Genomic DNA, 90,109 nt, shown 5'->3' on the forward strand with positions numbered 1-90,109 from the left:
GCTTAAGGAATTAGCATTTGAAAGTATTATAAAAAAAAGTGAGCAAATAGATGAATATAACTTTGAACTTGAAATAGATAATGGATATTTTTGTATAGGGTATCCACAAAATAGTACTATTGAAGTTTCAAGGATATTAAATAATCAAAAAGCTAAAGATTTAAATCTAAATATTGGTATACTGCAAGTTGGAAAAAGTATAGTTAGAGTTGAAAACATAGGAGGAAGTAGAAATTATACGGACGTCTCAGGAGAGAGTATTGAGATGTCTTTTACTACTGAAGTAGGAGAGATCAGTATTCATCTATGTTCTAATGAGAAAGATAGTAATAAAATAGAGGTGAGGCTTGTCGATGAAGTAAGATTTAACAAATTAGAGAATAAATCAAGTTTAGGACAGAATTGTCTGTTAGGAGGAAAAAGTGTTTTAACAGCAATAGAAAATGGGTATTTTAAAATAAATAGCAGCGTATTTGAAGAGTTAGATAAAACTATTAAACAGTCAGATTGTACAATAGAGAATCCATCTAGCTTTCTAGAGGGAGTTAATAGAAATCAACTACTCAAAATAAAAGCAAGAGTTCATGGTTGAGGATTATGATGATACAAATTACCTGTATTATACTAAAATGTAAACACAAGAGGAGCAAAGATGCTTTTTAATTTAGAGCCAGGCGGTGTTGGTTATGGACCTAAACATAGGCTTGCAACTGTAAAAGTAAATGATAAAGAAGGGAGTGTTAAATAAACCATAAGCGTCAAGTTAAGAAGCAAGTGTTAGAAAGTTCAATGAGCTTAGTGTGGAGACTCTAATTTTTCTATACCTGTCTTTCACAGAAAATTGTGACCAGTCTGTGGTAAGCTTTTTTAGGAAGATTCTCAAATTATTAATTCTACTGCTTAATGCTAAAAATAACTCCCTAATTCTTCTTTTTAGTTCGATGAATGCCTTTGTTAGACTAAGTTCTGTGTCCTTTTTTAGTTCTGTACAACCAACTATTCCATGAAATATAAGAACTGCACATAATTTAGCATATAATTCACATAATACCCTATATGGCTTTCCTTTCAGTTTATCAAGTCTTATATGGCTCTTATATAATTTGAATAATAGTTCAATTTGCCATCTTGCTCTGTAAATTGTTAATACCTGTTCAGCACTAATTTTATTCTCTGAAACATTAGTTATGAATATTGACCAATTCAATAACTTTTGGTTCCTTTTAGAAGATGTATACCCATGTGATTTTGCTAATCTATTAGCCTTTCTTCTTCTGGCCATGGACTGTTCTTCAGTTAGCTTTTGACATATAATTCTTACTTTAACTTTTGTCTCTTTTCCTAACAGCACATCATTTTCTAGAAATAATTTATCCTCTAAACATTCTAATAACTCTATTTTTTGATTTGTTTCTATATCATATATATTGGTATCAACGACTTATAAAATAAGCTCCTGTTTCATTGAGTTGCTTAAAAGAACTTGGCACAAAATAACCCAGGTCAGATATTAGCAAATCGTTGTTTGATATACTGCTTAAATACCTTATATACCCATGGTCTGACCTTATTCCCTCTGTTATGTTAAGTTGGGTTAATGTTTGATTTAGGTAATCAAAAACTAGTTGTAATTTTATTACAGATTTAGTATTGCTTTCATAACCACTGTAGCTTGTGCCATATCCTTTATACATGTTTTCCATACTATTATGTAGGCTAATATAGCTACTGTCCAATAACTTAACACTTCTAAAGTGCTTCAAAATTCTACAATTAATTTGCAAAATACCTTTAAATAACATTAAAGATTCATTATACATCCTTTTCATAAATTCCACTGCTTCCTCGGTAAATCTAAAGTCTAAACCCTGTTTTGTCATCTCTATCGAGTCTTCATTTAATAATTGACACATTGTTTCTATGCTACAATTATCAACCCCTATATTTCCCAAGACCATGGCTTTTATAAACGATGAACCTCTTAGCTTTCTCTTTCTTTTTATGAACCCTGTTCTAATTGAGATTTTATCTGCTTTTTCATTAAAAAATTCTTTGAGCTTTTTTGATAAGCAAGTTATTTTATTCATTGGTTCTCTCACTAAAAGTATATCTGGGAGAACTTATACCTTATTATTCTATCTCTTTCATACCTTTATTTCCTTAACTTGACGCTTATGGTTAAATAAACTGTGTCAAACCGAAAAGAAAAGTAATAAATTGATATAAAAATGGAGGTTTGACATGAGTCAAAAAATAGCAAACAGAACTACCGGATTGGTAGACTATAAAGAATTAGAAACAAATATTTTATCATCTATAAGAAAAGGTAGACCGCTAACGGGAAGAGATGGAGCATTAACACCATTTATAAAAAAGCTGTTGGAGGCAAGTCTGGAAGGTGAGATAGTTGTCTGTTGAAAGCGAGGAAAATAATCGCAGAAATGGGAGGAATGGAAAGACTTTGCGGACAAGTGCAGGTTCATTTGAGCTGCTAACACCAAGAGATAGGAAGGGAAGTTTTGAACCGCAAATAGTCAAAAAAAGACAAACAACAGAACTTGAAGCAAAGGTCTTAAGCACATATGCCAGTGGCATGGGATAAAGAGTTCACATGTTGAGGAAATATATGACCACAAAATATCAGCAGCAGAGATATCTAGTATTACCGATAAACTGCTACCAGTAATCAATAGAATGGCGCATCCGCTCACTGCAATCAGTGTATCCAATAGTATTTATGGTTTTTTAAGGTCAAGGAGGACGGACATTGCATAAGTAAATGTATGTATAATATATTGGGAATAAATCAAAATGGCAGAAAAGAAGTATTAGGTTTTTATTTGGCTGAAAGTGAAGTTCTGGTTGGGAGTACTAAATGACCTCAAAGAAAGAGGAGTAGAAGATATTCTAATTGCCTGTATTAAAAAGCTTTCCTACCGCTATAAATAGCTAAAGCAGAAATGCATAGTGCATCAGATAAGGAATTCACTGAAGTATGTATCTAGCAAAAGTTTTCATAAATGATTTGAAAACGTGCTTCAAGTAAAGAGATTGCTGAGAATTATTTGCTTGAGCTAATGGAGTGAAAAATATCCCTTGGTTACAAAATCATGGCAAAACAATTGGGAAAATTTGTCTGGTTATTTTAAGTATTCTGGACCAGTTAGGAAGCTCCACCAATCCAATTGAGGGATTGCATAGGCAGATCAGAAAATTTACTAAGACAAAAGGCTCATTTACCAACACAAACGCCTTGTACAAACAGGTATATTGTGCTATAAAAAAAGTAGAGCAAAAATGGGTCATGGCTTTATCCTAATTGGGCATTAACTATTTCTCAGCTTGATATTTTCTTTCCTAACAGATTGAAAATTCAGTTGAGCTAAAAATTCGGTTTGACACAGTTTATTTGTGTGATTCATAGAGGTTATTACAATTGACTTGTCAGATTGAGTCTGAACTAGTTGGCTTGTTAAGAGATTTGCATTTTTGAAGTGATTGTAGTTTCTGATTGTGTTTACAATTTTGCATGACAAACGACTCTTTTGATAAGATATAGTTTTTCACTTAAGCAAGGAATCGTATTTTCCAGTTCCTTATATTTTTCCCAAGGAGTTTTTCCTTGAAGAGCGCTATGAGGGCGGTGTTTATTATAATACTCTTCCCAATCCCTAAGTTTAATTTGCAATTCAGAGCTCTTGATGGTAACGATACTGTAAAACTCATCTAAGTCTGTACGCTGTGCTCTTTCCACTTTACCATTTAAGTGTGGAGAAAACGGCTTAATAGGACGAAATTTAATTTTCCATTCCTTCAAACATTCTTGCACCTCATAAGCAAAAAATTCTTGCCCTCTATCAGTTTGAATCCTTTGGCAATGGAAAGGTATTCTTTCTCTTAGTTGTTTTAGGAAATCTAAAGTGTTTTTTGAAGTACTTCTTGAATATAATGCAACAATTTTATAACGTATCTATAGCAGTATATTGATAAAGCCCTGACGATATTTTGCACACATCCATCTGCACACGCTCTCCAGGTACTTTACAGTTATAACGCTTGACATGTTTGCGATAATGACGTTTAACATGCAGAAGACTTACACTATGTTTTTTGAAAATTTTGTGTATAGTAGCCAATGACAAGGATAAATCATATAGACGTCTTAACTCGGTTTCTTGCCCCTAGCTTTCTAGTTTGTCTTAGATGAAGAATAAGCTGCTCATCTGATTCATTGATCTTTTGCAAAGGTGAAGTTTTAGGCTTACTACTGAGATCTACTAATCCTTTTTCACCTAACTCTTCATAACGTTTGTACCATTTACGTAAGGTAAAACGTGAAATACCATAATGCTCTTTCCTGCATGACCAAACTTTTTGTATAGTTTTATCCAACTCAGACGTAGTTTAACCCTAGATTAACTAATTTATCCTTTGCAATTGTAATAAGGTCTATAAACTACTGCAAATCCAAATTTCTATTTGACCTTATATTCTTATTGTAATAACATCTATGAATCACACAGTTAATTTTAAGGCCAAAAATTATACAAGAGGTCTGTTAAAATCACGTATATCGATTGTCTTGAAGTCACACATTTGTTCTGTAGAGCTATGTCCTGTAATAATTACTATACCGTTTTGCTCAGAGCGTATTGAGATTAGATTTAATATTAATTCACACGTTGCACTGTCTAGATTACAAAATGGTTCGTCTATCAGCCAAACGTTTGCATTAGAAATTAAGAGGCGAGCAAGCGCAACTCTTCTTTTCCAACCTGCAGAAAGTTCACTATATTTGATATTAAGTACAGGTTGCAACTGTAAGCAACAAACGGCTGCCATAATTAATTCTCTAGTATTCCGTATTCTTGCCCAGAATTGTATGTTTTCACCAACTGTTGAGCTATCTTTACAGGCATTTTTATGGCCTATATAGACCATGGAAGGTATATAGGATTTTAGGTCATCATATATGTCTTTTCCACAGTACATTATATTACCTGACACTGGCGGCAAAAGTCCAGATAAACTTCTGATTAAGCTGGTTTTGCCGCTACCATTTGGACCAGTGATTAAGATTTTTGATTTTGGTTCAGCTTTAAAATTGAGGTTTTTAAATAATACTTTGTTATTACGAGCACAGGATAGATTTTTACATTCAAGCATCTATTGGACCTTTAAAGAGAACTTGGAGCCTAAACACTTCAGTGTATGAACATTGGATAGCTTGCACAACAAACAGTCAGTGTTTGACATACAACTGTACGAACATTGGGTTTGTAGGTAGCAGATGGTGTCATTTCAGTACTTGACACTGGACTCCCGATACAATGTTGAACACTTTTTTTTTGCCTTTCGAGAGCGAGTTCTTTCAGCCGAAACACTACATGCACGTTATCATCATCAACTTCAATGCGTTGAACTAATTTTCTTATTATATCAAGTTTAGTTTCCCAATCCGCCTGATTAAGTTCCAACTCAACCTCAGAGGAAAAACTTTCTACACTACTTGTGATAAAATCTAATTCCCTCTGTAGCCTCTTTTCATCGACCATTTCTTCCCTTTGATCTCTAATTCCTTTTAACTCCTTTGCCATGCTCTCAACTTCTAAGTCATATTTTTCCTTCGTTATATGACCTCTTGCATATACATAAGCTAATCTTTCTATACCTTGTTCTATTTTATTTGCACGCTTTTCAATTTCATCCTTTGCCTCTGTACTTTCATGTTTCACGAGTCTGAGCTGATATTCCTTAGTCATTGCTTCTGGTTCTTTGAGTACCATCTTTACTTCTTCCCATACTGCTTCTTCTAGTATATCAACTTGTATTGATTTGCTGTTACACACTCTATTTCCACCAAAACGATTTCCAGGGCATCGATAGTAACTTCTTCCTCCTTTAACATTACTCATTCCATAATAAATGTATTTACAACACTGACACACAATTAGCCCTTGTAATAGGTACCTTCTCCCACTTCGTTGCATTCTTGCTCTTTTTCTATTTTCAGATAGTTGCTCTTGTACTATATCAAATTTCAACTATATTTGGTATTTCTATATGAATCCAATTCTTTTTCTCAGTTTGATAAATGGAATAACTTTTTTTCCTCACTTTCCATATTGCTCTCACTTCTTTTTTTATTGATTCGTTTTACCAAATGCTGCTTGTCCTTTGTATGCTGGATTCCTCAACATTCTACACACTGTACCTGAATGCCAATTTCTTCTGCCCTTTGGAGCAGTAATATGCCTTCTTGTAGTTTCTTTTAAGCTCTGACCTATCCACTCAAACAGTTTACGCACTACTTTTGCTTCCTCTTCTTCAACTTCAAACTTTGCTTCTTCTCTGACTACATGATTTATATAGCGGTATCCATAAGCCCATTACACTTATACACCCTTTCCTTGCTGCATGGAGTTTTCCCCTTCGACTTCTTTCCATTATCTTTGCACATTCGTATTCTGAGATTAATCCTTGTACTCCTAGCAATAATTTTGACTCTGGATTATTTTCAGTCTTATAATTTAGGAATATTACTTCTGCTCCTTCTTTCTCAAACTCTTCAAGTAATATCATCTGGTGCGAAGATTTTCTTGATAGGTGAATGAATGTAAATTTTATTAATTTCACTTTCTCCTACTTTATCTCGTAAACCTTCTCGTTTTAAATTCCACCCACTAAAGTCATTGTCCTTAAATTTATTCTCATTCAATAATTTATGTTCATCTGTAGCAATTCTACGCTCAAGCTCTACAACTTGACTCTCTATTGTATTGTTCTGTTCTTGTTTCCTCGATGAAACTCTTGCATATAAGGCCACTGTTGTCATTCTTTTCCACCTCTTTTTTATTTAAAAATTCCTTTTTCTTTCTTTCCATTAATCGTTTTAGTAGTACTCCGTAAGCATCTGATAAACACTTGTCTGATAACTTACTTGGTTCATAATGACGATGAATAGTAAACGTTCTTTCTCGCATATTTTTCTCCTGTAAATGCTTTAGTAGTGAAGGAAGACTTGCCACTCCCTTTTTTTCCATCAATCCATTTACCTTTGAGAAAAAGACCAATTGTTAGCTTTCTACAGCCCTTCAAAATTGGTATTAAAGACTGTTTTATCTTCTTTTATAGCCACTTTTATCAACTCTTCCTTCGCTGCCTCCGCTTTTCAAATAACTCTTCAATACTTCAGTTACTTCTTTACTATTTTTTGCATAATCCATTGCTGTCATTCCAAATTCATCCTCTTGCTCTATTTCTCCTCCATCTTTTACTAGCTCCTCCACTATTTCTTTTTCACCTACCATACATACAAGGTGCAGCAGTGTGCATTTACTGCCATACTCTTCAGCATTTACACTTGCTCCTGACTTTATCAATTCTCTAACTGTTTCTAGATGTTTCTCCGTTATCGCTAGATGCAGTGCTGTATGTCCTCTTACATCTGCTGCATTCACATTCGCTCCGCAGACACACAAATAAAAAGTACATTTTATCCATTGACGTAGGTGGAATTAGAGGAATAATCTCAGCAATTGTTCTAGTAGAAATAGAAAAAAGAACAAGAAAGAGGGTAGCTGAAATCTTTGATCTTATGGTAGGGACCTCAACCGGTGGAATTGTTGTAGCAGGATTATGTAAAAAAGATGAGTGAGGAAATCCTCAATATTCAGCCAATGATTTAGTTGAGCTTTATCAAAAATACGGTTCATATATTTTTAAATCTTCATTCTTCAGGCGATCAATATTATCTTGGTTTAATTGTTCACAATACCCACATAAAAATATTGAATCTGTACTGGATAAATATTTTGGAAAGGATATTCTAAAAAATACATTAAGTAAGGTACTGATAATAAGTTATGATATTAACAACAACTATCCTTTCTTTTTTAAGATCTGGAAAGAAGATAGAAATTTTATCCCTCAAACAGAATAAGATCTGATTTATTAATTAAGTAATATAGTTAGTAATTACATAAATTTGACATATCATTAAAATAGTATTAAACTAGATGCATAAAGCAATTAATTAGGGGGTTTTAATGTTCAGTAATATTATAGAATCTTGTGCTAAATCATTAGCTAAAATATCTAGTAACAAGAAATTTTGTAAACCATTCAATTTCTGTACAGAAAATAAAGACTATCTGTTAGATCTGTCAGTTCTAGAGCTGGTTCAAAAAGGTACAGTATTTCTGCCAAAAAAAAATACTACCTAATGATATTAGTTGGAGTGTTTTCAATTTTACTTATCAAAAAGATCCTTTAATGTTAACAATTTTATTGAGATACTTCACTCACAAAAATTTACTTCAAGAAGCAAAAGATGATTTGAATAGAATAAATCGCAAATTACAAAGTGAAATGAATAATGATCTAAAAAAGCTATGAGACGAGCAAAAGCAATTAGAAAACGAATTAGCTAAATTACTTGATAAAGAAATGAATGCTAAACATGCTAAAGTACTCGCTACAAATAGTAACACAATAGCAAAAATTGCACCTAGAATTGAGGAAATTGAATTATGTAAAGGGAACATAAAAGAACTCTTCAGTAATGAAAAAGCGACAGGTAGCACTTTTTCTGAGGAGGAGAAATATTATTTTATGCTAAAAGATGAGCTTACAAAAATGATGGAAAAAGAACTAAAAGCTTATGTAAAGGGTAATAAGGATGATGTTGAAAAAACATATCAGAATCTTAACAGTAAAGCGAAAAAGATTATAATATTGCATCATCTAAAGAAGTGCTCGCGGGTGTGCTTATTAGGCTTTTTTTTATTCTCGATTCTTTTTGTAATGTCTGTTATAGTATCATTTCTCACTCCTGTGCTTGTAGAATATACTGCTGTTATAAGCTTTATGCTTTTTAACTTTTGTCTCCCTATATTACTAATGTTACCAATTCTACTGCCAGTTGTTATTACGCTACTTGTAGTAGTAGGTGTAATTCACTTAGTAAATAGGCATTATGAACAAAGTTTTGTGAAGGAGATGGAAGACTTTATAAAAGGATCAAAATATGTAGATAAAACAACTAATACTGAAAATATAGAAGAACTAAAACAAGAAGAAAAAGAGCAGATGGTGGAAGACTTAATAGATCTTTCTTATAATATAGATCTTTCTTATAATAATGATGAATGTGAAGATCAAATAACACCTTCAGCACCAACATTGGAGGAAGTAGTGAAAGGATCGTTCTTGTATCCAAGTCTTGAAAGATACTTGCCTTCTTCCCCTAATATAATGGAGTAAAGAAAGTAGATTACAGGGAGGCTTTGTTGCATGGCTACTATAACTAACCAAACAAAGCTTTCCTGAATTAAGTTTTAATGATAGTAAAAGTACATTAAAATAAATTAGAGAGGGAAAATGCAAAAACCATACAGTGAAGACCTGAGAGAAAAAGTATTAAAAGTGTTTGATGCGGGAGAAATGACAATAATAAAAAAAGTTTGTGAAACATTTAACATTGACGAAAAAACGTTGTATTGGTGGAGGAAAAGGAAAGAAGAGACCGGAAGTGTTAAACCTGCATCTGGGTACCAAAAAGGACATGGTCATAAGACTAAAGACTTAGACAGCTTTAATCAATTATATTTTGCCATTTTATAGATTAAAAAAGGGAGTGTTAAATAAACCATAAGCGTCAAGTTAAGGAAATAAAGGTATGAAAGAGATAGAATAATAAGGTATAAGTTCTCCCAGATATACTTTTAGTGAGAGAACCAATGAATAAAATAACTTGCTTATCAAAAAAGCTCAAAGAATTTTTTAATGAAAAAGCAGATAAAATCTCAATTAGAACAGGGTTCATAAAAAGAAAGAGAAAGCTAAGAGGTTCATCGTTTATAAAAGCCATGGTCTTGGGAAATATAGGGGTTGATAATTGTAGCATAGAAACAATGTGTCAATTATTAAATGAAGACTCGATAGAGATGACAAAACAGGGTTTAGACTTTAGATTTACCGAGGAAGCAGTGGAATTTATGAAAAGGATGTATAATGAATCTTTAATGTTATTTAAAGGTATTTTGCAAATTAATTGTAGAATTTTGAAGCACTTTAGAAGTGTTAAGTTATTGGACAGTAGCTATATTAGCCTACATAATAGTATGGAAAACATGTATAAAGGATATGGCACAAGCTACAGTGGTTATGAAAGCAATACTAAATCTGTAATAAAATTACAACTAGTTTTTGATTACCTAAATCAAACATTAACCCAACTTAACATAACAGAGGGAATAAGGTCAGACCATGGGTATATAAGGTATTTAAGCAGTATATCAAACAACGATTTGCTAATATCTGACCTGGGTTATTTTGTGCCAAGTTCTTTTAAGCAACTCAATGAAACAGGAGCTTATTTTATAAGTCGTTGATACCAATATATATGATATAGAAACAAATCAAAAAATAGAGTTATTAGAATGTTTAGAGGATAAATTATTTCTAGAAAATGATGTGCTGTTAGGAAAAGAGACAAAAGTTAAAGTAAGAATTATATGTCAAAAGCTAACTGAAGAACAGTCCATGGCCAGAAGAAGAAAGGCTAATAGATTAGCAAAATCACATGGGTATACATCTTCTAAAAGGAACCAAAAGTTATTGAATTGGTCAATATTCATAACTAATGTTTCAGAGAATAAAATTAGTGCTGAACAGGTATTAACAATTTACAGAGCAAGATGGCAAATTGAACTATTATTCAAATTATATAAGAGCCATATAAGACTTGATAAACTGAAAGGAAAGCCATATAGGGTATTATGTGAATTATATGCTAAATTATGTGCAGTTCTTATATTTCATGGAATAGTTGGTTGTACAGAACTAAAAAAGGACACAGAACTTAGTCTAACAAAGGCATTCATCGAACTAAAAAGAAGAATTAGGGAGTTATTTTTAGCATTAAGCAGTAGAATTAATAATTTGAGAATCTTCCTAAAAAAGCTTACCACAGACTGGTCACAATTTTCTGTGAAAGACAGGTATAGAAAAATTAGAGTCTCCACACTAAGCTCATTGAACTTTCTAACACTTGCTTCTTAACTTGACGCTTATGGTTAAATAAACTGTGTCAAGCCGCATTTTTAGTTCAACTCAATTTTCAGTCTGTTGGGAAAGAAAATGTCAAGCTGAGACATAGTTAATGCACAATTAGGCAAAGCTGTAGTCCACTTTTGCTCTACCTTTTTTATAGCACAATATACCTGTTTGTACAAGGCATTTGTATTAGTAAATGAGCCCTTAGTTTTAGTAAATTTCCTAATTTGTCTATGCAATCCCTCAATTGGATTGGTGGAGCTTCCTAACTGGTCCAGAATACTTAAAATAACCAGACAAATTTTCCCAATTGTTTTGCCATGATTTTGTAACCAAGGGATATTTTTCACTCCATTAGCTCAAGCAAATAATTCTCAGCAATCTCTTTACTTGAAGCACGTTTTCAAATCATTTATGAAAACTTTTGCTAGATACATACTTCAGTGAATTCCTTATCTGATGCACTATGCATTTCTGCTTTAGCTATTTATAGCGGTAGGAAAGCTTTTTAATACAGGCAATTAGAATATCTTCTACTCCTCTTTCTTTGAGGTCATTTAGTACTCCCAACCAGAACTTCACTTTCAGCCAAATAAAAACCTAATACTTCTTTTCTGCCATTTTGATTTATTCCCAATATATTATACATACATTTACTTATGCAATGTCCGTCCTCCTTGACCTTAAAAAACATGCCATCCATAAATTGTGTGATTCATAGAGGTTATTACAATTGACTTGTCAGATTGAGTCTGAACTAGTTGGCTTGTTAAGAGATTTGCATTTTTGAAGTGATTGTAGTTTCTGATTGTGTTTACAATTTTGCATGACAAACGACTCTTTTGATAAGATATAGTTTTTCACTTAAGCAAGGAATCGTATTTTCCAGTTCCTTATATTTTTCCCAAGGAGTTTTTCCTTGAAGAGCGCTATGAGGGCGGTGTTTATTATAATACTCTTCCCAATCCCTAAGTTTAATTTGCAATTCAGAGCTCTTGATGGTAACGATACTGTAAAACTCATCTAAGTCTGTACGCTGTGCTCTTTCCACTTTACCATTTAAGTGTGGAGAAAACGGCTTAATAGGACGAAATTTAATTTTCCATTCCTTCAAACATTCTTGCACCTCATAAGCAAAAAATTCTTGCCCTCTATCAGTTTGAATCCTTTGGCAATGGAAAGGTATTCTTTCTCTTAGTTGTTTTAGGAAATCTAAAGTGTTTTTTGAAGTACTTCTTGAATATAATGCAACAATTTTATAACGTATCTATAGCAGTATATTGATAAAGCCCTGACGATATTTTGCACACATCCATCTGCACACGCTCTCCAGGTACTTTACAGTTATAACGCTTGACATGTTTGCGATAATGACGTTTAACATGCAGAAGACTTACACTATGTTTTTTGAAAATTTTGTGTATAGTAGCCAATGACAAGGATAAATCATATAGACGTCTTAACTCGGTTTCTTGCCCCTAGCTTTCTAGTTTGTCTTAGATGAAGAATAAGCTGCTCATCTGATTCATTGATCTTTTGCAAAGGTGAAGTTTTAGGCTTACTACTGAGATCTACTAATCCTTTTTCACCTAACTCTTCATAACGTTTGTACCATTTACGTAAGGTAAAACGTGAAATACCATAATGCTCTTTCCTGCATGACCAAACTTTTTGTATAGTTTTATCCAACTCAGACGTAGTTTAACCCTAGATTAACTAATTTATCCTTTGCAATTGTAATAAGGTCTATAAACTACTGCAAATCCAAATTTCTATTTGACCTTATATTCTTATTGTAATAACCTCTATGAATCACACAGTTAAGTATGTGTGTGCACCCACGTACACTGAAGAAGATACACTACATTTTTTGATGAATTTGATTGTTTAATAAAAAAAAAGTCTGCAGACTAAAGATAGATTTTGAGCTCTTAAAATATCTCTAATTGTAATTATAATGAGGTTGGAAATATGAGGAAGTAATTTTTATACGTTAGCTACAGTTAAAACATAATTGACTTTGCCTAGTTAATATTTCAAATTATAAAAAAGGCAAATAATTCTATGATATTGCAGGGCAAAAAAGGGTTAATAACCGGAATAATAAATAAGAGGTCAATAGCATATGGTATAGCAAAGACGCTCTCAGAACATGGAGCTGAGCTTGCAATCACTTATCAAAATGAAACAATAAAAGAAAAATTATTACCAATAGCAAATGAATTAAATGTGGAGTTAACATTACACTGTGATGTTTCAAATGAGGAAACCATAGATAATGCTTTTGAGGAAATAAAGAAAGAATGGAATACTCTTGACTTTTTGGTACATGCAATAGCATTCTCCGATAAAAATGAGCTAAATGGTAAATATGTCAATACTTCACTAAACAACTTTATTAATGCAATGCATATATCGTGCTATTCTTTTACTGCTTTAGCGCAAAGAGCGGAAAAAATGATGTTAAATGGCGGTAGTTTACTTACTTTATCTTACTATGGTGCTGAAAAAGTTATGCCAAATTATAATGTGATGGGTTTATGTAAAGCAGCACTTGAAGCAAGTGTAAAATATATAGCATGTGATCTCGGACCACAGAACGTCAGAGTAAATGCAATTTCTGCTGGTCCAATCAGAACTTTGGCATCTTCTGGAATAAGTGACTTTCACTCCATATCGGAATGGAATAGAAGTAATTCTCCACTTAGACGCAATGTTACAATAGAAGATGTTGGCAAGGCAGCACTATACTTATTAAGCGACCTGAGTAGTGGTACAACTGGAGAAATTTTACATGTTGATTCAGGGTATAATGTTGTGGGAATGAAGATAGTAGACTAATACAGTACTGCAGATGCATGTGAAGCCTGTGTTTTTTTGTTATCGGGAGTGTTAAATAAACCATAAGCGTCAAGTTAAGGAAATAAAGGTATGAAAGAGATAGAATAATAAGGTATAAGTTCTCCCAGATATACTTTTAGTGAGAGAACCAATGAATAAAATAACTTGCTTATCAAAAAAGCTCAAAGAATTTTTTAATGAAAAAGCAGATAAAATCTCAATTAGAACAGGGTTCATAAAAAGAAAGAGAAAGCTAAGAGGTTCATCGTTTATAAAAGCCATGGTCTTGGGAAATATAGGGGTTGATAATTGTAGCATAGAAACAATGTGTCAATTATTAAATGAAGACTCGATAGAGATGACAAAACAGGGTTTAGACTTTAGATTTACCGAGGAAGCAGTGGAATTTATGAAAAGGATGTATAATGAATCTTTAATGTTATTTAAAGGTATTTTGCAAATTAATTGTAGAATTTTGAAGCACTTTAGAAGTGTTAAGTTATTGGACAGTAGCTATATTAGCCTACATAATAGTATGGAAAACATGTATAAAGGATATGGCACAAGCTACAGTGGTTATGAAAGCAATACTAAATCTGTAATAAAATTACAACTAGTTTTTGATTACCTAAATCAAACATTAACCCAACTTAACATAACAGAGGGAATAAGGTCAGACCATGGGTATATAAGGTATTTAAGCAGTATATCAAACAACGATTTGCTAATATCTGACCTGGGTTATTTTGTGCCAAGTTCTTTTAAGCAACTCAATGAAACAGGAGCTTATTTTATAAGTCGTTGATACCAATATATATGATATAGAAACAAATCAAAAAATAGAGTTATTAGAATGTTTAGAGGATAAATTATTTCTAGAAAATGATGTGCTGTTAGGAAAAGAGACAAAAGTTAAAGTAAGAATTATATGTCAAAAGCTAACTGAAGAACAGTCCATGGCCAGAAGAAGAAAGGCTAATAGATTAGCAAAATCACATGGGTATACATCTTCTAAAAGGAACCAAAAGTTATTGAATTGGTCAATATTCATAACTAATGTTTCAGAGAATAAAATTAGTGCTGAACAGGTATTAACAATTTACAGAGCAAGATGGCAAATTGAACTATTATTCAAATTATATAAGAGCCATATAAGACTTGATAAACTGAAAGGAAAGCCATATAGGGTATTATGTGAATTATATGCTAAATTATGTGCAGTTCTTATATTTCATGGAATAGTTGGTTGTACAGAACTAAAAAAGGACACAGAACTTAGTCTAACAAAGGCATTCATCGAACTAAAAAGAAGAATTAGGGAGTTATTTTTAGCATTAAGCAGTAGAATTAATAATTTGAGAATCTTCCTAAAAAAGCTTACCACAGACTGGTCACAATTTTCTGTGAAAGACAGGTATAGAAAAATTAGAGTCTCCACACTAAGCTCATTGAACTTTCTAACACTTGCTTCTTAACTTGACGCTTATGGTTAAATAAACTGTGTCAAGCCGCATTTTTAGTTCAACTCAATTTTCAGTCTGTTGGGAAAGAAAATGTCAAGCTGAGACATAGTTAATGCACAATTAGGCAAAGCTGTAAGTTGTATTAAACAAGATTTGATCTGACACTTTAAAAAAGTAAGTTATAAAATAATAAAAACAAGGAGTGTTAGAAATGAGTACAATACAAACAAAAATATTAAAACCAAAACTAGGTTTATTATAGCTAGCAAAACAGCTCGGTAATGTATCTTAAGCGTGCAAGGTAATGGGATATTCAAGAGATACGTTTTATAGATTTAAGGAGTTATACGAAAATGGAGGAGAAGAGGCATTACACGAAATCAGCAAGAAAAAACCACTGTTTGCAAACAGAGTTTCCGAAGATATAGAAAGAGCGGTAGTAAATATTGCTACCGAATTTCTAGCATATGGACAACAAAGAGCTGCAAACGAACTTAGAAAAAGGGGTATAATAATTTCCGAAGGTGGCGTAAGATCTGTATGGCTAAGAAACGATATTGAAACGTTCAAAAAAAGACTTAAAGCCCTTGAAGCGAAGGTTGCACAAGATGGCATAATTTTAACTGAAGAGCAACTTGCAGCTTTAGAGAAAGTGAAAGAACAAAGGGAAGCACATGGTGAAATTGAAACAGAGCATCCTGGTTACTTGGGTTCTCAAGACACTTATTATGTAGGCAATATCAAGGGTATAGGACGTATCTACCAGCAAACTTTCATTGATACCTATTCAAGGGTTGATATGGCGAAGCTTTATACAGACAAAACTGCAATTACTGCTGCAGATCTTCTTAATATACCATTCTTTGATGGACAAAATGTGCCATTATCGCGCATTTTGACTGATAGAGGTACGGAATACTGTGGCAAACCAGAGAATCACGCATATCAGTTATACTTAGGAATCGAAAATATTGATCATTCAAGAACTAACTCCACAAACTAATGGCATATGTGAAAGATTCCACAAAACTATGCAAGATGAGTGTTACAATATTATTTTTCGCAAGAAAATCTACAATTCTTTGGAAGATCTTCAGATTGATGTCGATCATTGGTTGCGTTCTTACAATGAGAGCAGACCTCACTCAGGTAAATATTGCTATGGAAAAACACCTATGCAAACTTTTCTTGATAACAAACAAATTGCTTTTCAGAAAAATATTAGTAACATTAAACAAAAGACTGATATTAGTTTTAACTACCTCAATTCTTCTGTCATTTAATTCTCACCTGTCAGATTAAGTTGTGTCTAGTACAGAAACTTGCGATTAGAATTTGTAATACATTCAATCAGTGAAAAGGTACCAGCCTCTACAACTTGATGAAAACGGTGCATTGCCTAATTAATTACTTGCAATCTAGATCCCAGTGGGCTTTATTGCATCACTCTTCGGATAATAGGTAACGTGGAATGAAGCTATCTCAAATTTAGCCATGCCTATATCAGTAATTTTGTTAAGCAAATAACACTTGAGCTCTCTCACGATTAACCTCAGATTTGTTTCTAAAACTAAACCAAAATGTTTGCTTCAGTCGCGAGAAAAAACTTTCTATATAAGATCTCTTCCCATAATTTATCTCTTTTTTCCACCTCTTCATACCATCTTCATCATATGACTTTATGAGCTTGATTGTAGAATTTCTCTCATCAATATAATCCAACTTTGGATGCTCTACTGCATTATTTTGCGGAGGAATCCTTGTCTTTATGTCAAGCTCATCGCACAGTTTGTATAACTTCTTTCGATCTGTCTGCATATAGTGTGCTTATATTATATTAACATCAATCCTTGCAATAAGATCACATGCTCCATAGTGGTCAGAATAAACTCCACCACTGTATTTTGCTGCTATAACTTTTTTGCTACCTATCTCTAGCATTACATCTTGTTTGCTCATAGCGGCGATACTTTCTATCTGTACCATTTGCCTTGCTATGACCTGGAATATTATTGTACTATCTATGGCAATCTCAATATCTTCTGTATTATTTTTATCATGTCTTCAATTTTGATGTTAAGTTTTTTAAGCCTTCTTGAGGCCTGTAATAACTTGCAAGTTTTGCTCAAGGTACCCTGCTATAAATCCCGCTGTTTGTCTCAGAGCTATTCTAAATAAATAAGTTATTATGTGAACCAGAATCACGACCTTATCGCTATAAATGTAGTTGCCAACAGCCATTTTTGGACCTTTTTCGTACCAATTTTCTATGGCATCATTGACGTAATAAAAAATATTTCCCCTCTCTTGGAGAAATTTGTTATATTCATGGCAGTTACTGACTATCATTTTTTGCGGCATATTTTTCTTTAGTAGGTTAAATGCTTGTCTTATAGTGAATTTTGTCAGTAACTGCCAGCTCTTTTTATTTGACCTATGCAACAAAGCCATTCCACTTTCAAGCTACTCGGATGACAGAGAAAGGGCTACTTGCATGACATGAAAAGGAGCACCGAGCAGATCACTTCTTCACAAGGATCTTATCAGCAACACGCATATCAATTATGCTACAATTGCTAAAAGTAAAGTCGGTTGTATTTTGCAAGTGGTTTAAATAATCCCATGCACTATAAGGATTATCTTCAGGTAATTTTACTGTGGAACTGTCATCGAGTATGATATTCCATCTTCTATTGCCTACATAAACACAAGAAGAAATATGATCACTTAATTGAGTTTTCCTCTCTAGTATATCTTTAATGAATTTTAGGCTTGATAACGAATTTTGTCCTTTGATTATAATGAGGTTATCTATCTGGTAATCATCTACGATTACTTTACCTTCAGAGTCAATTACTGAAGTTCTGTTATCATCTTTCCAGAGAGCGAAGGGTGTATGTTCATCTATATCAATTTGTAAGGTACTGGGCAAAATCCTGTAAATTCTTACATATTTTATCCATTTGCTTACAGATTGTATATTATCTGTTAGTTTTGAGAGGGATATGTACATGATAGGTTGCGTTCTGTCTACTAAACTTAGAATGTCCTGTTCATTTGTAAATTTGTTTCCAGTAACGGTTACTTTGTCGATTGAAAATCCATTGCTAATTAATAAGCTCGATAAGCGATCGTTATACCAAGTAAAGTAGTAATTGAATCGATTTGTTATTTTATCAAGTGAACTATAAAGTACTAGTGTAAGGAAAAGTGCAGCTATAATCATGAAAGCACACTTGCGCGAAAAACTCCTTTGGTTTCTAGTAACATTGTTCAACATTGGCTTGATCTCTAATACTCCTGTAATGTAAACTGTCTTCGACAATAATTTTGACTAATTCATTAAAATCAATTCCTTTTGTCAATTTTGCAATTTCTGGTACTAACGATAATTCAGTAAAGCCAGGATGTGTATTAATCTCAAGCATTTTTAAAGTGTTATTTTGGGGATTATAACGGAAGTCTGAGCGTGAAACAGTTTTGCATCCTAAAAATTGATGAACTTTTAGTGCGTGTTCCAAGGTCATTCTATATATGTTGTAAGGAATTTTAGCAGGAAATATATGTTCTGCAAATCCATCTGTATATTTTGCTTCATAATCATAGAATTTATTTTTTGGTCGTATTTCCATAGTGCCAATTGCTTCATTCAGCAACACAGCAGTATGTAACTCTATACCCGGTATGTATTCTTCTATGATCATCTTTTCCATTATAGTAGAACTGTTATTTTTCAGCTCTAAGTAATCCTCATGTGAGAAAATCATGTGTACTCCAATGCTTGAGCCTTCGTTAATCGGTTTTAAGACGTACGGATAATCAACTTTAATATTATTTTTTAGCAGATCTTCTCGATTAATTACATAACCTCTTGGAGTGTCGATACTCAGGGATCGGAATATATGCTTTGACATCACTTTATTCATAGCAACAGCCGAAGCCATAACTCCGGAGTGTGTATATTTTATACCTAAGATTTCCAATAAACCTTGAATACAGCCATCTTCACCATAAGGTCCATGTAGAGCAATAAAAGCAAGGCCCGGATTAATTTTTCTAAGCTTTTCAGCAATGTTGCTATCAACATCTATTTCTATTGCATTATATGAAAGGCTATCAAGCACCTTCTTTACTGCTTTTCCGCTCATAAGCGATATTTCTCTTTCGCAGGAAAATCCACCACTTAAAATTGCTATATTTGGAACCATAAGCACCCTAATATTTTGCTATATATAATAGATAAAAGATACTTTTATCTTCAATAGAAAAAACGCTTTGAAAAATTCCACAGCCGTACAGATATTGAAACTTGCAGATGGTGTCATGCAAACTGTTTCCTTTATGATCAGACACCAGATTGCAAGTAAAACTGGAAGATCTTTTTCAGTAATATTCTTTAAAAATTTAATTTTGTAATCGACTTGATTTCCACTTTACATCTTTGTAATCAACTGTTTCTACACCTTCAATGTCATATTGATCAGCGACTACAGATAGTTCCATTTCATGATCTATTAAATAGTCTTTCTGCTGATTCTTGAGTGGGCTGCTTAGTAAACTCAACTAGCTTAGCAAAATGCTGTAAAGTTTTTTTACTGAAAGATACATTAGCGTTTGCTGTAAGTTTTACCAAAGTTCATGAGTAATTGTACAATATTTTCCTGAAGTTTTTAATCAAGTAAACTTATCTGGAAAGTAATTATGCTGATATAAATATTATAATTTTATTAACACATAAATGCTACTGTGGCGTTAGTTTTTTAATTTAGGAATATATTATGGTTATACCTACACAAAACTCGAATTCATTAACGTTTCAGGCACGTAACCTATCTCATATTTGCCACAAAAACTGTGAAGAGGCGTTCAATGAAACAGACAAACCTCTATGCAAGGCTAGATGTGACTTTTTCTTTTCAGTGCCTGAACCTCGTTCACAAATTAGTGAGAAATTCATAGATATTGAAAACAATCTCCGTTTTGAGAGTGCACAATTATCGTCTATGGCAGATGAAATAGACGCTTACAATTCAATGTCTATTTAATCAAAAAAAATGTAAGTATATTTTTGTACTCTATGACCCTAAATTTTCATCAAAATAAGCTGTCTTATCCTTTTTTTCTTTATACTCTTCTGCTGTATCTAGGGGTTGCTTTTTAGCTGTAATGTTTGGCCACTTTTGCGAATATTCTACGTTTATGTTGTAAAATGATTTAAAGATTTTTTGTTCATTGTTCAGCAAGCCTTCGTCTAGTTCTATAATATCTTTTATGGAATCATCAGTTACAATCGCATCCACTGGACACTCAGGTATACACACTCCACAATCAATACATTCATCTGGGTTAATCACGAGCATGTTTTTACCTTCATAGAAGCAGTCAACGGGACATACTTCTACACAGTCCGTATATTTACATTTTATGCATTTATCCGTAATAAAATGCGTCATAAAACACTGTATATTTGCATTATCTTGGGTACACTAAATTAATAAGAAATTCAAGCATTTTATGAAGATAAATAAATTAAATAACGAAGAACTAGAAATATGGCTAAGCTTGGCTAGAACTGTGGGACCAGTAAAGTTCTTTAGTATACTTAGAGCATGTGGGTCGCTATATGAAGTGCTTAAATATCTTAATAAGTTGACTAACAAGGATTATGGAATTCAAAATGAACGAGAAGAAATTAAGAATGCAGAAAAAATTGGAGCCAAAATAACACCAGCATGTGATCCAGATTACCATGACATTTTAAGAAATATAACGAGTTGTCCAGCTGTAATAACTGTACTTGGTGATGTATCATTATTAAGTCGTGAGATAATTGCAATAATCGGTGGACGTAATTCTTCAATGAATGGAAGAAATTTTGCCAGTAAGTTGGCGTTTTACTTAAGTGAAGCTGGTTTCATCGTAATTTCTGGACTTGCAAGATGAATCGACACTGCAGCAAACAGTGTAATATACAAAAATTACCCCACTATTGCTGTTACAGCAAGCGGAATTGATGTGGTGTATCCAAAAGAGAATTTTGATCTATACAAAAAAATCACTGAAAATGGCGGATTAGTAATTACTGAGCTTCCATTTGCTACTAAACCAAAGCCTCAGTATTTTCCTCAAAGGAATCGAATTATATCTGTTCTATCGCTGGGTGTTGTAGTGATTGAAGCATCGAGACGTTCTGGCTATCTAATAACAGCAGATTTTGCTTTAAATCAAGGAAGAGAGGTATTTGCAGTTTCTGGTTTCCCTCTAGATTCACGCTGTAGTGGTAGCAATTATCTAATTAAAAACGGCGCTAAACTTGTTGAATCCGCTGATGATATAATAGAGAGCGTGAGATTTAGTTTGCCTCTTCAGCAAAAAAGTCTATTTGATACCGTTGCTGACCAAAAACAAGAAAAATTACAACAGGCAAAATCTGTTATAGTTGATCATATTAACTATGTACCTGTTGATATAGATGAACTTATATTAGCAAGTGGACTTTCTACCAACATAGCTCTAATGGCTCTTTTGGAACTAGAGTTGGAAAACAAAATAGAGAGTTCACCGGGAAATAAAATATCGTTAATTTTCTAAGCTATAAGCCCACAACCGTACGAACATTGTGATTTGAGTTCACCAAGAAAGATGTCATTCCAGCGCGCGACGCTGGAATCCAGCCTTTATTATTTGGTTGAAATTAAGTCTTCTGGATCCAAGATGGCTTTGTTGCATCGCTGAGATAAAAAGAACTGGCAGTTACTGACGAAATTCACTATAAAACAGGCATTTAACCTACGAAAGAAAAATATGCCAACTAAAATGAAGGTCAGTAACTGCCATGAATATAACAGATTTCTGCAAGAAAGAGGAAATATTTTTCATTTTATTAATGAGGCAATAGAAAATTGGTACGAAAAAGGTCCAAAAATGGCTGTTGGCAACTATATTTATAGCGATAAGGTCGTGATTCTGGTTCACATAATAACTTATTTATTTAGAATAGGTCTGAGACAAACAGCGGGATTTATAGCAGGGTACCTTGAGCAAAACTTGCAAGTTATTACAGGCCTCAAGAAGGCTTAAAAAACTTAACATCAAAATTGAAGACATGATAAAAATAATACAGAAGATATTGAAATTGCCATAGACAGTACAAGTATCAGTATTTATAATAATACCCCTGGTCACAGTAAGGAAAATAGCGAAGATAGAAAGTATCGCAGTTATAAACAGGTAAGAAAGCTACAAGTAATATTGAGTATAAATAGTAAAAAAGCTATAGCTGCACAATATAGCAATGGTGCCTACTACGACCATTATGGTGCTTGCGACTTGCTAAGCTTTCAGCATGCTATAAAAGCATTATATGCAGACAGAGCCTATCAAGCTTTATAAATTGTGCAAAAAATATGATATAAAGACAAAAATTTTACCGAAAAATCGTGCAGCGGAGCATACAAAATTGGATTATATGGCTGAAAGGAATGCTGCCATTAGATTATGTGGTAAAGACGGTGTGAAAGAGTGGAAGAAGGAAGCGGTTTATGGAAAAAGGTCATATATTGAAGGATTTTTTTCAAAATTAAAACAAATATTTGGGTTTAGTTTTAGAAATAGATCTGAAGTAAATCGAGAAAAAGAGTTGCTAATAAAATGTTACTTACTCAATAAATTTACTGATATTGGCATGGCTAAGTTTGAGGTAGTTTCATGAATTTATTATGCTTTACCCACTATCCGATAAGCGATGCAACAAAGCCATCCCAGTGTCACTCTGACAACCGACATCTCGCTACGTGTTAGCGGATACCGTGACGTTATGACGAGGGATACGCGTTAGCGGAATCTGCTGAGACGCCCGTGATAGCTCTATTCCTATAGTAAGTAATTCCCTTTTATCTACTTTTAGAATTGATAAGAGAAAATTTTTTCTCAACTTGTTGTATAACTTTATAAAAGTGATCAAAATCTAAGCTTGCACTACCAATTAAAACTCCTAATAAATTTGGAATACTGATCAAGTTTTCTATATTTTCTGAGCTGACTGATCCACCATATATAATGTGTTTTTTACCAGTACACAATTTTATTATCTCTATCACCTCAGAAATTGCGTCATTATTTGGCACATTTCCTGTTCCTATTGCCCATATCGGTTCGTATGCTATGGTATATTCACCTTTTGTTGGCAAACGGTTTTTGCATTGATATTCTATTATTTTTTTTGTTTTTTTATTTTTATAATCTTCTGAGTTTTCACCTACACAGATGATTGGGTGTAATCCTGATTCTATTGCTGTTTTCGATTTAAGTTTTATTTCACTATCTTTTTCATGAGCCCTTTCAGAATGTCCAAGTATTACGTAACTACATCCTAGTTCCTTCAACATTCCTGCACTAATTTCACCTGTGTAAGAACCGAACTCTTTATAATGGCAATTCTGTCCTCCTATTTTAATATTGTTGTTCAACTCTATATTGCTTGGAAATGATGTAAAAGGAGGGCAAATTACTAATTTAGAGGTAATCCCGTTACTCTTGTTATTGAGTTTGTTCATGAAGTCAACAAATGAAGAACGTGTTTCATTCATTTTCCAATTTGCTACTATTAAAAAAGACATCGATTTTTCTTATATGAATGAGAGTGCCGGCTGTCGGACTTGAACTGACAACCTACTGATTACAAGTCAGTTGCTCTACCAATTGAGCTAAGCCGGCATTAAATACACTGACAATATACAATTATTGATGAATTTTCGTCAACTAATTTTTAAAATACTGCATACTAAGATCATATGAAAAAATTTTCACTGAAGCCAAAAAAGAGTCTAGGGCAAAATTTTATTTTATCAAATGAGATAACAAAAAGAATAGTTGCCTTAGCTGGTAGCATGAAAGATTTTAATGTTATTGAAATTGGTCCTGGGTATGGTGCGTTAACAAGAGAAATATTGGCGTATAATCCAAAGTTTCTACTTTCTATAGAAAAAGATAGTAGTTTAGTGAAACATCACGAACAATTGCTGAATGAGCATAAGGGAAAATATAGAATTATAGAAGCAGATGCACTTAATGTTGTAGAAAAAGAGCTGGTAGAATGTCCAGTCAAAGTCATTGCTAACTTGCCTTACAATATCTCAGTAGCGTTATTTTTAAAGTGGTTAAATAATATAAAATTTTTTACGAATTTGACGTTAATGTTCCAAAAGGAGGTAGCAGAGGGTATTACAGCAGAACCTAGTTCTAAAGATTATGGTTCCCTATCAGTGCTAAGCCAGTTACTATGCGACATAAAAAAGGAATTTGATATTGAACCTAAGGAATTTTTTCCAAGACCAAAAGTATATTCTTCAGTAATTACAGTAAAACCTTTACCCACTCCAAGATTTGCAGTAAATTTAGAAACCTTAACAAAGCTAACACGCGCTGTGTTCGCTCAAAGAAGAAAGATGCTGAGAAATAGCTTGCAAAGTATAACTAGTGATGTCTCAACTACTCTTGAGAATGCTAAACTTAGTGGAGACGAACGTCCAGAAAGCTTAACTATTGAGCAGTTCTGTTTGCTAGCAAATAATGTAATTTTGCGATAAATATATTAGGAGCTACATACCTCTTCTATCCTATTTTGATCTAAAAATAGCTGTAGCCAGGCTAATTTTGCAAAAGCTCTATTGCAATTTCATTAATTGGAGTATAAGCTTTAAATAAAGCATATGAAAAAAATGGAAGCTTGTTATTCGTTTGACGATGTACTTCTCTTACCGGCCTATTCTGATGTATTGCCTCGTGATGCAGACACAAGAACTTATCTAACAAATAATATAGAACTAAATATCCCTCTCATATCCTCTGCAATGGATACTGTCACTGAATCAGAATTTGCAATAGCTATTGCCCAACATGGTGGAATAGGTTGCATACATAAGAATTTATCAATAGATGAACAAGTGTTAGAAGTGAGAAAGGTGAAAAAATATGAAAGCTGGATCGTGTATAACCCAATTACAATTTCCCCAGATAAGACGGTTGCAGAAGCAGTTTCATTAATGAGAGAGTATAATTATTCCGGAATTCCTGTAGTTGATCAACGCAAGTTAGTGGGAATTTTAACTAATCGAGATGTGAGGTTTATTGAAGACCAGAACATGAATATAAAAGTTTCCGAGGTAATGACAAAAGATAAGTTAGTAACAGTTCGAGAGCAGGCAGTAAACAGCGCCTCAGCAATGAAATTGTTGCATGCAAATAGAATAGAGAAGCTTTTGGTTGTTGATGAAAATTCTTGTTGCATAGGTCTAATCACAGTTAAAGACATCGAAAAATACAATAGATATCCAAATTCATGTAAAGACAGTAAAGGTCGACTCAGAGTTGCCGCTGCAATTGGTACTGGTAAAAAAGACGGTATAGAAAGATGTGAAGCTTTGATCGAAGAAGAAGTTGATGTGGTTATTGTAGATACCGCTCACGGTCATTCCGAGAACGTTATCAGCACCATTAAGGAAATAAAAAAGATGTATCCTAATACGCAATTAATCGGCGGAAATATTACAACAAAGGAGGCTGCTGAAGCGTTAATTGATGCTGGTGTTGATGCAGTAAAGGTTGGAATAGGGCCCGGATCAATTTGTACTACCAGAATAGTTATAGGTGTTGGTATGCCGCAATTCTCTTCAATCAAGAATGTTGCAGAGGTGTGTAGAGCAAAAAACGTCAGACTAATTGCTGATGGTGGAATAAAATATTCGGGAGATGTTGCAAAAGCTATTGCAGCTGGTGCTGATACTGTGATGATAGGTTCGATCTTTGCTGGTACTGAGGAAAGCCCAGGTGAGATTATCATGTATAAGGGTAGAGCATATAAGGAATATCGAGGAATGGGATCTATTAGTGCAATGAAACGAGGGTCAGCTAGCCGTTATTTTCAAGATTCAAAACTTGATTTAGTCCCACAAGGAGTAGAAGCAAGAGTTCCTTTTAAAGGTCCAGCTTCAGGAGTGATCTGTCAGTTAATTGGTGGGTTGCAAGCTGCAATGGGCTACACTGGCAACCGTAATATAGAAGAGATGAAAAAAAACTGCAAATTTACCACTATTACTTCATCAGGATTAAGAGAAAGTCATGCTCATGATATAATCATTACACAGGAAGCTCCAAATTACGCTTACCAAGCATCTAATTTATCATCTGATTCAGAGTAGATACAACCCCCTTCTGAGGGTGTCATTTCAACACTGGTACACAATTGTATAAACATAGCTTTTTTGCTCCATCAGAATTGGCTTACTTTTAGTGATTCATGGAGTTAAAAAAGTCAGCATTGCTCTTTGTTAAAAGTAGTTTGTCACGTAAAAACTCCATTGCTTCAACAGACCCCATAGGATTAAGTATCCTACGCAATACCCATATTTTATTTAGTATGGCCTTATCAACTAATAGCTCTTCCTTCCTTGTTCCGGATTTTGTAATATCAATAGCAGGGAATATACGTTTATCAGCAAGTTTTCTATCTAGTATAATTTCAGCATTACCTGTGCCTTTAAACTCTTCAAAAATAACATCATCCATTTTTGAACCAGTTTCTATAAGGGCTGTAGCGATGATTGTCAAAGAACCACCATTTTCAATATTACGAGCTGCTCCAAAAAAGCGTTTTGGTCTTTGCAGCGCATTTGAATCTACACCTCCGGTTAGAACCTTTCCAGACGAAGGAATGACTGCATTATAAGCACGTGCAAGACGAGTTATAGAATCAAGCAAAATCACTACATCTTTTTTGTGTTCAACCATTCTTTTAGCTTTTTCTATTACTATTTCAGCAAGTTGGACATGACGGTAGGCAGGTTCATCAAATGTAGAGCTTACCACTTCACCCTTTACAGAGCGTATCATATCTGTAACCTCTTCGGGTCTTTCATCTATAAGTAATACTATTAGTTCTATTTCAGGATGATTTGTAGCTATAGAGTGAGCCATTTGCTGAAGCAATATCGTTTTTCCTGTACGAGGTGGAGCAACTATCAATGCTCTTTGTCCTTTTCCAAGAGGTGTAACTATATCTACAGCACGCATGTTTATATCTTTTTTATTATCTCCGCTACTGTTGTTTTCAAGGATGAGGCTTTTTTCAGGATAAAGCGGAAGCAAATTATCAAAATGGACGTACTTTCTTAATTCACTGATTTCAGTAGAGTTTATACTTTTAACCTTAGTTAAAGTAAAATATCTTTCTTTATCACCAGGTGGCCTTATTTCTCCACATGCCATATCTCCTGTACGTAAATTAAACTTCTTTATTTGGCCATTGGAAATATAAACATCATCGGTACTTGGAGCATAATTTGCACTTGATGAACGTAAGAAGCCAAAACCATCAGGCAATATTTCCACTACTCCACTTCCTGTGGTTATGCCTCCTTCTTCACTCATTTTCTTCATTAAACTGAATATCATTTCCTGTTTTAGCATCCTGCCATTGCCTTTACCACTAGTTGAAATTTTTCTTTCTTCAGCTAGCTCTAACAATTCTTCTGCTGTTTTTTCTTTCAATTCGCTCAGGTCCAATGTTTTCTTGTGTTTTTCAGCACCTTCACTGGTTATTTGTTTTACTGCGTTAGCATTATGAATTTGTTCACTTTTTTCAGGTTGATCTACAACCTTTTCTTTTGCTAAGACATCTTCATTGATTGTTGTCATAATCCTCCAAAAATTTTAATTGATGATTACTAACCTAAAATGTTACTATAAAACAGTAAATCAGGCTGAGCTAGTTTTTAGTGCGTATTTAGGTTTAATTATTAAACTAGATACTTTACTTACATTATACTGATAAAAACTAACAAGTCAAGTCAATTTAATGTTAACAAAGTACAAGAATTTGAGAATCATCAATAGCTATTATTTATATTTTTTAACCTTTGTTTCTTCTCTTCTTCTATTTCCGCTCTTTCTACTTCCACTTCTAAATTTTCCTGGCTACATAAACCAAGTAGTACAGGATCTTGAGGTTTGATATTGAGCATGTTATGATGAGATCTATCTCTTACCTGCTTAACTGTGTAATTTGTTGTACTAACTAGCTTAGCTATAACATTATTGTTCAAGATAGGAAATTTTCTTACCAAATAACAAATTGCATTAGGTTTATTTCTACGCCTTGCTGTAGAAGGAAAGCCAAGAATGCTAACCGTATTTGCCCTTTTTTTTATATTTTTTATAATCAAATTTGGTACACGATTTGGATTTTTTTTGCAATCATCGATTTCTTTTTCAGTAATTATTTCAGAAATAATAGGGTCATACTTTTCAACTTCTATTTCCTCATCAGCTATGTCTTGTACTTTTTCAAGTGATAATTTGCAACATTGTGCTATTTGATTAAAAGTTAAGCTAGTGTTATCAACCAACCAAGCAGCTACTTGCATGAGAAATTGTTCATTTCTATCCTTATTGTCCTTAGAAGATTCCATTGACATCAAAAAAACATCTCCCATTTTAATATTCCTTTACTGTTTATAGAAATAAAATATAAACCATTAAAACTAAAAAAGCATTAACTTTGTCATCCAATGGCTTTTTAGTTTATATTTCTCATCCCTTAGGTTAATATAAGCTCCCATTTAATTTAATATACTGCAATATTACATATATTAGCTAATTTGTTAATAGATTTACAAAGATTAAATTATTGCTATTCTAAATTTAAGTGTTAGTTAACTGAGTTTACAATGAGTATTAGAAAATTTTTTACCAAGGCAATCGTTCTCCTTTTAGTTTGCTTATTAATCTTTATGGGGATTGGCAATCTTTTATCAAATGATGATGAAAGGAAAGAATTAGCTAAAGTAGGAAAGGAAGTTATAACATCAGATGAATATAAATTACTATATCAAAATTATGAAAAGCAAATTTCTGGATCTGATGTAAGTAAAGAACAAGTAAAAAAGCTGAAATATGATTTACTTAACGCACTTATAGAGCAAAAACTATTATTTAACCTAATTAGCGAACTTGGATTAAAAGTTGGAGAAGAATCTATCAAAAGCCATATAAAAAATACCAAGTACTTTCAGGACGATAAAGGAGAATTTGACCATAATAAATTCCATCAAACTCTAAATAGCCTGCATATAACAGAAAAGGAATATATAGAAAAACTAGAGAAAATCCTGCCTGCAATGATGTTCATGACTTCGTTATTTAAAGATAATTATCCGATAACTTTTGGTGAGAGTGTTGATGAGCAGATATACAAAAATCGCTACCAAACTAGAGTAGTTGATATTGTTAAAATAACTAAGGATGCAATTACAGACGTTCCTGAACCAGATGATCAAGCCTTACTTGATTTGTATGAAAGAAATAAGTTCAATTTTTATTACCCTGAGTATCGAACTGCGCAATACATTTCTCTGGATCAAAAATATTTTGAAGATCAAATCAGAATTTCAGATGAAGAGGTTGATAGTATAATAGAACATCAGGAACTTAAAAATCAAAGAGACATATTCAATGTGATATTTCCTACCAAAGAAAAAGCTGAAATAGCAAGAATAGCGCTTGAAGAAAGTAAAGCAAGCTTTGAAGACATAATAGAAGAGTTCAGTAAAGTAAAACTTGAAGAAACCAGAGTAAAGAATATAACTAAGGATTTCTTACCTGAAAATATGAGAGAAAAGGTATTTGCTCTCAAAACAGGTGAAGTAAGTGAAGTTTTAACAAGTAATTTTGGATGGCACGTAATAAAGGTAGAAAGCATACATCAAATCTCTGATGAAGACTTGGTTGATTTAAAAAAAGACATAAGGTCAGTTTTAACCAATCAAAAGTCTTTTGAAAAAGTCAATGATTTCAAAAATCAAGTGAATTATAAGATATACAATGGTGCAACGATTGAAGAAATCTCCAATAATTACAATTTACCTATACAAACCATTGGTCCAGTAGATGCTAGTGGAAAAGACCAAAGTGGTAATGAAGTAGGAAATTTCAGTGATTTCATTTCTTTCATTTTTTCACGCGAGAAAGATCAGAAGAGTTATTTTAAGGGTGTTGGAGATACTGTTGTTGGTGTAAAAATCACTGATATTATTCCTCCTAAATTACAAAGTTTTGAAGAAAGTAGGGAATCAGCCATAAAGCTTTGGCGTAGTGAATTTATAAAAGAAAAAATGTTTAAAATGGGACAAGAAGTAGCAGTTCAACTAAGAGAAAAGACAGATTTGGAAGAAATGCAAGGTATAAAATTGGTTAAAGGCCAGCAAATACAACGCAATGAACAAAACTACCCTTTTTCTTTCATAGAAGAAATTTTCAATATGAAAACAACTAATTCGGTAACAGATCCTATTCAATACAATAATGAAATTATAATAGGCGTTCTAAAAGAAATGCATTCATCAAATGGTAAATTAAACATGCTTGACACCGGAAAACGTGTGATGATATCGCTAAAGGAACAGTTAATTAGCTATCTAAAATCAAAGTATAGAGTAGAAGTTAATCATGCTATGATTGATGATATATAAAAAAGTTTATTATCTTCCTTTTATGAGTGATTGGAGGGGCTATATTGTATTTTTAGGTAAAAGAGGTACAATTAGTTTGACTTGAGCTGTTTATTGTATTTAAATTGTAATTAATATATGAATAAAGGTTGACATGGCAGTTAAAATAAGGTTAGCAAGGTTTGGGGCAAAGAAACGTCCTTTTTATAGGATAGTTGTAGCCGACTCACGAGCACCAAGAGATGGGCGCTTTATTGAGAGAATAGGACAGTATGATCCAATGTTGCCAAAAGACAGTAAAAATCGTGTTGTGGTAAAAGCTGATAGATTAAAACATTGGCTAAGTGTAGGAGCGCAAGCAACTGAAAGGGTAATGTGGTTCATTAAAAAAGGCATAGTAGATTTAGAAACAGAATTGAAAAAAATAGAAAAGAAAAAAGTTGAGAAAGTACAAGGGCAAGAAGCATAAGTCCTCTTAAATGCTAAACACTGATTTAACAAAAAGTAGTAAATTAGATGATATTGTATCTTCTGATTTATTGGCTATGAATGACTTTATCTTCAAAAATGTCAATGATGAAGGTACTAAGCTTGCTACCGATATTACATCTCATCTTATTAATTCAGGAGGAAAAAAAATAAGGCCTAAGCTCATTTTTATTGTGTGTAAAATGCTGAATTACTCTGGAGAGAGTAGGGTCAACATTGCTGCATCGGTAGAATTTATACACAACGCTACTTTACTTCATGATGATGTGCTTGATGAAAGTAAGGCACGCCATGGAGTTGCAACAGCAAATAAAATTTGGGGGAATAAATCAAGCATTTTAGTTGGTGATCTATTATTGACCTTAGCATTTAGATGGCTTATAGAATGTGGGAATTTAAGTGTTCTCTCTATTTTATCTAAGGCATCTAATTTGCTTGTCAAGGGTGAGATAAAGCAGATGACAACACGTTTTGACCCTAACGCAATTAGGAAAAATTATTTTAATATCATTGCAGAAAAGACAGCATCTTTATTTTCTGCTTGCTGTGAAGCTGCATCAGTAATATCTGGAGCCACAATTGACGAAACAGACAGGCTAAGAAATTTTGGCTTTAATTTTGGTATCGCATTTCAAATAATTGATGACGTGCTAGATTATACTGCTAATCAAGGCACTTTAGGAAAACAACTTGGAAAAGATTTCTTTGAAGGTAAAGTCACTTTACCTTCTATTATAGCATATGAAAAAGGCAGCCCATCAGAACAAAAATTCTGGGAGAAATCTTTTTCTTCAGCTATACACAATTTTGACCAAGCATTACAATACATTAATCATCATAATGCCATTCAGGTTTCTATGGAAGAAGCTAGACACTATATTAATATGGCGCGAAGTAATATTGATACTTTTTCTGATTCTCTTTATAAAACTGCTTTGATTGACTTTTTAAATGCAAGCATAGAAAGACAAGGATAGCTAACGCTTGATATTTTTAGATTGATTGTTATATATTTATTAAGTTTGTAAGGGTGAATAATATGTCAGATAGTAATAAAGAGAAAAAAAAGAAATTTGCAGATATGGTCAGTAAACGAAAAGGGGATGACCAAGAAGATCAGCAAACAGGTGATTTAAATGAAGAGCTTAATATATTAAAAGAACGTGCAGTTCAGCTTGAAGATCATTTACGTCGCGCTGTTGCGGATAATGAAAACGTTAAACGTATAATGCAAAAGCAAATTAGCGATGCAAGTGATTATGCAGTCACAAAATTTGCACGTGATATGATCGACTCTTGTGACAATTTAAAAAAAGCAATGGAAAACTTGAAAGATGATGATCCTATTCATGAAGGAATAAAAGTGGCGCACCAAAAGATTGTGAGTGATCTAAAAAAACATGGAATAGAAGAAATAGATCCAATAGGTAACTCTTTTGACAGCAATTTACATCAAGCTGTTGTGGAAAAAGAAGATAATGAAAAAGAGCCTGGCACTATTGTAGAAGTACTACAAACTGGTTATACCATTAAAAATAGGTTGCTTCGTCCTGCAATGGTTATTCTTTCTAAAAAATCTGCTGATTGCGAAAGTAACTAATAAAACACTCAAGGTATGGAAGAAGTTGTCTTCTCAGGTATTCAGCCAAGTGGAGTATTACACTTGGGCAATTATCTTGGTGCAATTAAGCAGTGGATAGGCTTGCAGGATAAATATAAATCTCTTTTTTGTGTTGTTGATCTTCATGCAATCACAGCAAATAAGCTTCCCGCAAATGAATTAAAAAATAATATTTTTAAAGCAGCAGCAACTTATATTGCATGTGGAATAGATCCGGAAAAGTCGATTATTTTCAATCAATCCGCAGTGAGTGGTCATGCAGAATTGGGCTGGCTGCTAGGGTGCTATACACCAATTGGTTGGCTTAATCGTATGACTCAATTTAAAGATAAGGCTGGAAGCGATAGACAAAAAGCTTCTCTTGGGTTATATAGCTACCCAGTACTTATGGCTGCGGATATATTGCTGTATCAAACTAAATATGTTCCTGTTGGCGATGATCAAAAACAGCATTTAGAACTTGCACGTGATATTGCATCAGCTTTTAACAATCATTATGAATGTAGTCATTTCATCATACCTGAAATCTTAACTTTGGATTGTACATCAAGGATAATGAGCTTAAGAGATGGAGCAAGCAAGATGAGCAAATCTGATCCTTCAGAATATTCATGCATTAACCTTAACGATACAAATGACTTAATTGTCAAGAAAATAGAAAAAGCAAAAACAGATTCAATTCTAGGCTTTGATTTTGCTACTTTAAAGTGCCGTCCAGAAGTAAACAATTTGGTAAACATTTATTCAGTGCTTAGTGATTTAAATGTAGAAAAAGTGTGTAAAAAAGTGGATAAACATGACATGAAGAACTTTAAAAAAGAGTTAGCTGACTTAATCATCAGCGTTATATCACCCATACGCGAGAAGATGAATATTCTTCTAAAAGATCAGCTTCATTTACATAAAATATTAAAAAAAGGTACAGAAAAAGCAGCAGAGATTGCAAATAACAATATAAAAAAGATCAAGGATATTATAGGGTTTGTTCAATAGGTTACAACTATTTCTTCCCATGGCTTTCAAATCGTGCAGCTATTTTCTTTACACTAACATGAGTGAGAAGAGGTTTTTTACTAACCGGAAGTTTAGAATCGGACTTTGCTGTTATGGGGTTCATTTTAGATCTTTTATTTCCTACCGGAAATGAGTGAGATTGGGAGGCAGTTTCTTGCGATGGTGCAGGATCTTTCTTCATACCGATATCTGCTTGTGTTGCAGGGGTGGCTTTGCTCTTAGCAACTTGATTTTGCTCAAATTTTCCTACTATTGACTTTACTCTACCGTCCTTCTTGCTATTTACTTTTTCTTTTATAATAACCGCTTTTACTTCTGATGCTGCTTTATCAGCAGATTTTTTCAGGATTGGTTTACTTTTAGCTGATTTTTGCGAAGTCACTCCTACTATTATTGGTTTCGTGCTCACTTGTTGATCAACAATATCTAGCCTTTTAGGATTTGACAGTATTTCAGATTTATCTTCTTTAGTTTCTTGCCTAATTTCTTGATTGGTAGCGTTTAGCGCTGGTGGCTCTGGAGCCTGTCTCTTTTTATATCCTCTTATTGTTCCTGCATTTTTCTTAGGTTTCGTTTTGTGAATTTGCTCCTCTTTAGGGCAACTTTGAGTGCCGCGAATCTTTCGTTGACGCTTTACTCTTTTTATCTTGATAATTTGATATTTCCTCATGTCCAGACTCTTCACTTAATGAACTTTCATAGCCTGAATCTTCAGGAGATACATTCTCTATTTCTGTTTTAAAGTGTACCTTTTTTGAGTCAGTAGGAGGTGGTGGAGGTGCCGTTGTTGGCCGTTTTATTTTCTTTTTTCCTGCCGGCTGTTTTCCTTTTTTCAGCTTGAAAGTATCTTCCTTCTGCTTTGATGTTGTTTTATTTTTTGAGCTTACTTCATATGATTTATGTTCTTTATTGTTTTTTCCACTCTGCTTCGAATCTAAAATTTCTTTAAGTCCTTTCTTGAATAGATTAATTGTACTTAAAATATTTGAGTACTCGGCTGCTTTTTCTATAGTGAAACCTGATAGTTCATCACCAACAAAATTTTTTATGTCATTATCATTAGTTGGAATATCTTTTCCCAAGACTCTATCTAATATTCCTTTTAATGTTCCAATAAAACCGAGTGGCTTTGTGCTCAAAGGTTCTACATAATTATTCAAGTCACTATATATAACAAACTTAGCTACATCTTTTGCGTTGTTTGTAAAATTCTTCAGAGCTTGAGATAAATCTTTCAGTGTTTCATCATATTGTTCATTAATTTTTTTTGTATCCTTCAGCTTTATGACTCTTATCAAAGAATTGAGATTTTTATCATAATTGTCACTTTTAAATAGATCACTCATACCAATTACTGTTTATCGTTTACTCAAATATAAATTCAAAGTATTAAGACCGAGTAAATATTATATGATTTATCCTCTGACTCATAAACGCTTGCACTCCTAGGTTCTGTAAACAAAATATACTGTGAGAAAATAAAGTAAAGAAAAAGTAGGAGAAATAAGGAAAAAGAGACCGTGAATAATATAGAGAAACTATCAATGGAATATTACATAGAAAAAAGAAAATGGGAACAAACTTTTGAATTCTTAAAGGGAGTCAAAGGAATACACAGCAAAAATGAGAAGAGGTTGAGAATATTTATGGAAGCGGTTTGGTATATGGTTCGGAGTGGCTGTAAGTGGAGTCTTTTGCCAGAAATTTACGGCAATTACAGGAGTATACATAGGAGGTTTAAAAGGTGGTGTGAAAAGGAAGTTTTGGCAAAAATATATGCAACAAAATCCAGATTTAGAAGTTGCGGTAATCGATGGAACGATAGTTCGAGCTCATGCTTGCTCTGCCTGATACAAAAAGGATTCCAAAGCTCTTAGGAAGGAATAAAGGTGGCTTTACTACTAAAATTCATGCATTTGTTGATGCATTGGGAAATCCTTTAAAATTTATACTTACTCCTGGCCAGAGGAATGAAATTACACAAGTTAATGAAAAATATCTATAACTCCACTATAGTGGCTGATAAAGGATATATGCTTTTGTTTGAGAGCAAAGGATGTGAAGTTGTGATTCCATCGAAAAGTGAAGAGCTTCTATGATAAGCATATTTATAAAGAACGGGAATGTTTTTTCAGTAAAATCAAAAATTCTATAGCTAACCGAAGTAAGATTTCCCCGAGCACTGAAAGACAAAATCAATAGCCGAATTAATATTGGGCCAAAAGCTTGGCAGCACTTGGGAATATTCAAAAAAGCATAAGAATCAAGTTAAGAGATTGCGAGCAAATTTAGGGAAGTTAAAGTAGATACTCTAGTTTTTCTGTACTTGTCTTTTAATGAAAATCATGAACAAGTTATTGCAATCTTTTTAAGAAAAATTTTCAAACTATTAACTCTATTCTTTAGTGCTAAAAATAACTCTCTAATCCGCCTTTTTAGCTCAATAAATGCCTTTGTTAAACTGAGTTCTGTATTCTTTTTTAATTTTGTACAACTCATGAAATATGAGAATTGCACATAATTTAGCATATAATTCACACAATACTCTGTGTGGCTTCCCTTTTAAGTCTTATGTAGCTCTTGTATAGTTTAAAAAACAACTAAATTTGCCACCTTACTCTGTAATACTTGCTCAGCACTAATTTTATCCTCTGGAATATTAGTTTTGACCAGTTCAACAATTTCTGATTACTTTTGGAAGATCATGTGATTTTGCCAATTTATTAGCTTTTCTTCTTCTGGCTAGAGACTGCTCTTCAGTTAATTTATGATATATCATTCTTACTCTAATCTTTGCTTCTTTTCCCAACAACACCTTCATTTCTAAAAATAGCTTGTCTCCTAAACATTCCAATAATTCCATTTTTTGATTTGTTTCTATAGCATATACATTGGTATCAACGACTTATAAAATAAGCTCCCGTTCCATTGATTTGTTTAAAAGAACTTGAACCAAGGTCAGATATTAGCAACTTCTCCCTATAACCTTCTTACTCCCTCCGTTATGTTAAGTTGATCCAATGTCTGATTTAGGTAATCAAAAACTAATTTTAACTTTATTCCACACTTAGTGTTACTCTCATAACCTTTGTCCATAACCTTTATATAGATTTTCCATGCTGTTAGGCAAAGCTACTATCCAATGCTTTTAAATTGCTGCAAGATTCTACAATCAATTTGCAGGGTATTTTAAATAAAGCCATTGTACATTCTTTTCATAAATTCTACTGCTTCTTTAGTAAACCTGAAATCTAAACCCTGTTTCGTTATTATCACAGATTCTTCATTTAATAATTGGCACATTGTATCTATGATTCAGTTTGTAACCCCTATATTACCCAAAATTATAGCTTTTATGAATCATCAATTACTCAATTTTCTTTTCCTTTTCTGTTTCAATTATTTGCCATTTCATTGAAAAATTTGTTGAGGTAATTTGATAAGCAATTTATTTTATTCATCATTAGTTCTCTCACTAAAATATATCCGAGAGAATTTTATATCTTCTTATCCTATCTTCTTCATACCTTTATTTCCTTAACTTGACCCTTATGCTTCAAAAAACTGCGTCAAAGCGAGAAGTAAAAATAAAATAGAAACAAAAAATGGAGATTTGACATGAGTCAAGTAAATGGAACTACTGGATTGGTAGACTATAAAGAATTAGAAACAAATATCCTATCATCGGTAGACCATTGATGGGGAGAGATGGTAACAAGGCTACTGGAAGAGAGTCTGGAAGGTACCATTTACCCACTGAAAGAGAAGAGAAGAAACGGAAAAAACTTTGAGGACAAATATTTGAACTTTTGACACCAAGAGATAGAGAGCGAACCACAGATAGTGAAAAAAAAGGTAAACAACTGAACTTGAGGCAAAAAATATCTGCAGCAGAGATATCTGGAATTACAGATAAATTACTACCTATAATCAATGAATGGTGTAGTCGTCCACTACAATCAATATATCCGATAGTATTCATGATTTTTTAAGGTGAAAGAAGACGGTTGTTGTGTAAGTAAGTGCATGTATAACATATTGGGTATAGATCAAGAAGGCAAAAAGGATGTATTGGGTTTTTATTTGGCTGAAAGAGAAGTTCTGGTTGGGGGTATTAAATGAGATAAAAGAAAGAGGAGTAGAGGATATTCTAATAGCTTGTATTAAAAAGTTTTCCTGCTGCTATAAATAGCTAAAGCAGAAATGTATAGTACATCAGATAAGAAATTTACTGAAGCAGCAAAAACTTTCATAAGTGATCTGAAGAAAGTATATCAGTATTCAAGCAGAGAAATTGCTGAAAATTATTTACTCGAGCTGATGGAGCGAAAAATATCCTTTGGTCATAAAATCGTGGCAAAACAATTGGGAAAATTTATTTTAAGTATTTCGGGACATTTAGGCGGATACACTAATCCTATCGATGAGACATTTACTAAAACCAAAGGTTCATTTACCAGCTTGTACAAGTTGGTATATTGTTCTATAAGGAAGGTGGAGGAAAAGTGCTGTACATATTAACTATATCTCAGCTCAACATTTTCTTTCTCCACAGATTGAAAATTGAGTTGAACTAAAAATTCGCTTTGACACACTTTTTTGAACATTACCAGCTCAATAGGGCTTAGAGTGGAACTAAAATGCATGGGCTTGTTGACGCACGTAATTAATTTCTTTTTTTTAAGTTAATTAATGTTAACAAGCCACGTCTGCCTGTAATCATGTTAATACCAAAATATAATGTAAGAGAAGAAATGAGCAGGGCTATGGTTAAATACAACAATTTTTGTTTCTTTCTAAACATGCTTCCATATGAAAAACATATGACATAAAAAGGCAAACAAAAAGCTAAGAACCTTGACGCGCTTTACATCTTGGTTTTACCTTATTTATAATATAAATCTTACCACCCCTTTTTACAACTTTACAATTTTTATCTCTGTTACGATGAGATTTTAGCGACCCTTTAACTTTCATATCTACAGTAAGAATAGAATTACCTTACATTATTATCACTTACAGCGAGTTAGTCAATTGATTAAATTTTATTAAAATATTGTATAATTGTTGCTGATACTTCTTCGATCGACCTTTCCGTAACATCAATAATTGGCCAGTTATTTTGCTTAAAGAACTCCTCTGCTTCTTTAATTTCCTTTTCTACTTTTTCAGAATCAGCATATATATTATTATCTTTGTTATTAATTGAAGTAAGTCTGTTTTTGCGTATTTCTACTAGTCTACTTGGGTTGATTGTTACTCCTATAGTCAGTTTATTTTTTAATTTTGCTAAGTCGATATAAAAGGGTACCTCACTAACAAAAGGAACATTCGCAACCTTGTAGCCTCTATAAGCTAAATACATACTAGTGGGAGATTTTGATGTGCGTGAAACTCCAACCAAAATTATATCTGCTTTATCGATTTGAATACCTTGTCCATCATCGTGATTGATGGTATAGTTTATTGCCTCAATACGCTGAAAATACTCGTTATTTATTTCAGTATACAGGTCAAGTTTTTCATCCTTTTCAATTTCAAGATAGGATGAGATTTCTCTAATAATATGTGATAATATTGCTAGATATGGAATTTTTAACTTGATACAGTTATCTTTTAGATATTTTCTGAGCCCATCATCAGTAATAGTGCATATAACAAAGTTATGCTCATCACTTTTTTTCTCAATTTCCTCCAGAATTTTATCGATCTGCTCTTCTCCTTTTACAAAAGACCAAACATATTCGATAGTTTCTATAGAACGAAAATGTTTCAGGGCTGATTTTGCAACTGATATAACAGTTTCACCACTTGAATCTGACACTAAGTGTAGATTAAGCTTTTTAATGGTCATATGGCAAATAAGCAATCTGTTACTCAAATTATGCTAATTTGTTGACCTACGTAAATACAGAAAAACTATCCTGTTGATAAAACTCAAACTAATTGGTAAATTTTTAATACAATTATTCTCAAAACAAATGTTTTTATTAAAGCCTACAAATTTCTCCCATTTTTCTAAGAAAGCCCTGCCTTGGCTTGGGGTTATTTGTCTTGCATATTTTTTAATTGGAATGTTCTTAGCATTATTCTTCTCCCCAGGAGATTATAAACAAGGAGAAATCGTACTAATTATGTATCTTCATGTGCCTTCTGCATGGCTTGCTCTTGGAATATACGGACTCATTGCATCACTCAGTTTCATTTCGTTGGTGTGGAACAATAGTGTTGCTAGTGTCTTAGCACATGCCGCTGCTCCTGCAGGGACAGTCTTTTCGGCAATATGCTTAATCACAGGTAGCGTCTGGGGAAAAGGAACATGGGGTACTTGGTGGGTATGGGATGCAAGGCTTACTTCAATGCTGATTTTGTTTTTTCTGTATGTTGGTTATCTTTCATTGTGGAGCGCTTTTGATAATCAAGCAAGAGCAGAGAAATCATCAGCAGTATTTGCCATTTTTAGTGCTATAAATATTCCCATAGTAAAATTTTCTGTGAATTTATGGTCTACTCTTCATCAGCCAGCAAGTATTTTTAGAAAAGGTGGAGTAGCAATAGAAGGTTCTTTACTGCTGCCACTCATTGCAATGTTTATATTTTGTGCAACATTCTTTTTAGTAGTGTGGATACTTAATGCCCTTCATTTAATTAATTTGCGGAAGATAAAGAGAGAAATCAGCATGCGATATTAGGTATATAGTTCCAGAGTGTAATGTTGTGAACAGTGACAGAGATTAAAATGTAGAGCAATCATCCATTAGCAAGTTCCAGAACTAATTACGTACAAACCACACTTCAAGATTATAGTGATTAATCATTGGAGAAGGAATCACGGCTCTCTAATGAATAAAGATGGACTGTGTCAAGCTGGTGAGTAAGGTGGAAATTGAATAATTGTTGGTTATCATGCTAGATCTAAAATATAAGTTGTAAAATTTTTAATCATTTTGGCTTATAATAATTTCTGAGTTAACCTTAGATTTCCTGAGCTGTGGTTTCTTTTACCCATGTTGAATTCTCATCTTTTATACTCTAATTTAATTCCAGTTTTGACTGTATAGGAGGTCACAATGTCAAACAATATCTATAGCGATCAAGTTAATAATAGTAATTTATATAACAACAAACTTTTTTATGGTGAAGAGGGTATAGATGAGATCACTGAGGGTGAAACTACAACTGAGAAGCGATTTACAAATCCAGTTCCAATAGTAATAGAAGCTTTTGAACTCGCAGAAAAGGAACTTACGAAATGTGAAGAGGAGGTTAAGCGAGCAAAAGCAGAGACTGAGTGGTATAAAAAAATAGCTGAAGAATGTAAAAAAGGAAGTGGTACGTGCGAACCTGTTACTGATGAAGGAGGGAATGAAAATGGAGAAATTACATCTCGAAAAGTAACCTCAGATTGTTCCAAGTATGAAAATTGTGGGCCGCATTCTCATTTTTATAAAGTTGATAATAAGATAGGTTGTCAAGGTTTTAGTGCATCTGATTTACTAAAGGAATTATATCCTGAGATGTACAGTAATCCTAAGATTGCAAAATATATAGAAGAGGGAGCAAATGGTAATTATGGTGCAGTAAATTTTAAATTTGCCTTTACAGAGGATCTTAATTCAATATCCTGGCTTGGTAATATAGAATGTGAAAAATGTGTGGATGGTCAAAGAAATTTAGCGTGTCAAGAAGAAGAGATTAAGAGTTTCTGTTACCCTAACGTTTACACTAGTAATAAAGAATTCAACAAGAGCTTTTTTTCCAGAGGATCATGTCCTAATCTCTTTAGAGAGTCCAGTGAAACAAGTGTTGTAAAAGCAAAACAAGTTGCACCATTGATACTTGTTAATACCTTAGGACAAATGATAGATAAAGAGGGTAATAAAACTAAAGTATACTATGATGCATTGAAGCGTTATCTAAATGATGATGGTAAAATCAAGGATTGTGGAGATAATCAAAAGTGTAAGGATTATATTCCAATTATGGAGAAAGTTGCATGGAATAGTGATAAGGAAGTACTATTAAAAACTGCTGTTAATAATACGCAAGAAGCAAATCCTTACTATTATGGAAATGAGGATAATTCTACTTCCGTTGAATTTGGTTCTATATAAGGCTGAATTTGTCTAATTTTTTCTACACTAGACACAATTTAGTCGTATCTGAACAGATACATAATATATATAAAGAGGACGTAGGTACCATCTGTCCTTTTAAGGCATGTATGTCAATGATATGCGTAATCCATGATTTTAAACATGATGATCCTCCTAAAGTAACACAAAAAAACTCAGAAAAATGTATATAGCTATGATAGAAGTTATCTATACCAATATACTTTAACTAGAGATTATAAATTAATGAAGTTGAAAAGTCTGCAGACGAAGATAGATTTCGAGCTCTAGAATATCTTCACTATCAAAATAACAAAGCTGTCAAAATTTGTCAAGTAATTTTTATCGCAACTGTACAAACATTGCACAGGACAAATTTAAAATGCTGTAAAATGGTGTCTGTTCAGACGCATGTGAAACCAGTGCTTCTTTTCATCCCACTTCCATGCGGCTAAACCCTTTTCATAATCTCCTATCTATCATTTCTTAAACCACTCCCCTGAACGGATACAATTAAATACATTTTTAACATTTTTATAGAAAACTATTAGTATAGATTTGTATGCTGCCCTCATGGCTATTTTAAAATGTTTAATACTCCTTTTTATTGTTTCTTGTACACATCTACCTAACAAGCAACATTCTGTTAATATAGACAATTATAAGCACGATTATTCGTTGCAACAATATAATACTCCTTTGAAGAATAACGAACCAGCAATACCAGAAATGATACCTTTACCGGTAGAGTTTCCCGATCTTACAACCAGTAATCAGTTTCTTTCGATTAATGTTGATGAAAAAGTACCAGTAAAGGATTTACTGATTGAGATAGGAAAACTTTCTGACGTTAACTTAGACATAGATCCCCAGATATCAGGTAATATTATTTTAAAGCTAAAGGATAAGAATATAAATGAAGTAATTCAGAGTATAGCCAACAGAGCCAAATTGCGTTACTCAATGAATAATGGTGTAATTAGAATTGAACAGGATTTGCCATACGCACAAAATTATTACGTAGACTTCATCAATATTCAACACTCTGCTCAAAGCAATTTTGTCGTTAGTGGCAATGTTACAAGCAGCGATGCTGACAGGAATGTTATAAAGTATCAATATAGCAGTGACTTATGGAGTTCATTAGAAAAAGGCTTAAATGCAATAATGGATGTTAATGGAGTGGATGATGGTGAATTTCTTTCATCCAACAGAGAAGCTGGTGTCATTATTCTGAATGCTAGGAAGGATATTCATAAAGCTGTTGAAGAATATATTAATAAAGTTAAGAGAATGGCGTCTTCTCAAGTAATGATAGAGGCCAAAATAGTTGAAGTTGTATTAGACGATAAATACCTTTCTGGTATCAACTTAAATGATTTGCATAATGAAACAAAATCTATAACAAATCAAGATAGTTCCATTACTAGCCTGGTAATGAACTCTGATTTAGAAAATTTAGTAAAAACTTTAGACAAGTTTGGCACTTCAACCGTAATTTCAAGCCCTAGAGTACATGCTATAAATAATCAGCAAGCAATGATTTCATTTACTAAAAACCATATCTATTTTACTTCCGATATACAGAAAAATACCAAAAATTCTAATCATGCCTTAATTACCAAGATGAATAGCACCCCAATAGGTGTGGTGTTAATAATCCACCCAAGCATTAACATTGATACTAATGAAATATTTATGGATATACATCCAACCTTATCAAGAATTAACGATTACACTAAAGACCCAAATATAGAATATGTCGTACAACAGAATAAAATGAAATTAAATAGTAACATTCCAATTATTGAAACCAGAGAAATGCACTCTACGTTAAAAATTAAGAGCGGCGAAGTTATGGTAATTGGTGGGCTTATAGAGCATAGAAAAGATAACCAAAACTTATTGCATCAAAAGTCAAAGAAACTGGCTAAGACAGTAGAAACCGTCATCTTCCTGAAAGCAACAATCGTACCAACACTTGGTTTATTAGATATAAAAGATAGGAATTTATATATATATTAAACGTATCAGTTCAGGCAATGGCATCAACTTAAGGAAAGATGTTGGGGTTGCTATTATGATAAGAAGAGAGTATCGGAATGATAATTAAGACAGCTTAATCATAAATCTGTTGCGGTAAATTTCAGTTACTTTAGTCATAAAGTAAAGTTTTTAAACAGGTCTTAGTTTACTTACTTTATTGTTTTCTTTATTATCAAATATTGCTTTAAATAATATGGAGGAGCACATTGTCAGCAATTGCCGTTATTGATTTTGGTTCACAGTTTACACAGCTTATTGCAAGACAAATCAGGGAAATGGGCGTTTACTGTGAAATATTTCCAAGCAATATCGATTTCGAAACAGTATCAAAATTCAATGGATTTATTTTTTCTGGAGGACCGCAATCTGTAAATGAAAATTGCTCTGAAGTAAGTGAAGTAGCACATAAAATTATAAAACTTAACGAAACAATAAACACTCCTATACTTGGAATATGTTATGGACAGCAACTCATTTGTCATTATTTCGGAGCAAAGGTAAGAAAAGGATTCAATCAGGAATTTGGCAAAACTAAAATCAAGATACTAAAAGAATCTCCAATTATAAAGGATACTTGGGACGTTAATTCCGAAGTCGATGTGCTAATGAACCATGCAGACAGTGTCGAAACTATACCGCAAGGATTTACTGCTATTGCCTCAGGTATAATAAATCAAACAATCGCAATAATTGCCAACGAACAGCGGAAGATTTACTGTACTCAGTTCCATCCTGAAGTTAAGCCTACGATAAATGGTAGTAAACTTCTCTATAATTTCTTAGATATTGCAAATTGTGAGAGAGATTGGACAATGAAGTCATTCATTGAAAAACAGAAGGAAAAAATTCAAAACTTAGTAGGGGAGAAAAAAGTAATTGCTGCAGTAAGTGGGGGGGTTGATTCAAGTGTTGCAGCATTTCTTACACACAAAGCTATAGGAAAACAATTAAACTGTATTTTTATCGATACTGGGTTATTGCGTAAGAGCCAGACCACTGCTATGTTAAAAGAAATTCCAATAAATTACGTTGATAAATCAAACTTGTTTTTAAGTAGGTTAAAGGGAATAACTGATCCGGAAGAAAAGCGAAAAATTATCGGCAATACTTTTATCGAAGTATTTGAAGAAGAGGCAAAAAAAATAGGTGATGTGGATTTTTTAATGCAAGGCACCATTTACTCTGATGTAGTTGAATCAGGTCACGCTTCAGGAAACACTAGTACAATTAAATCTCATCACAATGTTGGTGGGTTGCCAGAAAAAATGAATCTGAAACTAGTAGAACCTTTACGCTATCTCTTTAAAGATGAAGTAAGGCTGCTTGGCAAAGAAATTGGGCTTTCAGATGAGATAATATTTCAACATCCATTTCCTGGACCTGGACTTGCAGTGAGGATCATAGGTGAGGTTGATGAAGAAAAGGTACGAATATTGCAAGAAGTAGATGAAATATATATCAACACAATGAAAAATTATGATCTGTATGATAAAATATGGCAGGCTTTTGCTGTACTGTTACCAGTAAAAACTGTGGGAGTTATGGGAGATAATCGTACATACGGATATGTTTGCGCTTTAAGGGCTGTGACTTCATCTGATGGCATGACAGCTGATGCATTTCCATTTGAAAATAAAGATCAACATTCGTTAGTATTTTGGAGGTTTTTGCAAGACGTCAGTAGTATAATTGTTAACAAAGTTTCCGGAGTAAATCGAGTTGTGTATGATTTAACTTCCAAACCACCAGCAACTATTGAGTGGGAGTAGCAGTAATTTCATTCCAGTTTCAGCTACTCGAATCACAGCAAAGAGGCTGCTTGCATAACTCAAATTTTAAGGAAAACTATTTAATGTCATTCCAGCGCGTGACGATAGAATCCAGAAAAAAAGAACCTGTGTCAGCTACTCGGATGACATCGAAATGTTCGTACAGATATTCGTCACACACCGGAATAAAAATTAGACTTTTGCTTTGTAGAAAATAATTTCAAGGCCGCATTGTCTTTATTTTGCTTATAGCTTCCACAAGCAATGCAAACATGAATGAAGAATACAAACATGCTTTTGGTAGCTCTATGTGAAGTCCTTCAAGTATTAAATATATACCGATGAGTAAAATAAATAGAATGGCAATTACTTTTAAGCTTGGGCTGGATTTTATTAACTGAGCGGTATAACTTGATGAAAATAGCATTGCTAATATGGAAAATGTAAATGCTATAGCAATGATTATCATATTATGAGTTAATGCTATAGCAGTTAATATTGAATCAACAGAAAAAACTAAATCTATTAATATAATTTGTAGCACAACTAAAAAAAATTGTGATTTAACGTTTGCCTTTGTTTTGTTCTCCTTATGTACAAAAATTTCGCTCCATAACTCCATAGAACTTTTAACAATAAGGAATAACCCTCCTGCAATCATAAGCAAATCTTTTACTGAAATATCTAGTGATACAGAGTGAAATATAGGCTTTTCCATTGATAATATATGTGATATAAAAAATAGTATTACAAAACGCATCAATAGCGCCAAGCCAAAACCTATCAGGCGGGCTCTTTCTCTCAGCAGATTTGGCACCTTATCTATTGCTAGAGAAATAAAGATTAAATTGTCTATACCAAGTATAGTTTCAAGTAGCGTAAGTATCAATAAAGTCCAAGCATCAGCTAGCATTTTCATTCCAAAGTCAGATTTTGTACTTTACAATAGATGTGTAAAAATTAAGTAACTTCGACTAGGTAATTAAAAAATCAGCCTTACCCGGAAAAGAAAGAGGCAAAAGGGCATTTTTATAATAAAAGTACTTTTGTAAGAGAAATAATGAAATTAAAAATCTAACTCTCTTTACGAAAATTTTAATAGATTGCAAAATAGTTGTGCCATGAAAATATATGCCTTCTTTGTAGACTAAGATTTTTCTTTAAATTAAGATAGATACACGATAAAAGGAACATATGACAAAAGAATCATTAGCAAAAACTAATATAGTAAAAGTTGAAGATAAGAAAGCAACAAAGGGCTTTTTTAAAATATTAGGTGAAGTAGCAGATGCTGTAAGGTCATGGGTTGGCAATATTGGCCCTGATTTAAGTAGTAGTCGCGATATCGATAGTTTAGTCTTGAAGATGAACGAATGCTTAAACCCAAAGGGGGGTGAAGTCTCAGCACGTAAGAACACCGTATCTCTTGGTAATTTGTACTTGAGTTTATCAGAGGCAGGTCAAATAAAATTTTTACAAACCCTGGCAGAAAATTTCAATCCGGATAAAACGAAAATAGATGAAGAAATAAAAGTATATAATAAAAATCAAGATTCTGAGTCGAGCTATAAGTTTGAACAAGACTTAATAAAAGTACTTGAATCACCACGCTCTAAAATATTGAATCAGTTTATCTCCTTACCGGAGGGCCTTAAGTTTATTGTTGATATGCGTTCTGATGTACTCAAGCTGAAGAATCAATATAAAAGTCTAAGTCCACTAGAAAACGAATTAAAAAGTATACTTTGTACTTTGGTTGATGTTGATCTACTTGATCTTCATCAAATCACCTGGGATTCACCTGCATCATTGTTGGAAAAACTTATAAAATACGAAGCTGTACATAAAATTTCCTCTTGGGGTGATTTAAAAAACAGACTAGATTCTGATCATCTCTGTTTTGCTTTCTTTCATTACAAAATACCAAATGAACCTTTAATTTTTGTAGAGGTTGCACTGATGAATGAGATTGCAGATAGTATTCAACACGTTTTGGACGAGTCAGTTCCTTCAAGCGACCCAAGCAGTGCAAGTACTGCTATATTCTATTCAATATCAAACACTCAAACTGGTTTATCTGGAATTAGCCTCGGTAACTTTTTAATAAAGAGAGTCGTAGAAAAACTATCGCAAGAATTTAAAAGCGTAAAAGTGTATGCAACTCTTTCTCCAGTTCCTGGATTTACAAAATGGCTAAAAAATCAAGACGTAGCTTTATTAGGTAAGCTTAATATAAAACAATCAGGTACAGAAATTTTAGAAAGCATAAAAACTAACATTGAATGCGAAAAACAGTCCCTACTTAAACTTTGTGCACATTATTTGCTAAAGGTTAAAAGCAGTGGTGGAGGTGCTTATGATCCAGTAGCACACTTTCATTTAAGCAATGGTGCATCAATCAAACAAATCAACTGGATGGCTGATACTTCTGAAAAAGGCATTAGTCAGTCAGCCGGAATAATGGTGAATTATCTGTATGAGCTGCCTAAAATAGATAACAATCATGAAAATTATATGATTAATAAAGTGATTTCTCATTCAAAAAAAGTGTCAGCTATGTTAAAGGAATAATAGGAAGTGCGCAAGCATATAGAAAGTGCTAACATTCCCTAATGTTTATGTATATAATGTTGAATAGTTTTATGAGGTAAAATGTATAGTTTGGAAAAGCTTCAAGATATCATAAAAGAACTAGATGAGTCAATACAGAGCAAGTCGATAGTAAAGTCGCCTGTATCTGATAATTTAGTTAATGATATTAAAGAAAGCCTGGAGCTAATTAAAAAACATCCTGATCAAGAGAAAAACATAAAAGAAAAGCTTATAGGAGCAGGTTTTATTGTTCAACACGAGTGTTGGGATAACTTTAAACACTCTTTAGCTAATAATGAGCCTTTAAGTGACAAGTATGATGTTGTAGTAGCTTATGAAAATTTAAGTATAATAGTAGAAGCTTTAAAGTTGCTTAATAGTGTTAACCGGAGTGAAGAAGAACTTAATCAAATTACATCAATTCAGAAAAAAATGAAAGAAGAGTTAGAAAAAATACAACAACAAAAAAGCCAAAAAGAACTCTTTGAATTGGAAAAGAAATCTAAAGAAGAGTTTGGCAAGTACATAGAAAACGGCACTATTGATGAGATATCAATCAAAAAGTATAGTAATCAAGATCGTCTTTATACAATAATCAAGCTAAAAGAAGACAATAAAAGCACAGATATTCAAGTAAGCGAATTTTTAAATAGTGATTTTTATAAAAAAAACAATATTAATGAAATTCGTATTTTGAATGGCGATCAAGAAGAAATTGTCTGTGGCTTTGTGGATAATAAGGGAAAGAGGTGTTATGATTTAGGTACTACAGTTCAATACAGAATAAAGTTTAGCTGGTATGTAGGTGGAAAGGAGCATAATATTACGTTAGGTGCTAATAGCGATGGCAACATTAGAGTAGTAGGTGATATACCAAGTGATGAAGATTTAGAAAAAAATAAAGATGTAAGGATTAAAGTTTGTGGCGAGTACCTAACCCTTGCTGAAGCAGTAAAAACGTGTAGACAGCAAGAAGATCCAAGTAGCACAGTGAAGCAAGCATCAGCTAATGAGCATTGCCGTTTATTGGCAAGAACTTCAGCTTAATGTTTTTAGCAAAGAGAGATATAAATAATTGCTCTTACAGTACTTAAAATGTAAAATAGATCTACTTAAATAAGTAGATCTATGAACAATATAAGAAATTTTGCAATAATAGCACATATAGATCATGGGAAGTCAACTCTTGCTGATCGGTTGATAGAAGAATGCAACGGCCTCGAAGCAAGAGAGATGACTAATCAAATACTTGATTCAATGGATATAGAGCGTGAACGTGGAATCACAATCAAAGCACAAACGGTAAGGCTCAATTATACTGCAAATGATGGTAATCAATATTGCCTCAATCTAATGGATACACCAGGTCATGTTGATTTTTCATATGAAGTCAGCCGAAGCTTAGCCGCATGTGAAGGCTCACTTTTAGTGGTAGATAGCAGCCAAGGAGTTGAAGCTCAGACTTTGGCAAATGTGTACAAGGCAATTGACAATAATCATGAGATAATAGTTGTACTCAATAAAGTTGACCTTCCTGCTGCAGATCCAGAAAAGGTAAAGCTTCAGATTGAGGAGGTAATCGGTATTGACGCAAGCGAGTCAGTTTTAATATCAGCAAAAACTGGGCTTGGGATAAAAGATGTACTTGAAGCTATAGTAACAAAACTTCCTGCTCCTCAAGGTGATACAAATGCTCCACTGCAAGCAATTTTAGTTGATAGTTGGTATGACCCTTATCTAGGAGTAGTAATTTTAGTGCAAGTTAAAAATGGAGCGCTAAAAAAAGGCATGAAAATTGTTATGATGTCTAATAATGCTACATATCAGGTCGATAATATCGGTATTTTCACTCCTAAAAAAGTTATGACAGGTGAACTTTCAGCAGGTGAAGTTGGTTTTATCAATGCTTCAATGAAAGAAGTAGAAGACTGCAAAGTAGGAGACACTATTACTGAAGAGAAAAGGCCGTGCAGCAAGGCATTACCTGGCTTTAAAGAAGTACATCCTGTAGTATTTTGCAGTATTTTTCCCAATAACACAGATGATTTTAAATATTTAAGGGAAGCACTAGAAAAATTACATTTAAATGATGCTAGTTTTACATTTGATGCTGAAACGTCAAATGCTCTAGGTTATGGATTTCGTTGCGGTTTCTTAGGAATGCTACATCTTGAAGTCATTCAAGAAAGACTCGAAAGAGAATTTGATTTAGATCTAACAGCAACTGCACCGAGTGTTATATATAAAGTTGCAACACAAAATGGTAAAGTTTTAAATATCCATAACCCAAGCGATATGCCAGACCCTACAAAAATTGAAATAGTGGAAGAACCATGGATCACTGCAACTATAATGGTACCTGATCAATATTTAGGAGAGATTCTATCTATGTGTGAAGAGAGGAGAGGAGAACAGCAGGATTTATCTTATGTTGGTAATACGACAACAGCACTACTGAAGTATAAATTACCGCTGTCTGAGGTTGTTTTTGATTTTTACGATAGACTAAAATCAATTTCCAAGGGATATGCAAGTTTAGATTGGGAAATATCTAATTATCAGGAAAGTCAGATAGATAAATTAAGTTTTTTAGTTAATGGAGAACCTGTGGATGCGTTAGCCTGCATTGTTCATAAAAGCAGGGCAGAAAAAAGAGGCCGTGAAATATGTGCACGTTTGAAAGATTTGATACCACGCCAGCAATATAAAATCGCGATTCAAGCGGCAGTAGGCGGAAAAATTATTGCTAGAGAAACGATTAACCCGTATAGAAAAGATGTAACAGCCAAGCTCTATGGTGGAGACGTCACACGAAGGATGAAGCTGCTTGAAAAGCAGAAGAAAGGTAAGAAAAGATTGCATTCTGTGGGAAACATAAACATCCCACAAAATGCTTTTATTGAGGCTTTGAAAATAAATGATTAATGTATGTCCAAAAACATAATTTTCAAGAATTAAGTAATATTTTGCTCAATAAGTTCACTGATATTGATATGGATAAATTTGCAATAGCTATTGGGAATGTTAAAAAAAGTGAGTCAAACCTACATTTTTTTATATTAATTTATTACTTTTTTTTGGTTTGACTCACTTTTTTGAACATTCCACCCTAAGCCCTCTTGAGCTTGAGAATTTTTTCTATATATAGGCTGAGCATGAATGACATCTGATCATCAATTATGCAAATCTGGATATTGTTGTTCATACTTAAGTCATTTTGCCAAAATTCCCTTTTTGCATCACCTGTTAAACCTCTTGTGTATACTTCTGTAATTGTGGTAAATTTTTGATCATTGGCAGCCACTTCTCCACACTGCTTCCATACATATTCTCAACTTCTCCTCGTTTTTACTGTGTATTCCTTTTGTGCTCTTTAAAACGATAACTTCTCTATATTTATTTTCATTAGGCTAAGTTACCGCTTTTTTCCATTTTTATACTCCTGCCCTTGATTAATTTGACCTGATAACATTTTGTTTACAGGGCCTGCTATTAACTCTGCATAATTTATTCTTATGGTAAAAATTTCTTCTTCACTCTTATTTTTGCTTAACTTGACGCATATGGTTTGTTAAATACTCCCGTCTGTCAAGGAATTTCTACTCATGAAGGTTATGGCTTGGAAGATTACTGAAATTTTGAAAAATGTAGTCTACTTCTATATTCAAATATATCAAGCAGTAATTCAAAATTAGCTATTGTACCTTTTGCACTATTATATGCAAGGTTGAGCAATTCTCTGTCCTCATATAAATCAGCAAATTTAAACTCCATGCACCCTGATTGTTTTGTGCCTAGAATATCTCCGCTACCCCTCAGCATCATATCCTTTTCAGCAATATAAAATCCATCTTGTGACTCACACATAATCTTTAACTTTGAATACGAACTTTTACTGAGATTGTCATATAACAGTACACAAAAAGACGGTTTATCTCCTCGTCCTACTCTACCTCTTAACTGATGTAATTGCGATAACCCGAACTGCTCTGCATTCTCTATAATCATAATAGTTGCATCTGGCACATCTATACCAACTTCTATCACAGTGGTTGCAACAAGCAGAGAAAATTCATTCCTCTTGAAGGAAAACATCACTTGATCTTTCTGCTCTTGAGTTAGTTTTCCGTGTATTATTCCAACTATATCAAAAAATGTCTTTTGTAGTTCCTGAAAGCGCATTTCTGCTGCGGCAATATTGAGTTCTTCGTTTTCTTCTATATATGGACAAATCCAATATGCTTTTTCGCCTCTATTTATAGCATCTTTCAGTCTTTGAATAATATCTGATGCTTTTTTAACGTTCATAATAACGGTTTTTATTGGCAATCTAGATTTTGGTTTTTCCCTTAAAATAGAACATTCAATATCACCATACATAGCTTGCTGCAAGGTTCTTGGAATGGGAGTTGCAGTAACAAAAAGTATATCGGTATTTTCTCCTTTTCCTACCAACCGATTCCTCTGCATCACTCCAAATCGCTGTTGTTCGTCTATGACTGCGAGTCCTAAATTTTTAAATGTAACGTTGGCTTGAAATAATGCATGAGTACCAATTACTATATTTAAAATACCACTTGCAAGTTCGTTCATAATAATCTTTCTTTCCTTGCGCGCAGTTTTACTGGTAAGCAGAGCAACTTTTATATCAGTACAAGATAGAGCTTCTTCGATCCAATTATAATGTTGCTCAGCCAAGATAGTAGTTGGTGCCATTAAAGCTGCTTGCATGTTATTTTCTACCACATTCAGCATCGCAAAGAGTGCAACTACAGTTTTGCCACTGCCAACATCACCTTGAAGCAGGCTTACCATGCGGTATCTGGATTTTTGTCTTTCTGAGATTTCATCTATCGCTCGAATTTGATCATTTGTTAATTGGAACGGTAATCCATTCAAGACCTGCTCTTTGTATTTATTCAATATTATAAATTTCCTTCCTCCTTTTTTCACATGATTTTCCCTCGCAAGTTTTAGCGCCAGCTGATAGGCAAATAGCTCATCATAAGCAAGTCTTTCTCTGCAAACTTCTGCTTCTGCAAGTGAGCTCGGTCTGTGCAATCTTATGATGCTTTCTTTCCAACTCAGCCATTTTTTTTGCTTTATTAATGTCTCATTTATCCACTCTGGCAAATCAGGCAAATCTTTTAGATTAGAACTTATTATGTTTCTAATGCTCTTGTTAGTAATACCGCGACATAATTGGTAATTTGGCTCTATGCAGGCTATTTCTTTAAATTGATTGATATCAGACAACATGTAATCTGGGTGAGTAATTTGCCAATGTTCGGCAAACTTTTCAAGTTTACCACTGATGACTATATCTGTTCCAACTGGAAATAATTTATACAAATATTTAGCTGAGTAATTAAAAAAAACTATAAATAAATACTGACTTTCACTTTCAACGATTATTTTATATGGCCTACCTCTAACAGTGGGGCGCTGGTGCTCATACACTTTTGCCACAAAAGTTGTAAATTCTCCCACTTGAGCATCAGATAGTGATTTACTTCTATCCACATAACTGAGTGGCTTATAAAATAGCAGATCTACCACTCTGTCTCCACCGCAAAGTTTAGGCAAGATTGCGGAATGAAACTTAGGTATATTCTCCAGCCTGCTATTTAGAAAAATCTGATTGCTCATTGAGATTCATACATGTGTAAGACTGTTATAGAGCCTTACTAAAATCCTGTCACTCTATTATGACTGTCTATGTTAAGCATATTATTGACATATTAACTATTTTTATTTATTATTATACTATCAGAAATTCATATCAAAGTATTAACAATGAACAACTCTATACAGGAAAAAAATGAAAATCCAGTCGTTACACTAAAAGCTGAGGCAAAAAAGTTCGATTTTAGCAGGTTAAGGGCCGATAAAAATAATGAGTTAGCAACCACTGGAAAGCAGATGTACGACGATTTTCAAAGAATGAGATTTGTTATTAACAGCAAAAGTCTAGACGAAAATTTAATTGTTGCATTGATAAATGGAGTCGATCCAAATAATAATTTTGATGAAGTTTGGGATAGACATTATCAAGAGATACCTGGCAACAAAAAAACCGACCAATATAAAAAAACCGACCAATATAAAGAGGAGTTTGAAAGGTTTTACAATCTAGGTAAAGGGTACACTCATCTATTACCAAAAGAAGGAGATAAAAACGAGAATTATCACCCAATTGCAAAAGAAATTTTCAGGAAAATGTTTAGATATGCTGAGGCTCAAGTTCCAAGTGATCCTCTCTTAGAGGAACTGGTTACTAACTGTAACCAACTTGGTTATGATGGTAACTTGCCTTTTTATCTAGATATATCTGTGTTAAGAAGCTATAATCTTGTGAGCCAAGTTCCTAAGAAAACAATAAGTATTAACTGCACTGAATCAAGTTATACAAAAATTGAATCTAAAATGTCTATATCTGTATTAGACCCTAACAAGATAAGGGAATATGAAAACTCAAAAGATGCAGCTATAGCTACTATACAAAGTTCAATTGAATTTACACTTGAATCTCAAGATGGAAAAGATGGTGTGATATATAAAGATGGCAAATTGTCACTTACTGTGCCCCGAAAATTGAGAGATTACACAATTGATGACAGAAATCTATTTGATATCATTAAAGAATATTTCTACAAATTCTGCGAGAAGTTAGGATTTAAATTAAAAATAGAACATGATTTAGACGATTCAATCGAAGTGAATAGCCATCTGGAAAGTTTGCAGCCACCGATTCATAGCAATGAACACGAAAATACACCCTAATTAAAATATTTCAAAGCTTATTTGCATAGTCAGTTGTACTAGACACAACTTAATCTGACAGATCAAGTATAAACTATAGTATTTCCGAAAGTAAATGATAAAGATATAATAAGTTATTTGGGTTATAATGGCATATAGTGTGGATTTAAGGGAAAAGGCAGTATTGATGATAGAAAAAGAGGTAAGACGAAGATTGAGGTAGCAGAGCTTATGGAGATAGACTCTGTACCGCTGGTTAAAAAAGAAAGCTGCTGGTGAAAGCCTCAAGCCATCTAAAAACGGCAGCTTTATTCGAAAAATAGACCCAAAAATACTCAAAGAATATGTTACAAAGAATCCAGATCATACTCTGGCAGAGATGAAACGAAATCTTGGATTTGGAATACATTCAATTTGGTATAGACTAAAACAGCTAAGAATTACTTTAAAAAAAAGTCACACTATATCAAGAGCGCAATCAAGAAGATAGACAGCAATTTACCGATAAAATCTCAAAAATAGACCATTCTAGCACCTTATATATAGATGAAGCAGGAGTTGACAATAGATTATACCGAGAGTATGGGCGCGCTCCAAGAGGAAAGAAAATTTATGAAGATATTCCAGCGAGAGAGAATCAGTATAGTATCCGGGTGGATTGGAAAGAGATTTATTGCACCAATAACTTTTACTGGAGGTTGTAACAAAGAAGTATTTAATGCATGGTTAGAGCATTCCACAGTTACAACCTGGTACAACCATAGTTATGGATAATGCTACATTTCATAAGACTCCTACAACAAGGTCATTAATAGAATCTTTTGGCTGTCATTTGCTCTATCTTCCAACATATTCACCAGATTTGAATCCTCACTTTTACCCACAAATAAAAAAGTGAGTAAAATGGATACCAAATAAATTTGGGATTAAAATGAGTGAAGTAAGTACAAATGTGCAATATACTGATGGCTTAGGGGATAAATGGCTGGAAAGAGAGTTAAAACACGTTAATTTAGGAAATACAAGACTTAATAAGAGACTTATTAAAACAGGATATTGTATAGAGGGTAAGGCGTCTGGATCAATTAATCAAAGCTGTAGTGGATGGAAAGAAGCTAAGGGTGCATACAGATTATTTAGCAATGAAAAGCTTAAGGATAAGGAAATTTATTCTTCCCATTACAAAGAAACTATGGAGAGAATGAAAGGAAATCAGTTTGTTTTTTCAGTTCAAGATACAAGTTATTTGGATTTTGACTCTCATATAAAAACCAAGAGGCTAGGTAGTATTTCTAAAGCTTATACGAAGAATAAAATGGGTTTACTGTTGCACAGTGCCTTAATAGTCAGCAAAGGAAGGATTGCCTTTAGGTCTATCTTCTCAACAATGTTGGGCACGTTCTATTAGGGAAAAAGAAAAGGCACAAGAAAAAGCAAACAGGAAATACCGTACCTCCATAGAAGAAAAAGAAAGTTATAAGTGGATAACAGCTCTCAAAGAAAGCATAAACAACCTTCCTGCAAATGTACAACTTGTTACCCTTGGTGATAGAGAGGCAGATATCTTCAAATTTTTATGGATCACTGAGACATTAGGTAGTTTTTATGTAATCCGTAATCGAACTAATAGAAGATTTATCTGTACTGAAATTGGAAAAACAGATTTGCAAACACGCATCACTCAACTGCCAGTAAAGAAGAAAATTTCTCTATAAGTTAATAAAGATAGAAACCAAAGATCAAGGAAAGCTAATATTGAAGTTAAGTATATGAAAGGCTATATACCTATCAGATCTTCTTCAATTTATGGATCAAAAGACACAGTGCATAAAATAAGTGATAAAATCCCTGTATATGTGGTAAGTGCAAAAGAAACAAATCCTCCTGAAGGATTGGAAGCTATTGATTGGACTTTGCTGACTAATGTACCAGTTAATAGCACTTTAGATGCTATAGAAAGGATAAATTGGTATAAGCTAAGATGGAAAATTGAGGAGTATTTCAGGGTTTTAAAATCAGGATGTAAAATATAAAGCTCTCGTTTAACTAGAAAGGAAAGGCTACAGAAATTAATTGCTATAAAGAGCATTATTGCATTTAAAATTTTATATTTAACAAAAGTCGCTTTATCAAATCCCATGGAAACCTGTACTAAAATTTTAAGCAATGAAGAGTGGAAGGCCCTTTTCATACGTGAGCATAAAGTAGCTACATTGCCAGAAGAACCTCCAAAAATAAAACAAGCTATTATTTGGTTAGGAAAATTAGGTGGATTTATGAATAGAAAAAGTGATAATTTACCAGGGGCTATGACTCTATGGCGGGGCTATGAAAATCTTAAGGAGAGCATAGTTATGCTTCACATCATGACCTCTCAAAATTGTGGGTAAAAGTGAGATTTGAATCCAATAGAACACTGTTGGCATACCATCAAAAGCTGCCTCATACCTCTAATGTATAAATATACAGACTTACAACTTTTGGTTGGTAATGCCATAATGGAAATTTATCATTCATTTTAGAAAATACTATATTACAATTTTTTTTATATATTAATCGAGAAGAGTTCTAAAGAATTAACGTTTTGCTAGTTATTTTATACTAAAATAAGTATATATAAATAATGTAGGAGAATATTATGCGGTCTGATTTTAATTCATTTAACAAATACGGATATGTATCTGATGCAAATGGATTGTCTCACCAACAGACGGGAGTGTTGTATGATCTAGAAGGGTACAAATTTGCTGATGAAGATATGATGTACCAAATATGGTATTATTGGTGATAGTTTAAAAAAAATAACAAATCTGACTGGAGATACAGCAAAGAGTATAGCAGATTACCTTATTAAACCTGTTAGTGATCAGGTTGCAAAGCAAATCGTTGTTCCATTAGGAACGGAGATTATAAGTAAAATTGTCGTACCTATTACAAAGAAAGTTGCAGAACAAAATCAAGACATGATAAAAAAGCTAACATATAAACTCATGGTTCGCGTGGAAGATTTTGCTCGGTTACAAATAGAAAAATTAAAAGAAGACGTAAAGCAAGAGATAACATCAATACCAGGTAAAGTTTTAGAGAAGATAAAACCTTCTTCATGGCTTCCATGGAAAGCAGAAAGTTTGGATGAAGCTTATTCTGACACTTATGTACCAAATGATATAGATGAATTTGCATGGTAGAGCTTCAAGGTTTAGCAAAATGTTTTTTGGTTTATATTCGCTTGAGGTTAACATCATTGGCCTTAAGCCTTTTTTTTCTAAGGAACATAATGTCAAAATGTTAAATGGTCTTACCGCATATCTGCAAATTCTCCCTGTGAGCTCCAACTCTAGCGATTCTGTTTAAGTATACCAAAAAATAGTCATTTTGCTTGAATATTTGATATAATTTAGATCTATTAAAGCAAAAGCATGAATGAAGTAATAACATTTGGTTGTCGTCTAAATTTTTACGAGAGCGAATTAATCAAAGAAGCATTAAAAAAAGCAAAGAGAGAAAATGTTGTTGTGGTGCATAGCTGTGCAGTGACAAACGAAGCAGAACGCCAAGTGAAGCAAAAAATACGTAAGATCTATAAGAATGACCCAAGTAAAGAAATTATCGTAGTTGGCTGCGCTGTTCAATTAGATCCTAAATCATATAGTGATATTCCTGGTGTAAGTAAAGTGCTAGGTAATCAAGACAAGCTAAGAGCTGAAAATTATCTACTAAATAATGATGAAATCTTAGTCAGTGATAACAAAGCAGAACCTATTCTCATTAATGGATTTGAAGATAAATCAAGGGCATTTATTGAAATTCAAAATGGTTGTAATCATAGCTGCACATTTTGCTCAATTACTGAGGCAAGAGGAAATAATCGATCTGTACCAGTAAACAATATTATAGAGCAAATTAAGATTTTTATAGACAATGGATATCAAGAAGTAGTGTTTACAGGTGTTGATATTACTGACTTTGGTACAGATTTGTTTGGTAAGCAATCACTCAGTTCAATGATTAGAAGAGTTTTAAAGGATATACCACAGTTAAAGAGACTAAGACTTTCCTCTATTGATGTTGCTGAAGTTGATGATGAACTAATGGATTTAATAGCTAATGAGTCAAGACTTATGCCTCACTTACACTTGAGTCTACAGTCTGGTAATAATTTAATACTAAAGAGAATGAAACGTCGTCACAATAGAGAACAAGTGATAGAATTTTATCATAAAATGAAGAGCTTAAGACCTAATATAGCATTTGGCGCTGATATTATTGCTGGATTTCCAACAGAAACTGATGAAATGTTTCAGGATACAGTTGATTTACTGAAAAAAATAAATGTAGTTTATCTACATGCTTTTCCATATTCAGAGCGGAAAAACACACCTGCTGCACGGATGCCACAAATACCAGAGAATGTACGTAAAGAACGAGTAAAGCATCTAAGAGAAATAAATAAAGAAATGATGAGCAGTTTTTATCAATCTTTGCTCGGCACTGAGCAAAGCGTTTTGGTTGAGCAGAATAATATTGGTAGAACAGAAAATTTTGCATTAATAAAACTTACATCAAGAGTTCAAGCTAAAAGTATTGTGAAAGCTCATGTTAAAGGAATAGAAAATAATTGTTTAATTGGAAATATTATTTCTTAATTTTTGTACATTAAAGGAATATATGATATAGTAGTTATACTATAAGTGATAATTCATTTATGATAATTAGAATATCTATTGCTTTATTTTTCATCTTCATTCCGTGTGTCTATTTTTTTATTACTTATACCAGTAACAATACACACATTGAGCAAGTACAACCGTTAAAATTAGAAACAGATAATAATGAAAGTGTAATACGTTCTGAAGAGGTTGCTGAAAAAGAAATACCAATAAAATATCAAGAACTTAAAAGTAGTTCACCTTCTGTTTTCCAAGTAGCTAATCAGAAAAATATGTGGCCAAGTATTGCAGATCAAACTGAACCTACAAAGGAAAAATCAAAAAAACTTGATTTCTATGTTAGTGCTAACGGTGGTAAGATATGCCATGATAATTCAGAAACATTTGTAAAGGGTATAAAGGCAATAGGAAAAAGGTTTATTAATTTAATCAATACAGCTAATCCTAATCTTTCTTTGCAAGAAAAATTAGTATCAGTGTTCATCAAAGCGGGATTAGTGGATGAAATTCAGAGTATAGAGAAATTTAACGGCAAAATTGATTTCCAGTGGCTTAGGAGCGTATCTTTAGGTTACTATGCTGGGGAAAATGGCCGAGTTGATTTTGAAGCTATGTATTCTACAGCCAATATTGAAGATAGTAATTCTCCTCCGTTATTTGAGAAATCATCAAGCGTGTTTGCATTTTTATTAAACTTCTATTATAACTCCAGCATTCAAGATACACAATTTGCTTCGTATATTGGTCTTGGTATAGGGCCAACAGTTTTTAGATTAAAAAAGATTAATGGATCACCAGAAAATTCAATGCCACTGAATGTTCCTTGGTTTGCTTATCAAATAAAGCTTGGTGTTAATTATTTAATAATACCAGAAGTTAAAACCTTTTTTGGCTATCGTTACTTTAGTATCCCAATACCTATTGCAGATGATATATCCACTCATAGTATTGAAGTTGGTTTGATGTTTAATTTTTAGTAATAATATCTGTTCAAGGGCATCTTAAGCAAAAGTGGTCAGTGCTTGCCATTAGACTTCTTGGATAACTTAAGAAACAAGTAGTAGAAGCAATATTAGGGAAGGTATAAATTTTGAGCAGGTAAGTAAACTTGATGAAGAGAAGCTTCGAAGACTAAGAGGAGTAAAAAGAAAAACATTGGAAAAATAATAGAAATTTTAATAGAGGAAGAGGCAAGAAAAATGCAAGAGGAGGAAAACCAAATAAACAATGCATGTTTGTTAATAGCACTAGGCTCTGTGGAATTTACTATGAGGCTGCATATAGAGTATCAAAGTACTCATTAAGTAATGAGTTAGATGATATTGATATTAGCAGCTATAGCATGCTTGTAACAACTAATTCTGTACATTAGGAGCACCATGGCAGTGTTTGTATTTATGCCCGGAATGACAAGGGCACTTGTCATTTCTTGAAACTTTGGTAAAATTATCTTTTTTAGTAGGGTATAATCTGTTGCTTATCTCTTGGTTATTTACCAACTTAAAGTGCGCTAGGCGATAAATGGTTAGCTCTTTCCATTTTTCAAGCATCGACTCAAACATTAAGAAAGATTCGCGTTTAAATTCATTTAATGGGTCTTTTTGCCCCATGGCACGCAAATTTATGCTTTGTCTTAGGCTTTCCAAAACCGAGAGGTGTTCCCTCCATAAATGATCAAGTGTCATGATCATCACTTGTTTCACTATCGTATTCCACAAATCTGTAGTTTGTTGACTATTGAAATATTTTTCTTTCTCAGTAAAAAATTCTTGTATCTTGTCATTTATATAATCCAAGGCTTCTTGTTTATTCAAAAACTCTGCTAGATTAAGCGTTATTCCGTATCTTATGTGGAATTCTTTTGCAATATCTTCAACATAATCTTCGTAATAACCACTTTGTACTATACCTTCTATTATATCCTCATTTACTTCACTATATACTTCAACTAAATCATTGATTTCATTGTTTAAAATATGATTTCTCTGCTTAAAAATAACTTTACGTTGATTGTTGATTACATCATCAAACTTTAGCAAAGACTTCCGCACATCATAATTTCTAACTTCAACTTTCTTCTGTGCTTTTTCAAGTGCTTTATTAATCCATGGATGATGAATAGCCTCGTTGTTCTTTAGTCCCACTCTTTGCAAAAAATTCCTCATTCTATCAGAACCAAATATCCTCATTAAATCATCTTCAAGTGATAGAAAGAACTTAGAAAGTCCAGGGTCACCTTGGCGGCCAGAACGTCCACGTAATTGATCATCTATTCTCCTGCTTTCATGCCTTTCGGTTCCAATAACACATAAGCCACCAGCTTTTATAGCAATTTCCTTATCTTTTTTTACTCTTTCGACTATTTCTTGATATTTTTTTTCTCTTTCATCAGCATTTTTTATTTTCTCGAGCTCTATTTTTGCAATCATTTCAACATTTCCACCAAGCTGAATATCAGTTCCACGTCCTGCCATGTTTGTTGCTATAGTAATGCTGCCTGGTATTCCAGCTTGAGCTATTATATACGCTTCTTGTTCATGATAACGAGCATTCAATACTGAATGCTTAAGGGAATGGCTTTTCAAAAGATCGGAAAGTTTTTCAGAATTTTCAATACTCACAGTGCCAACAAGTGCTGGTTGAAGACGTTTGTGACATTCCTCTATAAACTTCAATACAGCACTAAATTTTTCTTTTTCTGTGCCATAAATTTCATCATCAACATCTATTCTTTTAACAGGCACATTAGTTGGAATTTTTACTACATTTAATCTATATATATCACGAAATTCTTCTGCCTCTGTTGCTGCTGTTCCTGTCATACCAGAAAGTTTGTTGTACATACGAAAGTAGTTCTGAAATGTGACTGATGCTAAAGTTTGACTTTCATGCTGAATTTCAAGATTCTCCTTTGCCTCCAGTGCCTGGTGAAGACCATCAGAATATCTCCTACCTTCCATCATGCGCCCAGTAAACTCATCAATAATTACCACCTTACCGTTTTTCACTATATAATCTTTATCAGCAGTAAACATCTTATGTGCACGAAGTGCTTGATCTATATAATGAGTCAGTATAATATTGCTAGTATCATAGAGCGAGGAATTTTCAGGAATGAGGTTATACGATTTTAGTAATTCCTCCACTCGTGAAATGCCATTTTCAGTGAGAAACACTGATCTACTCTTTTCATCGACTTCATAGTCAGAATCAACTAATTTGATTACTATTTTATTGATATGCTTATATATCTGATTATTTTCCTCAAGTGTGCCAGAAATAATGAGCGGAGTACGCGCTTCATCAATCAGTATAGAGTCTACTTCGTCTACTATCGCGTAATTGAAGCCTCTCTGAACCATATCTTCTTGAGAAAATTTCATATTATCTCGTAGATAATCAAAGGCAAGTTCATTATTTGTTGAGTATACGATATCTGCGCTATAAGCCTTTTTTCTCTCGTCGTCTGTCAAATTATTTGTAATAAATGCAACAGAAACTCCAAGAGAATTATATAATTTACTCATCCACTCTGTATCTCGTTTTGCAAGATAGTCGTTAACAGTTACGACGTGCACACCTTTTCCTTCTAAAGTATTTAGATACGCAGCTAAAGTTGCGACGAGTGTCTTTCCTTCTCCTGTTTTCATTTCTGATATCATGCCATTATGGAGAACCATGCCACCAATTAGCTGAACGTCGAAATGCCTCATGTTAAGGAATCTCCGTGATGCTTCTCGTACAACCGCAAATGCAGGTACGAGAAGGTCATTTAGTGTTTTTCCATTTTTCAGTTCTTGTTTTAATTCCGCAGTTTTACTAGCAAGATCCTCATCAGATAAGCTCTGCATTTCTTGCTCTAGCGCATTAATCTGCTGAGCAATTTTTCTGAAGGATTTTATTATCTTCTTGTTCGTTGATCCAAATATCCTTTTTATAAAAAAAAGTGACAACGTAAAGATGAAGAATATAAGAATAGTTGTTAAAACTAACGTAGAGTCTGGCATAAACTTAGGTAAAGTTTTATTTAATATGAGATTATATTACTAAACGTAACCTGCGGCAATTAGATTCAGAAAATCTTTATTTACAAACTAAGGAAAAGATTCTTGCAGATGAAATGTAAAAGAGTCTATTTATTTTATTAAATATTATAATTAATAATTAAACTTTTTTGATAAATTATTAAAATAGTGTTAAGCTACATGTATAAAACGGTTAGTGGAGTTACAATGTTAAGCAATATTATAAAAGTAAAATTAGAGAAAAATAGTTGTCCTTTTGAAGAATCAGAAGAATTTTTTGCTTCATTAAAATTTAGTACAAAAGGGTTTAAAGATTCTTCAATAAAATTAGTTTGCCAAAGATGGGAAGATTTCACCTTAATTCTACCAAGAGAAGCAGTACCTAATTCTTTCGCTTTGAAGCTTTTATCTTTGCTTAGCAAGGGAAATGAGCTGGCTTTACCTATTATATTAAAATACCTTTCTTGCAGAACTGTATTTAAAGATTTTGGTCAAAAACTACAGGCTAAAATGGATCAAGATATAAAAGAACAAAACGATTCTAAAATTTCTCAGGAGATTGAGTTATGCAAAAAAGACATTTTAAACGTTCTAAATGGTGGTCGATCATTATTAGATAATCAATTACGGGAACGTTATATAGCATACTATTCATTAATGGATAGTGAGGTTAAAGAATTAAAGATTAAGATTTCAAAAGAACTAGAAGATTATACTAGCAATATTAACGTTAATAAAATGTATCAAAGCCTTAATAATAAAATAAAAAAAATAGGGCTTTGTGAGATAAGAGGAATCGCTGCATTGTGTACTTGTGGTTTTACTGCATTTTTTATGTTACTTTTGGCTCCGCTCATAGCACTATTTGTATGTGCCGCTAAACAAGGAAGTATAGGTTATTTACATGCTCTTATGTATACAGCATCTCCATTTTTGGTTGTTGCAGCATTAGCGCTAACAGTAGCAGGTGTAGCTTACTTAACAAGTTATTGCCTAAAGCATAGTTTTACAAAAGAAATACAAAATTATATAGAGTAACCAATAAAATGTATGGATAAGGCAACTAATAATAAAGAATTAGACAATTTTCCTTCTGACAATTATGAAAAAGTACAACCTTCAGCATCGCTTGAGGAACTACTACCTTCATACGAGGAATCGTGTTCATCACCACCGTCATACGAAGAACGTGTCACAGTAGTTTAGGTAATATTCAACCATCTAATCCAATACAGCAAAATAAGTTGTTGCGGTGAAGATATAAAGAGAACAAGCAAAATTACAAATGTAATTTTGCTTCCTTTATCATGACTTAGAACATGCAGCAACATGACGATTTGTCTATACTTTATCAAGTATATTAATGGGTAAATGAATTTTAATACAATCTTATTATACTTATAAATACGTTATATGTGAGAAGATATGGAAGATTTTATAACTGCAAGAAGGAAAGATGATGCTGTGATATCTGTTTGTCAGGATAATGAGAAAAAGAACGTATTAATCTTGGGACTCAATCAAGCTGCAAGGAATTTATTAAAATGTGAGGAAGAGAATTTACTTAATAAGCCGTTAATCAATATTTTAAGTAAAAGAGCAGCTGAAGATATGAAAAGCTATTTGGAGTATACTGAAGATGGGCGCGATTTGCCAGATATATTGCCAAAAGTGATAGGCTTTTCTTTAATCGACGCTAAAGGAGAAGATATAAAAACAAAGGTAAAAGTTTTTCGCACAACGCAATTTACTAATAGCAAGATTAATTATGAGCTATTGATACGTGACATTAGCCTGTTTCATAAGCTAGCAATGTTTAGGGATAAATATCTGATGGGTAAGAAATATAAAAAACACAACTTGTTTGATATACCAGACAATGATTCAACGATTTTGGAGTTATATGTCATATTGGATTTTGCCTTTGAATATCAAATTAATGCAGTTATAGGAATAATATGCTTCAATAATAAATTTAATGAGATAAACGATGCATTGAGTATGATCACAGAGCATTTTTATAAAAATTGCCGTAGTGATGATTTTCTAGGATTTATTGATGAGAATAAGGTGCTTTTTATTTTGATTAACTGTGATGCAAAGAACACATCTAAAATAATTAGTCGTATATATTCTACCATTAATAAGCAGTTACTAAAGCGAAAGTTACCAAGTATATCAATTATTTATGGAAATATAATTCAAAAACATAGTGTGAAGAATGCTTAAACGCTTTTGTCATTAATTGGTTTGTAGTATCTAAGTTCTACACAATATAAGAATTGTTTTTTATCTCTATTAAGCTTATATTAAAAATTTAAGCTTAACTATGAGGTTACTGATCAAACTATTTTCATTATTATTCGTGGTAGAGAGTGTCAATGCTAGGGTAATTCTGGATAAGGAGATGTTTTATGCAGAACTAGATGGAAAAATAGATTTAAGATTTGGCTACGCTTTCAACAGAGATTCTTTTAGCTCTACAAAAGACAAGACCTCAAGTTATTCAGACCTGCGCTTTCTTTATTTGCAGCAAGTTTATCCCAATACGCAAATGGGGTTTAATGTTAAGGCAGGAGTTTCTGCTATTGCAAACCTAAAAGAATTAGACATAGAAAAATTAGAAATGGAGAAGTGCTATTTTATCATAAAGAACCAGGAGTTTGGATCAGTTGAATATGGTAAAGGAAGTTTAGTTAGTCAGAGTATGTTAGTTAACACTTCAAAAATTTACACAGCTGCTGGAGGAATAAATGGTCATTGGACAGATTATGCAAATTTGCGCGGTAATAAAAAAAAAGATGATGGTTCTGGGTATGATAAGGATAAGGTATTTTGGGTCAAGCCTAATATTTATAGCGACTATAATAGACTAGAACTAAAGTTAAAACAACCAACGTTAAACTATATCTCTCCTAAAATCTATAACTTTCAACTTGGATTTAGTTATGTTCCAGGTAAAAATAATTTACAATATAACAATCTAATAGCCTCTGGTCTTTCGTATGAAAATGGCCTATCAGATGATATAAGTTTTACTACTGCCTTGGCTGGTGAGTTTGCAAGGGAAAATTTAACTGACTGCTCGGATGGTACTTCTCAAAATTATGAATGCCGTAATCAATTACTACACTGGAATTTTGGATTGAAGCTAAAACTTTTTGAACTTGATTGCATTTTTTCGTACGGTAATGGCGGTAAATCTGGTGAGAAGCGTAGTCCTGAAACAAATAATATGCATTATGTAAATGCAGGTGTTGCTTATCATTCTGATTCTCGTAAAGTGAGCTTAACATATTTTAATAGTGTTAGGTATATTGCAGGTAAAGGTACAAACGAATTCACATCACAGGCTTTCAGTCTTGAATATCCATTAGCTCTTGGAACTTCATACTACTTCGATATTATAAAATTTAGTACTCAGGAACCTGTAGTAAAAGATAACAACTACGGGTATGTGCTTTTGGCCGGATTGAAGCTAAGTTTTTAGTGAAGTAACTGGTATGTAAGTATTGTAGTAATGAGAGTAAAATTGAGTTGTTAATATATGTGCTATTTGATATTATAAAAATAACTATTACATAAGATTTTCAATAAAAAGACATTCTGTTACTAATCCAAGTGTAGAAGAAAACGGTTATTAATTAGCAAACCAAGCCCTTCAGTAAGCACATCTCTTCAGGTGCTTTTTTTTCTTTTTTATATATAAAAAAATTAGATAGTATTGTGAGTGCGGTTTTTTCTGTGTTCTGATGCTTTTCAATTCTATAGCTTTTGTATTGAATTTCCTTTTTTTACTACTATTTCTCTATATTGTTGTAAGAAAGAACAGAAAATTTAGTGAGAATCTTGAGAAGAATTTACTTAAAGTAGAACATGAACTTCAAGATGCAAAACAGTCTTTAGTAGATAAAAATAAGGAAATAGTTGATTTGAAAGTGAGGAACGCAGAACTTGAAGTAATTCTTCAAAAAGAGCGTGAAGAAAAGAAAAAGGAAATAGAATTACTAACAAAAGCAGAGGAGAGGCTTACGAACACTTTTAAAGCACTTTCTCTTGATGCTCTTCAGGTAAACAATAATAATTTTCTGAACTTAGCAAAAGAAGTGATCGATAATAAGCTAAAAGAAACAGAAAGTGACTTCAAAAAAAGGCAAGCAACGATCAACGAAGTTATCACTCCAATAAAAGAAAAATTAGAAAAATTCGACAGTGAAATACGTGAGCTAGAGAAAGAGAGGGTAGGGGCCTACGAAGGTTTAAGGGAGCAAATTGGAGCATTAATGAACCAAACTTCTAGCCTTGCTAACGCCTTGAGGAAACCTCACATTAGAGGTAAGTGGGGTGAAATGCAGCTCAAAAGAGTGATAGAGATGGCGGGAATGATTGAATATTGCGATTTTTTTACTCAAGCCTCAGTGATTGATAAAAACGAGGACAATTTGTTGCGTCCTGATTTAATAGTAAAAATGCCATCAGGAAAGCAAATAATAATAGATGCTAAAGTACCACTTGATTCTTACATGGATGCTATGTCGCAAAATGATTTACAGATACAAAAGGAAAAATTGAAGAATCATTCTCTGGCAATAAAAAAACATATAAATGATCTAGGCAGAAAGGAATATTGGAACCAATTTGAAAATACGCCAGAGTTTGTGGTGCTTTTTTTAACAGGAGAAGGGGTTTTCAGCGCAGCACTAGAATGTGAACCAGCTTTGATAGAAATTGGAATAGAAAAAAAAGTAATTATTGCAACACCAATCACTTTAATTGCGCTACTTAGGGCAGTAGCCTATGGATGGAAGCAAGAGATGATAGCTGAAAATGCAAAGAAAATAAGTGAACTAGGCCATATTTTATATGAGCGAATCTGCACAATGGGCGAAAATTTTGATAATTTACGCAGAAGCTTAAAAAGTGCTGTTGATCATTACAATAAAACTGCTGGTTCGCTTGAGGTAAGAGTGTTTCCTGCTGCCCGAGAATTCAATAAGCTTGGTATACATGCAAAAAATAAAGAACTCACTGCTGCAAAAGAGTTGGAATCTTTACCACGCAGTTTACATGCTGAGAGGTTGAAAGTAGATTAGTATTTCAGGTCTCCTTAACTTACATTTGCTGATTAAAACAACTTTCTAAAAATTTTTTTTATATAGCTCAATTCCTGCACATCATTTGCTGCATAAACAGGTATAGTTTTTTGCTCAGTACCAGGTATTTCTACAAAAATTTTGCCCACTTCTTGACCTTTTTTAATTGGTGCGGGTACCATATCTTTATACTCAATACGCACTTTAATTTTATCATGTAATCTGCGGTTATAAGTTATGGTAACATCGTTTGCAACTGTAACGGGCACCTTTTTATCTTTTCCATAAACAATATTTATTTCTTCAACTACGCTATCCTTAGCAAATATTTTCTGGGTATTAAAATGATTTAAGGAATATTGTATTAGTCTTTTTGCTTCCTCTATTCGCTCTTTCTCGGTGTCCAAACCATTCACAACAGCAAAAATTCTCCTATCGTTCCGTTTTGCAGATACTATAATTCCATAACCACCAGCACTCGTATGACCTGTCTTTAGACCATCAACTCCAATATCATGGAAAAGTAAAAGATTTTTATTTTTTTGTACAATATCGTTATATGTCAAATATTGTTCAGAGAATAGATCATAGTATTCAGGAAAATCGGTGAAAATTCTTTTTGCCAGTGTTACCAAGTCTTTTGCGCTCATAAAATGGTTTTCATCTGGCCATCCACTTGAGTTAACAAAATGACTATCATTAAGATTCAAATCTTGTGCAACTTCATTCATTTCAGCAACAAAATTCTCTTCTGATCCTGCGATACCCTCGGCTAGCACTATGCATGCATCATTACCTGAGGCAATTGTAATTCCTTCAAGCAGTTCTTTTAAAGTAACAAATTGACCTTCTTTCAAAAACATAGAAGAGCCTTTCCTTTCCCATGCTTTTCTACTTACTCGAAATTTATCTTCCATTTTTATTATTCCAGCTTTTAGATAATCGAAGGCCACATATAAAGTCATTAACTTGCTCATTGAAGATGGGGCCATTTTTTCACTGGAATTATGGTCAAAAATGAAAGAGTCTGAAGCTAAATCTAAAACAACTGCTTGCTTTGCTTTAGTTCTAAACTGATATGAGTACGAATTAAAAGGGAGTATAAAAATTAATAGCAAAGTTACTAATTTGCTTAACATATTTATAATTTTAAATTTATAATGTGCTAAACTAATAGTATGATTTTGCACGAGCATTTCAATAGATCTCTTGCATAAAACTTCCTTGACAAACTGCGCCAGCCCCCTTATTATAACAATAAGAGTATTTATCCTTGTTTTCGATCCGCGCGGGTTCAACAACAAAAATTCAGTAAAAAACTCAGATATTTATTGGCAAATTACATAAAAATTATAGCGGCTGCATGTCTTTTTTATTTTTTCTACATTCAGCCAAAACGCGCTTATTTTAAGCGTTAGCACATTATTACAGCGCCAATTTACATTATTATAGGGTCAAAACTCGTTACACGGGGATTTTTTTGCCTTTTTTTCGCTTGGTAAATTTATTAATATTTGAGGTGTCATCCCAGTGCTTGACACTGGAATCCAGGAAAGTTTAGCTTATGAGCAAGCAAACTAGCATAGAAAGTGGTTGCAACATTTTCGGTGAGATTTCAGAAAGGCTAGATTCCAGTGTCAAGCACTGGAATGACACCCTCTTGGATGGAGGACAGTGTCAGCTACTTTCATGACACCATTTGCTGTCTTCAAAAATTTACAATTATGCTTCATGTGTTTTATTAAATATTTTACTTAAAAATTTAATTTCTTATTATAAGAGATAAGCAATTCATGAATAATGAAAGATTACAAAAAAGGTCATAGAAAGCGCCTAAGAGAGAGAATTATTTTAGATAACGGACAATCATTGCTTGATTATGAGATTTTAGAACACATTTTATATTCAGCATATAGTAGAATCGATGTAAAGCCAGTAGCAAAGAGTTTGATAGAAAATTTGGGAAGTTTAAATAAAGTTTTTAATGCCGATTTAGAAGCACTGCAGAATATTGAAGGAGTTAATAATGCAGCCATATCTGCTATATTTTGTGTGAAACAGGCTTTTGTTCGTTCTGCGCGAGAAGAAATAAAGGACTTACCTATAATCAATAATTGGAAAAAATTGCTTGATTATTTAAAAGCAAGTATAGGAAGCCTTAATAAAGAAAATTTTCGCGTTATCTATATGAATAAAAGATATCGTCTAATAGCAGAAGATCTACAAAACTTTGGTACAATAGATCAAACTCCGCTTTATGTTAGAGAGATCATAAAGCGCGCTCTTTTGATTGGCTCAACATCGATTGTAATATCCCACAATCACCCAAGTGGAGATATACAACCTTCAAGTAGCGATATGTTTCTCACCAGACAGCTTGCAGAAGCTTGCAAAAGCATAGGAATAGAATTAATAGATCATATTATTATCACGTTTAGTAGCTATTTTAGTTTCAAGGAAAATAGGCTTTTATTAGAGTAGATCTAAAATTACTTTTGCCATTTTTCTTATTATGGAAGTAAAGCTATACATGAGGTGGTTGCCAGTGGAACAAAAATTTTCCTTCTGGAAGACAATGTGTGATTTAGGTAGTGGCAAATTGAAAGAAATACATGGTATTTGCCACTATTAGAAATCTCCTGTTTTGATAAGACTTATGAGGTCTTTGTTGGTTTTTTGAATTTTGTTGAAGCACTCACATGCTTACTCTAATATTTTGTTCACAGAGCCTAGTTAGCTCAATTTCAAAGTTAATTTGTGAAGCTCTGAGTTCTGTTAGGGGATTTTCTGGTTGAATATCTAGCTTATTCTGTATGTTCGGTAAACAAATTAAAGCCGAATCAAAAATTTCATCATACTGCTCTGCTTCATGTGCGCAATTGATTATTTCTTCGAATTCTTCCACATCTTGCGGAGTATATTTTAATATTGCTCTTATTTGGTTTAGGTTTTGACGAATTTTTTCCTGATATCCAGCAATTCTCTCTTGATATATATCAATCATTTTTTGACATGCGTTGCCTCTAAATGGATGTTCTTTTTTCTCTTTTATGTAAGAACTTTGAAAATCTTTACAGTTAAGAATTGATTCTCTATGTTTTTTATGTCATTAATTATGCTGATTGTTGACTTACTGATTTCCCTTAAGCTTTCTTTCTGTTCTTTTTTTTCAACAGCATGATTTTTTATCTGGCTCATTTTATCATACAGATTTCTGCATTCTTTATAGGATGCCAGCGGTTGTAGTATTCCTTCCTCTACACCTTGATTATAAAAATTTTTTAACTCATCGCTTGATAGTATTCGTATAGCATCTTCCCTTTTACCTTGTGATTTAGGATACTTTTTGTTCAGTGAACTAATATAATTTAATAGGAAACTCTTAGTTAAATCTTCCTTTTTAACTTCTGATAATTTTTCTAGTGTTTCTATATATTTCAAAGTTTCCGCAAAAAGCTGCGCACCAGATGTAGCAAATCCTGGCAGTGGTTTGCTCTGCGCCTTATAAAAATCGGTTTGTAAAAAATCTTCGGCTTGTTTTTTTATTACTGAAAGTTCATTGAAGGCTTTTTCTGGATTGATTTTTTTTAAAATACTAGTAGCTTTTTTAATCGCTCTTTCTCTCTTTTTATTATCTTGTTTTTCATTTAATATCAGATGTTCAGTTTTGGTAAAAGCATCACCTTGATCACTCTTTGCAATGTTACAAACGATGTTTTTTACAACTTTTTCAGTTGCTGCATAATCTATTTCTTTTGCAAAGCAGTCAACAAATGATTGCCAAACTTTTTTATTAGCAAGCTTACTTGTTTTATTTTCAAAATCTTATATATCTTTGAATCCTAAAATAGTATAGAGATTTTTTTCAATTATTGGTTCAGCATGTTGTTTTGCCACTTTACCTTTTATATTGAATAGAAATTTACTAATCTTAGTTGTGCCCATAATATTACCTCACAATATTAATGTTATATAATATAAAGTATAAAAGCTTAATGCTTAATTTTTACTTACTATTAATATAATTGAAGATTAGCTTTGTTCCTATATTAAAACTTTAACTCCCAATTTATTATTAGTAATATCATTATATGAATCTTATACCTGAATTTGGGAATATATTGTTATTGGTAGCCTGTTTGTTATCTTTAACGTATTTGTTTATACCGTTTAGTTCTTACCGATTCGTCTCCTCTGCCATATTTTTTTGTGTGTCAGCATCAATGGCTATTTTGATCTACTGCCACATTAAAAATTATTTCTCACTTGAAAACGTATATTACCACTCACACACAACAAAACCTTTGATCTATAAGATTTGTGGTGTTTGGGGAAATAAAGAAGGGTCTATGTTGCTTTGGACCTTAGTGCTTGTCATGTATTTATTACTAATGGATATTTATATACCTTCTGTCATCCCAGTTCCCAGACACTGGGATCCAGACAATTTAATTGCAAATGAGTACATCAAATTGCAGTGTAATAAAAACTGGATTCCAGACTCATGCGTCAATGTTAAACAAAGTACCATAGAATTCAAGAAGACAATTTCCAGAAAATCATTACATCCAAAAAAGGGCGAAATGCTACCTAAATGAGCTAAAGGTAAGCTAAATTTTTTAAGATGCAAGATGTTTTTGAAATAATAAGATAATGAAGTTATGGGGTGAGTGGCTGTAATATTTAAACTACCATAATTAAATCAACCTATGGAAGGGTCAAAACTTACTGGCATGTAAAACATATATAAATTAATAAATAAAGATAGTTGGATTTATTGATCGACGTTATGCCGCATAAAGTTGAGTTCATAAGCAAGAATAGACTTTTTACGTTCTATTCCCCAGCGGTATTTATTAATTTCTCCAGATTTACGAATAACACGATGGCAAGGTATCAAGTAGGAAATTGGGTTATTGGCAATTGCATTTGCAGTAGCGCGTACAGCTTTTGGTTTATCAATGATATGTGCAATATTTTCATAGGCCGTTGTTGTACCTTTAGGAATTGAGAGCAATGCTTGCCAAACTTTAATTTGAAAATCTGTTCCCTTAACAAGCAAAGAAAATGACCTCTCAGGTATTTGTATGTCAAAAATATTATGTACAATTTTCTCTGTTGTTAGCCTATCTTCTTTTAGGCAGGCTTGTGACCATTCTTTTTCAAGTATCCCAATAGCTGAAGTTTCAAAATCACAAAAAGAAATGTTACAGATGCTTTGTGCAGTAACTCCAATAAGCGCTTTTCCAAAAGTGGTGGAGTGGTACCCATATAAAATATCGATAGACTCTTTATTTTTTCTAGGCGTTGTAATCTGATATTTAGCCATATTCAAGAGATTATTATTTTTCACACTTTCTGAAAACAAACTGTGCATAAAACCAACTGAGTCCAAGGCCAAAGAAAGAGAATACACGCAACAGTCCAGTAAGCTCTGATGCGTCATAGAGAAATACTTTTCCACTGTTAGAATCATAACCACGAGCGATGCAATACGAATAGACTGATTTTGTTGTAGCGCACCAAAAAGCAGTAGAATGATACCAAAAATTAGCCATATTATAGAGTAAGCATAAATTTCAAAATTACTTATTTCATATTTATTTGGATACTCTCCATGAAACATTTGCCACACATTTAGCGATACTAATACAAAAGAAAGCAGTAACATGAAGATATAGCTGTATCTTTTCCACTCTACCTTTTTTATGTGAGATATGATTTTTGAAGTCCACACAATCGGTAATCCATAAGTGAGCAATAAAGCATTGAATATAAGAAACTTACCTACAGCTTGCGATGACCACAATGGGTTGTAGATAATAAGGTCAAAGTAACAAATGCGGAACATTGCAATAACAGAAAGAACTATACCGCTTAAAGATACAGCTTGCCTTGTAAAATGCCTTCCAACCCATAAACATGCTAATCCATATAGAAATAAGACGTTTGTAATAATACCACGTTCAAAAAAAACAGCTTTAACAAATAGGACATTTTCATTGACATGAAAAATATGACGAATGAGATAGTATCTGTGTGATTCATAGAGGTTATTACAGCAAAAATGTAAGATAAAATAAAAACTTTGACTTGTGATAGTTTAAATACCTTATTACAATAATATGAATAAATTCATCAACAAGAGGCAATCAGTAAATGGATAACAAAGTTAAGTTGCGTCTGAATTGGATAGAATTATACAAAAAATTAGGTCATGCAGGCAAAGTATGTCAACACTATAACATTTCACGCTTTACCTTACGAAAATGGTACAAACATTATGAAAAGCTAGGTGAACAGGGATTGTCAAACCTTAGTAGCAGGCCTAAAACTTTACCCTTACAAAAAATCAACAAGTCAAATGAACAGCTCATTCTTCATCTGAGAAAAGCTAGAAAATTAGGAGCAAGACGTATTCAAGCTGAATTAAAGCGTTTACATGATATCTCTTTTGCATTGGCTACTATACACAAAGTTTTGAAGAAACACGATGTAAGTCTTTTACGTATTAAGCGCCACTATCGCAAGCAGATTAAGCGTTATAACTGCAAAGTGCCAGGAGAGCGTGTACAAATGGATGTTTGCAAAATATCTTCGGGGCTTTATCAATATACTGCTATAGATGATTGTACGCGTTATAAAGTTATCGCATTATACTCAAGGCTTACTTCAAAAAATACTCTGGATTTCCTAAAACAATTAAGGGAAAGGGCTCCATTTCATTGTAAAAGGATTCAGACCGATAGAGGACAAGAATTTTTTGCTTACGAAGTGCAAGAGTGTCTAAAAGAATGGAAAATAAAATTCCGTCCAATTAAGCCGTTTTTCCCACATTTAAATGGTAAAGTAGAAAGAGCGCAGCGTACAGATTTAGATGAATTTTATAGTAGCGTTAACATTAAGGATTATGAATTGCAAGTCAAGCTTAGGGATTGGGAAGAATATTATAATAAACAACGTCCTCATAGCTCTCTTCAGGGAAAGACTCCTTGGGAAAAATATAAAGAACTGGAAAAAACAATTCCTTGTCTAAGTGAAATACAAAAAAATTATATCTCATCAAAAGAAACATTTGTCATGCAAAATTACAAACATAACCAAGAGTTAAAGTCACTTCAAAAATATAAAACCTCTTAACAGGTATTTCAAGTTCAGACTTGATCTGACAAATTAGTTGCAATAACCTCTATGAATCACACAGTTAAAGAATATTAATTATTTATGCTGCATAATGTATCTATAGGTTAGACGTAATTTATGAATGAAACACAACAATCACAGAAAAATATTCAATATAAAATGTTAATGGCGGATGATAATTATAAAGCATTTAGAGAAGCTGCTGCTGAAGGTAATATTGAAACGTTGAAATTTCTATTGGACAGGGCGAAATTACTAGGTGTGTAGAATAAAATGTTGGCAGTTAATGATTATGAAGCATTTAGAGAAGCTGCCGGTAATGATAATGCTGAAGTATTAGAGCTTCTGCTGAATAGAGCAGAATTACCAGAAGAGCTACATGAAATGTTAGCAATGAAGAATTATGAAGCATTTAGAGAAGCTGCTGCTGAAAGTAATATTAAAGTATTGGAGTTTCTGTTGGACAGAGCAAAATTACTAGATGTACAGCATAAAATGTTGGCAGCTAATAATTATGAAGCATTTAGGGCTGCTGCTGACAATGGTAATATTAAAACGTTGAAGTTTCTATTGGACAAAGCGAAATTACTTGATGTACAGAGTAAAATATTGGCAGCTAATAATTATGAAGCATTTAGAGTAGCTGCCGGTAATGGTAATATTGAAGTGTTGGAGCTGCTGCTGGATAGAGCAAAATTACCAAAAGAACAACACGCAATGTTGGCGGCTAATAATTATGAAGCATTTAGAGAAACTGCTGCTGAAAGTAATATTAAAGCATTGGAGTTTTTACTGGATAGAGCAGGATCACCAGAAGAACGACATGCAATGTTGGTGGCTAATAATTGTCAGGCGTTCAGAATAGCTACCAGTGAAGGGAATATTGAAGTGTTGGAGCTGCTATTAAATAAAGCAGGATCACCAGAAGAATGACATGCAATGTTGGCGGCTAATAATTATGAAGCATTTAGGGTAAATGCTGTTCACGTTGATATTAAAGTGTTGGAATTTTTATTGGATAGAGCAGGACCACCAGAAGAACGACATGCAATGTTGGAGGCTAATAATTATGAAGCATTTAGAGAAGCTGCCGCTGAAGTTGATATTGAAGTATTGGAGTTTCTATTGGATAGAGCAGGATCGCCAGAAGAACAATATGCAATGTTAGCAGCTTACAATCATAAAATGATTTACCATATAACTGGGAGCCATGCATCTTCTTCTGAGGAATTCAAGAAGATATGTCTTGAAACTGTGATAAGTTATAGTAGTAAGGAAATGCTTGATAAAGTGGAATCAAACCTTATTTCTTATAGTACCTGTCAAGAAACAGATGAATCTTATCAAGTAAAGAAGCGAAAATTTGAGGCAACAGAAGATTTATCAAAATCACAGCCAGGACCTTCTGGATATGAACCACCATCAAAGCATCCTCGGAGAAAAATTTCATGTGTAAATATTGAATCAGGAAATGGAAAAAGAGACAAAGCAACGAAATGCTGAGAAATGTTCAGAAAAGTATGTTAAGCCAAGAAATAAAATAATGAATTCATACAAACAAAAGTTCGCACGAATCAAGCGGTAGAACATACGATCTCAAAATAAAATCTTCTTACAATAGCTGGTTTTGGTTGCGGAAGTGATTGTGTTGTCTAAGTTATTAGTAATATATACTATTAAGTTAGTATTAATTCGTTGAGAACTTTCATTAAAGATTATCAAAAAAAACTTCTAAATAGGGATTGACAAGTTTTAGAGATGGAGTATTTTGTGAAAAGTATATTGAGCTATTAGTTTTTTATGTATAATAAATATGATAGTGAAGATATTTTTCTTTATATTACTAGGTAGCTGTTTTATTTAGAAAAGGGTATTTTTTCTTATTTGAGATTGAATACCTTGTTTTTGCCTAATTAAATTAGATGGTTTTATATGGAGGGTTAAATCATTTCTAGTGATGATAATGAATTATTTGCTGCTGTACGTAGTGGAGATGCTAATCTAGTTGCAGATCTTCTCAATAAGGGTGCTAATGTTAATGCTAAGAACAATAATGGCAATACTCCTTTGCATTGGGCTGTTAAAAGCAGTCATTTAGAAGTAGCTAAATTTCTTATAAGTAAACATGCTGACGTTAACGCTAAAGATAAAGATGGTTGGACATCTTTGCACTTTTCAGCTGCTTATGGCAATTTAAATATATTTAAGTTCATTCTTGATGAAGAGAATGATGTTGATGCTAGAGGAGCTTTAACCGTAGCAAATACGCTTAGTAAAGAAAACAGCTCAGAAATACTAAACCTTCTAGAGGAAAGAATAAGGAAAAATGAAGAAACTACACAACATTTTATAAGACATAGGCGTCATCGATACTCACAAGAGGAAGGCAGTTCTCTATCAATAGGTGTACATAATCGCCGTAGTATTGTAAAAGAAGATGAAAATTCATTGCAAAATGATAAAATAGGACTTACAAGCGGAGCAAGCAAGCCATCTTAATGGATCAATATTTTTGCTTACACTACAGTAGATACTGTTAAAGGTGTTTTTCAGTTTATTTCTTCTCCTTTTAAGGCAGCTATAGGTATGCAACCTTCTAAAGCTATTACAGTTCAAGGTATTAATACGGATGGTATACTTCTTTTATTAGGTGTATTTATAAGCAAAATCACAGGTCAGAAATACATTTCCACAGTAGATCAATCTGTGTCACCATTGGAAGCACAGGGCTATGCATTAAATATTATAGAGGAATTTGAGAAAGTAGTAGAGCAAGCTGGATTAAAAAGTGGCATATCAATGCACCGGTTAAATATTGATTATGTAGAAATGAAGAAAGAGGTTGCTGCAAAAATCATAAGTGGTAAATTTGATGAGATTCCGAAGGTTTCAAACTCATATGTAGAGCAAGCATGCCACGATAGAGAAACAGGTAAGTTAATTCCAAAGAAGTTTAACAAATTTATGATTGTATTTAATAAAGGACTAGATTTAATAGTAAATCAATCAATAGAGCAGATATTACACAATAGAGATAGTACATTAGAAGTTGAAGAACAGCAAATAAACTTAGAGCCTCAAAGTTATTTAAGTAATACTTCTGTTCAAGGCCATTTAACTCAGGATAGAGGTTTAATAAATCAAGGTAAGTCTTAATCCTTAGCTTTTTGATTTCATCTAGTAAAAGGTTGGTAATTTGATCTTATAACATCAATGGGCACACCAGCCTTTATTTTGTATGCATTCAAGCAATGTGTGACTATTACGCCACCTAAAAAAATAATCATACACTGTCTTCCATAGAGGAAAATCTTTTGCTCTACTGGCAAATACCTTTCATTATGTATTGTATAACATTAATAATTGCTTATTTTGTGCTTTCTTGGCCACATCTTGTGCAACTCTTGGCTCAAGAAATTTCCATTCTTTGTCACTTACATCACCTGGATATATTTTTTACTGATCCTATCATATTATCTTCCTGATTTCCTTTCAAGATATGTTCTAAAAAGTAGAATCCGTTCAGCAGGGTGACAAAATAAGGTAGAAAAGACAGCCATAGAAATAAATGTTGTCATTCCAATATGATGCTTTCTCTGTCATCCCAGCACTTGAAACTGGAATGACAACATTTTTGCTTCGATATTTACACATTAGCCATGCATCTGAACGGATACAAAAGTAGAATTTAGAATTCTATCTAAAAGGATACCGAAAAAGAGCAAGAGTCCTATCTGGGAATTATTTTTAAATATGGACATGCATTGATTAGAATCGTCTGGATTGAAATTTTTGTGTTGGTGGTAAAATATGAATCCTATAGCAAGTAAAGCAATATAAAAGATGTTATTTAATGATGATAGTATACCAGCATACAACCATGCCATTAAGGATATTAAGTAAAATCTTTTCAACCAAGATTTTGTTGTATTGCCAAAATATAATGCAGTAGATTTCATTCCTAATTTTTCATCATCTTTTTTATCTTGATGAGCGTATATAGTATCATAACTAAGCGTCCAAAAGACGCATCCTATATAAAATAGCAAGGATTCTATGCTAATCTGGTCTGTTATTGCTGCTGAACCCATGAGTGATCCCATGTTGAAAGTAAACCCTAAAAACAATTGTGGCCACCAAACGTAACGCTTTAGCAAGGGGTAGATAACTATCATGCACATTGAAATTATTCCAAGTATAAGAGTAGTTTTATTGGTTAGTAATAAGATTACCAGGGCAATAGACAGTAACAGTGAAAGTAAAGCCAAAGCCTGCTTTATGTTTAATACACCACTTGCAAGTGGCCTATATTTTGTTCGTTCAACATGTGCATCTATTTCTCTATCGAAGATATCATTGATTATGCACCCTGCGGGTCTCATTAAAAATGCACCTATAGTAAACAAAACAAGAAGAAAAAGAGCTTGATACGATAGAGAAGTTGAGGATAAAAGAATGCCGCTTAAGCTAGAAAATAGCACAAGCCATAAACCTGTTAAACTGTGTATTCTCATTAATGAGAAATAATGGTTGAAATACATTAATTAAGTGTGATTATGTAATATTTTGCTTACATTTACAAAATTATCGAATGCTAAATCAGTCTTAAAAACTAACTCAGGTATAAATCGCAAATCAACATAACACAATATAGATTTACGTATTGACCATGCAGATTGGTTCATTTCATTAACAACAGTGCTGATATCATCATTATCATTTTGGATGTTTAATGAAGATAACACAATATATACATCTGCTTTCTTCAAATCTTTGCTTAGCTTTACATCAGATACTACTACTTTTTCATTAAGAACATTACCTTCCATTAAGACTTTTGATATTGCCCTATGTAATACCGATGCTACTTTTAGGTTTCTAATTTCCTTTTTCATATTCAACTACTATAACGTCCTTTCTTCTTGCACTAATTGATAAGCTTTCAAAATATCTCCAACTTTAATATCGATATTACCCTCTAGCGATATTCCGCATTCAAAGTTTACACCTACTTCTTTAACGTCATCTTTAAATCTACGTAGTGCTTTTAACTTTCCTTCATGCACCAATTTGCTGCCACGTACTACCTTAATTAGAGAATCTTTTTTTATAACTCCATCAGTGACATAACATCCGATGATATTACCGGCTTTGGATGAATTAAATATTTGCCTTACAGATGCAGAACCAACACGAACCTCTCGTGTAACAGGCTTTAACATTTTAGTTAGATACATCCTCATGTCTTCAATAAGCTCATATATTATATTGTAAGTATGTATTTCTATACCTTTTTGTTTTGCTAATTCTCTTATTTTTGAATCCACTTTTACATTAAAAGCTAAAATTACTGCGCTTGATGCTTCTGCAAGAAGCACATCTGAATCTGTTACTCCTCCTACTGCTTTGTGTAGAATATTTAATTTCACTTGGTCTTTACCAAGCTTATCAATTGAACTTGATATTGCTTCAATAGAACCAGTGACATCGCACTTTAAAACTACAGATAGTTCTTCTGTTTCACTATCATTACGACTTAATATATCTAAATTACTGTCGTCTAAATCTTCTTGCTTTTTCTTGATTAATTCTAACCTGTATTCAACAATTTCACGAGCCTGCCTTTCAGAGTTTACAACAACAAATTTATCTCCAGCATTTGGTACACCATTTAAACCAGTAACTTCAACTGTAGTAGAAGGTAGTGCCGCTTTTTCTCTTTGACCAAGGTGATTAACCATAATGCGTACTTTGCTGTATGTTGTACCAACTACCAATATGTCACCAATCTTTAATGTCCCTTCTTCAACTATTAATGTAGCTGATATTCCTTTAGCTTTATCTATTTTGGACTCTATTACCCATCCAAGTGCTCGACAATCCTCTATTCCTTCTAGCGTCATTAATTCAGCAATTAATAAAATTGCCTCTTCTAGTTTATCTAAGTTGATTTTCTTTTTTGCTGATATTGGCACAATTATAACATCACCACCAAGTTCTTCGGGGATGAGGTCATACTGAGGCAAACTATTAATTATTCTTTCTACATCGCCAGGTTGTGATTTATCAATTTTATTAATGGCAACTATAATAGAGACATTTGCTGCTTTTGCATGGTTTATTGCTTCAACTGTTTGTTTCATGATTCCATCATCAGCTGCAACTACTATCACAACTATATTAGTAATATTGGCACCACGTGCACGCATTGCAGTAAACGCCTCATGCCCTGGTGTATCAATGAAAGTAATTTTTTGCTTATTTTTTGTCGTTAATTGATAAGCACCTATATGTTGAGTGATTCCACCTGACTCTCTTTCTGCAACATTAGATTCACGAAATGCATCGAGCAATGATGTTTTACCATGATCCACATGTCCCATAAAAGTAACGATAGGTGGTTTTGGTCTTTTAGGTAAGTTTTCTCTGTTGCTTATGAAGAGTAAATTCTTTTCTTTATCAGCATCACTTACTCGTTTAGCCGTATGATTAAATTTTTTTGCTATTTCGCATGCTATATCTGGATCTACTAGATCATCTACTCTATAGCTCTCCCCAACTTCTTCTTTGAGCATTTTTATCACACTCTTGCTATCTTCTGCCATACGAATAGATAACTCCCTGATAGTTATTTTGTCTGGTATAATAACTTCTCTTGATATATTTTTACCCTTAGTAAACTTTAATTGTTTACTTCTTATACCAAATTTTTGCTTAAATACAGGGAGGTGTTCATTTCTTTCATCTATTGCCTGTGTAATTACTAGCTTAGAATGCTTAGAGTATATATCTTTGCTAGCTTTAAAAGACTTTTTATTATTGTTCTCATATTCAATACTATCTTCTTTTTGTTCAACTGAGTTAGTATTACTTAAAACTTCCTTATTTATTTCTTTAGGTACAGAGTGTGATTCATTTTTATCTTCAGCTTCTTGATTGCTTTCTTCTTTTTTTATTTTCTCTTCTTGTTCTCTCTGATTCCTTTCTTTCAGCAAAGTAGCATTCTGTACAGCATTAATGCGGGAAATTTGTTCTTTTTTAGTTAAAGAGCCTGATTTACTCTCGTCAAATAAACTATATTCTTCTGCAGAATGAATTTTTCTTCTTTTTTTTACTATTGTAGTACCAGTACTTTGACTATCTAAAGAGTTTAAATTAATGTCTAATTTAAGCTTGCTTAAGCCTTGTAGGGTTAATTTTTTATTACTGATATCTTCATTATTCATATTGTTTTTATATTAATCCAAGCTTTTTACGTGCTTCTATGATTATTAAATCTGCTGTATCTTTTAGATTATTTTTATTATTAGTTGAGGAAGAGAGTATGCTATAAAACTCATAATTTGATAAATCTGCTATGTCCTCTAAAGTTTTAATATTATGTTTACTAAGAGTAATTTTATTATCTATTGATAAGGCTAAGTTGATTACATCGTCTTCCATACCTAAATTTTTTAGCTCTTCTATTTTTCTATCATTCTCTGCTCTCAGGTAATTGTTTGCTCTATTATGAAGTTCATTTGCAATATCTTCATTGAAGCCCTCTATTGAAGCAAGTTCCTTAATTGAAGTGTTAGATATATCTTCTACACTTGAAAAACCTTCTGTTACCAATAATTGGCCCATAATCTCTTCTAAATTTAAAGCTTCAGCAAATAAAACTGAACATTGACTAAATTCTTTATTTCTTCTTTCTGATTCTTGTTGAGTGCTTAATATCTCAATTTTCCATCCAACAAGCTCTGAAGCTAATCTTACATTCTGACCCTTTTTTCCTATAGCTAAACTCAATTGATCTTCAGCAACTATTAACTCTATACAATTTTCATTTTCGTCAATAATGACCTTTGATACTTCTGCAGGAGTAATGGCTTTAATAACAAATTGACCCAAATCTGATGAGTAATGTATGACGTCGATTTTTTCACCGTTTAATTCGTGTATAATAGTTTTTATTCTATCTCCTTTAACTCCAACGCAAGCACCTACTGGATCGATATTCTTATCAGATGAAAAAACAGCAACTTTAGATCTTGAACCAGCGTCTCTAGCTATACCCTTAATTGTTATCAATCCGTCAGCAACTTCTGGTACTTCTTGATTCAACAATGCCTCTAAAAAGCCTTCATGAGCCCTAGAAAGAATGATTTGACGTCCATCGTCAGAGCGCTTAACAGCCTGTATGTAAGCTTTAACCTTATCGCCTTCACGAAATGACTCACCACCAATTAAGTTTCGTAAAGGGAGGTATGCTCCAATTCCGTTTATATCTATAATAAGATCTGAATATTCTACTTGTTTAACGATGCCATACCTCATTTCTCCTACCTTATCTTTAAATTCTTCATATTGCTTTTTTAACTCTTCATCTTTGATTATTTCAGAAATCTTTTGCTGGGCAATTCTTGCTGAAACAAGATCAGTGTTAAGAGAAATCAACTCACTAATAGTATCTCCAACTTTTGCATCTTCTTTTATTAACTTAGCTTGTGTCAACTTAATTAAGTCACACTCATTTTCATTTGATTCATCATTAATGACTTTTAGTTGTCTATATGAGGTAACTTTGCCTGTATTTCTATCGATATTAACTACAATTTTACTTTTGCTACCATACTTTTGTTGAGCCACTGCTTCGATAGCACTTTTAAGTGCATTTATTATAATATTAAAATCTAAACCTTTTTGAAGTGAGAGCTCTCCCGCTGTTTTTATTACATCAAGGCTTCCAACTATGTTATTCTTGTTGCTTTTCTTCTTAACACTGCTTTTACGATTAGCAATCATATAAATAAATCCAATTTAATTAGTTATAATTATAGCTTCAACAGGTAAAGAACGCTATCTTAAATGTTAAATAGTTGCTAATTTAAGTCAAGCTTTTTCATATTTTTGTATGGCGAGCAGCGCAGGAGTAAAGAATAAGGTTAAAATTGTTGCAGCCAATACTCCACTTGCTATGGTTGCTGAAATATCAACCCACCACTGTCTTGATGGAGCATCATATTTGATTTGCAACGTAAAAAAATTAATATTTAATCTGGTAATCATTGGTATTAAACCAAGAACTGTAGTTGCAACGGTAAGTAGTATTGGCCTGATGCGAGAAATTGAAGCGTTTATTATACATTGCTTAATGTTATTTTTACGCATCTTAATTTGCTGATGAAAGGCATCAAGCAATAGTATATTATTATTCACTATAATTCCTGCTAAAGCAATTATCCCCACTCCACACATGACAACTACAAAAACTTTCTGAATAAGAAAGAAAATGAAAAATACACATGTTGTTGATAAAAACACTGCTGTCATTACGATAAATGTATAGTATATGTTGTTAAATTGTGCCACTAGCACCAATATCATCAATGTAATTGCTAATATAAAAGCCTTTAATAAAAATGCTCCTGATTTTTGTTGATCTTCCTTGTCACCTTTGAAATCAATCTTTACTCCTTTATCCCAGCCTTGAGTAATCGAATTTTGAATGAACTTAACTCTTTCATCAACAAGATAGCCAGTATCAAAGTCATCAGAGATTGTTACCGTCCGTGATCCATCAATTCTACTTAGTTTATTTGCCTTTTTTTGGGGAACGTATTTTACCATGCTACTCATAGAAGATGTTCCATTTGCTGTATTAATAAAAAGGTTATCTATAGTTTTCATGCTGCGATTCTTTCTAGGAAAGCGTAGTACAATATCAATTTCTTCATCTGTATTGTTTGGTCTATATTTTCCAATTAATACTCCGTTTGTAGCCATCTTTATAAAATCGCCAATGGTTGCAACACTTATTCCAGAGCTTGTGGCCTTACTCTTATCAACATTCATGTTCCACTCTATTTCAGGTGCTGATATACTGTCTTGAATATTTATAAACCCAGATGAAGGTTGGTTCATAATTTTTAGAATTTTCTCTACTACTGAATTCAAGTTGGATGCACTTCCGCTTAAGTTAATTTGTATTGGCTTGTCAGTTGATGGTCCTGACTTTTGTTCCTGTACATCAATTATTACTCCTTTCATGTTTTGTACACTGCTCCTTATATCGTTTAATATGTGCTTAGCTTTGCGCCTGCAGCGCCAATCTACAAGTTCTAATTGAATTTTGGCAATGACATTATCTTAAAATGCTCCTGATCTAGCATAAAAAACATGAATTTCTTTTTCAACACCCAAAATGCGTTCTTCTACTTTCTTAAGTATCAAATCTCGTTCTTTGGCTGATAAGCTTTCTTTTACTTTAACGCTGATTAAAATGTTATCTGAATCTACATTCGGAAAGAACTTTAATCCAGGACCAAAAGTAAAATATAATATACTAGACAAAAATAAAACAAACACAACAACACATACAAATTTTTTGGGGTGATCTAAGACTTTCTCTAACATACGTACATAAGTTCTTATTATAAGCCCAGTATTTTTTATCTCACCACTTTCTATAGCACTCATTCTTATTATTTCTTTTTTTGAAGTTATGGAAGGTTTACCAAATATTGCACCAAGTGTTGGTATAAAAACCAAAGCCATAATTAGCGATCCAGTTAAAGTTAGAATTATTGTAATTGGTATGTATTGCATAAATTTACCGACTGTATCGGGCCAGAGTAACAGAGGGAAAAACACTGCTAATTTAGTCAATGTTGATGATAAAACTGGATAGAACATATCATGAACTGAGGTGCAAAAGGCTTCTACTTTATCCATGCCACAAATCATCTTTCTATCAGCATATTAGCTGATTACAATTGCATCATCAACCAGCATCCCAACTGCCATAATTAGACTGAAGAGCACAACTATATTTAGAGTAATATCCATTAGGTAAAGAGCCATTATTCCTATGAGAAAGGAGCCAGGTATTGATAGTGCAACAAGAATAGCAGCCCTTGTTCCCATAAAGAGCATTATTATGGTTAGTATTAGTAATACGGCAAATATTATACCATTTTCCAAGTCTTCAAGCACATCACGTACATTTTTTGACTGGTCATTCAAATAAACTACTTTTAAATTTTCAGGTAATTGATCTTTTGCTTTGTCCATTAAGTATTTTACTTGATTTACCGTGTCTATTATGTTTTTTCCATTACGTTTTGAAATTTCTAGTACAATGCTAGGTAGTCCATTAATACGAGCAAATCCTTGGTGATCTTCAAACTCAAGGTATACTTTTGCTATATCTTTGATTCTCAAAACTGCATCACTTTGAGATCTAATAGGAATATTCATAATATCTTCTATGTCTTTTAATAACCCTGATATTTTAATCGAATATTTACCTGTATCGTTTTCTAGTGATCCTGCTCCTACCAATCTGTTGTTGTTTGATATAGCTTGAAATATCTCATTTGATTGAATGTTATATTTTGTTAGAACTGTGGGCTCAATTATAACTTCAACTGTTTCTTTACGTATACCTGACACTTCAACTTTAAGAACATTTGGCAGAGATTCTATTTCTTTCTTTAGTTTGAGTGCTATTTCAGTTAAAGCTCTTTCCGGCAAATTACCAATCAAGCAAACGTTTAGTATCGGAAATAAGCTCAAGTTTATTTCATTGATTATCGGAGATTCTGCTTCAATAGGTAATTTTGATTTTATGTTTAAAAGCTTTGAACGGACGTTATCAAGTACTTCTTTGTTATCATATTCTGTACCAAACTTAATTATCATGTGAGCACCGTCATTAGTTGCAAGTGCCTTTAGCTCTCTCACGCCCTCAATGGACCTTAGTTCATTTTCTATTGGAATAGCTAATAACTTTTCACTATCCTCGACAGAAATACCAGGAAACCCGACAAATACGCTAATTATAGGAATCTGTACATCAGGATTGCTTTCTCTTGGCATTTTTATATAAGTGTATGAGCCGAAGGTAAAAATCACGATAAGCAATAATATTACTGTTCTATTCCTCTCTATAATTAATCTTTTCATTCTGGACATTATACGTATTTACATCATATTATATCTAATATAAATTATATATTAATTAATCGTTATATAGCTTTATGTAAATGATTAAAATTTTTACAGTTTTGTAAGCATAAGAAAACTTCTATATAATATAACTTTAGTATGGTATTTGAGGGATTATTATGGTAGCAGTTCTAAGTGTGACAGAAGGCAAGAATAAAGTGATCGTATCTGGGTTGGTTGGTGTTTCATCAACTTTAGTATTTTTAACAGTGATTCACATTGCTGCAAAGATAGCCATTATAGTTACTGCTGTTGCAGTTACTTACGCATTACTTTCATTGCTTAATAAAGCAAGACCTAAGTCTGTTAAAACTGATGATATGTCAGAAGATGAAGGGTATAGCAGTGTTGATGAAGGTGAAGAAAAAGATACCGTAAAAGAACCAAAAAGAACTGAAACTGAGTTAGAAGAAGAAATAATAAGGAAAAGAGCACAAGAACGCATGGAGAAAGGATCACTTGGTGGGCCGATAAATGCGTTTGGCGAACCAATTCATGTGACTATAGATGCTGAAAATAGCAATCCTGTTGATTATACAAAAACTATGGTAGTGCCTGAGAAAATTATTCTTGGCATGCCAGATGATAAAACTCTTACACAAAATAGCTCTAGCTCTGTAAAGAATAAGATGAAATCTCTTCCTGAACACATGGATGTATTTGGTAATCCACTTCCTGAGCAGCCACCAAGCAACCTTCCCAATATAGGGCCTAAGTCTAAAAGTACGCAGAAACTATCTGCTGCAGACTTGCTATTACGGTATCGGAATGTAAATAATGATGTGAGGAAAGTGCTAGAATGGCCAATTACCTCAAAGGAGTTTAATGGGTTAGGGTTTAACAGGTAGTTGCTATATCAAACTCTCCATCTTATATTGAGGATCAGATGCAATGCCATACACTCTATTTGGCGGAGCAATTTTGTTCTCTATACCAAAAACTATACCTTCAATTATTGCTGTGAGTACTTTTTCAAGGTTACAATCTGCTCCAGGAACACGGTGCTCTAGGCGGCATCTTTTGGAATCGTTGCCAAAATAGGGGATTCTTATTGCAGCAGTTCTGTTATTCACTCCCCAACTAATCGTCGTTGGAGTATGAATATCTGGGTACTGAAATCTTAAATATGAATCATCATTTGGAGCAAAAAACAACATATGTTTTTTCATCATTGCACATAATCCACCTATGCTGTGAATCAGGTGGTCACTATATTTTTGCTTATTGCTATAAAATAAGTTATTATTATTTGAATCCATGAGGCTAACATGTACATTTAGTGCGCTGCCTGCTCTATCCAAATAAGGTTTTGCTTTAAAAGAAACATTACCATCGCACTCTTGTGCTGTTCCAATCAGTAATTGTTTTGCCAACTCAAAATGCATAATTAAATTATCAGAGCTCGTATAACAGTCACTTTTTATTTCATATTGGTTTAAAGAACTCTCTTTCTCACAAAAAAATCCAAGAGAAGCTATTTTATTTTTGATGCTATTCAGAAATAAATATTCTTTTTTTATTCCCTCAGTGTAAAACTCCATTTCAATACCGAATACAGTATTATGACTCAAATTACTTAATATAATCACAAATTTACTTCAATAAATTTATATTAAATCAGCTATATTTATACAAGTACTTTACTTATTTATCAGTAAATTTAATATCTTATTTATACATAATATATTACTATTTTTTCATAACATACTTCTAATCCTCGGTACAAGCGACATTTACAAATTGATTGTTTTTATTTCAAAAAAATGATCAATTTTAGTGCTTTTATACTCTTTACAACTCGTCAAAAAATCCTCATAATTTTAGTTATGTATTAAGTAGTGTTAGATTTTTATCTTACAGTAAGCTATTGATTATCTTGCATCTTTCTGATTATTGTTCTTTCTTGGTGTGGTAT

General features: G+C 33.0%; 86 protein-coding genes, 1 tRNA gene and 13 pseudogenes (1 of these 100 only partly in view). 58 read left to right on the forward strand and 42 right to left on the reverse strand.

Annotated elements, in window-relative coordinates; genetic code table 11:
• A protein-coding gene (locus AAE962_RS06190) for a hypothetical protein (protein WP_343288994.1) crosses the window boundary here: on the forward strand, positions 1-592 show its 3' portion. The gene continues 1,553 nt to the left of window position 1, outside the view; the window shows 592 of its 2,145 coding nt (coding positions 1,554-2,145); its start codon lies off the left edge, out of view; the stop codon is at positions 590-592.
• A 171-nt stretch (positions 593-763) separates the two neighbouring features.
• On the opposite strand, the pseudogene AAE962_RS06195 reads toward AAE962_RS06190, so the two are convergent.
• Positions 764-2,087, reverse strand: a pseudogene (locus AAE962_RS06195) (IS4 family transposase).
• A 154-nt stretch (positions 2,088-2,241) separates the two neighbouring features.
• Between AAE962_RS06195 and AAE962_RS06200 the strand changes: the two are divergent.
• Positions 2,242-3,386 (forward strand): annotated as a pseudogene (locus AAE962_RS06200) (IS256 family transposase).
• Between the two features lie 131 nt (positions 3,387-3,517).
• Here the strand turns inward: AAE962_RS06200 and AAE962_RS06205 are convergent.
• The 9 genes and pseudogenes from AAE962_RS06205 to AAE962_RS06245 form a co-directional block, all read right to left on the reverse strand.
• The gene (locus AAE962_RS06205; protein ID WP_343288788.1) at positions 3,518-3,829 is read right to left on the reverse strand and encodes an integrase core domain-containing protein; all 312 of its coding nucleotides are present in this window, start codon (positions 3,827-3,829) and stop codon (positions 3,518-3,520) included.
• Between the two features lie 320 nt (positions 3,830-4,149).
• Positions 4,150-4,392, reverse strand: a complete 243-nt coding sequence (locus tag AAE962_RS06210; RefSeq protein ID WP_343288912.1) for a helix-turn-helix domain-containing protein — start codon at positions 4,390-4,392, stop codon at positions 4,150-4,152.
• A gap of 150 nt (positions 4,393-4,542) precedes the next feature.
• Positions 4,543-5,166, reverse strand: coding sequence for a heme ABC exporter ATP-binding protein CcmA (gene ccmA, locus AAE962_RS06215; RefSeq protein WP_343288995.1), 624 nt, complete (start codon positions 5,164-5,166; stop codon positions 4,543-4,545).
• Between the two features lie 38 nt (positions 5,167-5,204).
• On the reverse strand, positions 5,205-6,044 hold the full coding sequence (locus tag AAE962_RS06220; RefSeq protein ID WP_343288996.1) for a zinc ribbon domain-containing protein: 840 nt from the start codon (positions 6,042-6,044) through the stop codon (positions 5,205-5,207).
• 99 nt (positions 6,045-6,143) lie between these two features.
• Positions 6,144-6,308 (reverse strand): recombinase family protein, encoded by a 165-nt coding sequence (locus tag AAE962_RS06225; RefSeq protein ID WP_158619483.1) that lies wholly within the window; start codon positions 6,306-6,308, stop codon positions 6,144-6,146.
• A gap of 25 nt (positions 6,309-6,333) precedes the next feature.
• Entirely contained in the window at positions 6,334-6,582 is a 249-nt protein-coding gene (locus tag AAE962_RS06230; RefSeq protein ID WP_343288997.1) for a recombinase family protein, read from the reverse strand.
• Positions 6,569-6,835 (reverse strand): recombinase family protein, encoded by a 267-nt coding sequence (locus AAE962_RS06235; protein ID WP_343288998.1) that lies wholly within the window; start codon positions 6,833-6,835, stop codon positions 6,569-6,571. Before AAE962_RS06235 ends, AAE962_RS06230 begins: the two co-directional genes overlap by 14 nt.
• Before the next feature lie 110 nt (positions 6,836-6,945).
• Positions 6,946-7,098, reverse strand: a complete 153-nt coding sequence (locus AAE962_RS06240; RefSeq protein ID WP_343288999.1) for a hypothetical protein — start codon at positions 7,096-7,098, stop codon at positions 6,946-6,948.
• 20 nt (positions 7,099-7,118) lie between these two features.
• A pseudogene (locus AAE962_RS06245) lies at positions 7,119-7,469 on the reverse strand (ankyrin repeat domain-containing protein); the annotation flags it as partial.
• Here AAE962_RS06245 and AAE962_RS06250 point away from each other — a divergent pair.
• From AAE962_RS06250 to AAE962_RS06275, 6 genes and pseudogenes are all read left to right on the forward strand, one after another.
• Positions 7,451-7,915: pseudogene (locus AAE962_RS06250) on the forward strand (patatin-like phospholipase family protein); the annotation flags it as partial. The pseudogenes AAE962_RS06245 and AAE962_RS06250 sit on opposite strands and share 19 nt — an antisense overlap.
• Before the next feature lie 133 nt (positions 7,916-8,048).
• Positions 8,049-8,225: a hypothetical protein gene (locus AAE962_RS06255; RefSeq protein ID WP_343289000.1), complete on the forward strand. Its 177-nt coding sequence runs from the start codon at positions 8,049-8,051 to the stop codon at positions 8,223-8,225.
• A 49-nt stretch (positions 8,226-8,274) separates the two neighbouring features.
• Positions 8,275-8,397, forward strand: coding sequence for a hypothetical protein (locus AAE962_RS06260; RefSeq protein ID WP_343289001.1), 123 nt, complete (start codon positions 8,275-8,277; stop codon positions 8,395-8,397).
• A 51-nt stretch (positions 8,398-8,448) separates the two neighbouring features.
• Positions 8,449-9,264 (forward strand): hypothetical protein, encoded by an 816-nt coding sequence (locus AAE962_RS06265; RefSeq protein WP_343289002.1) that lies wholly within the window; start codon positions 8,449-8,451, stop codon positions 9,262-9,264.
• Between the two features lie 117 nt (positions 9,265-9,381).
• Entirely contained in the window at positions 9,382-9,624 is a 243-nt protein-coding gene (locus tag AAE962_RS06270; protein ID WP_143689530.1) for an IS630 transposase-related protein, read from the forward strand.
• Between the two features lie 116 nt (positions 9,625-9,740).
• Positions 9,741-11,064 (forward strand): annotated as a pseudogene (locus AAE962_RS06275) (IS4 family transposase).
• Between the two features lie 41 nt (positions 11,065-11,105).
• Here AAE962_RS06275 and AAE962_RS06280 read toward each other — a convergent pair.
• The 3 genes and pseudogenes from AAE962_RS06280 to AAE962_RS06290 all read right to left on the reverse strand — a co-directional run.
• Positions 11,106-11,764: pseudogene (locus AAE962_RS06280) on the reverse strand (transposase); the annotation flags it as partial.
• Between the two features lie 108 nt (positions 11,765-11,872).
• A complete protein-coding gene (locus tag AAE962_RS06285; protein ID WP_343288788.1) occupies positions 11,873-12,184 on the reverse strand; it encodes an integrase core domain-containing protein in 312 nt (103 codons plus the stop codon).
• Positions 12,185-12,504: 320 nt separating this feature from the next.
• Positions 12,505-12,747: a helix-turn-helix domain-containing protein gene (locus AAE962_RS06290; protein ID WP_343288912.1), complete on the reverse strand. Its 243-nt coding sequence runs from the start codon at positions 12,745-12,747 to the stop codon at positions 12,505-12,507.
• 375 nt (positions 12,748-13,122) lie between these two features.
• Here AAE962_RS06290 and AAE962_RS06295 point away from each other — a divergent pair, with 375 nt between their 5' ends.
• The 3 genes and pseudogenes from AAE962_RS06295 (at position 13,123) to AAE962_RS06305 (ending at position 16,645) form a co-directional block, all read left to right on the forward strand.
• Positions 13,123-13,899 carry an enoyl-ACP reductase gene (locus AAE962_RS06295; protein WP_264336562.1) on the forward strand — a complete coding sequence of 259 codons (777 nt, stop codon included), beginning with the start codon at positions 13,123-13,125 and terminating at the stop codon, positions 13,897-13,899.
• A gap of 151 nt (positions 13,900-14,050) precedes the next feature.
• Positions 14,051-15,374: pseudogene (locus tag AAE962_RS06300) on the forward strand (IS4 family transposase).
• A 292-nt stretch (positions 15,375-15,666) separates the two neighbouring features.
• Positions 15,667-16,645, forward strand: a pseudogene (locus AAE962_RS06305) (IS481 family transposase).
• 232 nt (positions 16,646-16,877) lie between these two features.
• Here AAE962_RS06305 and AAE962_RS06310 read toward each other — a convergent pair.
• The 6 genes from AAE962_RS06310 to AAE962_RS06335 all read right to left on the reverse strand — a co-directional run bounded on the left by AAE962_RS06310 (position 16,878) and on the right by AAE962_RS06335 (position 19,925).
• Positions 16,878-17,180 carry a transposase gene (locus AAE962_RS06310; RefSeq protein WP_343288749.1) on the reverse strand — a complete coding sequence of 101 codons (303 nt, stop codon included), beginning with the start codon at positions 17,178-17,180 and terminating at the stop codon, positions 16,878-16,880.
• Positions 17,181-17,189: 9 nt separating this feature from the next.
• Positions 17,190-17,348 (reverse strand): hypothetical protein, encoded by a 159-nt coding sequence (locus tag AAE962_RS06315; protein ID WP_264336959.1) that lies wholly within the window; start codon positions 17,346-17,348, stop codon positions 17,190-17,192.
• Positions 17,349-17,447: 99 nt separating this feature from the next.
• Positions 17,448-17,723 (reverse strand): transposase, encoded by a 276-nt coding sequence (locus AAE962_RS06320; protein WP_343288748.1) that lies wholly within the window; start codon positions 17,721-17,723, stop codon positions 17,448-17,450.
• 160 nt (positions 17,724-17,883) lie between these two features.
• A complete protein-coding gene (locus AAE962_RS06325; protein ID WP_343289003.1) occupies positions 17,884-18,642 on the reverse strand; it encodes a cell division protein FtsQ/DivIB in 759 nt (252 codons plus the stop codon).
• A complete protein-coding gene (locus AAE962_RS06330) occupies positions 18,623-19,576 on the reverse strand; it encodes a D-alanine--D-alanine ligase (protein WP_343289004.1) in 954 nt (317 codons plus the stop codon). The genes AAE962_RS06325 and AAE962_RS06330 overlap by 20 nt, the downstream gene beginning before the upstream one ends.
• A gap of 190 nt (positions 19,577-19,766) precedes the next feature.
• Positions 19,767-19,925 (reverse strand): hypothetical protein, encoded by a 159-nt coding sequence (locus tag AAE962_RS06335; protein ID WP_343289005.1) that lies wholly within the window; start codon positions 19,923-19,925, stop codon positions 19,767-19,769.
• Between the two features lie 215 nt (positions 19,926-20,140).
• On the opposite strand from AAE962_RS06335, the gene AAE962_RS06340 reads away from it, so the two are divergent.
• Entirely contained in the window at positions 20,141-20,407 is a 267-nt protein-coding gene (locus AAE962_RS06340; protein WP_343289006.1) for a hypothetical protein, read from the forward strand.
• 30 nt (positions 20,408-20,437) lie between these two features.
• On the opposite strand, the gene AAE962_RS06345 is transcribed toward AAE962_RS06340, so the two are convergent.
• Complete coding sequence (locus tag AAE962_RS06345; RefSeq protein ID WP_264337178.1) at positions 20,438-20,815, reverse strand: ferredoxin family protein; 378 nt, start codon at positions 20,813-20,815, stop codon at positions 20,438-20,440.
• Between the two features lie 61 nt (positions 20,816-20,876).
• On the opposite strand from AAE962_RS06345, the pseudogene dprA reads away from it, so the two are divergent.
• From dprA to AAE962_RS06365, 4 genes and pseudogenes are all read left to right on the forward strand, one after another.
• Positions 20,877-21,953 (forward strand): annotated as a pseudogene (dprA, locus tag AAE962_RS06350) (DNA-processing protein DprA).
• 213 nt (positions 21,954-22,166) lie between these two features.
• Entirely contained in the window at positions 22,167-22,442 is a 276-nt protein-coding gene (locus AAE962_RS06355) for a transposase (protein WP_343289007.1), read from the forward strand.
• An 81-nt stretch (positions 22,443-22,523) separates the two neighbouring features.
• Positions 22,524-22,754, forward strand: coding sequence for a hypothetical protein (locus tag AAE962_RS06360; protein WP_343289593.1), 231 nt, complete (start codon positions 22,524-22,526; stop codon positions 22,752-22,754).
• Complete coding sequence (locus AAE962_RS06365; RefSeq protein WP_343289008.1) at positions 22,726-23,073, forward strand: transposase; 348 nt, start codon at positions 22,726-22,728, stop codon at positions 23,071-23,073. Before AAE962_RS06360 ends, AAE962_RS06365 begins: the two co-directional genes overlap by 29 nt.
• A gap of 181 nt (positions 23,074-23,254) precedes the next feature.
• Here AAE962_RS06365 and AAE962_RS06370 read toward each other — a convergent pair whose 3' ends face one another.
• Positions 23,255-23,980, reverse strand: a complete 726-nt coding sequence (locus AAE962_RS06370; protein ID WP_343289009.1) for a triosephosphate isomerase — start codon at positions 23,978-23,980, stop codon at positions 23,255-23,257.
• 24 nt (positions 23,981-24,004) lie between these two features.
• Positions 24,005-24,077, reverse strand: a tRNA-Thr gene (locus AAE962_RS06375).
• A 77-nt stretch (positions 24,078-24,154) separates the two neighbouring features.
• Here AAE962_RS06375 and rsmA point away from each other — a divergent pair.
• Together rsmA and guaB are read left to right on the forward strand one after the other, a co-directional pair.
• Positions 24,155-24,949, forward strand: coding sequence for a 16S rRNA (adenine(1518)-N(6)/adenine(1519)-N(6))-dimethyltransferase RsmA (rsmA, locus tag AAE962_RS06380; RefSeq protein ID WP_343289010.1), 795 nt, complete (start codon positions 24,155-24,157; stop codon positions 24,947-24,949).
• A 123-nt stretch (positions 24,950-25,072) separates the two neighbouring features.
• Entirely contained in the window at positions 25,073-26,560 is a 1,488-nt protein-coding gene (guaB, locus tag AAE962_RS06385) for an IMP dehydrogenase (RefSeq protein ID WP_343289011.1), read from the forward strand.
• An 88-nt stretch (positions 26,561-26,648) separates the two neighbouring features.
• Here guaB and rho read toward each other — a convergent pair whose 3' ends face one another.
• Positions 26,649-28,055, reverse strand: a complete 1,407-nt coding sequence (gene rho, locus AAE962_RS06390) for a transcription termination factor Rho (protein ID WP_343289012.1) — start codon at positions 28,053-28,055, stop codon at positions 26,649-26,651.
• A 191-nt stretch (positions 28,056-28,246) separates the two neighbouring features.
• The gene (locus tag AAE962_RS06395; protein WP_343289013.1) at positions 28,247-28,852 is read right to left on the reverse strand and encodes a cell cycle transcriptional regulator TrcR; all 606 of its coding nucleotides are present in this window, start codon (positions 28,850-28,852) and stop codon (positions 28,247-28,249) included.
• Between the two features lie 234 nt (positions 28,853-29,086).
• Here AAE962_RS06395 and AAE962_RS06400 point away from each other — a divergent pair, with 234 nt between their 5' ends.
• The 5 genes from AAE962_RS06400 to trpS all read left to right on the forward strand — a co-directional run bounded on the left by AAE962_RS06400 (position 29,087) and on the right by trpS (position 33,968).
• Positions 29,087-30,886, forward strand: coding sequence for a peptidylprolyl isomerase (locus tag AAE962_RS06400; RefSeq protein WP_343289014.1), 1,800 nt, complete (start codon positions 29,087-29,089; stop codon positions 30,884-30,886).
• A gap of 133 nt (positions 30,887-31,019) precedes the next feature.
• Positions 31,020-31,334, forward strand: coding sequence for a 30S ribosomal protein S16 (gene rpsP / locus AAE962_RS06405; RefSeq protein ID WP_343289015.1), 315 nt, complete (start codon positions 31,020-31,022; stop codon positions 31,332-31,334).
• Between the two features lie 10 nt (positions 31,335-31,344).
• Complete coding sequence (locus AAE962_RS06410; protein WP_343289016.1) at positions 31,345-32,331, forward strand: polyprenyl synthetase family protein; 987 nt, start codon at positions 31,345-31,347, stop codon at positions 32,329-32,331.
• Between the two features lie 62 nt (positions 32,332-32,393).
• A complete protein-coding gene (locus tag AAE962_RS06415; protein WP_343289017.1) occupies positions 32,394-32,954 on the forward strand; it encodes a nucleotide exchange factor GrpE in 561 nt (186 codons plus the stop codon).
• 15 nt (positions 32,955-32,969) lie between these two features.
• Entirely contained in the window at positions 32,970-33,968 is a 999-nt protein-coding gene (gene trpS / locus AAE962_RS06420; protein ID WP_343289018.1) for a tryptophan--tRNA ligase, read from the forward strand.
• A gap of 7 nt (positions 33,969-33,975) precedes the next feature.
• Here trpS and AAE962_RS06425 read toward each other — a convergent pair whose 3' ends face one another.
• Positions 33,976-34,659 (reverse strand): hypothetical protein, encoded by a 684-nt coding sequence (locus AAE962_RS06425; RefSeq protein WP_343289019.1) that lies wholly within the window; start codon positions 34,657-34,659, stop codon positions 33,976-33,978.
• Entirely contained in the window at positions 34,583-35,335 is a 753-nt protein-coding gene (locus AAE962_RS06430) for a hypothetical protein (RefSeq protein ID WP_343289020.1), read from the reverse strand. Before AAE962_RS06430 ends, AAE962_RS06425 begins: the two co-directional genes overlap by 77 nt.
• Positions 35,336-35,533: 198 nt before the next feature.
• On the opposite strand from AAE962_RS06430, the gene AAE962_RS06805 reads away from it, so the two are divergent.
• On the forward strand, positions 35,534-35,866 hold the full coding sequence (locus AAE962_RS06805; protein ID WP_410543846.1) for a transposase: 333 nt from the start codon (positions 35,534-35,536) through the stop codon (positions 35,864-35,866).
• The gene (locus tag AAE962_RS06440; protein WP_162848911.1) at positions 35,824-35,994 is read left to right on the forward strand and encodes a transposase; all 171 of its coding nucleotides are present in this window, start codon (positions 35,824-35,826) and stop codon (positions 35,992-35,994) included. Before AAE962_RS06805 ends, AAE962_RS06440 begins: the two co-directional genes overlap by 43 nt.
• 263 nt (positions 35,995-36,257) lie before the next feature.
• On the opposite strand, the pseudogene AAE962_RS06445 reads toward AAE962_RS06440, so the two are convergent.
• A pseudogene (locus tag AAE962_RS06445) lies at positions 36,258-37,450 on the reverse strand (IS4 family transposase).
• Positions 37,451-37,607: 157 nt separating this feature from the next.
• On the opposite strand from AAE962_RS06445, the pseudogene AAE962_RS06450 reads away from it, so the two are divergent.
• Positions 37,608-38,566: pseudogene (locus tag AAE962_RS06450) on the forward strand (transposase).
• Between the two features lie 271 nt (positions 38,567-38,837).
• Here AAE962_RS06450 and ykgO read toward each other — a convergent pair.
• Entirely contained in the window at positions 38,838-38,966 is a 129-nt protein-coding gene (ykgO, locus tag AAE962_RS06455; protein WP_006279631.1) for a type B 50S ribosomal protein L36, read from the reverse strand.
• A gap of 61 nt (positions 38,967-39,027) precedes the next feature.
• A complete protein-coding gene (locus AAE962_RS06460; RefSeq protein ID WP_343289594.1) occupies positions 39,028-39,843 on the reverse strand; it encodes a pyruvate, water dikinase regulatory protein in 816 nt (271 codons plus the stop codon).
• 127 nt (positions 39,844-39,970) lie between these two features.
• Here AAE962_RS06460 and ccmC point away from each other — a divergent pair, with 127 nt between their 5' ends.
• The 4 genes from ccmC to guaA all read left to right on the forward strand — a co-directional run bounded on the left by ccmC (position 39,971) and on the right by guaA (position 45,918).
• Positions 39,971-40,681, forward strand: coding sequence for a heme ABC transporter permease CcmC (gene ccmC, locus AAE962_RS06465; protein WP_343289021.1), 711 nt, complete (start codon positions 39,971-39,973; stop codon positions 40,679-40,681).
• Positions 40,682-41,059: 378 nt separating this feature from the next.
• Positions 41,060-42,103, forward strand: a complete 1,044-nt coding sequence (locus tag AAE962_RS06470; RefSeq protein ID WP_343289022.1) for a hypothetical protein — start codon at positions 41,060-41,062, stop codon at positions 42,101-42,103.
• Between the two features lie 573 nt (positions 42,104-42,676).
• A complete protein-coding gene (locus AAE962_RS06475) occupies positions 42,677-44,128 on the forward strand; it encodes a secretion system protein (RefSeq protein ID WP_343289023.1) in 1,452 nt (483 codons plus the stop codon).
• A gap of 227 nt (positions 44,129-44,355) precedes the next feature.
• Entirely contained in the window at positions 44,356-45,918 is a 1,563-nt protein-coding gene (gene guaA / locus AAE962_RS06480) for a glutamine-hydrolyzing GMP synthase (protein ID WP_343289024.1), read from the forward strand.
• Between the two features lie 220 nt (positions 45,919-46,138).
• On the opposite strand, the gene AAE962_RS06485 is transcribed toward guaA, so the two are convergent.
• Positions 46,139-46,831 (reverse strand): TerC family protein, encoded by a 693-nt coding sequence (locus AAE962_RS06485; RefSeq protein ID WP_143689513.1) that lies wholly within the window; start codon positions 46,829-46,831, stop codon positions 46,139-46,141.
• Positions 46,832-47,112: 281 nt separating this feature from the next.
• Between AAE962_RS06485 and AAE962_RS06490 the strand changes: the two genes are divergently transcribed.
• The 3 genes from AAE962_RS06490 to lepA all read left to right on the forward strand — a co-directional run bounded on the left by AAE962_RS06490 (position 47,113) and on the right by lepA (position 51,435).
• Positions 47,113-48,489, forward strand: a complete 1,377-nt coding sequence (locus AAE962_RS06490; RefSeq protein WP_343289025.1) for a malonyl-CoA decarboxylase — start codon at positions 47,113-47,115, stop codon at positions 48,487-48,489.
• Positions 48,490-48,570: 81 nt separating this feature from the next.
• Positions 48,571-49,557 (forward strand): hypothetical protein, encoded by a 987-nt coding sequence (locus AAE962_RS06495; RefSeq protein WP_343289026.1) that lies wholly within the window; start codon positions 48,571-48,573, stop codon positions 49,555-49,557.
• Between the two features lie 81 nt (positions 49,558-49,638).
• Positions 49,639-51,435 (forward strand): translation elongation factor 4, encoded by a 1,797-nt coding sequence (gene lepA, locus AAE962_RS06500; protein WP_343289027.1) that lies wholly within the window; start codon positions 49,639-49,641, stop codon positions 51,433-51,435.
• A gap of 702 nt (positions 51,436-52,137) precedes the next feature.
• On the opposite strand, the gene recG is transcribed toward lepA, so the two are convergent.
• Positions 52,138-54,159, reverse strand: a complete 2,022-nt coding sequence (gene recG / locus AAE962_RS06505) for an ATP-dependent DNA helicase RecG (protein WP_410543831.1) — start codon at positions 54,157-54,159, stop codon at positions 52,138-52,140.
• 147 nt (positions 54,160-54,306) lie between these two features.
• On the opposite strand from recG, the gene AAE962_RS06510 reads away from it, so the two are divergent.
• The 11 genes from AAE962_RS06510 to AAE962_RS06550 all read left to right on the forward strand — a co-directional run bounded on the left by AAE962_RS06510 (position 54,307) and on the right by AAE962_RS06550 (position 60,919).
• Positions 54,307-55,293, forward strand: coding sequence for a hypothetical protein (locus AAE962_RS06510; protein ID WP_343289029.1), 987 nt, complete (start codon positions 54,307-54,309; stop codon positions 55,291-55,293).
• A gap of 223 nt (positions 55,294-55,516) precedes the next feature.
• Entirely contained in the window at positions 55,517-55,762 is a 246-nt protein-coding gene (locus AAE962_RS06810) for an IS630 transposase-related protein (RefSeq protein ID WP_143689951.1), read from the forward strand.
• A 68-nt stretch (positions 55,763-55,830) separates the two neighbouring features.
• Positions 55,831-56,046, forward strand: coding sequence for a hypothetical protein (locus tag AAE962_RS06515; RefSeq protein WP_343289030.1), 216 nt, complete (start codon positions 55,831-55,833; stop codon positions 56,044-56,046).
• Complete coding sequence (locus AAE962_RS06815; protein ID WP_410543832.1) at positions 56,039-56,170, forward strand: transposase; 132 nt, start codon at positions 56,039-56,041, stop codon at positions 56,168-56,170. The genes AAE962_RS06515 and AAE962_RS06815 overlap by 8 nt, the downstream gene beginning before the upstream one ends.
• 33 nt (positions 56,171-56,203) lie before the next feature.
• Entirely contained in the window at positions 56,204-56,680 is a 477-nt protein-coding gene (locus tag AAE962_RS06520; RefSeq protein ID WP_343288676.1) for a transposase DNA-binding-containing protein, read from the forward strand.
• On the forward strand, positions 56,634-56,987 hold the full coding sequence (locus tag AAE962_RS06525; RefSeq protein ID WP_343288677.1) for a hypothetical protein: 354 nt from the start codon (positions 56,634-56,636) through the stop codon (positions 56,985-56,987). Before AAE962_RS06520 ends, AAE962_RS06525 begins: the two co-directional genes overlap by 47 nt.
• Positions 56,988-57,041: 54 nt before the next feature.
• Positions 57,042-57,305 (forward strand): hypothetical protein, encoded by a 264-nt coding sequence (locus tag AAE962_RS06530; protein WP_343288678.1) that lies wholly within the window; start codon positions 57,042-57,044, stop codon positions 57,303-57,305.
• 105 nt (positions 57,306-57,410) lie between these two features.
• The gene (locus AAE962_RS06535; RefSeq protein ID WP_343288679.1) at positions 57,411-57,662 is read left to right on the forward strand and encodes an IS4 family transposase; all 252 of its coding nucleotides are present in this window, start codon (positions 57,411-57,413) and stop codon (positions 57,660-57,662) included.
• Positions 57,663-58,235: 573 nt separating this feature from the next.
• On the forward strand, positions 58,236-58,460 hold the full coding sequence (locus AAE962_RS06540; RefSeq protein WP_343289031.1) for a hypothetical protein: 225 nt from the start codon (positions 58,236-58,238) through the stop codon (positions 58,458-58,460).
• Between the two features lie 231 nt (positions 58,461-58,691).
• A complete protein-coding gene (gene mtaB / locus AAE962_RS06545; RefSeq protein ID WP_343289032.1) occupies positions 58,692-59,918 on the forward strand; it encodes a tRNA (N(6)-L-threonylcarbamoyladenosine(37)-C(2))-methylthiotransferase MtaB in 1,227 nt (408 codons plus the stop codon).
• A 59-nt stretch (positions 59,919-59,977) separates the two neighbouring features.
• Positions 59,978-60,919 carry a P44/Msp2 family outer membrane protein gene (locus AAE962_RS06550; protein ID WP_343289033.1) on the forward strand — a complete coding sequence of 314 codons (942 nt, stop codon included), beginning with the start codon at positions 59,978-59,980 and terminating at the stop codon, positions 60,917-60,919.
• Between the two features lie 378 nt (positions 60,920-61,297).
• Here AAE962_RS06550 and secA read toward each other — a convergent pair whose 3' ends face one another.
• On the reverse strand, positions 61,298-63,949 hold the full coding sequence (secA, locus tag AAE962_RS06555; RefSeq protein ID WP_343289034.1) for a preprotein translocase subunit SecA: 2,652 nt from the start codon (positions 63,947-63,949) through the stop codon (positions 61,298-61,300).
• A 225-nt stretch (positions 63,950-64,174) separates the two neighbouring features.
• Here secA and AAE962_RS06560 point away from each other — a divergent pair, with 225 nt between their 5' ends.
• From AAE962_RS06560 to rmuC, 5 genes are all read left to right on the forward strand, one after another.
• Entirely contained in the window at positions 64,175-65,005 is an 831-nt protein-coding gene (locus tag AAE962_RS06560; RefSeq protein ID WP_343289035.1) for a hypothetical protein, read from the forward strand.
• A gap of 12 nt (positions 65,006-65,017) precedes the next feature.
• A complete protein-coding gene (locus tag AAE962_RS06565; RefSeq protein ID WP_343289036.1) occupies positions 65,018-65,173 on the forward strand; it encodes a hypothetical protein in 156 nt (51 codons plus the stop codon).
• Between the two features lie 219 nt (positions 65,174-65,392).
• Positions 65,393-66,196 (forward strand): hypothetical protein, encoded by an 804-nt coding sequence (locus AAE962_RS06570; RefSeq protein ID WP_343289037.1) that lies wholly within the window; start codon positions 65,393-65,395, stop codon positions 66,194-66,196.
• Between the two features lie 100 nt (positions 66,197-66,296).
• Positions 66,297-67,457, forward strand: coding sequence for a porin (locus AAE962_RS06575; protein WP_343289038.1), 1,161 nt, complete (start codon positions 66,297-66,299; stop codon positions 67,455-67,457).
• 262 nt (positions 67,458-67,719) lie between these two features.
• The gene (gene rmuC / locus AAE962_RS06580; RefSeq protein ID WP_343289039.1) at positions 67,720-69,060 is read left to right on the forward strand and encodes a DNA recombination protein RmuC; all 1,341 of its coding nucleotides are present in this window, start codon (positions 67,720-67,722) and stop codon (positions 69,058-69,060) included.
• A gap of 32 nt (positions 69,061-69,092) precedes the next feature.
• On the opposite strand, the gene AAE962_RS06585 is transcribed toward rmuC, so the two are convergent.
• A complete protein-coding gene (locus tag AAE962_RS06585) occupies positions 69,093-70,199 on the reverse strand; it encodes a D-alanyl-D-alanine carboxypeptidase family protein (protein ID WP_343289595.1) in 1,107 nt (368 codons plus the stop codon).
• A gap of 661 nt (positions 70,200-70,860) precedes the next feature.
• Here AAE962_RS06585 and radC point away from each other — a divergent pair.
• The gene (gene radC / locus AAE962_RS06590) at positions 70,861-71,541 is read left to right on the forward strand and encodes a RadC family protein (protein ID WP_343289040.1); all 681 of its coding nucleotides are present in this window, start codon (positions 70,861-70,863) and stop codon (positions 71,539-71,541) included.
• 214 nt (positions 71,542-71,755) lie between these two features.
• Here radC and AAE962_RS06595 read toward each other — a convergent pair whose 3' ends face one another.
• Both AAE962_RS06595 and AAE962_RS06600 read right to left on the reverse strand, forming a co-directional pair.
• Positions 71,756-72,064 (reverse strand): hypothetical protein, encoded by a 309-nt coding sequence (locus AAE962_RS06595; RefSeq protein WP_343289041.1) that lies wholly within the window; start codon positions 72,062-72,064, stop codon positions 71,756-71,758.
• A 44-nt stretch (positions 72,065-72,108) separates the two neighbouring features.
• Positions 72,109-72,501 (reverse strand): hypothetical protein, encoded by a 393-nt coding sequence (locus AAE962_RS06600; protein ID WP_343289042.1) that lies wholly within the window; start codon positions 72,499-72,501, stop codon positions 72,109-72,111.
• A 650-nt stretch (positions 72,502-73,151) separates the two neighbouring features.
• Here AAE962_RS06600 and AAE962_RS06605 point away from each other — a divergent pair.
• Positions 73,152-73,613: pseudogene (locus AAE962_RS06605) on the forward strand (WPE palindromic element domain-containing protein); the annotation flags it as partial.
• 221 nt (positions 73,614-73,834) lie between these two features.
• Here AAE962_RS06605 and AAE962_RS06610 read toward each other — a convergent pair.
• The gene (locus tag AAE962_RS06610; RefSeq protein ID WP_343289596.1) at positions 73,835-75,160 is read right to left on the reverse strand and encodes a DUF2339 domain-containing protein; all 1,326 of its coding nucleotides are present in this window, start codon (positions 75,158-75,160) and stop codon (positions 73,835-73,837) included.
• A gap of 59 nt (positions 75,161-75,219) precedes the next feature.
• Between AAE962_RS06610 and AAE962_RS06615 the strand changes: the two genes are divergently transcribed.
• The 6 genes from AAE962_RS06615 (at position 75,220) to AAE962_RS06640 (ending at position 79,359) form a co-directional block, all read left to right on the forward strand.
• The gene (locus tag AAE962_RS06615) at positions 75,220-76,200 is read left to right on the forward strand and encodes an IS481 family transposase (RefSeq protein ID WP_343289043.1); all 981 of its coding nucleotides are present in this window, start codon (positions 75,220-75,222) and stop codon (positions 76,198-76,200) included.
• Between the two features lie 120 nt (positions 76,201-76,320).
• On the forward strand, positions 76,321-76,470 hold the full coding sequence (locus AAE962_RS06620; protein WP_343289044.1) for a hypothetical protein: 150 nt from the start codon (positions 76,321-76,323) through the stop codon (positions 76,468-76,470).
• A 6-nt stretch (positions 76,471-76,476) separates the two neighbouring features.
• The gene (locus tag AAE962_RS06625) at positions 76,477-77,136 is read left to right on the forward strand and encodes an ankyrin repeat domain-containing protein (RefSeq protein WP_343289045.1); all 660 of its coding nucleotides are present in this window, start codon (positions 76,477-76,479) and stop codon (positions 77,134-77,136) included.
• A 6-nt stretch (positions 77,137-77,142) separates the two neighbouring features.
• Positions 77,143-77,706 (forward strand): hypothetical protein, encoded by a 564-nt coding sequence (locus AAE962_RS06630; RefSeq protein ID WP_343289046.1) that lies wholly within the window; start codon positions 77,143-77,145, stop codon positions 77,704-77,706.
• A gap of 444 nt (positions 77,707-78,150) precedes the next feature.
• Positions 78,151-78,702 (forward strand): ankyrin repeat domain-containing protein, encoded by a 552-nt coding sequence (locus tag AAE962_RS06635; RefSeq protein WP_343289597.1) that lies wholly within the window; start codon positions 78,151-78,153, stop codon positions 78,700-78,702.
• Between the two features lie 87 nt (positions 78,703-78,789).
• Positions 78,790-79,359, forward strand: a complete 570-nt coding sequence (locus tag AAE962_RS06640; RefSeq protein ID WP_343289047.1) for a latrotoxin-related protein — start codon at positions 78,790-78,792, stop codon at positions 79,357-79,359.
• A gap of 497 nt (positions 79,360-79,856) precedes the next feature.
• On the opposite strand, the gene ubiA is transcribed toward AAE962_RS06640, so the two are convergent.
• From ubiA to AAE962_RS06665, 5 genes and pseudogenes are all read right to left on the reverse strand, one after another.
• Positions 79,857-80,744, reverse strand: coding sequence for a 4-hydroxybenzoate octaprenyltransferase (gene ubiA, locus AAE962_RS06645; protein WP_343289048.1), 888 nt, complete (start codon positions 80,742-80,744; stop codon positions 79,857-79,859).
• A gap of 3 nt (positions 80,745-80,747) precedes the next feature.
• Positions 80,748-81,098 (reverse strand): ribosome-binding factor A, encoded by a 351-nt coding sequence (locus AAE962_RS06650; protein ID WP_343289049.1) that lies wholly within the window; start codon positions 81,096-81,098, stop codon positions 80,748-80,750.
• A 9-nt stretch (positions 81,099-81,107) separates the two neighbouring features.
• A complete protein-coding gene (gene infB / locus AAE962_RS06655; protein WP_343289050.1) occupies positions 81,108-83,429 on the reverse strand; it encodes a translation initiation factor IF-2 in 2,322 nt (773 codons plus the stop codon).
• A gap of 7 nt (positions 83,430-83,436) precedes the next feature.
• Complete coding sequence (gene nusA, locus AAE962_RS06660) at positions 83,437-84,990, reverse strand: transcription termination factor NusA (protein ID WP_343289051.1); 1,554 nt, start codon at positions 84,988-84,990, stop codon at positions 83,437-83,439.
• Between the two features lie 87 nt (positions 84,991-85,077).
• Positions 85,078-88,161 (reverse strand): annotated as a pseudogene (locus tag AAE962_RS06665) (efflux RND transporter permease subunit).
• 152 nt (positions 88,162-88,313) lie between these two features.
• On the opposite strand from AAE962_RS06665, the gene AAE962_RS06670 reads away from it, so the two are divergent.
• Positions 88,314-89,042: a hypothetical protein gene (locus tag AAE962_RS06670; protein ID WP_343289052.1), complete on the forward strand. Its 729-nt coding sequence runs from the start codon at positions 88,314-88,316 to the stop codon at positions 89,040-89,042.
• Between the two features lie 3 nt (positions 89,043-89,045).
• Here the strand turns inward: AAE962_RS06670 and AAE962_RS06675 are convergent, their stop codons facing one another.
• Positions 89,046-89,783 (reverse strand): glutamine synthetase, encoded by a 738-nt coding sequence (locus AAE962_RS06675; protein WP_343289053.1) that lies wholly within the window; start codon positions 89,781-89,783, stop codon positions 89,046-89,048.
• Between the last annotated feature and the right edge of the window lie 326 nt (positions 89,784-90,109).

The sequence above is a fragment of the Wolbachia endosymbiont of Encarsia formosa genome (assembly GCF_039540065.1).
Classification (GTDB): Bacteria; Pseudomonadota; Alphaproteobacteria; order Rickettsiales; family Anaplasmataceae; genus Wolbachia.

Bases quoted from the DNA above. Each gene is read 5' to 3' on its own strand.
- AAE962_RS06650 (WP_343289049.1), bottom strand. From the start codon at position 81,098: ATGAAAAAGGAAATTAGAAACCTAAAAGTAGCATCGGTATTACATAGG.
- AAE962_RS06640 (WP_343289047.1), top strand. From the start codon at position 78,790: ATGCAACCTTCTAAAGCTATTACAGTTCAAGGTATTAATACGGATGGT.
- AAE962_RS06630 (WP_343289046.1), top strand. From the start codon at position 77,143: ATGTTGGCGGCTAATAATTATGAAGCATTTAGGGTAAATGCTGTTCAC.
- AAE962_RS06560 (WP_343289035.1), top strand. From the start codon at position 64,175: ATGTTAAGCAATATTATAAAAGTAAAATTAGAGAAAAATAGTTGTCCT.
- AAE962_RS06615 (WP_343289043.1), top strand. From the start codon at position 75,220: ATGGATAACAAAGTTAAGTTGCGTCTGAATTGGATAGAATTATACAAA.
- guaB (WP_343289011.1), top strand. From the start codon at position 25,073: ATGAAAAAAATGGAAGCTTGTTATTCGTTTGACGATGTACTTCTCTTA.
- AAE962_RS06815 (WP_410543832.1), top strand. From the start codon at position 56,039: ATGGATAATGCTACATTTCATAAGACTCCTACAACAAGGTCATTAATA.
- AAE962_RS06230 (WP_343288997.1), bottom strand. From the start codon at position 6,582: ATGATATTACTTGAAGAGTTTGAGAAAGAAGGAGCAGAAGTAATATTC.
- ccmA (WP_343288995.1), bottom strand. From the start codon at position 5,166: ATGCTTGAATGTAAAAATCTATCCTGTGCTCGTAATAACAAAGTATTA.
- rho (WP_343289012.1), bottom strand. From the start codon at position 28,055: ATGACAACAATCAATGAAGATGTCTTAGCAAAAGAAAAGGTTGTAGAT.
- AAE962_RS06270 (WP_143689530.1), top strand. From the start codon at position 9,382: ATGCAAAAACCATACAGTGAAGACCTGAGAGAAAAAGTATTAAAAGTG.
- AAE962_RS06260 (WP_343289001.1), top strand. From the start codon at position 8,275: ATGTTAACAATTTTATTGAGATACTTCACTCACAAAAATTTACTTCAA.
- AAE962_RS06570 (WP_343289037.1), top strand. From the start codon at position 65,393: ATGGAAGATTTTATAACTGCAAGAAGGAAAGATGATGCTGTGATATCT.
- ykgO (WP_006279631.1), bottom strand. From the start codon at position 38,966: ATGAAAGTTAAAGGGTCGCTAAAATCTCATCGTAACAGAGATAAAAAT.
- rpsP (WP_343289015.1), top strand. From the start codon at position 31,020: ATGGCAGTTAAAATAAGGTTAGCAAGGTTTGGGGCAAAGAAACGTCCT.
- infB (WP_343289050.1), bottom strand. From the start codon at position 83,429: ATGAATAATGAAGATATCAGTAATAAAAAATTAACCCTACAAGGCTTA.
- AAE962_RS06255 (WP_343289000.1), top strand. From the start codon at position 8,049: ATGTTCAGTAATATTATAGAATCTTGTGCTAAATCATTAGCTAAAATA.
- AAE962_RS06355 (WP_343289007.1), top strand. From the start codon at position 22,167: ATGCCAACTAAAATGAAGGTCAGTAACTGCCATGAATATAACAGATTT.
- AAE962_RS06495 (WP_343289026.1), top strand. From the start codon at position 48,571: ATGTATAGTTTGGAAAAGCTTCAAGATATCATAAAAGAACTAGATGAG.
- mtaB (WP_343289032.1), top strand. From the start codon at position 58,692: ATGAATGAAGTAATAACATTTGGTTGTCGTCTAAATTTTTACGAGAGC.
- AAE962_RS06310 (WP_343288749.1), bottom strand. From the start codon at position 17,180: ATGCAGACAGATCGAAAGAAGTTATACAAACTGTGCGATGAGCTTGAC.
- AAE962_RS06425 (WP_343289019.1), bottom strand. From the start codon at position 34,659: ATGAGGAAATATCAAATTATCAAGATAAAAAGAGTAAAGCGTCAACGA.
- AAE962_RS06235 (WP_343288998.1), bottom strand. From the start codon at position 6,835: ATGACAACAGTGGCCTTATATGCAAGAGTTTCATCGAGGAAACAAGAA.
- nusA (WP_343289051.1), bottom strand. From the start codon at position 84,990: ATGATTGCTAATCGTAAAAGCAGTGTTAAGAAGAAAAGCAACAAGAAT.
- AAE962_RS06320 (WP_343288748.1), bottom strand. From the start codon at position 17,723: ATGCCGCAAAAAATGATAGTCAGTAACTGCCATGAATATAACAAATTT.
- AAE962_RS06510 (WP_343289029.1), top strand. From the start codon at position 54,307: ATGAACAACTCTATACAGGAAAAAAATGAAAATCCAGTCGTTACACTA.
- radC (WP_343289040.1), top strand. From the start codon at position 70,861: ATGAAAGATTACAAAAAAGGTCATAGAAAGCGCCTAAGAGAGAGAATT.
- AAE962_RS06585 (WP_343289595.1), bottom strand. From the start codon at position 70,199: ATGTTAAGCAAATTAGTAACTTTGCTATTAATTTTTATACTCCCTTTT.
- AAE962_RS06805 (WP_410543846.1), top strand. From the start codon at position 35,534: ATGGAATATTACATAGAAAAAAGAAAATGGGAACAAACTTTTGAATTC.
- ccmC (WP_343289021.1), top strand. From the start codon at position 39,971: ATGTTTTTATTAAAGCCTACAAATTTCTCCCATTTTTCTAAGAAAGCC.
- rsmA (WP_343289010.1), top strand. From the start codon at position 24,155: ATGAAAAAATTTTCACTGAAGCCAAAAAAGAGTCTAGGGCAAAATTTT.
- AAE962_RS06440 (WP_162848911.1), top strand. From the start codon at position 35,824: ATGCTTGCTCTGCCTGATACAAAAAGGATTCCAAAGCTCTTAGGAAGG.
- ubiA (WP_343289048.1), bottom strand. From the start codon at position 80,744: ATGTATTTCAACCATTATTTCTCATTAATGAGAATACACAGTTTAACA.
- AAE962_RS06315 (WP_264336959.1), bottom strand. From the start codon at position 17,348: ATGGTACAGATAGAAAGTATCGCCGCTATGAGCAAACAAGATGTAATG.
- AAE962_RS06430 (WP_343289020.1), bottom strand. From the start codon at position 35,335: ATGAGTGATCTATTTAAAAGTGACAATTATGATAAAAATCTCAATTCT.
- AAE962_RS06410 (WP_343289016.1), top strand. From the start codon at position 31,345: ATGCTAAACACTGATTTAACAAAAAGTAGTAAATTAGATGATATTGTA.
- AAE962_RS06620 (WP_343289044.1), top strand. From the start codon at position 76,321: ATGAATGAAACACAACAATCACAGAAAAATATTCAATATAAAATGTTA.
- AAE962_RS06625 (WP_343289045.1), top strand. From the start codon at position 76,477: ATGTTGGCAGTTAATGATTATGAAGCATTTAGAGAAGCTGCCGGTAAT.
- AAE962_RS06460 (WP_343289594.1), bottom strand. From the start codon at position 39,843: ATGACCATTAAAAAGCTTAATCTACACTTAGTGTCAGATTCAAGTGGT.
- AAE962_RS06415 (WP_343289017.1), top strand. From the start codon at position 32,394: ATGTCAGATAGTAATAAAGAGAAAAAAAAGAAATTTGCAGATATGGTC.
- AAE962_RS06550 (WP_343289033.1), top strand. From the start codon at position 59,978: ATGATAATTAGAATATCTATTGCTTTATTTTTCATCTTCATTCCGTGT.
- AAE962_RS06265 (WP_343289002.1), top strand. From the start codon at position 8,449: ATGAATGCTAAACATGCTAAAGTACTCGCTACAAATAGTAACACAATA.
- AAE962_RS06295 (WP_264336562.1), top strand. From the start codon at position 13,123: ATGATATTGCAGGGCAAAAAAGGGTTAATAACCGGAATAATAAATAAG.
- AAE962_RS06535 (WP_343288679.1), top strand. From the start codon at position 57,411: ATGGAAACCTGTACTAAAATTTTAAGCAATGAAGAGTGGAAGGCCCTT.
- rmuC (WP_343289039.1), top strand. From the start codon at position 67,720: ATGCTTTTCAATTCTATAGCTTTTGTATTGAATTTCCTTTTTTTACTA.
- AAE962_RS06530 (WP_343288678.1), top strand. From the start codon at position 57,042: ATGAAAGGCTATATACCTATCAGATCTTCTTCAATTTATGGATCAAAA.
- AAE962_RS06490 (WP_343289025.1), top strand. From the start codon at position 47,113: ATGACAAAAGAATCATTAGCAAAAACTAATATAGTAAAAGTTGAAGAT.
- AAE962_RS06485 (WP_143689513.1), bottom strand. From the start codon at position 46,831: ATGCTAGCTGATGCTTGGACTTTATTGATACTTACGCTACTTGAAACT.
- trpS (WP_343289018.1), top strand. From the start codon at position 32,970: ATGGAAGAAGTTGTCTTCTCAGGTATTCAGCCAAGTGGAGTATTACAC.
- recG (WP_410543831.1), bottom strand. From the start codon at position 54,159: ATGAGCAATCAGATTTTTCTAAATAGCAGGCTGGAGAATATACCTAAG.
- AAE962_RS06670 (WP_343289052.1), top strand. From the start codon at position 88,314: ATGGTAGCAGTTCTAAGTGTGACAGAAGGCAAGAATAAAGTGATCGTA.
- AAE962_RS06325 (WP_343289003.1), bottom strand. From the start codon at position 18,642: ATGTTGAACAATGTTACTAGAAACCAAAGGAGTTTTTCGCGCAAGTGT.
- AAE962_RS06470 (WP_343289022.1), top strand. From the start codon at position 41,060: ATGTCAAACAATATCTATAGCGATCAAGTTAATAATAGTAATTTATAT.
- lepA (WP_343289027.1), top strand. From the start codon at position 49,639: ATGAACAATATAAGAAATTTTGCAATAATAGCACATATAGATCATGGG.
- AAE962_RS06400 (WP_343289014.1), top strand. From the start codon at position 29,087: ATGAGTATTAGAAAATTTTTTACCAAGGCAATCGTTCTCCTTTTAGTT.
- AAE962_RS06345 (WP_264337178.1), bottom strand. From the start codon at position 20,815: ATGACGCATTTTATTACGGATAAATGCATAAAATGTAAATATACGGAC.
- AAE962_RS06340 (WP_343289006.1), top strand. From the start codon at position 20,141: ATGGTTATACCTACACAAAACTCGAATTCATTAACGTTTCAGGCACGT.
- AAE962_RS06575 (WP_343289038.1), top strand. From the start codon at position 66,297: ATGAGGTTACTGATCAAACTATTTTCATTATTATTCGTGGTAGAGAGT.
- AAE962_RS06475 (WP_343289023.1), top strand. From the start codon at position 42,677: ATGGCTATTTTAAAATGTTTAATACTCCTTTTTATTGTTTCTTGTACA.
- AAE962_RS06565 (WP_343289036.1), top strand. From the start codon at position 65,018: ATGGATAAGGCAACTAATAATAAAGAATTAGACAATTTTCCTTCTGAC.
- AAE962_RS06595 (WP_343289041.1), bottom strand. From the start codon at position 72,064: ATGATTGATATATATCAAGAGAGAATTGCTGGATATCAGGAAAAAATT.
- AAE962_RS06395 (WP_343289013.1), bottom strand. From the start codon at position 28,852: ATGGGAGATGTTTTTTTGATGTCAATGGAATCTTCTAAGGACAATAAG.
- secA (WP_343289034.1), bottom strand. From the start codon at position 63,949: ATGCCAGACTCTACGTTAGTTTTAACAACTATTCTTATATTCTTCATC.
- AAE962_RS06365 (WP_343289008.1), top strand. From the start codon at position 22,726: ATGCAGACAGAGCCTATCAAGCTTTATAAATTGTGCAAAAAATATGAT.
- AAE962_RS06540 (WP_343289031.1), top strand. From the start codon at position 58,236: ATGATAAAAAAGCTAACATATAAACTCATGGTTCGCGTGGAAGATTTT.
- AAE962_RS06370 (WP_343289009.1), bottom strand. From the start codon at position 23,980: ATGTCTTTTTTAATAGTAGCAAATTGGAAAATGAATGAAACACGTTCT.
- AAE962_RS06520 (WP_343288676.1), top strand. From the start codon at position 56,204: ATGAGTGAAGTAAGTACAAATGTGCAATATACTGATGGCTTAGGGGAT.